This window comes from Burkholderia sp. EMB26 (genome assembly GCF_024730645.1).
In the GTDB taxonomy this organism is placed as follows: domain Bacteria; phylum Pseudomonadota; class Gammaproteobacteria; order Burkholderiales; family Burkholderiaceae; genus Burkholderia; species Burkholderia cenocepacia.
Map to the genome: position 1 here is coordinate 2,495,627 of NZ_CP078070.1, position 114,637 is coordinate 2,610,263.

The window sequence follows — 114,637 nt, forward strand, 5'->3', positions numbered from 1 at the left end:
TATACGGTTTGCCTCCATCCTTCGACGGTCTCGCGCTTTCCATCGCGCGATCGAGATCCTCCGCAGGCATCTCGAGCTCGGCCCGGGCACGCAGGATATCGAAGTACGCCCTCAACGTCTCCTTGCGCGCCACATAGGTCTCGCGCCCCACGTGCCCGTTCTTGTCGCGCACCCCGCGCTGGGCCCATGAGTCGGTCATGTTGGCCTCGACGAGACTGTACGGAGGATTGGCGAGCACATAAGTGTCGGCGACGCAGCGCCCTTTCTTGCCCCACTGATCCGTCACCTCGGGCAACCGGTCGCCGAGGAATGCGGCGGCAAGGCCGATCATGTTTCCCTGGCTGTGGCACACGATCGTGATCGGCGCGTCGGCCTGTCGTTTACGGATCGACTCGACCAGGCGTGCCAGCCGCAGCGCGCCAAGCACGCCGTAAGTGCGCGGCGGCGTGGAGTAGATTTTTCGATTGCCGATGCTGTTCATGTGCTGAACGGTCAGCCACAGAAAGAGCCGATCGTTCAATCCGTCGTTCCACAGATCCGGCAGGCTCGAACACCCGCCCGCGAACGGACCACCGCCCCAGTAATTCTTCTCGTTGAGCATGATCTTGTCGCCATACTCCTTCAGCTCCTGCGCATTCGCGGCATAGCCCCACCGAAAGTGGATGACGGGCGAAAAGGACGGATCGGGCTTGATGTACGTCTTCGACGACATTTCCGGATTCAGGAAGCCGTCCGGCGTCAGGCTTTCGATATAGCTGACCGGCGTCATCTGCCCGGCCACCGGCCCCCAATGGAACAGCTGATCGTCATAACGCCCCATGCGCCGGTTCAACCCGGCACACAGCCCCTTCTCGGCCTCCTGGAACCATTCCCCTTCCGAATTCACCCCGTGCACGAAAATGACGACGCCCGGCAGCGGCATCTGCATCACGCACTCGAGGTCGTTGCGGTTGAACAGCGTCGTCCCCAGTCCACCACCCACCGGAGTCTGCGACGGGTCGTCCGTCGACGGTTGCCCGCCCGGGTTCTGCGCAAAGTTGTAGTTGAACATGTTGTTTTTCTTGAAGACTCGGCTCAGGTTCTCGACTTGAAGAAGCGAACCGCCAATTGTTCGAACTGGTCGCTGCTGACCGGCGCCAGCTTGCCTTGCGCGTCGGTCTTCCCCTTGATCAATTCGCCCGACGCCTTTCGCACCTCGGCTTCCATGCCCTCGACCGGCTGTCCGTCGGTGGCCCGGACCAGCTTCGGCACCCGCCCCAGCGAGCCCTGGTCGAACTTCGGAAAGTCGGCGCTCATGCTCGCCGGCCCGGCCCACGTATGCGACGCCGACTTGACGGTGAAACTCCCCGGACACCCGAGCTCGATATCGCCGCCCTGCAGCTTCAGGTACGCGCCGCCCGACGTCACGAACACGACCTGCTCGCTGGCCATACCCGCGAGCTTGCCGCCGCCCGCCGTCATCTGGATGTTCTTCGCCGAATCGATCTGCGTGTCGTCGTTCTGGCTCTGCAGCGCCACTTTCCCCTGGTTGGCGATCGCCGACACGCCCTCGCTGTGCGCGAACATCGCCACGCCATGCCCGGCCTGCAGGTTGATCCGCTGCCCGCTCGTGTACTGCAGGTGGTTCTGCGCGACGACATCGACGTTACCGCCCGCATGGGTCGTCACGGTCTTCGGCGTCGCCATGCTGATGCCGGCCGGCGCGGTGATGCCGATCGCGGCCATCGACGCGCCTGACGACTCCCCGCCGTCGGACGCCTTGCCATTCGGCCAGCCTTTCACCGTGGTCATGAGCGCATCGTGCGGCTGCGTATCCGGCGCCACGCCCTGATGCTGGCCCGCATAGTCGCCGAGACTCTTGAACAGTTCGACGCATTCCTGCATCAGTTGCAGATACTCGTCGCGCGCGAGGTGGCCGTCGCTCGCGCGCAGCCGCTCCCAGGCCGAAATCAGCATCGCCTTGCCGCTGCGAATCGCCACATGCGCATCGCTGCGCAACTCCGCGCCTTCGCCGCGCGCCGTACCCTGCCCGTTGTCGCGCGGCTGCGTCAGATAGCCGAGGTTCAGCTGACTGTACGCATGCTCGCTCGCCAGCTGGCTGCTGATCTGCCCGGGCGTATCGTCGAAGCGGATCTGGTTGTAGCGCTGCCCCTTGATTTCCTTCGTCTTCGTGCCGGAAAGATAGCGGTTGCCCGGCAGTGCGCCGGTATGGCTGAAGGTCGCCGGCATGTTCGGCCCGTTGGCCAGCACGCCCATCACGACCAGCCGGTCCGGATCGCCGCCGATATGGCCGATCAGCACTTCCATGCCGACGCGCGGCAACGTATTCGCGCCGAAGCTCGGCCCGGCGAGCGCGCAGGCGACGCGCACCGGCGCGCTGTCGGACGGCGTGCCGCTCGTGCCGGCGCCCTGCGCGTGCGCATGATCGTCCGCGCTGAGCCCCTGGATTCGCACCCGGATGCGGCCCATTTCATCGCAGAACACCTCCTCGCCCTCCGGCCCGACGACGACCGCCGTCATCGGATGAACCGGCGGCAAGTCGACGTGGGGATCGTAGGCCGGCGTCAGCGGCACGCCGCGCCGCACGCACGAGAACGTATTCTCGTAGCGCCTGTCGCTTTCGTCGCCCGGCTTGCCGCTCAGGTCGGCCGGCACCGCGTTGAACAGCACGCGGCTTGCCGCGAACAGCGATTGCGCGCGCTCGTTCAGTTCCTTCGGCAGGTTATTGCGCACGCAATGATGAAGCGACGTGACGACGAACTGCCGCTGTTCGGCCGGCAACGTATCGAGTTGCGGATGCTCGGCGAGCGCAAACCAGTGACCGACGGCAAGATCACGCACATTGCTCACGCCGTCGACGGATTCGGCACGCAGTTCATGCGCCAGCATCCGGTCCTTGCCGATCCGGTCGAGATCGGACGACGAATCCCCGGCATGCGGGATATCGATGACGACGTCGGCCAGCAAATGCCCGAGGTCGTTGCCGCCGTCGCCCTGATCGACGATCGTCGCCTGCTCGGTTTGCGACATCCGGCCGCTCTTGTAGTCCCACGTCGGCCGGACGACCTTGCCCGGGATCAATCGGCGGCTCGTCGCCCACAGCGTGATCGAGTCGCGCGCCTCGGTGGCGGCGTCGCGATGGTATCGGATCGTGCCGGCGACCGTCTCCGGCAACTTCATCGAGTCATCGGCAAAGACGAGCGTATGCACCGGCGTGTCGTGCGCTTGGCCGCTCGCCCGCTCGCCTGCCTTGCCCGCCTTGACGAATACGGTCGCCCCGTCCCGTCGCAACAGCCGCCGGATGAAGTGCGCGTCCGACTCGTTGACCTGCCGCGTGAGTTCACGCGCGGGGTAACGCGCGGCTTGCAGACCGGACAGGTCGAACTCGAATGCGCCCGCGAGCGCCGAGCTGCGCTGGCGCCATTCCTGAAGCAGCACACCCAGGATGTCGGGCAGGCTCTTGGACCGAAACAACCGCGAATTGGTCCGCCGCTCCATCACGGACAGCACGTCGCGAATCGTCAGCTGGTAGCAGGTCAGCGAACCGTCCGACTGCCCGGTGCGGACGTCGGTGACGATGCCGTTGATGGGATGAAGACGCCCGCGATCGGTCGTCATCTCGACGGAAACCGGCAGTCCGATGAAGCTGCGGATCGGCAGATCGGCCCGTGCCGACACGCAGGTCAGATGCCCCTCGATACCCGTCATCAGCCCTTCCCGGATATCGGCATACTGGAGCGCAAGCACTTGCTCGAGCGTTTTCTGGGCAGGCCCCCAGTTCATGCGAACCGGTCGATTGTTCTGATCGACCACCCCCGACGCAAACGTGCGTAGTAATTCGGCTGTATTCACAGCGTGACTCTCAGGATTTTGTTTGACTTCGTTGTTCGGCGAGCAATCACGCCCGCTGGTCCGTCCTGGGAGTGCCGCCCGTCTGGTTTTCGGCGAGCATAGCAAATTTGTCAGGTTGGTGACGGCTTTTTGACAGGATTTAGAATCCTTTTTGCACGGCGCGCAACGGGCTCAACCGTTCACTTTCTTTCGAAGTCGGCCGATCCCGTCCCGCGCCCCTCGAGCGTCGTCGCGGTGTCGGTCCCGTCCGTGCCGCACTCCCGATACGGGCCGGACGAACTGCACCGCCAAGTCACGAATCGTGAATCCCATCGTCCGTCGATACCGGCGAACGTCGCGGCCGAAATGCAGATCCTCGGCCGACGTCATCTCGTCCGGATGGCACGAGGCTACGATGCTTCCCCGCTGCGCCACCGCGTCAATGCACGGCCTTGCGATACAGCGCAACGTACCCCGCGAGCATCAGCAGCAACGATCCGCTGACCCGGTTCAGCCACTTCTCCCCCGCGGCCTTCCATACGCGGACCGAATGCACGCCCAGCAGCGCGTAACCGGTCATCCCGATCACGTCGATCGCGACGATCGTCGCCGCGAGAATCGCGTACTGCGGCGCGATCGCATGCGACCGGTCGACGAACTGCGGCAGCAGCGCCGACATGAACAGGTAGTACTTCGGGTTGCTCATCGCGACGAAGAAGCTCTTCAGAAAGGCGCTCCGGCGATCGGGCGTCGCAGGCACGCAGGGCTGCGCAGCCGCCGCCCCGCCGCTCGACATCAGCATCCGGATGCCGACATACGCGAGCCACGCCGCACCGAGCAGCTTCAGCGTCACGAACGCCGTTTCCGACGCGTCGAGCAGCACGCCGAGGCCGAACCCGACCAGCGCGACTAGCACGACGTCGGCGGTGACGGCGCCGAGCATGCCGACCATCGCGTGACGCAATCCGTAGCGCGAACCGTTGCTCATCGCGAGCAACACCGTCGGGCCCGGCGTCGCGACACCGACGGACAGGATCAGCGCAAAGGCGAGCAAGGCGGAGAGCGACATGGCGTGGCGTTCCTTTTGAAGAGTGCGGTACGGACGGCATCGTCGTCGTGATCGGGCCACCAGGCCGCAACCGGTGCGCACGGTTTGTTACGACGAATGCGGTCTTCGCATGATCGCATGCTCGCCCCGACGCCCGCTCGGCGGTTGTGCACCGTCGCCGGTAAACCGCACCCAGTTATCTCAAATAGTGGACCGACCCCTCCGTAAACGACAATGATTCTCGTTTACGTTAGACTCCGCCGCTCGATAAAAATACGTCCGCGACAGCACGGACGCGTCACGCCGCCCGGATTCCGACTTGCCGCCCTGGGATGGATCACCGACCACACCCGATTTGCGTCCCATGTCGACACTTTCGTTACCCGTCCTGCGTCTCACGCCGATTGCCTTCGGCATTGCACTCGCCTGCACCTTCCCGGCCGCCGCCGGGGCCCAGCAGGCCACTTCCGCCGCCAACGCCGCGCCCGACGCCACCGTGCTGCCGTCGATCAACGTGACCGGCGCGGCCGAGCCGCTGCCCGGCGACCTCGCGCCGACCTACGCCGGCGGCCAGGTCGCGCGCGGCGCGGATTTCGGCGTGCTCGGCCGGCAAAAGGCGAGCGACGTGCCGTTCAGCATGACCACCTATACGTCGAAACTGATCGAGGACCAGCAGGCGCGCACGCTCGCCGACGTGCTCGACAACGATCCGGCCGTGCGCAGCGCATCGGGCTACGGCAACTTCTCGCAGGTGTTCGTCATCCGCGGTTTCGCGCTCGCCGGCGACGACGTGTCGCTGAACGGCCTGTACGGCGTCACGCCGCGGCAACTCGTCCAGACCGATGCGGTCGAGCGTGTCGACGTGTTCAAGGGCGCGAATGCATTCCTGAACGGTGCATCGCCGAACGGCTCGGCGGTCGGCGGCGGCGTGAACCTGCAACTGAAGCACGCGGACGACAAGCCGCTCACGCGCGTCACCGTCGACGGCGCGACATCCGGCTCGCTCGGCACGCATGTCGACCTCGGCCGCCGGTTCGGCAGCGAAGGCCAGTTCGGCGTGCGCGTGAACCAGTCGATCAGCGGCGGCGACACCGCCGTCGACGACGAGCGCCGCCGCAGCAACGTGACCGCCGTGTCGCTGGACTGGCGCGGCGACACATTGCGTCTGTCCGGCGACTTCCTGTATCAGCGGCAGCGGATCGACAACGGCCGCCCGATCGTGCTGGTCAGCGGCAGCCCGTTGCCCGCCGTGCCGTCCGCGACGCACAACTATGCGCAGCCGTGGAGCTTCAGCGAACTCGAGGACACGGTCGGCATCGTGCGCGCCGAGTACGACTTCCTGCCCGCGTGGACGGCCTACGTATCGGCCGGCGCACGCCATACGAACGAGCACGGCGACTACTACACGCCGACCTACTCGTCGTCCGGCACGACCGGCTCGCGCCTGAGCGTGCCGCACAAGGAAGATGCGCAGTCGGCCGAGGCCGGCGTGCGCGGCCGCTTCACGACCGGCCCCGTGTCGCACTTCGTGACCGCCGGCGCGTCGTTCATCCGCATCGACAGCCAGTCCGCTTACACGATGTCGAACGCGTTCCCGACGACGCTCTACGATCCGGCGCCGGTCGCGTCGCCGCCCACCGCCTACGCGGGCGGCGACATGAACGATCCGGGCACGGTCACGAAGACCTGGCTGCGCAGCCTCGCGGTGTCCGATACGCTCGGCTTCCTCGACGACCGCGTGCTGTTCACGCTCGGCGCGCGGCGCCAGTCGATCTCGGTCGACAACTTCGACTACACGGGCGCGGTCACCAGCACCTACAGCAACGCGATCACGACGCCGGTATTCGGTCTCGTCGTGAAGCCGTGGCGCAACGTGTCGATCTTCGCGAACCGCAGCGAAGCGCTCGCGCAGGGCGAGATCGCGCCCAACACCGCGCGCAACGCGGGCCAGGCGCTGTCACCGTACCGGTCGAAGCAATATGAAGCCGGCGTCCGCTACGACACCGACCAGTACGGCGCGTCGCTCGCGCTGTTCCAGATCGAGAAGCCGATGGCGTACACCGATCCGGCGACGAACCTGTTCGGCGCCGACGGCACGCAGCGGCACCGCGGCATCGAGACGGCCGTGTACGGCGAGCCGTGGAAAGGCGTGCGGCTGATCGCCGGCGCCACGTACCTCGACGCGACGCTGCAGAACACGGCCGGCGGCACGAACGACGGCCACCGGCCGATCGGCGTGCCGTCGTTCCTGCTCAACGCGGGCGCCGAATACGACGTGCCGATGCTGCGCGGGCTCACGCTGACCGCGCGCTGGATCCACACCGGGCCGCAGTACCTGGACGTCGCGAATACGATGTCGATCCAGGCGTGGGACCGCTTCGACCTCGGTGCGCGTTACGCGACGGACGTGTTCGGCAAGAAGACGACGTTCCGCGCGACCGTGCGCAACGTCGCGAACAAGTCGTACTGGTCGTCGACGATCGGCGGATACCTGACGCAGGGCGACCCGCGCTCGGTGTGGCTGTCGATGACGACGGATTTCTGACGGGCGCCGAAGGGAGTGGCGGGCTGCCGCCAGAGTTTGCTATACTCTCGGTCTTCCGGAGAGATGGATGAGTGGTTTAAGTCGCACGCCTGGAAAGCGTGTATAGGTTAATCGCCTATCGGGGGTTCGAATCCCCCTCTCTCCGCCAGAATTCAAATGCCCGCGCCCGCGGGCATTTTCGTTTCCGGACGCACGTCGATACGCGCTCCCCCCCGCCCCGCTGATCACGGGTGCCGAATGTAATCCACCAGCGCCCGCGTGTATTCATCCGGCCGCTTGTCGCACAGACTCACCGCGATCGCCACCGCAAACCCCGCCGGCACGCCAAACACGCCTGAGCTGATCGGCTCGATCCCGAACCACGGGCGCCCGGCGAACCCGGTCAGTTGCGTGAAGAACGGATAAGTCGACACGATGTAGTACACGCACACCGCCAACCCCGTCACCATCCCGGCAATCGCGCCGCGCGTCGTGGTGCGCTTCCAGAACACCCCCAGCACCAGCACCGGAAAGAAGCTCGACGCCGCCAGCGAAAACGCGGCGCCGACGAGAAACAGGATCTTCCCGGTATTGAGCGACGCGACATACGACGCGAACAGCGCCACCCCCAGCAGCAGCACCTTCGAAATCGTCACGCGCCGCTGGCTCGACGCATCGGGCGCGACCATGCAGTAATAGACGTCGTGCGACAGCGCGTTCGCGATCGTCAGCAGCAGCCCGTCCGCGGTCGACAGCGCCGCCGCCAGCGCACCGGCCGCGATCAGCCCCGACACCACGTACGGCAGCCCCGCGATCTCCGGCGCGGCCAGGACCACCATGTCCGGCTGCATCTGGATTTCCGACCAGTGCACGATGCCGTCCCGGATCACCTCGACGACACTGATCAGGTCGGGTTCGAAGTGATGCCACTGCGTAACCCACGCCGGCAATTCGGCGAACGGCCGCCCGACGAGATTCGCGAGGATCTCGTACTTGATCAGCACCGCGAGCACCGGCACGCTCAGGTAGAACAGCGCGATGAAGAACAGCGTCCAGCCGACCGAGCGCCGTGCCGACGCGACCGACGTGGTCGTGTTGTAGCGCGTCAGGATGTGCGGCAGGCTCGCGGTGCCGAGCGACAGGCACAGCAGCAGCGCGAGGAAGTTCCGCTCGCGCGGCTTGCGTTCATCCTCGCTCGCGGCCGGAAACGGCTCGTGCATCGGCACGGGCGGCTCGGCCCGCGCGAGCAGGTCGTCACGCACCTGCGTCCACGCCACGCGCGCCGCCGCGGGATCGCGCGGGAAATCGGCCAACTCGCGCTCGCGCAGGCTGATCTCGCGCAGCGGCCCGTTGTGGCGCCGCAGGTCCGCGAGCTGGTCGACGAGATGCCGGCGCGCATCCGCGTACGACGCCGGCAACCGGTCGAGCCGCGTCTGGATATCCGCGGCCTGCCGGCGGTATGCATCACGCACCTGCTGCTCGTCGCGCGCGTCGCGCACCTGCGCCTCGCGCGCCGCGACGCGCTCCATCAGCGTGCCGTAATTGAACTGCGGCACGGGGCCGAGCCCGTTCTTCATCGCGATCAGCGAGACCGGAATCAGGATCGCACTGATCAGGATGATGTACTGCGCGACCTGGGTCCACGTGACCGCGCGCATTCCGCCGAGAAACGAGCACACGAGAATGCCCGCGAGCCCGCAGAAGATCCCGATCGCGAAATCGACGCCGATGAAACGCGTCGCGATCAGGCCGATCCCCTGGATCTGCGCGACGAGGTACACGAACGAACACAGGATCGCCGCGCCGGCCGCGAGCGCGCGCACGGCCGTGCTCGAAAAACGCGTGCCGAGAAAATCCGGAATCGTGTAGCGCGCGAGCTTGCGCACATACGGCGCGAGCAGGAACGCGACGAGGCAGAATCCGCCCGTCCAGCCCATCACGTACGCGAGCGCGTCGTAACCGGTGGCGTAGAGCGAGCCGGCCAGGCCGATGAAGGACGCGGCCGACAGCCAGTCGGCCGCCGTCGCCATCCCGTTGAACGCGGACGGCACGCGCCGCCCGGCCACGTAATACTCGACGAGATCGGACGTGCGCGACAACAACCCGATCACCGCGTACACGGCGATCGGCACGAACAGGAACACGTAGCCGATCCAGACGCCCGAGCCGGTCGCGCGCTCGATCCGCCACATCAGCAGCACGAAGCCGAGAAACCCGAGCGTATAAAGCGCGTATGCGCGTATCAGTCGACGCGTCAACATGAATCAGCGCCCGCCGTTCGGATGGCTGGCGCGTGCCGCATGCTCGTCGTATGCGCGGCGCAGCGTGCGGTCCGCGCGCTGCATCAGCCCGATGTAGACGACGATCAGCACGAGGTAGACGAGAATCGCGCCCTGCGCGCCGACATAGAACGGCAGGCTGAAGCCGGCGAAGCGAATCCCGGCGAGCGCGGGTCCGAAGAACGGCACGATGAACGACACCGCGAAGCCGATCACCATCAGCACCGCGATCAGCGCGACGTTGAAGCGCCAGTAGCGCGCATGCGCACGCGCGAGCGGCTCGGGAACGGGAGGTGGCGCGGCGGGCGCCGAACGGGTCGGAACGGTCATGCCGTTATGTAGCAAAAAGCCCCTGCGCGGGCAATCGGGATTGCCGCGCAGGGGCTCGCGCGTGACGCGCGACCGGCAGGTGCTCAGCGCACTTCGGTGAGCTGCTCGAGGATGGCCGGGTTCTCGAGCGTGGACGTGTCCTGCGTGATCGCCTCGCCCTTCGCGAGCGAGCGCAGCAGGCGCCGCATGATCTTGCCCGAGCGCGTTTTCGGCAGGTTGTCGCCGAAACGGATGTCCTTCGGCTTCGCGATCGGTCCGATCTGCTTGCCGACCCAGTCGCGCAGCGTCTTCGCGAGCGCCGCCGCTTCGTCGCCTTCCGGGCGCGAACGCTTCAGCACCACGAACGCCACGACTGCTTCACCGGTCGTGTCGTCCGGACGGCCGACCACCGCCGCCTCGGCCACGAGTTCATGCGACACCAGCGCCGACTCGATCTCCATCGTGCCGAGCCGGTGGCCCGACACGTTCAGCACGTCGTCGATCCGGCCCATGATCGTGAAGTAGCCGGTCTCCTTGTCGCGCACGGTGCCGTCGCCGGCCAGATAGAGCGTGCCGCCGAGCTCTTCCGGGTAGTAACTCTTCTTGAAACGCTCCGGGTCGCCCCAGATCGTGCGGATCATCGCGGGCCACGGGCGCTTGACGACCAGAATGCCGCCTTGCCCGTTCGGCACGTCCTGCCCCGTCTCGTCGACCACCGCGGCCGTGATGCCCGGCAGCGGCAGCGTGCACGAACCCGGCACGGTCGGCGTGGCGCCCGGCAGCGGCGTGATCATGTGGCCGCCGGTCTCGGTCTGCCACCACGTATCGACGATCGGGCAGCGCTCGTGGCCGACGTGCTTGTGGTACCACATCCACGCTTCCGGATTGATCGGCTCGCCGACCGTGCCGATGATGCGCAGGCTCGACAGGTCATGGCTCTTCGGATGCACCTTGTCGTCGGCTTCGGCCGCCTTGATCAGCGAACGGATCGCGGTCGGCGCGGTGTAGAACACGGTGACCTTGTGATCGCCGATCATCTTCCAGAAGCGGCCGGCGTCCGGATACGTCGGCACGCCTTCGAACACGACCTGCGTGCCGCCGCATGCGAGCGGGCCGTAGGTGATGTACGTGTGGCCCGTGACCCAGCCGATGTCGGCCGTGCACCAGAACACGTCGTCGGGTTTCCAGTCGAACGTCCACTTCATCGTCTGCGCGGCCCACAGCAGGTAGCCGCCCGTGCTGTGCTGCACGCCCTTCGGCTTGCCGGTCGAGCCCGACGTATACAGGATGAACAGCGGATGCTCGGCGCCGACCCAGGTCGGCTCGCAGCGGTCGGATTCGCCGTCCACCAACTCGTGCATCCACAGGTCGCGGTCTGCATGCCAGTCGATCTTGCCGCCGGTGCGGCGATAGACGATCACGCTCTTGACCGCTTCGCAGCCGCCCAGCGCGATCGCCTCGTCGGCGATGCTCTTGAGCGGCAGCGTCTTGCCGCCGCGCGCCTGCTCGTCGGCGGTGATCAGCGCGACCGCGCCGACGTCGACGAGCCGCTCGTTCAGCGATTTCGCGGAGAAGCCGCCGAACACGACCGAGTGGGTCGCGCCGATGCGCGCGCAGGCCTGCATCGCGACGATGCCTTCGATCGACATCGGAATGTAGATGACGACGCGATCGCCCTTGCCGATCCCGCGTTTCTTCAGCGCATTGGCGAAGCGCGATACGCGCGCGAGGAGATCGGCATAGGTGACGCGGGTGACGGTGCCGTCGTCGGCCTCGAAGATCACCGCGACGCGCTCGCCGTGGCCGGCTTCGACGTGACGATCGAGACAGTTGTACGACGCGTTCAGCTCGCCATCGTCGAACCAAGTGTAGAACGGCGCGTTGCGCTCGTCGAGCACCTTCGTGAACGGCTTGTGCCACGTGAGGCCTTCGCGCGCGAGACGCGCCCAGAAGCCTTCGTAATCCTGCTCGGCCTCGGCGACGAGCGCGCGGTAGGCCGGCATGCCGGAAATGGTCGCCGTCTTCTCGAGCGCCGCGGGCGGCGCGAACTGACGGGTTTCGTGAAGAACCGATTCAATCGCAGACATCGACTACCCCTTGGTGAACATGAATCCTCTGCATGGCGGCGCGATCGTGCGCGCCGCGCGTCGTCTTGGCCGGCGCCTGCGCGCCGCTGTCTCCCACCACCCGCACGCGACCGCGAAGGCCTGCGCACGATGCTGCACCGCACCACATCACGCGAACGTGACCCGCGGCCCGGCGGTTTCCACGATAAGCGCTCCAACTTACCCGTCACTTACGCGGCATGGCCGTTTCGTGCACCGGGCGGCGCGCATCGAGGTCAGCTTTACGCTGTTACAACCGCGACCCTACAATCCTAACTGAACTCGCCTTCCGGATTCCAGCTTGAATCGCTACGCCCTCTTCCTCATCCTGTCGATGCTGTTCGTCGGCAGCAACGTCGGTATCGGTAAATCCATCGTTGCATTCGTTCCCGTCGCCATCCTCGCCACGCTGCGCTTCGTGATCGCGATCGCCGTGCTGTGGCCGCTGTTCAGCCCCGTGAAGATGCGTGCGGTCAAGCGCGGCGAATGGCTGAACCTGTTCCTGCAGGCCTTCTTCGGCACCTTCATGTTCACGCTGCTGATGCTCAACGGCGTGCAGCGCACGAGCGCGGTGGCCGCGGGCGTCATCACGAGCACGATCCCGGCGATCGTCGCGCTGTTCGCATGGCTGATCCTGCGTGAAAAACCGAACGGCCGTGCGCTCGTGTCGATCGCGCTCGCGATCGTCGGCGTCGTGACGATCAATCTCGCCAACGGCAGCGCATCCGGTCACGGCACGCCAGGCGACGCGTCCGGCTCGCTCACCGGCAACCTGCTGATCCTCGGCGCGGTGTGCTGCGAATCGATCTACGTGATCCTGTCGCGCCGGCTCACGCAGACGCTCGCACCGATCGACATCTGCGCGTACACGCACCTGTTCGGCCTGTTCCTGATGCTGCCGCTCGGCGCGACCGCGCTGTGGCACTTCGATTACGCGAGCGTGCCGGCCGGCACCTGGGCGCTCGTCGTCTGGTACGGACTATCGGCCAGCATCTTCTCGTTCTGGCTGTGGATGAAGGGCATCCGGCACGTGCCGGGCAGCCTCGCCGGCGTGTTCAGCGCGGTGCTGCCGATCGCCGCGGCCGCGTACGGCATCGCGTTCCTCGGGGAGCGCCCGACGCTCGCGCACGGCGTCGCGCTCGCGTGCGTCGTCGCCGGCATCGTGCTCGCGAGCCTGCGCGTGAAACGCGTGCCGGCCGCGGCCTCCTGATCCGTCCCCGGGCGTGCCGGCGCGTCGCTGCAGTCGCGCCGGCCGACGCGTTACAATAGCGCGCCTTTTCAAGATTACCCCCGATACCTGCGCACCGCGCCCGTACCCCGACATGTCCGCCCCGCACTCGCCCGGCCATCCCGGCCGTCGCCCGCTTCGCCCCCTCCCCGCGCTGATTTTCATGAGCCGCTGGCTCCAGGTTCCGCTCTATCTGGGCCTGATCGTCGCGCAGGCCGTCTACGTGTTCCTGTTCCTGAAAGAAGTGTGGCACCTGCTGTCGCATGCGACGGGCCTCGACGAAATCAGCGTGATGCTCGCCGTGCTCGGCCTGATCGACGTGGTGATGATCTCGAACCTGCTGATCATGGTGATCGTCGGCGGGTATGAAACGTTCGTGTCGCGGCTCGGCATCGAGGGCCATCCCGACGAGCCCGAATGGCTCGACCACGTGAACGCGGGCGTGCTGAAGGTCAAGCTGTCGATGGCGCTGATCAGCATTTCGTCGATCCATCTGCTGAAGACCTTCATCAACCCCGACCAGCACACGACGCACGCGATCATGTGGCAGGTGATCATCCACGTGTCGTTCCTCGTGTCGGCGCTCGTGATGGCGTGGGTCGATCGCCTGACGACGCACACGCACCCGGCCCATTTCCACGAGGCGCACGCACCCGCGGCGTCCCGACCGGCGGCCTGAACCGTCGGCAACATATTCCCCACTGTCCCCACAGAGTCTCAGCCATGACCGTCATCAAACAGGAAGACCTGATCCAGAGCATCGCGGATTCGCTGCAGTACATCAGCTACTACCACCCGCTCGACTACATCCAGGCCCTCGGCCGCGCGTACGAGCTGGAAGAGAGTCCGGCGGCGAAGGACGCGATCGCGCAGATCCTCACGAACAGCCGCATGTGCGCGGAAGGCCGCCGCCCGATCTGCCAGGACACCGGCATCGTCACGATCTTCGTGAAGGTCGGCATGGACGTGCGCTGGGACGGCGCGACGATGGGCCTCACCGACATGATCAACGAAGGTGTGCGCCGCGGCTACACGCACCCGGACAACGTGCTGCGCGCGTCGATCGTCAATCCGCCGGAAGGCGCCCGCAAGAACACCAAGGACAACACGCCGGCCGTGATCCACTACGAGATCGTGCCGGGCGACAAGGTCGACGTGCAGGTCGCCGCGAAGGGCGGCGGCTCGGAGAACAAGTCGAAGTTCGTGATGCTGAACCCGTCCGATTCGATCGTCGACTGGGTGCTGAAGACGGTCCCGACGATGGGCGCCGGCTGGTGCCCGCCGGGCATGCTCGGGATCGGCATCGGCGGCACCGCCGAGAAGGCGATGCTGATGGCGAAGGAATCGCTGATGGAGCCGATCGACATCCAGGAAATCATCGCGCGCGGCCCGAAGGACTGGATCGAGGAACTGCGTGTCGAACTGCACGAGAAGGTCAACGCGCTCGGCATCGGCGCGCAGGGCCTCGGCGGCCTCGCGACCGTGCTCGACGTGAAGATCATGGCGGCGCCGACGCACGCGGCCTCGAAGCCGGTCGCACTGATCCCGAATTGCGCGGCCACGCGCCACGCGCACTTCGTGCTCGACGGCTCGGGCCCGGCCAAGCTGGAAGCGCCGTCGCTCGACGCCTGGCCGAAGGTGCAGTGGGAACCGAACACGGAAACCAGCAAGCGCGTCGACCTGAACACGCTGACGCCGGAAGAAGTCGCGAGCTGGACGCCGGGCCAGACGCTGCTGCTGTCGGGCAAGATGCTCACCGGCCGCGACGCCGCGCACAAGCGCATCGCCGACATGCTCGCGAAGGGCGAGAAGCTGCCGGTCGACTTCACGAACCGCGTGATCTACTACGTCGGCCCGGTCGATCCGGTGCGTGACGAAGTGGTCGGCCCGGCCGGCCCGACGACGGCCACGCGCATGGACAAGTTCACCGAGACGATGCTCGCTCAGACGGGTCTGATCTCGATGGTCGGCAAGGCCGAACGCGGCCCGGTCGCGATCGACGCGATCAAGAAGCACAAGGCGGCCTACCTGATGGCGGTCGGCGGCGCGGCCTACCTCGTGTCGAAGGCGATCCGCGGCGCGAAGGTGCTCGCGTTCGAAGACCTCGGCATGGAAGCGATCTACGAGTTCGACGTGCAGGACATGCCGGTGACGGTCGCCGTCGATTCGTCGGGCACGTCGGTGCACCAGACGGGTCCGAAGGAATGGCAGGCGAAGATCGGCAAGATCCCGGTCGCCACCGCTTAAGCGCGATCGAACGAAAGGCCGGACGGGAGTCCGGCCTTTTTACTTCTCATTCTCATTATTGTGTTCGGCCGGTTATTCGAGGCTGATTCTCATTACACGCAAAAGGCAGGCCCGACAAGGCTTCGAGGCTTGGCTTTTCTCGTTCGAGCGATTATCGTTCGGTTTCTGAAGCCCCACTGAACAAGGAAACAGCCATGCAAGGCGACAAGAAAGTCATCGAATATCTGAACGCCCAACTGAAGAATGAACTCACGGCGATCAACCAGTACTTCCTGCATGCGCGCATGTACAAGCACTGGGGCCTCGACAAGCTCGGCAAGCACGAATACGACGAGTCGATCGGCGAAATGAAGCACGCCGACTGGCTGATCGAGCGCGTGTTCATGCTCGACGGCCTGCCGAACCTGCAGGACCTGCACAAGCTGCTCGTCGGCGAGGAAACCGAAGAGATCCTGAAGTGCGACCTGAAGCTCGAGCAGATCTCGCAGTCCACCTGCAAGGAAGCGATCGCCTACTGCGAATCGGTGCGCGACTACGTGTCGCGCGAGATCTTCGAAAAGATCCTCGACGACACCGAAGAGCACATCGACTGGCTCGAAACGCAGATCGACCTGATCGGCAAGGTCGGCCTGCAGAACTATCAGCAAACGATGATGGGTTCGCCCGAGTAATCGCGCCGCCTGCCAGCCTGCCGCCCGCCTGACGATGACGAACCCGTCCGACGCTACCGCGCTGCGCGCCGCCGCCCCTGTCGGCATCTTCGACTCGGGGCTCGGCGGCCTGTCGGTGCTGCGCGCCGCGCGCGCGCACCTGCCCGACGAATCGTTCGTCTACGTCGCCGACTCGCACCACGCGCCGTACGGCCCGCGCGACGAAGCCTTCATTACGGAACGCACGCTGGCCATCGGCGAGTGGCTCGCCCGCGAAGGCGCGAAAGCGCTCGTCATCGCATGCAACACGGCAACGGCCCGGGCGATCGCGGCCATCCGCGAACGCCTGTCGATCCCGCTCGTCGGTGTCGAGCCGGGCATCAAGCCGGCCGCCGCGCTGTCCGCGACCGGCGTCGCGGGCGTCCTCGCCACGCAATCGACGTTGAACAGCCCGCGCTTCCAGGCGCTGCTCGACCGCTACGGCGCCGGCCGCCGCTTCATCTGCCAACCCGGCCACGGGCTCGTCGAAGCGATCGAACGCGGCGACACGAACTCGCCCGCGTTGCGCGCGCTGCTCGAGCGTTACATCCAGCCGATGCTCGACGACGGCGCCGATACGCTGGTACTCGGCTGCACGCACTACCCGTTCTTCACAGAAACGATTCGTGACCTTGTTGGCGAGCGCCTGACGATCGTCGACACGAGCGACGCCATCGCCCGCCAGCTTGCGCGGGTCCTCGACGAACGCGGGCTGCGCGCCCCGGCCGGCACGCACGCCGCGCCGCCGCGTTTCTGCTCGACCAGCGACGGTCTGCAGCTACGCGCGCTCGCCTCGACGCTGCTCGGCCTCGACGCGCCGGTCGAATCCGTCACCATTTCCTCGCCGAACGCGCGCGCCTGCGCGACCGCCTGACACGGGGGCCGGCACGCCGGACGCTCTCGGCGGCCTGACCGCCCCGCCGTTTCAAGGGTCCGATGACCTTAAAAAAAGCCCGACCCAGGCTTGTCAACACCCGCAAAATTAATGATAATAATTCGCATTAACGTTAGCTATCGCAACTCATCATGATCGTCTGCGTGTGCAAGTCTGTTTCCGATCGCAAGATTCGCGCGTCCCTCGCCGAGGGCGTGAACTCTTTCGATGAACTCCAGTTCGAGCTCGGCGTGGCCACGTGCTGCGGCAAGTGCGAGGAGTCCGTACGCGACCTCATGGCCGAGCAAGGCGTCTGCGCGAGCCGGTGCGGCGTCGAGCATCATGCGCATCCGATCCCGGTCACGTTCTACGACCGCAAGGCGGCCTGAGCGGCGCCGAGCGTGCGCATGCGGCCCAGGCCGCATTTTTTGTTTTGACCGTCAGCAAGCCACCGTCCGCGCGAGCCAACGGCTTACCTGTCAAGGAGCCTGTGATGGAATTGCTGATCGGATTCGTAACCACCGTTTGCATCTCGCTGCTGATTTTCCGCAAGTGATGCCGATTCACCCGCCGCGCCCCGGGTGCGACGTCGTTCTTTCAAGCTAACATGCAGGCTTCGCATCTCGCTCCTGCCGGCGCCATGCCGGCTGCACCACGTATGAATCCCCGAGTGATCGTCGTCGCGGTCGGTGTGCTTGCCGCACACGCGATCATGCTGACGGCCGCGTGGCTCCATCGCAACGCGCCGCCGCCGAAATCGGTCGAGGTCCAGACGATCACCGCGCAGCTCATCACGCCCGCGCCGATCGCGCAGCAGGTCGCGGCCGAGTCGATCCCGCAGCCCGCGCCGCCGAAGCCGGTGCCGCGCGTGAAGCCGAAGGTCGAACCGAAGCCGGTGCAGAAGGCGGCGAAGCCGACCCCGCAGCCGGTTGCGCCCTCGCCCGCCCCGTCGCCTACACCCGCTCCCGCCGCCGATCCGACACCGGCGCCCGCCGCGCCCGCTCCCGCCGCACCGGCCGCCACGCCGGGCCCGGCGCGCGAAACGATGCAGGTCAGCGCGCCGAAGAACGTGCCGACGCTCCAATGCAACTTCGTGAAGCCCGACTATCCGTCGATGTCGCGCCGCCGCGGCGAATCGGGCACCGCCTATGTTCACTTCGTCGTCGGCGTGACCGGCAAGATCGAAAGCATCGATCTGCAGAAGAGCAGCGGCTATCCGCGCCTCGACGATGCCGCACTCGACGCGATGCGCTCGACCACCTGCCGTCCGTACATCGAGAACGGCCAGGCGATCCGCGCCGCCCGCACACAGCCCTACAGCTTCGGGCTCACCGACTAACCTGCCTCATCCGGAAGATTCAAAGGAAACAAAAAATGCAAAGCTACGGTATCGCGCACGTCTGGGCGCAAGGTGATTTCGTCACGCGCGCCATTGCGATCACGCTGCTCGTGATGTCGGTCCTGTCGTGGATCGTGATCGTCATCAAGGGCTGGAACGTGATCCGCCTGAACCGCCTCACGAAGAACGCCGAACAGGCTTTCTGGCATTCCGACAATTTCGACGACGGCATCAAGAAGCTCGGCCTCGCCGCATCGACGCCGAACGACAACCCGTTCCTCGCGCTCGCGCTGTCGGGCAAGGAAGCCGCCGACCATCACCACCAGACGCAACCGCACCTGCACGATCGCATGGACGTGTCGGACTGGGTCACGCGCTGCCTGAAGGACACGATGGACGAAGGCATCTCGCGCATGCAGAGCGGCCTCGCGATCCTCGCATCGGTCGGCAGCACCGCGCCGTTCGTCGGCCTGTTCGGCACGGTGTGGGGCATCTATCACGCGCTGCTCGCGATCGGCGCCACCGGCCAGACGTCGATCGACCAGGTCGCGGGCCCGGTCGGCGAATCGCTGATCATGACGGCCTTCGGCCTGTTCGTCGCGATTCCGGCGGTGCTCGGCTACAACGCGCTGACCCGTGCGAACAAGGGTGTCGTCAGCAAGCTGCGCCGCTTCGCGCACGGTCTGCACGCGTACTTCGTGACGGGCGCGAGCCTCGCGTCGTCGTCGACGCGCGACGGCCTGCGTCTCGCCTCGCGCGCCGCCAGCTGAGACGAGGTGAACCATGGCCATGAACACCGGTTTCAGCGACGATGACGACGATGCCGTGATGAGCGAGATCAACATGACGCCGCTCGTCGACGTCATGCTCGTACTCCTGATCATTTTCCTCGTGACGATCCCGGCGATGCAGCATGCGGTGAAGATCGACCTGCCGCACGCCAGCAGCCAGCCCGTCGACGAAAAGCCGCAGACCGTCGACGTCGCGATCCAGGGCGACGGCACGATCCTGTGGGATGACCACACGGTCACGCGCGAACAACTGCAGGCACGGATCGCGGAAGCCGCGAAACGCACGCCGCAGCCCGAGTTGCACCTGCGCGCCGACCGCAAGGTCGCGTACGAGCACGTCGCGGAAGTGATGTCGGATGCGCAGGCAGGCGGCTTGACGAAGCTCGGCTTCGTGACGGAGCCGGGCGCAAAAGCGAAGTAACGCGCGCACGCCCCGCAGTTGCCGGCAGCAACGGCGCACTTGGCCGGCCGCACCTAGCCGGCCGCACCTAACCGGCCGTACACAAAGTAAAAGGCCTTCATCGCCAGATGAAGGCCTTTTTTCATGCGCACGCGGGCGCCTTCGGGCGGCGGGCTCTTTGGCGGTATCGGTTGCGCCTCGAGCAACGCAAATGCGACTCTGCCGTGGTCTGCACGGACTGCGCGTTCTGCCCTATCTGGCTCGCAATATATGCGGCCACCTGATTTCGCTCAGAACTTCCTTCACGAAATGGGATTTCAATATAGGCCCGCCCGCGCACGCATTCAAGGTTCCGGCGATTGAAACTTGCGATTGCAGGCGACGCTTCAATGACAAAACAAATTTGCGTCGTCGTACACGCCGTGTTCAGGTCGCCGAAACATCGACCGCCGCTTCCTTCTTTGCGCGCTCAGGGCAGCCGGGCTCCTTGTACGCGCCGTGGTCGAGCTTCTCGACCAGGTAATCGACGAACGCACGTACTGCGGGCGGCATCCCTTGGCGCGACACGAACACCGCATACAACTGCGGCACCGGCAGCGTCCAGCCCGGCATCACGGGCGACAGTTGCCCCGCGCGCAGCGCGTTGCCGTACATCATCTCCGGCAGCGCGGCGATGCCGAGGCCGTCGAGCACGGCCTCGCGGATCGTCATCAGGTCGGCCGTCACGAGCCGCGGATCATGCTCGTGCACGTGGCGCGTCCCGTCCGGCGCGATCAGGTTGAATACGTGCCGGCCGTCGACGCTCGGCGTATCGAGCGTCTCGAAGCCGGTCAGGTCGTCCGGCGCCAGCGGCGGCGCATTCTGGCTCAGCAGGCTCGGCGCACCGACCAGCATCTGCTCGGTGCGCCACAGCGGCCGCACGACGATGTTGGCGTTCTGCGGCGGCTCCGAGCGCACGCGCAACGCGACGTCGATCGAATCCTCAAACAGGTCGATCACGCGATTCGTCACGCGGACATGCACCTTGACCTCGGGATAGCGGCGCAGGAATTCGGGCAGGATGCGCGACAGCATCGTCTGCGACAGCGTCACCGGCACGCTGACGCGCACCGAGCCGCGCGGCGACGCGCGCAGCTGCTGCACCGCGTTCATCGCGGCCTGCGCTTCGGCGAGCATCGCCTGGCAGTGCTGGTAGAACAGCTCCCCCGCCTCGGTCAGCGCGAGCTTGCGCGTCGAACGCTGCAGCAGGCGCACGCCGAGCGCGGCCTCCAGCTCGGTCAGGCGCCGCGACAGACGCGATTTCGAGATGCCCAGCACGCGCTCGGCGGCCGAGAAGCCGCCATGTTCGACGACCTGCGAGAAGTACATCAGGTCGTTCAGGTTATGTGCATCGATATTCATCTCATCGTTCCAATTTCAGAACAATCCATTGCGAACGGCCGCAAATCGGACGGTAAAACGCCCAATATAATAGCGCTATGTTTCAAAAATAACGCTATTCCGATGATTTCGAGGGCTTCCCATGACCACCGCTCGCTCGCTTGATCGTACCTACCCCGCGCTTCGCACCACCGAAGGCGGCGGTTTCGTGGTTCACCGTCCGTTCCCGACACGGCTGCTGATGGACTTCGATCCGTTCCTGCTGCTCGATGAAATGGGCCCGGTCGACTACGCGCCCGGCGAAGCCGTGGGCGCGCCCGACCATCCGCATCGCGGCTTCGAGACCGTGACCTACGCGCTGGACGGACGCTTCCGCCATCGCGACTCGTCCGGCCATGCCGGCACGCTCGGCCCCGGCGACGTGCAATGGATGACGGCCGGCGCCGGCGTCGTGCACAGCGAGATGCCGGACCCGGCGTTCGCGCAGGCAGGCGGACGTTCCCACGGCTTCCAGCTGTGGGTCAACCTGCCGCGGCGCGACAAGATGATCGCACCGCGCTACCAGGAGATCCCGGCCGCCCGCATTCCGACCGCGACGTCGCCGGACGGGCGCGCACGCGTGCGCGTCATCGCCGGCGAAGCATTCGGCGTCCAGGCCGCGATCGAGACGCGCACACCGATCCTCTACCAGCATTTCACACTGGAGCCCGGCGCAACGGTCACGCAGCCCGTGCCGGCCGGTTATCGCGTGTTCGCCTATCCGATCGACGGAACGGGCCGCTACGGGCCCGACAGGCAGGCTGTGGACGCACGGCACATGGTCGTCTACGGCGACGACGGCGACACCGTCACGTTCGCTGCCGGCGACACGTCGCTCGACCTGTTGCTGATCGGCGGCGTGCCGCTCAACGAACCGATCGTCCGTTACGGCCCGTTCGTGATGAATACCGAGGAGGAGATCCGGCAGGCCGTCGTCGACTACCAGACCGGTCGCATGGGTCGCATCGAAGCGTGAACCGGATCGGGGTCGCAGGTGCCGCGAAGCCGGTGGTTTTGCGTCACAATAAGTTCTTGAACCATGTGGCCACCCGCCACCAGAAGGAACCCGTCCCCTTGAACTTCGAACATCTGATCCAGATCAACTCCGACGATCCGGGCGTGCCGACCCTCACCCGCGACCAGCTCTGGGAAGGCCTCGTGCTGCGTGCGGAGCAGCCGCAACTGTTCGTGATCGGCCTCGACAGCTGCGTCATTCACGAACGCACCGACACGACGCTCGAACGCGAACTGCATTACGGCCACGCGACCGTGCGCGACCACGTGACGTTCACGCCGAATCAGCAGGTCCGCTACGACATCCGCGCGGCCGACGGCGAGATCGGCGGCTCGCTGACGATGACGATCGAAGAGCGCGACGACCGCGAACTGTTCCTGCGTTTCGAGTACCGCACGACGCTGACGGTCACGGACGACAGCGAAGAAGCGCGGCAGACGCACGGGATCGTCAAGGAGGCATACCGCACGTCGGACATCGACACCGTTCGCCTGATCCGCGAATACGCGCAGGGGCGCAAGGACCCTGATCCGCTGCACTGAACCCGGCGGCGGCCTGCGGGCCGCCGCTTTTGATTCAAGCTATCAGTCTCGGCATTTCGATCGATAAAGAGTTTTTGTAAATGGGAATAGTTATCATTTAGAATTCATTCCATCGTATCGACAGTCACCGATCAAACCGAATGACCGACACCATGCGCCCGCCCACGCTGACCCTGCGCCGCACGACCGGCACCGCAGCCAGCAGCCGTCAGAAGACGGCAGCGGTCACCACGCCGGCGAAACCCGCCGGCAACCGCGATGCAGGCACGCGGGTCGTCAACAGCGATACGCTGCTGCAAGGCCAGAGCCACATCAGCATCGCGCATAACGGAGAGACTTATCAGTTGCGCGCCACGCGGCTCGGCAAACTGATCCTGACGAAGTAACGACCGAGTATTGTGGGGACCACCTCCCTGAGAGGTGTTGGGCAGTAGCCAGCGTAACGGCTTGCACGCGAGATCTAGACCCCTTCGTGCAAACACACTCAAGCAGCCGTTGCAGCAAGCCAAGCCACTTTTTTTGGTTCTCGCACAAGGAAGAAAAAAGCGACACGTCCAACGACGTGTCGCTTTTTTGTTCGAGCCGCGAATGGGCCAGGCATGCGGCCCGCGTGTATGTGGCCGCACAACGCACGACGGCCGAAGAAAGCGGCATGCAAGCCGCTTCAGAATCCCCAGAACATCAACCACCATGCGCTGTCGACGACGGCCAGCCCGACGGCGAACCACGCGAATGCCGCGAGCCGGCGCGGCCATGCCGCATAGCGCCCCGTCACCTTCCACGCGAGCCACGCGCTCCACACGTTGGCACCGACCAGAATCGCGATGCGCACATCGGTTGCCCAGCCGAGCGGCACATGCTCGGCGCGCAGCAACGACAGCGTCGTGGCCGACAGTCCGAGGAACACGCCCGCACCCGCGATCGGGATCAGCGCCTGGGCGAGGTGATGCAAACGCACGCGATCGAAGCGGCCGAGCATCAGCGTCGCGCCGGCCAGCAGCACCAGCAACGCCGTGCCGTACACGAGCCCGGTACCGACGATATAGCTGACGACCAGCCCGCCATCGAGCCAGGAGAAGACGTCGTTGCGATCCGGGTAGTGCGTGAGCAGGAACCACGGCGCATTGGTCTCGAGCGGCCACGTGATGTCGTGGTCGATCAGCCAGCCCGCGAGCCATTGCTTGATCTGCACGAACCACGGGCTGACGGTCCAGTGGAACGCGCCGATCGCCACGCCGAGCAGGCCGTAGAGAATCAGTGCGGTGTCCCACGGGTTGGCCTGCTCCGCACCGAGGTTCACGACCTCGTCGGACGGCGAGCGCAGCGACAGCGAAATCGCGTCGCGATGCCCGCTGCAACGACCGCACATATGGCAGGCCGCCGCACCCTTCATGTTGCGCAACGGCACGAGCGGTGCGCAGTTGATCGGAATCACGCGATGACCGTGCTCGCCGTTCTTGTACGAACGGCGCCACGCATCCTCGTCGACCTTGTAGCGCATCGGCGCGAGCCGCGCGAGCAGCCCGAACACGCCGTTGACCGGGCACAGGTACTTGCACCACACGCGTTTTTCGCGACCGTACAGCACGCCGATCACGATCGCGCCGACGGTCGAGCCGCCGAGCACGAACAGCACCGCGAGCGGGTACTGGTACACGCTCACCATCTGTCCGTAGATCGTCGTGATGCCGAACGCGACGAACGGCCAGCCGCCCCACCGGATCCAGCGCGGAATCGGGCCGCCGCGGCCGAACTTGCTCGCGTATTCGGTGAGCGCGCCCTCCGGACACAGCACGCCGCACCAGACGCGTCCGAGCATCACCATCGACAGCAGCACGAACGGCCACCAGATGCCCCAGAACGCGAATTGCGCGATGAGCGTGAGGTTGTTCCACAGATGCGCGGAATCGTCCGGCAGCGGCAACACGGCCGGCACGATGATCAGGAACGCGTAGACGGCGACGACGATCCACTGGATACCGCGGATCAGCGCACCGTGGCGCTGCATCCACTGGCCGGCCTGCGCGAGCCAGCCCGGCTTGACGGCGGCGACAACGCTCATGCCGCGCGACCCGCAGCAACGGCCGGACGGCGGCTCGCGCGCTTCATCAGCAGCCAGACGACCGCCCAGTAGACCGCATAGGCCACCAGGTTGGTCAGCGCCGGGTGTGCGCGATAGCCGGTCAGCGTCGCGACGAGCGAGCCGAACGTGCCCGAATCATCGAGGATCGCGGACGTATCCCACACCTGCGAAATGCCGAGCGGCAGGATTTCCTTGTCGATCAGCTTGTCGACGCCGGTCTGGAACAGGCCCGCACCGAGGAACAGCAGCATCACTTCGGTGACGCGGAAGAAATGCCGCCACGAGAAGTACTTGCCGCCGAGCTGCAGCAGATAGAACGTGAGGAACGCGAGACCGAGACCGATCACGACCGCGAGCATCTGGCTGCCGTCGACGTGGCCCGACTGGCCGAAACCGAGGCCGTACAGGAAGATCACCGTCTCGCTGCCTTCGCGCGCGATCGCGAGCGCGACCAGCACGGCGACGCCCCACCAGTTCGAATCGCGCGTGCTTTGCTGCAGCGATTGCTCCATGTCGCGCTTCAGCGTGCGCCCGTGCCGGCGCATCCACAGCACCATCTGCACGATCAGCACGCACGCGATCAGCACCATCGCCGTCTGGAAATAGTCCTGCGCGTCGCCGGACAACACTTCGGTGAACCCGACCAGCGCGGCGCCGAGGCCGACGGCCATCAGCAGGCCGACAGCGACGCCGGCCCAGAGGAAAGGCAGGCCGCGGCGCGCGTCGTCGTCGCCGTTTTTCAGCCATGCATAGAGAATGCCGACGACGAGCAGCGCTTCGACGCTCTCCCGCCAGACGATGAACAAGATCTGACCCATCGATACCTCCTGACGCGCGGGGCAAGGGACTGGCGCGCCCGCGCGCAGATAAAACGCGTTACTTCGCGACGATCACGCCCTGAGCCTGCTGGTGGAAATCGTCGAAAAACTTGTATTCGCCCGGCGACAGCGGGGCGACGACCACGAATGAATCGGCGCCCGGCGCGAGCACCTTCTCCTTGCGCAACTGCACGCTCTCGAATTCGGCGGCGCCCTTGCCGGTGTTCCTGATCTCGATCTTGAAACGCTGGCCGGCCGGCACTTCGATGCGGGCGGGCGTCAGCTTGCCATCCGTCATCTCGAGCTTGAACGTCGGCAGATCGGCCGCATGCGCCGCGCCGGCAAGCCACAGCGCAGCGGCTGCGGTAACGATTTTCTGGGGAATTTTCATTCTGGGTTCTCTACGCCGACGGCGCGCCGAAGCGCGCCGTTCGTGATGCCACCGATCAGTAACCGCCCTTCTTGCCGATACCGGCGAACGGGAAGTCGTACTCGAGCGTGATGGGCTTGAACCACGGGCCCACGCCCGTTTCCTTGTCGACGTGGCGACCGAACGCCATGTGGCCCGACTGCATCGGCGGCTTGACGACCATCGTCAGGTGATACTTGCCGGGGCCGGCGAGCTTCACGTTGTCGCCGTAGTGCGGGCCGTCGCTCGCGACCATGCCCATCAGGTCGCCTTCGGCCTTCCACTTCGTGTCGCCCTGCTTCGTCAGCTTGTACGTGACCTGCAGGTACGGCATCCAGTCGCCTTCCGCGAAACCGGTCGGGTTGTTCTTGACCGCATGGATGTCGGCCTCGAGGTGAATGTCGGAATCCGACGCCTTGCGCATCATGCCTTCCGGGTCCATCGTGATCGGCTGCAGGTACACCGCGCCGATTTCCATGCCGCCCTGGATCTGCTGCTTGCCGATCGGATACTCGGCCGCCGAGGCCGACATCGCGGCAAGCGCCGCCGCTACCGCAACCGTCGTGCGGATGAACGAAGAACCCAACATGGACACTCCTTGTTATTTGTCTGACTATCTTGACGACATGCGAGCGACCCGCCGGGGCCACCCGCTGGAAACACTAACGCGACGAAGAACGTTAATGCGAACTATTCTCAATACATGCGGAGTTTAGCACCGAACCCGTTTCGGAACAAACGGAGAGCGCCGTAAACCCCTGATCCGACAAGGCTTACAGGCGCTTTACCAAAAGGATTCAGTGACGCTTGGAAAGATTTACCGACCGCCGCTGATGTGGTCGCCGACGTTCGCGCCGAACACGCGTTCGCGCAGCACGGCAAGCTGGTCGCGGGTGGCGGCGGCTTTCTCGAATTCGAGGTTCTTCGCGTAGTCGGCCATCTGCTTCTCGAGACGCTTGATTTCCTTCGCGAGTTGCTTTTCCGACATGTCCTCGAATTTCGCGCGCTGCTGTGCTTCCTTCAACTCCGCACGCGCGTCGTCGGCGTTGTAGACGCCGTCGATGATGTCCTTGATGCGCTTCACGACGCCGCGCGGCGTGATGCCCATCTTTTCGTTGTAGGCGATCTGCTTCGCGCGGCGCCGCTCGGTTTCGCCGATCGCGCGCTTCATCGACTCGGTCATGTTGTCCGCGTAGAGGATCGCCTTGCCGTTCACGTTCCGCGCGGCGCGGCCGATCGTCTGGATCAGCGAGCGCTCGGCGCGCAGGAAGCCTTCCTTGTCCGCGTCGAGGATCGCGACGAGCGACACTTCGGGAATGTCCAGACCCTCGCGCAGCAGGTTGATCCCGACCAGCACGTCGAACGTGCCGAGCCGCAGGTCGCGGATGATCTCGACGCGCTCGACCGTGTCGATGTCGCTGTGCAGGTAACGCACCTTGACGCCATGGTCGGCCAGGAACTCGGTCAATTGTTCGGCCATGCGCTTCGTCAGCACGGTGATCAGCACGCGCTCGCCGGCCTTCACGCGGGCGTTGATCTCGGTCAGCACGTCGTCGACCTGCGAGCTCGCCGGGCGCACTTCGATTTCCGGATCGACGAGGCCCGTGGGTCGCACGACCTGCTCGGCGATCTGCCCCGTCACGCGCTTCTCGTAATCGGCCGGCGTGGCCGACACGAACACGACCTGGCGCATCTTGCGTTCGAACTCGTGGAACTTCAGCGGCCGGTTGTCGAGCGCCGACGGCAGGCGGAAGCCGTAATTGACGAGGTTTTCCTTGCGCGCGCGGTCGCCGTTGTACATCCCGTTGAGCTGGCCGATCAGCACGTGCGATTCGTCGAGCAGCATCAGCGCATCGGGCGGCAGGTAGTCGACGAGCGTCGGCGGCGGATCGCCGGGCGCCGCGCCCGAGAAATGCCGCGAATAGTTCTCGATGCCCTTGCAGAAGCCGAGCTCCTGCAGCATCTCGAGATCGAAGCGCGTGCGCTGCTCGAGGCGCTGCGCCTCGACGAGCTTGCCCTCGCGATGGAAGAACTCGAGCCGTTCGCGCAGTTCGTCCTTGATCGTCTCGACCGCGCGCATCACGGTGTCGCGCGGCGTCACGTAGTGCGACGACGGATACACGGTGAAGCGCGGAATCTTCTGCCGCACGCGCCCGGTCAGCGGATCGAACAGCTGCAGCGTCTCGACTTCGTCGTCGAACAGTTCGACGCGCACGGCCATTTCCGCATGTTCGGCCGGGAAGATGTCGATCGTGTCGCCGCGCACGCGGAACGTGCCGCGCTGGAAATCCTGCTCGTTGCGCGTGTATTGCATCGCGATCAGCCGCGCGATCACGTCGCGCTGGCCGAGCTTGTCGCCCGTGCGCAGCGTCAGGATCATCTGGTGGTATTCGGACGGGTTGCCGATACCGTAGATCGCCGACACGGTCGCAACGATCACCACGTCGCGACGCTCCATCAGGCTCTTCGTCGCCGACAGCCGCATCTGTTCGATGTGCTCGTTGATCGACGAATCCTTCTCGATGAACAGGTCGCGCTGCGGCACGTAGGCCTCAGGCTGGTAGTAGTCGTAGTACGACACGAAGTACTCGACCGCGTTGCGCGGGAAGAACTCGCGGAACTCCGCGTAAAGCTGGGCCGCGAGCGTCTTGTTCGGCGCGAACACGATCGCCGGGCGGCCGAGCCGCGCGATCGTGTTGGCCATCGTGAAGGTCTTGCCCGAACCGGTCACGCCGAGCAGCGTCTGGAAGGCAAGGCCATCGCCGACGCCTTCGACGAGCGTGTCGATCGCGGTCGGCTGGTCGCCCGCGGGCGGATACGGCTGGTAAAGCTGGAACGGCGACCCTTCGAAAGTGACGAATTTGGATTCGTCGAGCGCGTCGCCGACTTCGGCATGATGTTCGGACATGGAATGCGGCCGGAGCAAGGGCAAAAAAAGCATTCTAGCGCTTCGCGGCCGCGCGAACTGCTGTCGGCTCCTGACGCGCGACGGCCGCCCGAAATCGCGATTCGCCGCCGAAACGCGACGGAATCACCGCCCCCGCCAGCGCGAATTCGCTACAATATCAGGCTGCTGCGCTTTCCGGCGTCGCGCCGTGGGCGCGGTCCGCTGCGCCCGTCCCGCCGGCTGAAAGCCTGACCCTCTTTTCACTACTGCCGAATCATCATGTCGCTCTTCTCCGCTGTCCAGCTTGCTCCCCGCGACCCGATCCTGGGCCTGAACGAAGCCTTCAACGCCGATGCGCGTCCGACCAAGGTCAACCTCGGCGTTGGCGTGTACACGAACGAAGACGGCAAGATTCCGCTGCTGCGCGCGGTGCGCGAAGCGGAGAAGGCACGTGTCGAGGCCGGCCTGCCGCGCGGCTACCTGCCGATCGACGGGATCGCCGCCTACGATGCGGCCGTGCAGAAGCTGCTGCTCGGCAACGATTCGCCGCTGATCGCGGCGGGCCGCGTGGTCACGGCCCAGGCACTGGGCGGCACGGGCGCGCTGAAGATCGGCGCCGATTTCCTGCGCACCGTGAATCCGAACGTGAAGGTCGCGATCAGCGATCCGAGCTGGGAAAACCACCGTGCGCTGTTCGAAGCGGCCGGCTTCGAAGTCGTCGCCTACCCGTATTACGACGCGGCCACCAACGGCGTGAACTTCGAAGGCATGCTGTCGGCGCTGAACGGCTACGCGGCAGGCACGGTCGTCGTGCTGCACGCGTGCTGCCACAACCCGACCGGCGTGGACCTGACCGAAGCGCAATGGCAACAGATCGTCGACGTCGTGAAGGCACGCAACCTCGTGCCGTTCCTCGACATGGCCTACCAGGGCTTCGGCGAGAACATCGACGCCGATGCCGCTGCCGTGCGCCTGTTTGCCGCGGCCGACCTGAACGCATTCGTGTCGTCGTCGTTCTCGAAGTCGTTCTCGCTGTACGGCGAGCGCGTCGGCGCGCTGTCGATCATCACGTCGAGCAAGGAAGAAGCCACGCGCGTGCTGTCGCAACTGAAGCGCGTGATCCGCACGAACTACTCGAACCCGCCGACCCACGGCGGCGCGGTGGTCGCAGCGGTGCTCGCGTCGCCGGAACTGCACGCTTCGTGGGTGCAGGAACTCGGCGAAATGCGCGATCGCATCCGCGCGATGCGCAATGGTCTCGTCGAGCGCCTGAAGGCAAGCGGCGTCGATCGCGATTTCAGCTTCATCAACGCACAGCGCGGGATGTTCTCGTATTCGGGCCTGACCTCGGCGCAAGTCGATCGCCTGCGCGACGAGTTCGGCATCTATGCGGTCGGCACGGGCCGGATTTGCGTCGCCGCGCTGAACACGCGCAACCTCGACGCGGTCGCCAATGCGGTCGCAGCAGTCCTGAAGTAAAGCCGCGTCGGGCGGCAACCGTCACCAGGCCCGCCCTGCCGACATGAAAAACGCGCTCCACGGAGCGCGTTTTTTTGTACCGTTCGGCGCGGTGGGCGGCTATGCCGCCTGCCTGCGTTACTGCATGAACCAGCCGTGGCTGACGACCACCGACTGGCCCGTGAGCGCGGCGCTCGGAAACGCCGACAGGAACAGCACCGTCTGCGCGACGTCCTGCACCGTCGTGAACACGCCGTCGACCGTGTTGCCGAGCATCACCTTCTTGATCACTTCCTCTTCGCTGATGCCGAGCTCCTTCGCCTGCTCCGGAATCTGCTTGTCGACCAGCGGCGTGCGCACGAAGCCCGGACACACGACGTGCGAGCGCACGTTGTGCTTCGCGCCTTCCTTTGCCAGCACGCGCGCCAGGCCGAGCAGACCGTGCTTGGCCGTCACGTACGCCGACTTCAGCGGCGACGCTTCGTGCGAGTGCACCGAACCCATGTAGATCACGACGCCGCCGCGATCGTCCTTGTACATGTGCTTGAGCGCGGCCTTCGTCGTCAGGAACGCGCCGTCCACGTGGATCGCCTGCATCTTCTTCCAGTCGGCGAACGAGTAGTTCTCGATCGGGTTGACGATCTGGATGCCCGCGTTCGACACGAGGATGTCGACCGAGCCGAACGCTTCGGCCACCTTGTCGATGCCGGTGTTTACGGCTTCCTCGTTGGTCACGTCCATCGCGACGCCGATCGCCTTGCCGCCTGCCTTGTTGATCTCGTCGGCGACCGCGTTCGCGCCGTCCTGGTTCAGGTCGGCGATCGCGACGGCCGCGCCTGCCTTGGCGAGCTCCAGTGCGATTTCCTTGCCGATGCCGCTCGCGGCGCCCGTGACGACTGCGGTCTTGCCGCTCAGATCTGCTGCCATATCCGTCTCCTCCCGTTATCGGATCGAATAAAACACGCGCCCGCCCGCATCCGCGCTCATCGCGAAATCGTGGCGGCGTGCCAGGCGTCATTGTGCACGATCGGCCCCGCCGTTCGCGTGCAAAACGTCTAAGCTTAAGGTCGGTTCCGTTCAGCAGGAGATTCTCATGCACTATCGACGGCTAGGCCGCTCCGGCCTGCAAATCAGCGAGCTTTCCCTCGGGTCGTGGGTGACATACGGCAACCAGGTCGATCAGCGGGTCGCGCGCGAATGCCTCGCCGCGGCACGCGATGCGGGCGTCAATTTCTTCGATAACGCCGAGGTCTACGCCGGTGGCAAATCCGAGGAAATCATGGGCCACGCGCTCAAGTCGCTCGACTGGCCGCGCGTCAGCTATATCGTGTCCACGAAGTTCTTCTGGGGGCTCGCGGAAGCCCCGAACCAGTATCACACGCTGAACCGAAAATACCTGCTGAATGCGATCGACGGCTCGCTGCGCCGGCTGCAGCTCGACTATGTGGACCTCGTCTATTGCCATCGTCCCGATCCCCATACGCCGATCGAGGAAACCGTCTGGGCGATGAGCGACATGATCGTGCGCGGCAAGGCGCTGTACTGGGGCACGTCGGAATGGAGCGCCGACGAGATCCGCGCGGCATGCGAGATCGCCGAGCGGCATCATCTGCACAAGCCGGTCGTCGAACAGCCGCAGTACAACCTGTTCCACCGCACCCGGGTCGAGCAGGAATATGCGCGGCTCTACGACGATTACGGCCTCGGCCTCACGACCTGGAGCCCGCTGGCGTCGGGGCTGCTCACCGGCAAGTACCGCAACGGCGTGCCGGCCGGCAGCCGCGCGCAGTTGCAGGGCTACGACTGGATGCGCGAACGGCTGACCGATCGGGCCGCCAACGACATCGTCGAGCGGCTCGGCGAGATCGCCGCCGAACTCGGCTGCAGCACCGGCCAGCTGGCGATCGCGTGGGTACTGTCGAATCCGCGCGTGAGTTCGGTCATCACGGGTGCATCGCGGATCGACCAGATCGGCGACAACATGCGCGCGCTCGAGGTTGCCGCGAAGCTGACGCCGGATGTGAAGCAACGCATCGAGGCGGTGGTCGGCGACGCATACGAGTGAGGCGACTCGCGTACAATACGCGGCCGCATCGGCGCGCGGCCTCACGGCCGCGCACGATCGCCCGCTTTCATCGATTCACCCTTCGTTTCAGGCAGCCAGCCATGCTCAGTTATCGTCACGGTTTTCACGCAGGCAACCACGCGGACGTGCTCAAGCACGCCGTCGTCGTCCAACTGCTGCGCTACCTGAACAAGAAAGACAAATCGTACTGGTACATCGATACGCACGCGGGCGCCGGCGTGTACTCGCTGCGCGACGGTTATGCAGCGAAGACGTCGGAATTCGATACCGGCATCGGCCAACTGTGGAACGAAAAGAACCTGCCGGAGGCGCTCGGCGACTATGTGGATGAAGTCCGCGCGCTGAACGACGACGGCGAACTGCACTTCTACCCGGGTTCACCGTACATCGCATGGCGATCGATGCGCGAGCAGGATCGTATGCGCCTGTTCGAAATGCACACGACGGAAATCGATGTGCTGCGCCACAATTTCCGCGATGCGGGGCGACGCGCGATGATCTTCGCCGGTGACGGCTTCGAAGGTATCAAGGCGCTGCTGCCGCCGCCGCCGCGACGTGCACTCGTGCTGATCGATCCGTCCTACGAGGACAAGAAGGACTACGCGCGCACGGTGAGCTGCGTGACGGAATGCCTGAAGCGTTTCGCGACCGGCTGCTATGCCATCTGGTATCCGCAGGTCACGCGGACGGAATCGCAGCGCTTTCCCGAGCAGTTGAAGCGCCTGCAGCCGAACAACTGGCTGCACCTGACGCTGACGGTGTCGAATCCGCCGACCGACGGGCTGGGCCTCTACGGCAGCGGGATGTTCATCCTCAATCCGCCGTATACGCTCGCCCAGAGCATGAACGAGGTTCTGCCCTACCTGGTCGAGATGCTGGGACAGGATAGCGGCGCTCGCTGCCAGATCGAGCACCGCGGCAACTGATCCGGCGACCGGCCGTTACGGCTGCGGTCGCGGCGCGAGCCTCGGCTGATAGGCGGGTTGCCCGTCCCACGCGGGAACATTGATATACGGGGCGACGAACAATGGAACCGACGTGTTCGGCGCCTGCCCGGCCGGAGCGCGCATGCCTGCCGGCTCGACGATCGGCTGCGACGACAGCGGTGCCGTCTGCAGCACCCATCCGCCCTTGCCGTCCTGGATACCGCGCTGCGTATCGAGCACCAGCGGTTTGGACGATGTCGCGGCACCAGCCGCGAGGCCATGGACGAGCACAGCCGCGCCCAAAACGAGACGCGCGCGGGCACTGCGACGCACATCGACACCCAAACGCATGATCGTGTCCTTCAGGATGAAAAGCAGGTCCATACCATAGCGCTGCACCGACGATTTCGCCAGATCCGACGCACAAAAAAACAAAGCCCCGTCAATACGGGGCTTGCTTATCGTTCGGCGCCGCTCGGCACCTGACGGGGACTGCGATTACAGCGAGTAGCCGTTGGTTTCGAGCGAGCGGATGCGGCTCTCGAGCTGGACGATGTCCGACGACGTGGCGAGGTAAGCCTCACGGCGCTCACGTTCTGCGGATTCGAACCAGTTGCTCAGCTTTTCGACGATGTAGGCGATCATGACGTTCTCCAAGGAAGAGGGACCCCTGGTGAATCGAGATTCAGGGATTTCCCGTATAGGGTTATCCCGAATTATAGCGACGCCGCACCAAGATGCTAGTGAAATACTTGCATGGCAACCATTCCCATTTGGAATGGACTGAGGCGAACATCACATAACCCGTTGATTTTAATGGATATTGCTCCAGGGCTTGTTTTTAGGCTCGAGAACACGCACTAATTTGGTTCATCGGCCGGGTCGGCGAGGCGCGCCAAAATCGGGCATTCAGGTCGTCCGTCACCATGGCAGTGCGCGGCGAGGTCGGCCAGTGTGTCGCGCATGTCGCTTAGCTCTGCGATGCGTTTGTCGAGTTCGGCCACATGCTCAAGAGCGATCGATTTCACTTCGGCGCTTGCGCGTGAGCGATCCTGCCAGAGCATCAGCAGCTTGCGAATGTCCTCGACGAGAAAGCCGAGCCGTCGCGCCTGACGGATGAACCGCAGGGTATGGACTTCGTCCGCGCCGTAGATCCGGTAGCCGGCATCGGTGCGCTTGCTCGGCGCAAGAAGGCCGACTTGTTCGTAGTACCGGATCATTTTTGCGCTGACCCCGGATTCGCGCGACGCGTCGCCGATATTCATTCCTCGCCCTCTGCCCTCAAAACCTGGTTTCGAACACGAACGTCGGCGGATGCCATTGTCGACGACAGTTCGATCGTATCAAATCGCGGGACTTTGTTCGGGGGACGGCTTGGTGGCGGGAGCCGGAGGATCTGATCTGGCGCGCATACCGTTTCGCGCTTCGCCGCACGCTTTTCTGGCACGCCAATGCAAAAACCCCCGCCTTTCGGGCGGGGGTTTCTGGCTTAGGGAGCCTGACGATTACCTACTTTCACACGGGAATCCGCACTATCATCGGCGTAGAGTCGTTTCACGGTCCTGTTCGGGATGGGAAGGGGTGGGACCGACTCGCTATGGTCATCAGGCAAAGGGGGTTGTTCTGCTGGCGTGGCCAACAGAACCAATCTGGGAAGAAGCAGTAATTTAGGTTGTGTGTATCACACACGAGAATCCAACTTGTCGCTCTGGATCGCGGCCAGTGCTTGCGCACGGCGCCGATCTACAAGGCAGACTTGTTATAGGATCAAGCCTTACGGGCAATTAGTATCAGTTAGCTGAACGCATTACTGCGCTTACACACCTGACCTATCAACGTCCTGGTCTCGAACGACCCTTCAAGGGGATCTAGTCCCCAGGGATATCTCATCTTAAGGCGAGTTTCCCGCTTAGATGCTTTCAGCGGTTATCTCTTCCGAACATAGCTACCCGGCGATGCCACTGGCGTGACAACCGGTACACCAGAGGTTCGTCCACTCCGGTCCTCTCGTACTAGGAGCAGCCCCCTTCAAATATCCAACGCCCACGGCAGATAGGGACCAAACTGTCTCACGACGTTTTAAACCCAGCTCACGTACCTCTTTAAATGGCGAACAGCCATACCCTTGGGACCGGCTACAGCCCCAGGATGAGATGAGCCGACATCGAGGTGCCAAACACCGCCGTCGATATGAACTCTTGGGCGGTATCAGCCTGTTATCCCCAGAGTACCTTTTATCCGTTGAGCGATGGCCCTTCCATACAGAACCACCGGATCACTATGACCTGCTTTCGCACCTGCTCGACTTGTCGGTCTCGCAGTTAAGCACGCTTATGCCATTGCACTATCAGCACGATTTCCGACCGTACCTAGCGTACCTTCGTACTCCTCCGTTACGCTTTGGGAGGAGACCGCCCCAGTCAAACTGCCTACCATGCACTGTCCCCGACCCGGATCACGGGCCAAGGTTAGAACCTCAAACAAACCAGGGTGGTATTTCAAGGACGGCTCCACCGAAACTAGCGTTCCGGTTTCATAGCCTCCCACCTATCCTACACAGATCGGTTCAAAGTCCAATGCAAAGCTACAGTAAAGGTTCATGGGGTCTTTCCGTCTAGCCGCGGGTAGATTGCATCATCACAAACACTTCAACTTCGCTGAGTCTCGGGAGGAGACAGTGTGGCCATCGTTACGCCATTCGTGCAGGTCGGAACTTACCCGACAAGGAATTTCGCTACCTTAGGACCGTTATAGTTACGGCCGCCGTTTACCGGGACTTCAATCAAGAGCTTGCACCCCATCATTTAATCTTCCGGCACCGGGCAGGCGTCACACCCTATACGTCCACTTTCGTGTTTGCAGAGTGCTGTGTTTTTATTAAACAGTCGCAGCCACCAGTTTATTGCAACCCCTTCACCCTCCTGGCGCAGGCCAGTCAAGCTACAAGGGCGTACCTTATCCCGAAGTTACGGTACCAATTTGCCGAGTTCCTTCTCCCGAGTTCTCTCAAGCGCCTTAGAATACTCATCTCGCCCACCTGTGTCGGTTTGCGGTACGGTCATCGTTAGACTGAAGCTTAGAGGCTTTTCTTGGAACCACTTCCAATTGCTTCGCTCCCTAAGGAGCTCGCGCCACACCCTTGAATCCTGCGCCCGGATTTGCCTAAGCGCCTTCTCCAATGCAGCGACCGGGACTTCCAACACCCGGACAACCTTCCGCGATCCGTCCCCCCATCGCATCTAACAATGGTGCAGGAATATTGACCTGCTTCCCATCAGCTACGCATTTCTGCCTCGCCTTAGGGGCCGACTCACCCTACGCCGATGAACGTTGCGTAGGAAACCTTGGGCTTACGGCGAGGGGGCCTTTCACCCCCTTTATCGCTACTCATGTCAGCATTCGCACTTCCGATACCTCCAGCACCCTTTACAAGGCACCTTCGCAGGCTTACGGAACGCTCTCCTACCATGCGTGCTAAGCACGCATCCGCAGCTTCGGTATATAGCTTAGCCCCGTTACATCTTCCGCGCAGGACGACTCGATCAGTGAGCTATTACGCTTTCTTTAAAGGGTGGCTGCTTCTAAGCCAACCTCCTGACTGTTTTAGCCTTCCCACTTCGTTTCCCACTTAGCTATATTTGGGGACCTTAGCTGGCGGTCTGGGTTGTTTCCCTCTTGACACCGGACGTTAGCACCCGATGTCTGTCTCCCGTGATTGCACTCTTCGGTATTCGGAGTTTGCTATGGCGGGGTAATCTGCAATAGACCCCCCAACCATGACAGTGCTCTACCCCCGAAGGTGAGACACGAGGCACTACCTAAATAGTTTTCGGAGAGAACCAGCTATTTCCAGGTTTGTTTAGCCTTTCACCCCTATCCACAGCTCATCCCCTAACTTTTCAACGTTAGTGGGTTCGGACCTCCAGTACGTGTTACCGCACCTTCATCCTGGCCATGGATAGATCACCTGGTTTCGGGTCTACGCCCAGCAACTGAACGCCCTATTCGGACTCGCTTTCGCTACGCCTGCCCTATACGGTTAAGCTTGCTACTGAACGTAAGTCGCTGACCCATTATACAAAAGGTACGCCGTCACCCCTTGCGAGGCTCCGACTGTTTGTATGCATGCGGTTTCAGGATCTATTTCACTCCCCTCCCGGGGTTCTTTTCGCCTTTCCCTCACGGTACTGGTTCACTATCGGTCGATCACGAGTATTTAGCCTTGGAGGATGGTCCCCCCATCTTCAGACAGGATTTCACGTGTCCCGCCCTACTTGTCGCACACCTAGTTCTTTCATACTGTTTTCGCCTACAGGGCTATCACCTGCTATGGCCGCACTTTCCAGAGCGTTCGGCTAACAATACAAATAAAGAGTGCAAGGCTCATCCCATTTCGCTCGCCACTACTTTGGGAATCTCGGTTGATTTCTTTTCCTGCGGTTACTTAGATGTTTCAGTTCACCGCGTTCGCTTCACATGGCCTATGTATTCAGCCATGGATACTCCAAAAGGAGTGGGTTTCCCCATTCGGACATCTACGGATCAAAGCTCGTTTGCCAGCTCCCCGTAGCTTTTCGCAGGCTACCGCGTCCTTCATCGCCTGTGATCGCCAAGGCATCCACCACATGCACTTGTTCGCTTGACCCTATAACGAGTCTGTCTCATCGACAGTCGCTACAGGTTGAGTTCTCGCGTTGTGCCGTATTCCAATTGAGTCAAACTTAGAGTTCGAATCATCTTGAGATACATCGATACAATCACAACCCGGATAGTTTTCACGTCCATCTCAAAGACGCTTCCGCTATCCAAATTACTTACTTCTTCCAGATTGTTAAAGAACGACAGCCGATATCTGTTGATATCCTCTGACTGGCTCAATCGCCAATGCAAAATTCTCGGTTCAGTGTCTGAACCAAGCCCTTAGCGTTGGTGATTGGTGGAGGCAGACGGGATCGAACCGACGACCCCCTGCTTGCAAAGCAGGTGCTCTCCCAGCTGAGCTATGCCCCCATGTACAGATTTGCCTCAGGTGTACCTACCGCCAGACAATGGTGGGTCTGGTTGGATTCGAACCAACGACCCCCGCCTTATCAAGACGGTGCTCTAACCGACTGAGCTACAGACCCCTGAGTCTGTCTTTAATTTACAGCCGATAAGCGTGAGCGCTCAACTTCGCGAGATAGCTCTGGAAAGGAGGTGATCCAGCCGCACCTTCCGATACGGCTACCTTGTTACGACTTCACCCCAGTCATGAATCCTACCGTGGTGACCGTCCTCCTTGCGGTTAGACTAGCCACTTCTGGTAAAACCCACTCCCATGGTGTGACGGGCGGTGTGTACAAGACCCGGGAACGTATTCACCGCGGCATGCTGATCCGCGATTACTAGCGATTCCAGCTTCATGCACTCGAGTTGCAGAGTGCAATCCGGACTACGATCGGTTTTCTGGGATTAGCTCCCCCTCGCGGGTTGGCAACCCTCTGTTCCGACCATTGTATGACGTGTGAAGCCCTACCCATAAGGGCCATGAGGACTTGACGTCATCCCCACCTTCCTCCGGTTTGTCACCGGCAGTCTCCTTAGAGTGCTCTTGCGTAGCAACTAAGGACAAGGGTTGCGCTCGTTGCGGGACTTAACCCAACATCTCACGACACGAGCTGACGACAGCCATGCAGCACCTGTGCGCCGGTTCTCTTTCGAGCACTCCCGCCTCTCGGCAGGATTCCGACCATGTCAAGGGTAGGTAAGGTTTTTCGCGTTGCATCGAATTAATCCACATCATCCACCGCTTGTGCGGGTCCCCGTCAATTCCTTTGAGTTTTAATCTTGCGACCGTACTCCCCAGGCGGTCAACTTCACGCGTTAGCTACGTTACTAAGGAAATGAATCCCCAACAACTAGTTGACATCGTTTAGGGCGTGGACTACCAGGGTATCTAATCCTGTTTGCTCCCCACGCTTTCGTGCATGAGCGTCAGTATTGGCCCAGGGGGCTGCCTTCGCCATCGGTATTCCTCCACATCTCTACGCATTTCACTGCTACACGTGGAATTCTACCCCCCTCTGCCATACTCTAGCCTGCCAGTCACCAATGCAGTTCCCAGGTTGAGCCCGGGGATTTCACATCGGTCTTAGCAAACCGCCTGCGCACGCTTTACGCCCAGTAATTCCGATTAACGCTTGCACCCTACGTATTACCGCGGCTGCTGGCACGTAGTTAGCCGGTGCTTATTCTTCCGGTACCGTCATCCCCCGACTGTATTAGAGCCAAGGATTTCTTTCCGGACAAAAGTGCTTTACAACCCGAAGGCCTTCTTCACACACGCGGCATTGCTGGATCAGGCTTTCGCCCATTGTCCAAAATTCCCCACTGCTGCCTCCCGTAGGAGTCTGGGCCGTGTCTCAGTCCCAGTGTGGCTGGTCGTCCTCTCAGACCAGCTACTGATCGTCGCCTTGGTAGGCCTTTACCCCACCAACTAGCTAATCAGCCATCGGCCAACCCTATAGCGCGAGGCCCGAAGGTCCCCCGCTTTCATCCGTGGATCGTATGCGGTATTAATCCGGCTTTCGCCGGGCTATCCCCCACTACAGGACATGTTCCGATGTATTACTCACCCGTTCGCCACTCGCCACCAGGTGCAAGCACCCGTGCTGCCGTTCGACTTGCATGTGTAAGGCATGCCGCCAGCGTTCAATCTGAGCCAGGATCAAACTCTTCAGTTCAAACCTGTTACTGTTTTCGGTTCAGTTAAGAACCGGTCGCTCACTCAAAGCTGACAGGAATATGAATCACTTCATAAACCTGACTTACTTTAGTGTGAGACTCTTGATACTTTTGCCATCTGATCCGAGGATCAGCTCGCTGCCATCAAGCGCCCACACTTATCGGCTGTTAATTTTTAAAGAGCATGTCTGCGAGGGATCTGAACCCCTCAGCAGCGCTGCGTTTTCAGCAGCAGAGAAGCGAGATTATGAACCGTGTTTCGCAGCTCGTCAACAACTTTCTGAACGACTTCGTTGCGACTGCGGGGCTCAACTTCCGTACCGCCGAGGCTCGCTACTTCCGAACTCCAACAGCACTGCTTCCCTTCCTTCCGCGCCGCGTTTCCGTTAGCGCGAAAGAGGCGTGATTCTATGCAGCTCACGGCGATCGCGCAAGGGGCTTGAAGCAACTTTTTTACGAGCGCCGCAATTCGGCCGTCCGGCCATGCCTGGGCACGAGGCCGCTTATGGTGCAAAGAACGGACTAGAATGTGAGGTTCTTCGCCTCTTTCTATATACGTCTTTAATATGCGCCAGCGAATCGCCAAACGCCTCCCCCCCGATGCCGACAAACTGGTCGGTCTGTCGCTTGCGCTCTTCGCGTCGGGCAGCCGCATCGAGGATCGCTTCTGGGAAGCGAAGCTCGACGCGCTGCTCGCCAAGATCGTCCGCAACGGCAATCAGACCACGCTCGACGCCGCGCTCGACCATCTTCAGCAGAATCATCCCGACGCCTACGGCGCGCTCGCCGACATGGCCGAGACACACAGCGAGTCGATGGTGATCGACCACGACGGCCAACCGTACGATGCGCTGCTGGTCGCCGTCCCGGTGCTCGCCTGGACGCGCTATATGATTCCGTCGGGCCCACTGAAGGGCGACGTTACCGACGCGCTGCGCACGCACCTGCAGGCGCACGTGCTCGCAAACGGCACCCTCGTCGGGCTTGCTCCCTTCCTCTACAGCATCGACCAACTGCCGCGGCACCACGTGGAAACCTACCGGCTGGCCCAGCAGCTCGCGCATGCGGCGATCGGTCAGCACACCCCGAAGCTGAGCTTCGGCGACCTGCCGGAAACCTCGCCGATCCTGGCCGATCCGCGCTTCCTGCTGGCGGTCGTCGCCGCGCCGACCGGCGCGGCGCTGTTCCGTTGGCAGGAAGAAGAAAACGGCAGCCGTATCGAGCGCGGCCAGTGCCTCGAACAGTGGACGGCACAGGGCGGCCCGAACCTGTCGATCGCGCTGCCCGGCTGCGAGTTCGAATGCCTGCTTCCGGACGCGTACTACTCGGCCTGTCGCGATGCGGACGAACGCGTGCGTCCACACACCGTCCGAACGGCCATTCGTTATCTATTCGACACACTTGGTGCAGCGCCGCAGGAGTTGCGCGCGGTGGTCGCCGGCTTCGGCGAACGCCGTATCGACGAGTATCGGGTCGGCTTCACGCGGCGTGCCAGCAACGATGTGATCTACGGCGTCGTGTGGCCGCTCTACGGCCGTGAAAACGGCGACGTTTCGATCGACAGCGCGACGCTCGAAGGCGAAGCGCCGATCGAAGGGCCGCTCGAGGAAATCGTAAGCCTGCTGAAGGAATGCGGCGTAACCGACGTCCGCCGGCACGCGGGCCGCTTCGAACCCGAATACTGCGACGACTGCGGTGTGCCGCTGTACGCCGATCCGCTCGGCGAAATCGTCCATGCGGAAATGCCGGAAGACGCGTCGCCCGCGCAGCCGCATTTCCACTGACTCGCCCCCGCAGGCCCTGCAGCCTGCCCCGCCAAAAGCCGCTTCCGGTGCCTGCCGAAGCGGCTTTTTTTCTTGTCCGATGTTCTGTCGCCCAAAATTTCGAACTTTTCCTAAGCCTTTCAGCCAAGCAGACATCGTGTAAGGTCTTTGTCATTATCGGGGCCAGCTTATATCCCCCCCGACAGCAGTCAATGACTCACCTTATGGAGATTGAATATGCGATTCTTGGTGCTTAACTCAGACGCCGAACGGCGTGACGGACTGAAGGCCCTGTTGCGGCAGATCGACCGGCACGCCAGCATCAACGATGCGCCTGACGGTTTCCAGGCGCGCCGGCTGCTGCGCACCCAGCGTTTCGACCTCCTCGCGATCGACTGGCTCGACGTGGGCCGGCTCAGCGAGCTTCAGGCGCTCGGCAACGCGTGCTCGCCGACACCGGTCGCCGTCCTGGTCGACGAGATCTCGCCCGAAGCCATCCAGCGTTTCTTCAACTACGGCGTCGCGGGCGTGATCCCGCATTCCACGCGGCCGCACCTCATCGTGCGCGCGCTGGAGATCGTCCTGCTGGGCGGGCACTACATTCCGCCGATCGCCCTCAGCCTGCTACCGTCCACGGCGACGGCGCGCCACGATGCCCATTTCCAGACGCTCGCCGGCTCGCTGCCCCGCCGCCCGCCGAGCGGCCTCCTGTCGCCGCGACAAGCGCAGATCATGCGGTTCGTCCACATGGGCAGCACGAACAAGATGATCGCGCGTACGCTCGGCATCAGCGAAGGCACCGTGAAGATCCACCTCGCGAGCATCTTCCAGCAGCTTGGCGCCGCAAACCGCGCCGCCGCGGTCGCGATCTACAACGGCTGGCTGTCGCCCCATCTCGAGGTGCTGCTGGCGAACCGCAACCGCGCCCGCAAGCCGGCCATCGGCGAACACGGCCCGGTTCCGCTGCGGACACAACGGCATGACCGTCCGTACCCGTTGCCTACCGCGAATGCCGGCACGCACGATCTGCCGCTCGCCGCCGAGCCACCGGCACGGTTCCGGCGCGGACGCTAGGCAAACAGTCTCGATATTGCGACGGTCGCGCATGCGCCGGTTCCCACCTTTGATGCTCAACGAGTAATATGGACGCATGGGTTTTCTTTTCACACCGCTTCCGCTCTGGGTTGGCATCGGTGGCTGGATCGCCGCCGTGGCCCTGCTCGCGCTCGCGATCTGGAATCGCCCGTTCGTACGCCTGCAAGACGCCACGCTTCAGCACGTGTGGCTCGCACTCGTCACTGCGATCACGGTCCTGTGGGCTTCGAACGCATGGCTCGAAGACGGCATCGTCATGCATCTGCTTGGCGCAACGCTGCTCGTCACGCTGTTCGACTGGACGCTCGCCCTGGTTGCGATGGGCGCCGTCACGGCGATTGCCGCGGTCATCTTCGACGCGCCGTGGCAAGGCATCGGCCTGACCTATCTGATCTACGGTGCGCTGCCTGTCGCCGTGTCGGCGTTGCTGCAACGCGCCGCGCTCGCGTGGCTGCCGCACAACCTCGCATCGTTCATCACGGGGCAGGGCTTCCTGTCGCCGGCCATCGCGATCGTCGCGGTCGCCGCTGCGGCGGCCGGTGTCCAGCTCGCGCTTGCCGACGGCGTGCCCGTCGTGATTCCGGCCGGCTATCTGCTGAACACCGCGCTGCTCGCGCTCGGCGAAGCGTGGTTCACCGGCATGGCGACGGCACTCATCGCCGTCTATCGCCCCGCGTGGGTCACGACCTTCGACGTCCGGCGCTACCGCCTCGGCGGCCCGCGCGCCTGACTTTCCCCTCCGGACCAGCTCGGCGCACACATGTGCCGGCGGCACCGTCCACGACGCGCGCCGAATACGCCACCTACTGCCGCACAACTTTTTTACGCTAAGATTGAACTCCTGTTCTTCATCGGGCATCTATACGTGCCCGATGTCTCCTTCGCTCCTCACCAATAACCAGATGGACAGCTCACCTGCCTCGCTCCGGATTTTCCGGGCGCTCGGCAAGCTGGCAGCCTGTATCGCGGGCCTGTCGCTTGCGCTTCCCGCTCCGGTATTCGCCGACCTGCTCGACCAGCGCTCCGAACTGATCAACAAATTCGTCAACGAGATGCATGCCGATCCGCTCGCCGCCGATTGTGCGGCGCACGGCAGCTTCATCGCCAGTACGTCGACCGCGTTCGACCGCGTCGAGTTCGCGCCGAACGCATTCGACAGCGGCAATGCGACCATCACGCCGTGGAACGACTCGTTCGACCAGGGCAAGCAGCGCGTGAAGGTCGACAACATCGTCACCGTCGACGGGCTCGGCATCCACAGCAACGGCAGCGATCCGACGCCGCTGAAATTCCGTTGCGGCTATGTCGGCCAGCAAATGCTCGCGTTCAGCTGGAACGACCCGGTCCCGCCGCTGAAGCCGCGCGTCGAACGCTCGTCGTCTTCGACGAAGAAGTTCAAGGGCAAGTCGCACCGCGGCAAAGCCAAGGCGAAGGCATCGAGCCGCACCGGCAGCAAGAAGGCCGTCGCGACGAAGAAATCCAGCGGCCAGAAGAAGGCCGTGAAGAAAAAAACCGCGAAGAAGTCCTGATACGACGGAGCGGCAACGACAGCGGCAAAAAAGCCGGCGCATCACGAGATGCGCCGGCTTTTTTCATGCGACGACGAACGGCTGCGCTTACGCGAACGTGTCGACGTGCACCAGGATCGCAGCCAGCATCGCCGCGCCGAGCGCCGCGCTGCGCTCGCCGTTCCAGCCGACGCGCTCGTCGGGCAGGTTCGCGTTGTCCTTGAACGGCATTTCGAGCGTCAACGACAGGCAGCCGAACTGATGGCCGATGTACTTCGACGCGAGCTTCAGCGCATCTTCCTTGTACTTGCTCGCCGCGTAGCCATGCTCGGTCTGGAAGTCGGGGCTGGCGACCTTGAACGCGTCGATGAACGCGGCCTGCTCCTTGCCCTGCTGCTCGGTAAAGCTCGGCAGCATCTCCGAGCCGGCGACGAACACGTACGGCAGATCCTCGTCGCCGTGAATGTCGAAGAACATGTCGCAGCCGATCGCGTGGATCGCATCGCGCACGGCCAGCACTTCGGGGCTGCGCTCGGCATCGGGCGCCATCCACTCGCGGTTCAGGTTCGCGCCGGCCGCATTGGTGCGCAGGTTGCCGTGCACGCTGCCGTCCGGATTCATGTTCGGGACGATGTAGAACGTCACGCGATCGTAGAGCTTGCGCGCCACCGGATCGCCGGCCCAGTCGCCCCATCCCGCCAGCCGCTTGACCAGGCCTTCGACGAACCACTCGGCCATCGACTCGCCCGGATGCTGGCGCGCGATGATCCATACCTTCTTCTTCGGCGCATCGTCGGTTTCCGGCGTGCCGAGCGTCAGCAGCGACATCGGACGGCCTTCGACCGTGCGGCCGAGCTCGACGATGCTCGCCTGCGGCAACTGCTGGACCGCGCCGAGAAACGCCGCGTGACGCTCTTCCGAGTACGGTTCGAAATACGCGTAGTAGATGCTGTCGAACTCGGGTGTATGGTCGATGGTCATCGTCTTGCCGTCGAACGTCGTCGGCACGCGGAACCAGTCGACCCGGTCGTAGCTCGCCACCGCGTGATAGTTGCGCCAGCCCGACGGGTATGCGCATTCGGCTGCGTTCTCGAACGTCATCACGCACCGCTCGCCACGCGCGCCCGTCAAGCGGTAGTAAAACCATTGCGCGAACTCCGACCGATTGTCGCCGCGCACGCGCAGCCGGATCGCGTCGGGGCGCTCGCACGACACGACGTCGATGGCGCCTGCGTCGAAATTACTGGTGATCGAAAGGGTCATCTGTCTCTCTCCGTTATCGACCGGCGTTAGCGCTTTAGCGCTTACGCCGGCCCCATGCAAAGCGGTTGACCGAAGCACGCGGCGTACCGCCTGTCCGGCCTCATGCAGGCGCCGGCCGTCTCGTGAACGGCCGGCAGGGTCACTCGCCGATGCGCCGGCGATATACGTAAGTCGAATCGTTCGACGCCGCCGCATCGAACGCATAGCCTTCGGTCGCGAATGCCTTCAGCGCCTTCGGGTCGGTGATACGGTTCTCGACGACAAAACGCGCCATCAGGCCGCGCGCGCGTTTCGCATGAAAGCTGATGATCTTGTAGCGGCCGCCCTTCCAGTCCTCGAATACCGGCGTGATGACCGGTGCGGCCAGCAGCTTCGGCTTGACCGACTTGAAGTATTCGGTCGACGCGCAGTTGACCAGCACGCGTGCGGCGCCGCTGCGCGTCTCCAGCTGCTCGTTCAGCGCCCGCGTGATGCGGTCGCCCCAGAACGCATACAGATCCTTGCCGCGTGCGTTCGCGAACCGCGTACCCATCTCGAGCCGGTACGGCTGCAGCAGGTCGAGCGGACGCAGCAGCCCGTACAGGCCCGACAGCACGCGCACGTGCTGCTGCGCATAGTCGAGATCGGTGGACGACAGCGATTTTGCGTCGAAACCCTCGTAGACGTCACCGTTGAACGCCAGCACGGCCTGCTTCGCGTTGGCCGGCGTGAAGGTCGGCGACCAGTCGGCGTAGCGCTGGAAATTCAGGCGCGCGAGCGGATCGGAGATATCCATCAGCGTCGCGATGTCCTGCGGCGACAGCTTGCGCAGGCCGCGGATCAGTTCCGACGCGTCGTCGACGAATGCAGGCAACGTGTAAGACGGGACGTGCGCGGGCGTATCGTAGTCGAGGGATTTGGCGGGAGAGAGAACGATTATCATAGAGGCTCGCTGGCACGCCGTGCCTTGCGGTCAGACGAAAACCACCGATTGTAACGAATGAGCCGCTCTCTCGCCCCGCATGCCGCGCACCGCGTCGTGCTCGACTCGAACGTCTGGATCGACATCCTCGTATTCGACGACCCCGCTACGCGCCCGATCCGCGCCGCGCTGGAATGCGGCACGCTGGCCGCCGTGATCGACGGCCGCTGCCTGACCGAGCTCGAATACGTGCTCGACTATCCGCAGTTCCAGTCGCGCGCGATCGACAAGGCGGCCGCGCTCGCGACCGTCGCCCGTCTCGCGAACCTCGTTGAACCGCCGCCCGTCGACGCCGGCGCGCCGCCGCTGCCGAAGTGCAAGGACCGCGACGACCAGAAATTTCTCGAGCTTGCCCGCGCCGCGCAGGCCGACTGGCTCGTGTCGAAGGACCGCGCGCTGCTGAAGCTCGCGAAACGCACCGCACGCGACTTCGGTTTCCGGATCGCGCAGCCCGCTCCCTTTACCGAGGCCTGCGCGCTCGACGCGACGCCGGCCGCCCCGACCACGCCAGCCTGACGCACACGGCCCCACCCGATTTCGACCGTATCGATGAACGCTCCTTCAGATATGCCAACGACGCCCGTTTTCCCCTCGCGCCTGCCGAACGTCGGCACGACGATCTTCACGGTCATGAGCGCGCTTGCCGCCGAAAAAGGGGCGGTGAACCTCGGCCAGGGTTTCCCGGATTTCGATTGCGATCCGCGCATCGTCGATGCGGTCTCGGCCGCGATGCGCAACGGGCACAACCAGTATCCGCCGATGGCCGGCGTCGCGCCGCTGCGCGACGCGATCGCCGACAAGATCGCGCAGGTGTACGGCCGGCGCTACGATCCGGCCAGCGAAATCACCGTGACGGCCGGCGCGACGCAGGCGCTGCTGACGGCGATCCTGTGCGCGGTGCATCCGGGCGACGAAGTGATCGTCGTCGAGCCGACCTACGACAGCTACCTGCCGTCGATCGAGCTCGCGGGCGGCAAGCCGGTGTTCGTCACGCTGGAGGCGCCCGACTATGCGATCCCGTTCGACCGCCTCGCGGCCGCGATCACGCCGAAAACGCGGATGATACTGATCAACACGCCGCACAACCCGACGGGCACCGTGTGGCGCGAGGCCGACATGCGCAAGCTCGAGGACATCGTGCGCGGCACCAACGTGCTGATCCTGTCCGACGAGGTGTACGAGCACATGGTCTACGACGGCGCGCGCCACGAGAGCGTCGCGCGCTACCCGGAACTCGCCGCGCGCAGCTTCATCGTGTCGAGCTTCGGCAAGACCTATCACGTGACGGGCTGGAAGGTCGGTTACGTCGCGGCGCCTGCCGCGCTGACCGCGGAATTCCGCAAGGTCCACCAGTTCAACGTGTTCACGGTAAACACGCCGATGCAGATCGGGCTCGCCGACTACCTGCGCGACCCGGCGCCGTACCTGTCGCTCGCGGGCTTCTATCAGCACAAGCGCGATTTCTTCCGGGCCGGCCTCGAACGCACGCGCTTCAAGCTGCTGCCGTGCACGGGCACGTACTTTCAGTGCGTCGACTACTCGGCGATCAGCGACCTGCCCGAAGCGGAATTTTCGAAGTGGCTCACGTCGGAGATCGGCGTGGCCGCCATTCCGGTGTCGGCGTTCTATCACGAGCCGCACGAATCGGGCGTCGTCCGCTTCTGCTTCGCGAAGCAGGAAAGCACGCTCGCCTCCGCGCTCGAACGGCTCGCCCGCCTGTAAGACCGCCACGGGCGGCCGCACGCCGCCCGTCAGAAACGCTTACGAACGCACGACGTTCGCCGCTTCGATATACGCCTTGCGCTCGGCTGCCACGCGTTGCGCGGCCGGGCGCTCACCCACCGTCTTCGCGTGCGCCTTCCAGTCGATGCCTGCATCGAGCAGGAAGTCGCGGCCGAATATGGCCTTCGTCGCCATGCCGATGACCGGCAGATGGACCCACGCCACCATGTCCGCGAGGCCGAACGATTCGCCGAGCACATACGGCGAAAACCGCGTCATCTGCTTGAAGGCATCGATCGCGCGCGGCAGACGCTTCTCGACGTGCGCCTTCATCCCGTCGCTGACCTTGCCGCCGAAAAACGCTTCCGTATAGACCTCGCGCGCCATCCATTCGAGATACAGCTCGAGCGTCTCGACCAGTTCGCGCACCTTCGCGGCCGCGAACGGGCTTGTGGGCAAAATACCTTTTTCGGGATAGCGCGCCGCCAGGTATTCGACGATCACCTGCGACTCGAACAGCGCGCCCTCTTCGGTCTTCAGGAACGGAATCTTGCCGAGCGGCGAATCGGCAAGCTGCGCCGGATCGCTGATCGGCAAACCGCACACCGACTCCTCGAACGGAATGTCGTGCTCGAGCAGGACGAACTTCACCTTGTTGTAGTAGTTGGACAACGGGATACCGCACAGCTGTAGCATCGGAGTCTCCTTCCTGGCTGAAGCGCGGCCGCCTCGACGCCGGCCGCATCGGGATTCATCGCGCTGAAAAGCACGTTCGTGCTAGTCTAAAGCAAGTTTTGCGTTCGTCATGACAACATTACCGCCGCTGTGGCGACGGCGCCGCCTGTCCACGCGACACACGCGGCGTCACAGCCGCGCCATCCGATGGAGACACGCTCCCATGAGTGCTGAACTGCTGGCCTCGCGTCCGCCCGAGAGCGAATCGACGCTCGTCCTCACACTGTCCAATCCCGGCGCGCGCAACGCGCTGCATCCCGACATGTACGCGGCCGGCATCGAAGCGCTCGCCACCGCCGAGCGCGATCCGGCGATTCGCGCCGTCGTGCTGACAGGTGCCGACCGCTTCTTCTGCGCAGGCGGCAACCTGAACCGGCTGCTCGAGAATCGCTCGAAGGAGCCGTCCTTTCAGGCCGACAGCATCGATCAGCTCGCGGCATGGGTAACGGCGATCCGCGCAGCCACGAAGCCGGTGATCGCAGCCGTCGAAGGCGCCGCGGCCGGCGCGGGCTTCTCGCTCGCGCTCGCGTGCGACCTGATCGTCGCCGCACATGATGCGAAATTCGTGATGTCGTATGCGCGCGTCGGCCTGACGCCCGACGGCGGCGGCTCGTGGTTTCTCGCCCGTGCGTTGCCGCGCGCGATCGCGGCCGAGATCCTGTTCGAAGGCAAGCCGGTTGCCGCCGAACGCCTGCATGCGCTCGGCGTCGTCAACCGGCTCGCCACGCCCGGCACGGCACTGAGTGACGCACTGGCATGGGCCGACACGCTCGCCGGCATCTCGCCGAATGCGCTCACGCGCATCAAGTCGTTGCTCGACGACGCGACCGCGCAACCGCTGGACGCGCACCTCGGCACCGAGCGCGATCATTTCGTCGCGTCGCTGCATCATGCGGACGGGCTCGAAGGCATCACCGCCTTTCTCGAGAAGCGCCCGCCGCGCTACAAGCGCTGATCCGCCGCGTCGGCCTTCGAACCGACGCCACGCCGCCGCGTCCCTCCGATGCGCATGTCGCCGTCGCACGCAATGCCGACGGCGATCTCCCGCCCGGCCTTGCCTGCCCGTCGGCACACGCGTTTGCGTCGCCAGCAGCCCGTGTCGATCCATGCTCTAATGACCGCCTGTCGCGGCGCCGCCGGCGCCGTTTTCGCGCAAGCCTCACAGGAGTTGACGATGATCGACGTCTATAGCTGGGCGACCCCGAATGGCCACAAGGTGCACATCATGCTCGAGGAAACGGGCCTCGCATATCGTGCCCATCCGATCGATATCGGCGCGGGCGACCAGTTCGAGCCCGCGTTCCTGAAGATCAGCCCGAACAACAAGATCCCCGCGATCGTCGATCCGGACGGCCCCGGCGGCCAACCGATCTCGCTGTTCGAATCGGGCGCGATCCTGATCTACCTCGCGGAGAAGACCGGCAAGTTCCTGCCGACCGATCCGGCCGCACGCTATGCGACGCTCGAGTGGCTGATGTTCCAGATGGGCGGTGTCGGCCCGATGCTCGGGCAGGCGCACCACTTCCGCCTGTATGCGCCGGAGAAGATCGAGTATGCGGTCAACCGCTACACGAACGAAGCGAAACGCCTGTACAACGTGATGGAAAAGCGCCTCGGCGAATCCGAGTATCTCGCGGGCGACACGTACACGATCGCGGACATTGCGACGTTCCCGTGGACACGTTCGTGGCAGAACCAGGGCATCGTGCTCGACGCCTTGCCGAACGTGAAGCGCTGGCACGAGGCGATCGCCGCGCGACCGGCCGTGCAGCGCGGCGTCGAGGTGCTCGCGTCGATGCGCAAGCCGCTGCAGGACGACAAGGCGCGCGAGGTGCTGTTCGGCGCGACGCAATACGCGAAGCACTGACCCGCACGCGGCGGGCGGAGCGGCATCCGTGCATGCCGCTCCGTGCCTCAGAAGTAATGCAGCGTGATGAACTCCGCCGCGCACACCGGCAGCGGCGCGTCGGGGCGCTCGACCTGCACCGATACGGACCACGTCACCTGAATGCCGCCACGCGCAGCGTCGGCGGTTTCCTTCACCGCGAACAGCGCACGCACGCGCGCACCGACCGGCACCGGCTTCAAAAACCGCACGCGGTTCAGCCCGTAGTTCACGCCCATCTTCTGCTCGAAGCGCATCGCGTCGGTCATCAACGCGGGAATCAGCGACAGCGTCAGGAACCCGTGCGCGATCGGTCCGCCGAACGGCGACTCGCGCCGCGCGCGCTCGGGGTCGACGTGAATCCATTGATGGTCGCCGGTCGCGTCGGCGAACCCGTCGACGCGCGGCTGGTCGATCTCGATCCAGCCGCTCGCGAGCGGCTCCGCGCCGACCCGCGCCTGCAGCGCCTGCGCCGATGCGATCAGCGGCAAGGTCACGTCGGTCATATCTTCGCGCCTCCCGGATGGCGCAGCCCGAAAATCACCTTGGTGTGCACGGTGATCACCGTCTCGCCGGCTTCGTTCACGCCGACCCATTCCGTCGATACGATGCCGCGATCGGGCTTGCTCTCCGACACGCGCTTGTCGTGCACCTTCTGGTACATCGTGATCGTGTCGCCGGCGCGCACCGGCTTCAGCCAGCGAATCGAATCGATGCCGGGCGAGCCCATGCTGGTCGAATCCGGTCCGAGCTTCTGGATCAGCAGGCTCATGAACACCGAGCACGTATGCCAACCGCTCGCGACGAGGCCGCCGAAATGCGACGCCTTCCCCGCTTCCTCGTCGAGATGGAACGGCTGCGGATCGTAGCGCTTCGCGAACGCCTTGATGTCGTCAGGCTCGAACGTATAGCGACCCACTTCGGTGGTACTGCCGACCACCAGATCTTCGTAACTGATGCCCACTGATAAGTCTCCTTGTCTCGCGCGCTCGCGCGTCGCCATCATGCTACGTCGGTCTGCGCGAAATCGGGCAGCGCCGCGATGCGGGCGAGGTGATGATCGGTATCGCCGAGTGTCGTCTCGATGATCGACAGCCGTTTGAACAGGTGCGCGGCGGCCACCTCGTTGGTCACGCCCATGCCGCCGTGCAGCTGGACCGCCTGCTGGCCGACGAAGCGTGCGGCCGACCCGACCCGCGCCTTCGCGGCCGACACGGCCTTGCGCCGCGCATCGGCGTCGCCGTTCGCGTAGCGCACCGCCGCGAGATAGGTCAGCGAACGCGCCTGCTCGGCATGGATCAGCATGTCGACCATTCGGTGCTGCAGCGCCTGAAAACGCGCGATCGGCACGCCGAACTGCTCGCGCGTCTTCGTGTATTCGACCGTCGCGCGATTGAGTTCGTCGAGCGCGCCGACCGCTTCCGCGCACAGCAGGAAAGTCGCGTAATCGGCAATCTGCTCGAGTGCCGCCGCGTCGCGCGCGCCACCCGTCAGCAATCGGGCCGGCGTGTCGTCGAAGGAGATCGTCGCGGCACGCTGGCCATCGATGGTCCGGTAGTCGACCACCTTCGTGTTCGCTGCATCGTGTTCGACGACAAAGAGGCCGATGCCGCCGCCGTCGACCCGCGCAGGCACGATCCACGCATGCGCCTGGGCGCCGTGCTGAACCACCGACTTCGCGCCGGTCAGCCGGTACGTGCCGCCCTGCTCGCGCGCATGCGTGTCGAGTGCGTACAGGTCGTAGCGCGCTCGCGGTTCGTGGAACGCGACCGCCACGCGCTTGTGCCCCTGCGCGACCGCCTCCAGCAACGCGGCATCTTCGCCTGCGCCGGAGCCGGCGATCCGCAACGCCTCGACGCCGACTGCCGTGGCCCAGTACGGCTCGATCACGAGTGCGCGGCCGAGCTCCTGCATCACGACCAGCATGTCGACCGGGCCGCCGCCGAAGCCGCCCTGCGCGTCCGGCACGGGCAACGCGGTCAACCCGAGTTCGGTGAATGCGCTCCATTGCGCGTCCGATACGCCGGCATCGCTGCGCACGATCGCCTGGCGCGCTTCGAAACCGTATTGCTCGCCGAGATACCGGCGCAGCGCGTCGGCGAACTGCTGCTGCTCATCGGTAAAGCTGAAATCCATGGTTGTCTCCGTTCCCTGATCACAGCCCCAGAATCATCTGCGCGATGATGTTCTTCTGGATCTCGTTCGAACCGCCGTAGATCGACGTCTTCCGGTAATTGAAGTAGTACGCGGCGAGCGGCGCCGCATCGTCGTCGCCCGCGATGCTGTGCTCGCGCTCGCCGTCGAGGAACGGCACGTCGAACGGTGCGGCCAGCGGACCGATCGCCTCGACCATCAGCTCGGTGAGCGCCTGCTGCACCTCGGTGCCCTTGATCTTCAGCATCGATGCTTCGGGGCCGGGCCCCTTGCCGCTCGTCTCGCGGCTGACGACGCGCAGCACCGTCACCTCGAGCGCCATCAGCTCGACTTCGAGCGCCGCGACCTTCGCGGCGAACACGGGATCGGCGAGCAGCGGCTTGCCGTTCTTGCGCTGGTTCGATGCGACACGCTTCAGGAACGCGAGCTCCCGCTTCGACGCACCGACGCGCGCGATGCCGGTGCGCTCGTGGCCCAGCAGGTATTTCGCGTAGGTCCAGCCGCGGTTCTCGTCGCCGACGAGGTTCTCGACCGGCACCTTCACGTCCTCGAAGAACACCTCGTTGACCTCGTGGTCTTCGTCGAGCATCACGATCGGACGCACCGTGATGCCGGGCGTCTTCATGTCGATCAGCAGGAACGAGATACCCTCCTGCTTCTTCGCGGCCGGATCGGTGCGCACGAGGCAGAACATCATGTCGGCGTACTGGCCGAGCGTGGTCCAGGTCTTCTGGCCGTTGACGACGTAGTGATCGCCGTGGCGCTCGGCGCGCGTGCGCAGCGACGCGAGGTCGGATCCGGAACCCGGCTCCGAGTAACCCTGACACCACCAGTCCGAGCCGTCGAGAATACGCGGCAGATAGTGGCGCTTCTGCGCTTCGCTGCCGTATTTCATCAAAACCGGCGCGACCATCGACACCCCGAACGGCAGCACGGTCGGCGCACCGATCCGCGCGCATTCCTCGTCCCAGATGTGTCGCTGCGTCGCGTTCCAGCCCGGGCCGCCATATTCGACCGGCCATGCGGGTGCGGACCAGCCTCGCTGGCCGAGAATCCGGTGCCAGCTCGCGAAATCCTCGCGGTCGAGTCGTTTGTGATCGAGTACCTTGGCGCGCAGAGCATGAGGCAGGTGGGCCTCGAGCCAGGCGCGGACGTCAACGCGGAACGCGTCGTCGGCAGGGGAATAGTCCAGATCCATGCGCAGTGTCTCCTGACCGCGGCCGTCCGGCCCGGCCAGGACTCACTGCATACGTCATTGCAGCGGTTCTTTCAGCGCGGCAGGAATCGGCAGCGGCATCACGTCGATGCCTTCTTCGACCAAGGATTGCGCGTCTTCCGGCGTCGTGACGCCACGAATGCTGCGTGCGGGCGCCTCGTTGTAATGGATGCGCCGCGCTTCCTCGGCGAAGCGCTCGCCCACGTTCTCGGTCTTCTCCAGCACCTCGCGCAGCGCGCGCATCACCTGCGCCTGCAGCGCACGCGGATCGGCCGGCCGGGCCTGCGTCGCCCCCGACAGATTCAGGCGCGGCGCCGACGGCAGACGGTTGACCTCGGTCGTCCCGCACACCGGACATTCGACCAGCTTGCGGGACAACTGCGCTTCGAATTCATCGGCGGAAGCGAACCAGCCTTCGAACCGATGACCGTGCGGACACTGTAAATCGAGGACCTTCATGCTGAATCAGGGCGTGTGACGAGTGTAGCGCAAAAAACGATTTTGTGAACGATCGTGCTAAATCCCGATCGCGCGGCACGGGTGCGCCGCGTCACCAGATTGTAACGCGGTGCCCCGCTCGCCGCTGACGCTGCACTCAGGGCGTGACGACCGGGCCGAGCGGCCACGTGCCGGACAGCACCTTGTCGAGCCACATCGTGCCGATGATCGTCTTCACGTCGGAGATCTGGCCCGTGCGCACCCATTCCTGCAGGTCGGCCAGCGTCGCGGTGAAGGTTTCGAGGAATTCGCCTTCGTCGAGCTTGCGCTCGCCGGCCGTCAGCCCGCGCGCGAGGTACAGGTCGATGAATTCGGTCGAATAGGAAATGATCGGGTGAATGCGGGCGAGGAACACGTATTCGCGTGCCGTGTAGCCGGTTTCCTCGCGCAGTTCGCGCACCGCGCACGCGAGCGCGCCTTCGTTCGGGTCGAGCTTGCCGGCCGGGAATTCGGCCATCACCTTGCCGATCGGATAGCGATACTGGCTTTCCATCAATACGCGGCCGTCGTCGAACAGCGGGATCACCATCACCGCGCCCGGGTGCTGCACGTACTCGCGCGTGGCCTTCTTGCCGTCCGGCAGACGGACGGTATCGCGCTTGAGCTTGAGGAACGCGCCGTCGAAGATTGCCTCGCTCTCGAGGCAGGTTTCGGTCAGTGCGGCGTCGTGATTGGGTAGTTCGGCCATCGGCGGCTCCTGGATGAGCACGACGGACGGCCGAAGCCGTCAGCGTCGTTTGACGAGATACTGGAACGTGAAGCCGGGAAACGCGAACACGACGAACAGACTGAACGTGATCGCGTAAAACTGCCAGCCCTGTTCGAAGCGGTTGCCGGCGCGCGACTCGAGCCAGAAGCCGAGCGCGCCGACGATGAAGTACAGCACGATCAGCTCGCCGATCCGCACCCACGCGTTCTTCTTCGTCGCGCCGAACGGCACGACGGCGAAGAGGCGTTGGTTCAGGAACGGCAGGTTGGCGCAGACGAGCGCCAACAGCACGATGAACCAGCCGGCTGCCGACATTACAGCGGCAGCGTGTGACGGATTGCCTGCAGGCAGGCGGTCAGCAGCGGGCTCGGGATCAGGCCGAGCACGACGACCGCCAGGCCGTTCAGCACGAGGATCGTGCGCTTGCAGAAGTCGCCCGAGATCGGCGTCGAATCCTGCGGCGCATCGAAGTACATCAGCTTCACGATGCGCAGGTAGTAGAACGCGCCGAACAACGACGTGATCACGGCCAGCACGGCCAGCCACGTGAGGCCCGCGTTGACGGTCGCCTCGAGCACGGCCAGCTTCGCGTAGAAGCCGACGGTCGGCGGGATGCCGGCCAGCGAGAACATCATGACCATCATCACGAACGCGAACACCGGGCTGCGCTTGTTGAGGCCCTTGAAGTCGTCGATCGTTTCCGCTTCGAAATCGCGGCGCGCGAGCAGCATCACCACGCCGAACGAGCCGAGCGTCGTGATCAGGTAGACGATCGCGTAGAACATCGCCGAGCTGTAGGCGTTCGCCGGTGCCGCCGCGTCGCCCTTCACGATGCCCGCGAGCAGGCCGAGCAGCACGAAGCCCATGTTCGAGATCGCCGAGTACGCGAGCATCCGCTTGATGTTGCGCTGGACGATACCGGTGATGTTACCGACGATCAGCGACAGCGCGGCCAGGATCACGAGCGCGGTCTGCCAGTTCTGCGCGAGCGGCAGCAGGCCCATCACCAGGAAGCGCAGGCCCCACGCGAACGCGGCAACCTTCGGGCCGCCGCCGACGAACAGCGTCATCGCGGTCGGTGCGCCCTGGTAGACGTCCGGCACCCACATGTGGAACGGTACGGCGCCGAGCTTGAACGCGATACCGGCGACGATGAAGATCACGCCGAACATCAGCACGGCCGCGTCGGTGTTGCCGCCGACCGCCTTGTACACTTCGCCGAGCTCGAGCGAGCCGGTCGCGCCGTAGAGCATCGAGATGCCGTACAGCACGAAGCCCGACGCGAGCGCGCCCAGCACGTAGTACTTCATCGCGGCTTCGCTCGACTGCGCGGCATCGCGACGCAGCGCGATGACCGCATACAGCGACAGCGACATCAGTTCGAGACCGAGGTACAGCGTCAGGAAGTTGTTGCCCGACACCATGACCAGCTGACCGAGCAGCGAGAACATGCCGAGCAGGAACACGTCGCCGCGGAACATGTCGCGGTCTTCGAGGTACTTGCGCGAATAGACGAGCGAGACCGCGAAACCGAACGACACGACCGCCTTCATCATGCTCGCGAACGAGTCGACGACGACCATCTTCGAGAAGAAGTAGTACTGGTGCGGGTCGAGCGCCTGGACCGCGAACCACACGCCGGCGACGACCGACGAGACGACCGCGATCAGATAGGTCAGGCGGCGGCCGGAAGCACCGGTAAAGGTGTCGTTCAGCCATGCGACGACGATGGCGGCCATCACCAGCGCGTCAGGCAACAGGACATTCATAGGAGCGTTCATGATCTTGATTTCCTCCGCTCGCGATTACTGGGCCAGCGGCAGCTTCGACTGCGCGACGTGGGAGAGGAGGTTTTCGACGGAAACGTGCATCACGTCGGTGAAAGGCTTCGGATACAAGCCCATCAGCAGCGTGAACGCGGCGAGCACGGCCAGCATCAGGAATTCGCGACGGCCGATGTCCTTCAGCTTGGCAACGTGATCGTTCGCGACCGCGCCGAAATACACGCGCTTGTACATCCACAGCGTGTAGGCCGCGCCGAGGATCAGCGTGAATGCCGCGCCGAATGCGATCCAGAAGTTGTACTGGACGGCCGCGAGAATCACCATGAACTCGCCGACGAAACCCGACGTACCCGGCAGGCCGCAGTTGGCCATCGAGAACAGCATCGCGAATGCCGCGAACTTCGGCATCACGTTGACGACGCCACCGTAATCGGCGATCTGGCGCGAGTGCACGCGGTCGTACAGCACGCCGATGCAGAGGAACATCGCGCCCGACACGAAGCCGTGCGAGATCATCTGGATGATCGCGCCTTCGACGCCGAGCTGGTTGAAGATGAAGAAGCCGAGCGTGACGAAGCCCATGTGCGCGATCGACGAATACGCGACCAGCTTCTTCATGTCGGCCTGCACCATCGCGACGAGGCCGATGTAGATCACCGCGATCAGCGACAGCGTGATCACGACGGGTGCCAGGAAGTGGCTCGCGTCAGGCGTGATCGGCAGCGAGAAGCGCAGGAAACCGTACGCGCCGAGCTTCAGCATGATCGCGGCCAGCACGACCGAGCCGCCCGTCGGCGCTTCCACGTGCGCGTCCGGCAGCCACGTGTGCACCGGCCACATCGGCACCTTCACCGCGAACGCGAGGAAGAACGCAATGAACAGCAGGATCTGTGGCGTCATCGCGATCTTCGCGTTCTGCCACGTCGCGAGGTCGAACGAGTGCGTTTCCGTGTACAGGTAGATCAGCGCGACCAGCATCAGCAGCGAGCCGGCCAGCGTGTACAGGAAGAACTTGAACGCCGCATACACGCGGTTCGGGCCGCCCCACACGCCGATGATGATGTACATCGGGATCAGGGTCGCCTCGAAGAACACGTAGAACAGCAGGCCGTCGGCCGCCGAGAACACGCCGATCATGATCCCGGACAGGATCAGGAACGCCGCGAGGTACTGTGCGACGTTCTCGGTGATCACTTCCCACGCGGCGATCACGACGATCACGGTGATCAGCGCGGTCAGCACGACGAACCACATCGAGATGCCGTCGACGCCGAGGTGATACGCAATGTCGAAGCGTTCGATCCAGGTCGACTTCTCGACGAACTGCAGCGCAGCCGTGCTCGAGTCGAAGCCCGTGATCAGCGGGATCGTGACCGCGAGGCCGAGCAGCGCACCGATCAGCGCAACCCAGCGGGCCGTCCCCGGATTTTTGTCGTTACCTACCGCAAGCACGAGGAGGCCGAAAACGATCGGCAGCCAGATCGCGGTACTGAGAATCGGAAAAGCGTGCATTAGTTGTCCCCCCGCCTTATTTGCCGCCGAGCGTTACAAACAGGGTCAGGAGCCCCAGCATGCCGATGATCATGGCGAACGCGTAGTGATAGATGTAACCGGATTGGAGGAAGCGGATCACGCCGGCGAACCAGCCGATGAACCGGGCGCTGCCGTTGACGAGGCCGTCGATCACGACGACGTCGCCCTCCTTCCACAGGCCGCGGCCGATCGCCACCGAACCGCGGGCGAACACCACTTCGTTGATCTTGTCCATGTAGTACTTGTTGTCCAGCAGCGTGTAGATCGGGCCGAACGCGCGGCGGATCGACGCCGGCAGCTCCGGACGCTTCAAGTACAGGAACCACGCGACGACGACACCGGCGAGCGCCAGCCACACCGGCAGGCCCGACACCGAGTGCAGGCCCATGCCGACCCAGCCGTGGAACTCTTCGGCCATCTCGGCCAGCGCCGGATGGTTTTCGCCGATGAAGATCACCTTGTCGAATGCGACGCCGTGCTGGAAGAAATCGCCGAACAGCATCGGGCTGATCGCGATCGCGCCGATGATCACCGACGGGATCGCCAGCAGGACCAGCGGCACCCACACGACCCACGGGGTCTCGTGCGGCTCGTGCGCGTGGTCGTCATGACCGTGGCCATGGCCGTGGTCGTCGTGGCCGTGCGCGGCCGCCATGCCCATCGGCGATTCCGGATGCTTCGGCTTGCGGAAGCGCTCTTCGCCGTGGAACACCAGGAAGTACATGCGGAACGAGTACAGCGCCGTGACGAACACGCTCGCGACGACCGCGAAGTACGCGAAGCCCGAACCCGGCAGGTGCGACAGCTTCACCGCGTCGATGATCGAGTCCTTCGAGTAGAAGCCCGAGAAGAACGGCGTACCGATCAGCGCGAGCGAGCCGACGAGCGACGTGATCCACGTGATCGGCATGTACTTGCGCAGGCCGCCCATGTTGCGCATGTCCTGGTCGTGGTGCATGCCCATGATCACCGAGCCGGCGCCGAGGAACAGCAGCGCCTTGAAGAACGCGTGCGTCATCAGGTGGAACACGGCGACCGGGTAAGCGGACACGCCGAGCGCGACGGTCATGTAGCCGAGCTGCGACAGCGTCGAGTACGCCACCACGCGCTTGATGTCGTTCTGGACGATGCCGAGGAAGCCCATGAAGAGCGCCGTGATCGCGCCGATCACCGTGATGAAGGACAGCGCGGTATCCGACAGCTCGAACAGCGGCGACATGCGCGAGACCATGAAGATGCCGGCCGTGACCATCGTCGCCGCGTGAATCAGCGCCGAGATCGGGGTCGGGCCTTCCATCGAGTCCGGCAGCCACACGTGCAGCGGGAACTGCGCCGACTTACCCATCGCGCCGATGAACAGGCAGATACAGGCAACGGTCAGCAGGCCCCAGTCGGTGCCCGGGAAGTGCAGGCTCGCGAGTTCCGCGCGCTTCGCGAACACTTCGCCGTAGTTCATCGAGCCGGCGAACGCGAGCAGCAGGCCGATGCCGAGCAGGAAGCCGAAGTCGCCCACGCGGTTCACGAGGAACGCCTTCATGTTCGCGTAGATCGCGCTCTCACGCGTGAAGTAGAAACCGATCAGCAGGTACGACACCAGACCCACCGCTTCCCAGCCGAAGAACAGCTGCAGGAAGTTGTTGCTCATCACGAGCATCAGCATCGAGAACGTGAACAGCGAGATGTACGAGAAGAAGCGCTGGTAGCCGTCCTCTTCCGCCATGTAGCCGATCGTGTACACGTGCACCATCAGCGAGACGAAGGTCACGACGACCATCATCATCGCGGTCAGCGAATCGACGAGGAAGCCGACTTCGAGCTTCAGCGAGCCGACGTTCATCCATTCGTAGACGGTCGCGTTGAAGCTCGCACCGCCCATCACGTCGAAGAAGACTTTCGCCGACAGGAGGAACGCGATCAATACGCCGAGGATCGTGATCCGGTGTGCGCCCTTGCGCCCGACTGCGTTCCCGAACAGCCCCGCAATCAGCGAGCCGGCCAGCGGAGCGAGCGGAATCGCCAGCAGCAGGTTTTCATTGAGTGTCGTTGACATAACAGCGTTGCCTGAAATTAACCTTTGAGCTGATCGAGATCCTCGACATTGATCGTGTCGAGCTTACGGAACAGGGTCACCAGAATCGCGAGACCGATCGCGGCTTCCGCTGCGGCGACGGTCAGCACGAAGAACACGAAGATCTGGCCGTGCACGTCACCCAGATAGTGCGAGAACGCGACGAAGTTGGTGTTCACCGCCAGCAGCATCAGTTCGATCGACATCAGGATGATGATGACGTTGCGGCGGTTCAGGAAAATCCCGACGATCGCGATCGCGAACAGGATCGCGCCGAGCACAAGGTAGTGAGCAAGAGTCAGCATGGTTTTCTTTTCCTCCGCTTAGCCGTTGGTGCCCGAACCGGCTTCGCTTTGCGCCGCTTCCGGCTGCGGCTTGTCCGCTTCCATCTTCACGAGGCGCACGCGGTCGTTGCGGCGCACCTTGACCTGATCCGACACACGCTGGCGCTTGCTGTCCTTGCCCTTGCGCTCGGTCAGCCCGATCGCGGCGATGATCGCGACCAGCAGCACGAGGCCGGCGATTTCGAACGCGAAGATGTAGTCGGTGTAGATCACCTTGCCGATCAGGCGCGTGTTCGACCAGTTGGCCATCTCGCCCGTCGCCATCGCATGCACGGTGTGCGTGTCGCCGTAACCGCGCCACAGGATCAGCGCGGTTTCGATCACGATGATCGCGCCGACCACGGTGGCCATCGGTACGAAGCGCTTGAAATCGCGGCGCAGGTAGTCGATGTTGATGTCCAGCATCATCACGACGAACAGGAACAGCACCATCACCGCGCCCACGTAGACCAGCACCAGCAGGATCGCGAGGAACTCCGCCTCCAGCAGCATCCAGATCGCGGCGGCGTTGAAGAACGCCAGCACAAGGAAAAGCGCAGACGCCACCGGGTTGCGCGAAGTGATCACCTTCAGCCCTGATACCACCAGGAGCAGCGCGAAGATGTAGAACAGTACGGTCGTGAATTCCATGATTACCGGTTCATCGTTAGGCCATAGTCAGGCGCGGCTTGCGGGACGCCCGCACCCGTCGCGGCGGCTCGGCCCGTTCATGCCGGGCCGGCACTGCAAACACAATCAACGATACGGCGCGTCGGCAGCCTTCGCCGCGGCGATGTCCTTCTCGTAGCGGTCGCCCACCGCGAGCAGCATATCCTTCGTGAAATACAGGTCGCCGCGCTTTTCGCCGTGGTACTCGAGAATCTGCGTCTCGACGATCGAATCGACCGGGCAGCTCTCTTCGCAGAAACCGCAGAAGATGCACTTCGTCAGGTCGATGTCGTAGCGCGTCGTGCGGCGCGTGTTGTCCGCGCGCGTTTCCGATTCGATCGTGATCGCCAGCGCGGGGCACACGGCCTCGCACAGCTTGCACGCGATGCAGCGCTCTTCGCCGTTCTCATAGCGGCGCAGCGCGTGCAGCCCGCGGAAACGCGGCGAAATCGGGGTCTTCTCTTCCGGGAACTGCACGGTGAACTTGCGCTTGAACGTGTAACGACCGGTCAGCGCGAGCCCCTTCAGCAGCTCGGTCAGGAAGAAAGTCTTAAAGAAGTGTTGGATAGCCGTCATGATTTCGTCCTTACTTCACCCAGATGTTCAGCGGCGACATCATCCAGCAGCCGACCACGACCACCCAGATCACCGTGACCGGCAGGAACACCTTCCAGCCCAGACGCATGATCTGGTCGTAACGGAAGCGCGGGAACGTCGCGCGCACCCAGATGAACACCGACAGCAGTGCGAAGACCTTCAGCACCAGCCAGAAGATGCCCGGGATGAACGACAGGAATTCGAACGGGGCGTCCCAGCCGCCGAGGAACAGCGTCGCAGCCAGCGCCGAGATCACGATCATGTTGATGTACTCGGCGAGGAAGAACAGCGCGAACGCCATCCCCGAGTAATCGATCATGTGACCCGCGACGATCTCCGACTCCCCTTCCACCACGTCGAACGGGTGACGGTTCGTTTCGGCGATGCCCGAGATGAAGTAGACGACGAACGCCGGCAGCAGCGGCAGCCAGTTCCACGACAGGAAGTTCACGCCGTGGCCGGCGAAGAAGCCGTGCTGTTGCGAGCCGACGATTTCCGACAGGTTCAGGCTGCCGGCCGTCATCAGCACCAGCACCAGTGCGAAGCCCATCGAGATTTCGTACGACACCATCTGTGCCGCGGCGCGCATCGCACCGAGGAACGCGTACTTCGAGTTCGACGCCCAGCCGGCGAGAATCACCGCGTACACGCCGATCGACGAGATCGCCATCGCGTACAGCAGGCCCGCGTTCACGTTCGCGAGCACGGCTTCGGCCTGGAACGGGATCACCGCCCACACGGCGAACGCCGGCACGACGGTCATGATCGGCGCGATCAGGTACAGCCAGCGGCTGGCGGCGGTCGGCTGGATGACTTCCTTCAGCAGCAGCTTCAGCACGTCGGCGATCGGCTGCAGCAGGCCGCCGGGGCCGACGCGGTTCGGGCCGAGACGTACGTGCATCCAGCCGATCAGCTTGCGTTCCCACAGAATCAGGTACGCGACGCACAGCAGGATGACGACGGAGACGACGAGGATGCGCACGGCTGCCCACACCGTCGGCCACGCGAAGCCGAGAAGCTGGGCCCCGCCCGCGTTGATCGTATCGAACAAGCTCATTTACGCCTTCTCCACCACCAGTTCACCGGACAGGCTGCCGAGCGCTGCGCCGGCAGGCGTCGCCGCCGACACGCGAACGACCGTCTCCGCAAGATTCGCGTCGCGCACGGCCGGCAACTGCACCGCACGCTCGCCCTGGCGCACGCGCACCGCGTCGCCCTCCTTCAAGCCCAGCTTGTCGAACAGCGCGGCCGGCAGGGCTGCGACGTTCGCCGCCTTCGCGGCGGCCGTCAGGTGCAGCGCACCTGCTCGGCGCACGAGTGCGTCGGCGTGATAGATCGGCACATCGGCCAGGCGCTCGAAACCGCCGTTCGCGGCGTTCGCCGCGGCACGGGCCGGCGCGACCGACGTCTGGTTCGACAGGCGACCCGCGACGCCGGCGTCGCCGAGCGCGGCGACACGCACTTCTTCCGCGGTCTCGTATTCGAAGTTCGGCAGGCCGAGCAGGCTGCCGAGCACGCGCAGCACCTTCCACGCCGGACGCGTGTCGCCGAGCGGGCGCACGACGCCGTTGAAGCTCTGCACGGTGCCTTCCGCGTTGACGAACGTACCGGCCGTTTCGGTGAACGGCGCAACCGGCAGCAGCACGTCGGCGTAGTCGAGGCCGTGCTTGAACGGCGACATCACGACGACCATCTCCGCCTGGTTCAGCGCGGCCAGTGCCTGCGCCGGGTCGGCCGTATCGAATTCCGGTTCGACGTTCAGCAGCACGTAGCCCTTGCGCGGCTGCGCGAACGCTTCGCGTGCGTTCAGGCCACCTTCGCCCGGCAGTGCGCCGACCACGTGCGCGCCGACCGTGTTCGCCGCTTCCGTCAGGAAGCCGAACGTGGCGCCGGTGTTGTCAGCGATCCACTGGGCGACGGCGTGCAGCTTCGCGAATTGCGGATGACGGACCGCGACGTTGCCGAGCAGCACCGCGCGGCGTTCGCCGTTCGCGAGCGACTGCGCGACAGCCTGGGCGGCCGGCGATGCCGTGACGCCCGCGAGCGCGTCGGGCAGCGCGACGCCGCGCAGTTGCGCGACGGCCGCGGCGATGCCGGCCAGCTCGTCGAGCCATGCGGACGGCGCGGCGACGATGCGTTGCGCGGTCGGGATCAGCGAATCGTCGCCGGTCGCGTGCAGGAAGTGCAGCTTCGCACCGTTCTTCGCAGCCTGACGCAGGCGCGATGCGAACAGCGGGTGGTCGCGGCGCAGGAACGACCCGACGACGAACGCGGCGTCCACGTTCGACAGATCGGCGATCGGCATGCCGAGCCACGGCGCGCCCTGGACCGGTGCCGAGAAATCCTGCTGACGCAGACGGAAGTCGACGTTCGGCGTTTTCAGTTCGTTGGCGAGCTGCTTCACGAGGAACAGCTCTTCGGCCGTGCTGTGCGCGCTCGCGAGCATCGCCAGCGCGTTCGCGCCGTGATCCGCGGCGATGCCCTTCAGGCCCTTCGCGACGTATTCGAGCGCGGTCTGCCAGTCGGTCTCGATCCACTGGCCGCCCTGCTTCAGCATCGGCTTCGTCAGGCGCTCTTCACTGTTGAGGCCTTCATACGAGAAGCGGTCCTTGTCCGAGATCCAGCATTCGTTGATCGCTTCGTTCTCGAACGGCAGCACGCGCATCACGCGGTTGTTCTTCACCTGCACGACGAGGTTCGCGCCGACGGAATCGTGCGGGCTCACCGACTTGCGACGCGACAGTTCCCAGGTACGGGCGCTGTAGCGGAACGGCTTGCTGGTCAGCGCGCCGACCGGGCACAGGTCGATCATGTTGCCCGACATTTCGGAGTCGACCGTCTTGCCGACGAACGTCGTGATTTCCGAATGCTCGCCGCGGCCCAGCATGCCGAACTCCATCACGCCGGCGATTTCCTGGCCGAAGCGGACGCAGCGCGTGCAGTGGATGCAGCGCGACATTTCTTCCATCGAGATCAGCGGGCCCACGTTCTTGTGGAACACCACGCGCTTTTCTTCCGAGTAGCGCGACGACGACTTGCCGTAGCCGACCGCCAGATCCTGCAGCTGGCATTCGCCGCCCTGATCGCAGATCGGGCAATCGAGCGGGTGATTGATGAGGAGGAATTCCATCACCGACTGCTGCGCCTTCACAGCCTTGTCGGACTGCGTGCGGACGATCATGCCGGCCGACACGGGGGTCGCGCAGGCAGGCACGGCCTTCGGCATCTTCTCGACTTCGACGAGACACATCCGGCAGTTGGCCGCAACCGACAGTTTCTTGTGATAGCAGAAGTGAGGAATGTACGTATCCGCCTTGTGCGCAGCCTGGATCACCATGCTGCCTTCGGGCACCTCGACCTTCTTGCCGTCTATTTCAAGTTCAACCATGATGGTGAATGGTCCTTAACCTATTTCCGCCCGTTCGCGCCTTCGCCCGACCGTGCGCTCAAATTCCGCAACCGGGTGCGCTTCAGGCTGCCGCCGCGTGCGCGTGGCCGCCGACCATGCAGTGCTTGTGCTCGACGTGGTACGCGAATTCGTCCCAGTAGTGCTTCAGCATCCCGCGTACCGGCATCGCCGCCGCATCGCCGAGCGCACAGATCGTGCGGCCCATGATGTTCTCGGCCACCGAGTTCAGCAGGTCCAGATCTTCCTGGCGGCCTTCGCCGTGCTCGATACGGTTCACGACGCGATACAGCCAGCCGGTGCCTTCACGGCACGGCGTGCACTGACCGCACGATTCCTCGTAGTAGAAGTACGACAGGCGCAGCAGCGAGCGCACCATGCAGCGCGTCTCGTCCATCACGATCACCGCGCCGGAACCGAGCATCGAGCCCGCCTTCGCGATCGAGTCGTAGTCGAGATCGGTCTGCATCATGATGTCGCCCGGGATCACCGGCGCCGACGAACCGCCCGGAATCACGGCCTTGATCTTCTTGCCGCCGCGCATCCCGCCGGCGAGCTCCATCAGCGTCGCGAACGGCGTGCCGAGCGGCACCTCGTAGTTGCCCGGGCGCTCGACGTCGCCCGACACCGAGAAAATCTTCGTGCCGCCGTTGTTCGGCTTGCCGATCTCGAGGTAATTCTGCGGCCCGATGGACAGCAGGAACGGCACCGCGGCGAACGTCTCGGTGTTGTTGATCGTGGTCGGCTTGCCGTACACGCCGAAGCTCGCCGGGAACGGCGGCTTGAAGCGCGGCTGGCCCTTCTTGCCTTCGAGCGACTCGAGCAGCGCCGTTTCCTCGCCGCAGATGTACGCACCGTAACCGTGGTGCGCGTGCAGCTGGAACGAGAATTCCGAGCCCATGATGTTGTCGCCGAGGAACCCGGCGGCGCGTGCCTCATCGAGCGCGGCTTCGAAGCGTCGATACACTTCGAAGATTTCGCCGTGGATGTAGTTGTAGCCGACGGTGATGCCCATCGCGTACGCGCCGATGGCCATGCCTTCGATCAGCGCATGCGGGTTCCAGCGCAGGATGTCGCGATCCTTGAACGTGCCCGGCTCGCCTTCGTCCGAGTTGCAGACGAGGTACTTCTGCCCCGGGAACTGGCGCGGCATGAAGCTCCACTTCAGGCCGGTCGGGAAGCCCGCACCGCCGCGACCGCGCAGGCCCGACGCCTTCACGTCGGCGATCACCTGCTCGGGCGGAATCTTTTCTTCGAGAATGCGGCGCAGCTGCTTGTAGCCGCCGCGCGCAACGTAGTCTTCGAGGTGCCAGTTCTCGCCGTTCAGACCAGCGAGGATCAGCGGTTTGATGTGACGGTCGTGGAGGGACGTCATTTCGAGAGCTCCTCAAGCAGCTGGTCGATCTTCTCGCGGCTCATGAAGCTGCACATTCTGTGATTGTTCACCAGCAGCACCGGCGCATCGCCGCACGAGCCCATGCATTCGCCTTCCTTCAGCGTGAACTTGCCGTCGGGCGTGGTCTCGCCGAAGCCGATGCCCAGCTTCTGTTTCAGGTAGTCGGCAGTCGCTTCCGCGCCGCCGTGCGGGCCGAGCTGGCACGGCAGGTTCGTGCAGAGCGTGATCTTGTGCTTGCCGACCGGTTTGAGCTCGTACATCGTGTAGAACGTCGCGACTTCCTGCACGGCAACGGCCGGCATGCCGAGATAGTCCGCAACGAACTGCATCAGTTCGGGCGACAGCCAGCCGTGCTCTTCTTGAGCCACGGCCAACGCCGACATCACGGCGGACTGTTTCTGATCGGCGGGATACTTCGTCAACGCTCGATCGATTTCCTTCAGGCCTTCAGCTGAGATCATTTTCAGACACGACTCTTTCAATTCCTACCGAACGAACAACCTGCCGCACACTGGGGTGCATGGACGGCAGACCTGGCGCTCACTCTGTTGACAGCTTGCGAAGCCGCGCCGGTTCAGCGCGCATCGCGTGTGACTTACTGCTCGCCGCCCGCGCTCGCGGGCGGCGCAACCATTAGCGATCGATTTCGCCGAACACGATGTCCTGCGTACCGATGATCGTGACGGCGTCGGCGATCATGTGACCGCGCGCCATTTCGTCGAGCGACGCCAGGTGCGCGAAACCCGGTGCGCGAATCTTGAGGCGATACGGCTTGTTGGCGCCGTCCGACACGAGGTAGATGCCGAATTCACCCTTCGGATGCTCGACCGCCGCGTACGCTTCGCCTTCCGGCACATGGAAACCTTCGGTGAAGAGCTTGAAGTGGTGAATCAAGTCTTCCATGTTGGTCTTCATGCCGACGCGCGACGGCGGGGCAACCTTGTGATTGTCCGTCATCACCGGGCCCGGATTCTTGCGGAGCCACTCAATACACTGTTTCGCGATGCGGATCGACTGGCGCATTTCTTCGACGCGCACCAGATAGCGGTCGTAGCAATCGCCGTTCACGCCGACCGGCACGTCGAAATCCATCCGATCGTACACTTCGTAGGGCTGCTTCTTGCGCAGGTCCCACGCGATGCCCGAGCCGCGCAGCATCGGGCCCGTCAGGCCCATCTGCAGCGCACGTTCCGGGCTCACCACGCCGATCCCGACCAGACGCTGTTTCCAGATCCGGTTGTCGGTCAGCAGCGTTTCGTATTCGTCGACGCACTTCGGGAAGCGCGTGAAGAAATCGTCGATGAAGTCGAGCACCGAACCACTGCGCGCTTCGTTCATCTTCGCGAGCGCCTTCTCGTTGCGAATCTTCGACGCCTTGTATTGCGGCATTGCGTCAGGCAGATCGCGATAGACGCCGCCCGGACGATAGTAGGCCGCGTGCATCCGGGCGCCGGACACCGCTTCGTACACGTCCATCAGGTCTTCGCGCTCGCGGAACGCGTACAGGAACACGGCCATCGCGCCGACGTCGAGTGCGTGCGCGCCGATCCACATCAGGTGGTTCAGCACGCGCGTGATTTCGTCGAACAGCACGCGGATGTACTGCGCGCGCTCCGGCACTTCGATGCCGAGCAGCTTTTCGATCGCGAGCACGTAGCCGTGCTCGTTGACCATCATCGACACGTAGTCGAGACGGTCCATGTACGGCACGGACTGGATGAAGGTCTTGGATTCCGCGAGCTTTTCCGTCGCGCGGTGCAGCAGGCCGATGTGCGGATCGGCACGCTGGATGACTTCGCCGTCGAGCTCGAGCACGAGGCGCAGCACGCCGTGCGCTGCCGGGTGCTGCGGGCCGAAGTTGAGCGTGTAGTTCTTGATTTCTGCCATGACGCCCCCTTAATGTTTCAGACCGCCATAGCGATCCTCGCGGATCACGCGCGGCGTGATTTCGCGCGGCTCGATCGTCACCGGCTGGTACACGACCCGCTTCTCTTCCGGGTCGTAACGCATTTCGACGTAGCCCGACACCGGGAAGTCCTTGCGGAACGGGTGACCGATGAAGCCGTAGTCGGTGAGGATGCGGCGCAGGTCGGGGTGGCCTTCGAACACGATGCCGTACAGGTCGAACGCTTCGCGCTCGTACCAGTTCGCCGAGGTCCAGATGTCGACCAGCGACGCCACGATCGGCAGATCGTCGTCCGGCGCGAATGCGCGCAGGCGCAGGCGCCAGTTGTTCGTGACCGACAGCAGGTGCGACACGGCCGCGAAGCGCGGGCCGTCGTAGGCGCCGTCGCCGAAGGTCTGGTAGTCGACGCCGCAGAGGTCGATCAGTTGCTCGAAACGGAGCTTCGGATCGTCGCGCAGCGTCTTTGCGACTTCGAGGTAATCGCTCGCCTTCACGACGAGCGTCAGTTCACCGATCGCTTCGGTGAGGCTCACCACGCGCGCGCCGAGCGCGGCTTCGAGGTTTGCCTTGAGGGTCTCGATTTTGCTTGCCATATTGAGGGGACGCTCGGGGCTTTATTGACGGGCGATGGTATTGGTGCGGCGGATCTTCGCCTGAAGCTGGATCACGCCGTAGACCAGCGCCTCGGCCGTGGGCGGACAGCCCGGCACGTAGACGTCGACCGGCACGATCCGGTCGCAGCCGCGGACCACCGAGTACGAGTAGTGGTAGTAACCACCCCCGTTTGCGCACGACCCCATCGAGATCACCCAGCGCGGCTCGGCCATCTGGTCGTACACGCGGCGCAGCGCGGGCGCCATCTTGTTGCACAGCGTGCCGGCCACGATCATCACGTCCGACTGACGCGGGCTCGGACGGAACACGACGCCGAACCGGTCCAGATCGTAACGGGCCGCGCCCGCATGCATCATCTCGACGGCGCAACACGCGAGCCCGAACGTCATCGGCCACAGCGAGCCGGTACGCGTCCAGTTGATCAGCTTGTCAGCCGTCGTGGTGACAAACCCTTCCTTCAAGACCCCTTCGATACTCATTTGCTTTCCACTCCAGACGAGCGACCGAGCGTGGCCGCCCATGCAAACCGGCGATTAACCCATCACTCCCAGTCGAGGCCGCCTTTCTTCCAGATATAGGCAAAGCCCAGCAGGAATTCGAGCAGAAAAATCATCATTGCGATGAAACCCGGCCAGCCGATGTCCCGGAGCGCGACGCCCCACGGAAACAGGAATGCGGTTTCGAGATCGAAGATGATGAACAGGATGGCGACGAGGTAATACCGAACGTCGAATTTCATCCGGGCGTCTTCAAAGGCTTCGAAGCCGCACTCGTACGGTGCGTTCTTCTCGACGTCCGGCTTGTTGGGACCAAGGAGCTTGCCGATGCTGACCAGCGCTATACCTAAACCAGTGCCCACGAGGAGGAACAACAAGACGGGGTAATAGGCTGCGAGGTTCAAGGCAATCCTCTATCGGTTGGTTCTGAGCGTCCGGAGAATACCACTTCCGGCGGAAGGAATCATTTCGGAGTACAGGCGATCGCAAGACAACCGCAAGCACACCCCAGAAATGAAAAATGCCAGCCACTAGAAGCGGCTGGCATTGAGTAACTTTGGTGCCGACGGCGAGACTCGAACTCGCACAGCTTTCGCCACTACCCCCTCAAGATAGCGTGTCTACCAATTTCACCACGTCGGCACTGCATGCAACTCGGGTTGTGCTGCTCGTTTCCCGCGAATCGCTTCAAGAATTAAATTCTAACCCGAGTTCCAGATTTGTTCAACGCACAAACGCAAAAAATTTAACTTTTTATTTCGGGACATCCTGGCCCGGCGCGCTTGCGGCGGAACCGGCGGCAGCGGACGCCGCGACGGCCGGTGCCGACGCTGCAGGCGCCGATGCCGGCGCGGTCACGGCCGTGCCGAGCACGCCCGCCGACGGCGTCGACTTGTACGAACCGAGGTACGTCAGTGCGAGCGTCGCGACGAAGAAGATCGTCGCGAGAATGCCCGTCGTACGCGACAGGAAGTTCGCCGAGCCCGTCGCACCGAACAGGCTGCCCGACGCGCCGCTGCCGAACGCGGCGCCCATGTCGGCCCCCTTGCCGTGCTGCAGCAGCACGAGCCCAATCACACCGAGTGCAGACAGCACCTGCACCACAATAATCAGCGTCTTGAATAACAGCATCACACCCACCCGATTGGATCGGGCGACCGGACCGACCGGCCGCCGTCATGGTTCAATTCGATCTCGGACCGCTCAACGCGCGGCCCGGCAGATCGCCAGGAAATCTTCCGCCTTCAGCGACGCGCCGCCGATCAGGCCGCCGTCGATGTCCGGCTGCGCGAACAGCTCTTCCGCGTTGTCCGGCTTCACGCTGCCGCCGTACAGCACGGACACGTCCGCCGCACCCTTTGCCGCAAGACGCGTACGCAGGAACGCGTGCACGTCCTGCGCCTGCGCCGACGTCGCGCTCTTGCCCGTGCCGATCGCCCAGACCGGCTCGTACGCGACGACGATGCGCGCGGCCTCGTCAGCCGTCAGCACGGCCAGCACCGCGTCGAGCTGCGCACCGACGACCTGCTCGGTCGCACCCGACTCGCGCTCGTCGAGCGTCTCGCCGACGCACACGACCGGCGTGAGGCCCGCCGCGAGCGCGCGCTGCGTCTTCGCCGCGACCGTCTCGCTGCTTTCGCCGTGATACGCGCGACGCTCCGAATGGCCGACGATCGCGTACCGCGCGCCGAACTCCGCCACCATCGCGGCCGCCACTTCGCCGGTGAACGCGCCTTGCTCGTGCGCGGACACGTCCTGCGCACCGAACGCGACACGGCCACCGCCGAGTTGCGCCTGAACCTGCGCGAGATACGGGAACGGCACGCACACGCCAATCGACGTTTCAGCCGCCACCGCGCCCGCACCCTGCACCACTTCGTTCAGCAGCGCCTGGTTGCCGGCCAGCCGGCCGTGCATCTTCCAGTTGCCGATCACTCGCTTTGTTCGTTGTTTCGACATCGTGTCCGTCTCGTCACTATCTTGTCATTAACGTGCCGGAACCCGGCCGTCAGGTTGGATCTGGCGAAGCAAACCCGCGATTTTACTGCGCGGGGCTTGAACCGGTCAAACCGCGCATGTCAAGCCCGCCGCACGGGGCGTCAGGCGTTCGACCCCCAATCGAGCACGATCTTGCCGGTATGCTCGCTGCTTTCCATCAGCGCATGCGCCTGCGCGGCGTCCGCGGCGGGCAACACGCGATAGATCACCGGCTTGATGCGGCCGTCGGCGAGCAGCGGCCATACGCGCGCCTTCAGCTGCGCGGCGATACGGGCCTTGAATTCGACCGGGCGCGGGCGCAGCGTCGAACCGGTGATCGTCAGCCGGCGGCGCAGGATCTCGCCGAGGTTGACGTCGGCCTTCGCGCCGCCGAGCAGCGCGATCAGCACGAGACGGCCGCCGTCCGCGAGCGCGGACAGCTCGCGCGGCACGTACGAGCCCGCCACCATGTCGAGGATCACGTCGACGCCGCGATCGTGCGTCAGCGACTTCACGACTTCGACGAAGTCTTCGGTCTTGTAGTTGATCGCGCGCTCGGCGCCGAGCGCCTCGCACGCACGGCACTTGTCGGCGGTGCCGGCCGTCGCGAACACGCGAAAACCGAGCGCATGCGCGATCTGGATCGCCGTCACGCCGATGCCGCTGGAGCCGCCCTGCACGAGCAGCGTCTCGTGCTCGCCGCCCTCGCCCGCGCCGAGCTGCGCACGGTCGAACACGTTGCTCCACACGGTGAAAAACGTTTCGGGCAGCGACGCGGCCTCGATATCGGTGAGGCCGCCCGGCACCGGCAGGCACTGCGGCAGCGGCGCGACCGCATATTCGGCATAGCCGCCGCCCGCGAGCAACGCGCACACGCGGTCGCCGAGCTTCAGGCCGAACGGGTTCAGCGCCGCATCGGACAGATCGCCGCCGACGATCTCGCCCGCGACCTCGAGGCCCGGCAGATCCGACGCACCCGGCGGCGGCGCATAGGCGCCCTTGCGCTGGAACACGTCGGGCCGGTTCACGCCGGAAGCCGCCACCTTGATCAGCACCTCGCCGCGCTTCGGTTCGGGGCGCGGACGCTCCGCGAGCTTCAGCACGTCGGGGGCGCCGAATTCGGTGATTTCGATGGCTTTCATGGTGAAAATCGCTCCAGGATCGGAATCGGATGGCACGGCCGCGCGCACGGCGTGGACGCCTCGCCGGCGCTGCTGCGCCGCACAACGATGCTACAGAAAAAACGGCCGGCACGCTTTCGCACTGCCGGCCGTTGATCCGCCTGTCCGCTTACTGCTGCGGCGGCGTATCCGACTGCGCTGCAGCCGCTGCTTCATTCAGCAGCGCCTTGGCCGACAGACGCACGCGACCCTTCTCGTCCGTCTGGATCACCTTGACCTTCACCTGCTGACCTTCCTTCAGGTAGTCGTTGATGTCCTTCACGCGCTCGTTGACGATTTCCGAGATGTGCAGCAGGCCGTCCTTGCCCGGCAGCAGGTTCACGATCGCGCCGAAATCGAGCAGCTTGAGCACCGTGCCTTCGTACACCTGGCCGACTTCGATCTCGGCCGTGATCTGCTCGATGCGCTTCTTCGCTTCGGCCATGCCGTCGCTGCTCGTGCTCGCGATCGTCACGACGCCGTCATCCGAGATGTCGATGGTCGTGCCCGTTTCTTCCGTCAGCGCGCGGATCACCGAACCGCCCTTGCCGATCACGTCGCGGATCTTTTCCGGATTGATCTTGATGGTGATCATGCGCGGCGCGAATTCCGACAGTTGCGTGTTCGCACCCGACACCGCCGAGGTCATCTTGCCGAGGATGTGCATGCGGCCTTCCTTCGCCTGCGCGAGCGCGACCTGCATGATTTCCTTCGTGATGCCCTGGATCTTGATGTCCATCTGCAGCGCCGTCACGCCTTGCTCGGTGCCGGCCACCTTGAAGTCCATGTCGCCGAGGTGGTCTTCGTCGCCGAGGATGTCGGTCAGCACCGCGAACTTGTTGCCTTCGAGGATCAGGCCCATCGCGATACCCGCGACGTGCGCCTTCATCGGCACGCCGGCGTCCATCAGCGCGAGGCAGCCGCCGCACACCGATGCCATCGACGACGAACCGTTCGATTCGGTGATTTCCGACACGACGCGGATCGAGTAGCCGAATTCGTCGGCGCTCGGCAGGCACTTGACCAGCGCGCGCTTGGCCAGCCGGCCGTGGCCGATTTCGCGGCGCTTCGGCGAACCGACGCGGCCCGTTTCGCCGGTCGCGAACGGGGGCATGTTGTAGTGAAGCATGAAGCGCTCGCGGTATTCGCCTTCGAGCGCGTCGATGATCTGCTCGTCACCCTTCGTGCCGAGCGTCGCGACGACCAGCGCCTGCGTCTCGCCGCGCGTGAACAGCGCCGAGCCGTGGGTACGCGGCAGCACGCCGGTGCGGATTTCGATCGGGCGCACGGTGCGCGTGTCGCGGCCGTCGATGCGCGGCTCGCCGTTCAGGATCTGCGAGCGGACGATCTTCGCTTCGATGTCGAACAGGATATTGCCGACGGTGGCCTTGTCGGCCGCGACCGTGCCGGCCGCCAGCGCGTCTTCCTCGAGCTTCGCCGAGGTCGCCGCGTAGACTTCCTTCAGCTTCGCCGAACGTGCCTGCTTGTCGCGCAGCTGGTAAGCGGCGAGCAGATCGTTCTGCGCCAGCTCGGTCACGCGTGCGATCAGCGCCTCGTTCTTCGGCGCCGGCTGCCAGTCCCACTCGGGCTTGCCGCCGTCGCGCACCAGTTCGTGGATCGCGTCGATCGCGATCTGCATCTGCTCGTGGCCGAACACCACCGCGCCCAGCATCACGTCTTCCGACAGTTGATCGGCTTCCGATTCGACCATCAGCACGGCGCGCTCGGTACCCGCGACGACGAGGTCGAGGCTCGATGCCTTGATCTGGTCACGCGTCGGGTTCAGCACGTACGCGTTGTCGATGTACGCGACGCGTGCGGCGCCGACCGGGCCGTTGAACGGCAGGCCCGACACGGCGAGCGCAGCCGATGCGCCGATCAGCGCGGGGATGTCCGCCGGGATTTCCGGGTTCACGGACAGCACGTGGATCACGACCTGGACTTCGTTGTAGAAGCCTTCCGGGAACAGCGGGCGCAGCGGACGGTCGATCAGGCGCGACGTCAGCGTCTCGTGCTCCGACGGACGGCCTTCGCGGCGGAAGAAGCCGCCCGGGATCTTGCCGGCCGAATAGGTCTTCTCGAGGTAGTCGACGGTCAGCGGGAAGAAGTCCTGACCCGGCTTCGCCGACTTCGCGCCGACGACGGTCGCGAGCACGACGGTGTCTTCGACGTCGACGATCACGGCGCCGCTCGCCTGGCGAGCGACTTCACCGGTTTCGAGGCGCACCTTGTGCTGGCCCCACTGGAATTCCTTCACGACCTTGTTGAACATGGACATGGTTGCTCCTTTGTATTCATGCATTTCATTCGCCGCGCCGGCGATCCCGCGCGGCGGCGTCCCGACCGAATCACCCGGAGCAAGGTGTGTTTTTTATGCCATTCCAGCGCGGCGCTCAGGCAGCGACGCGCTGGAATGACACAAATCCCGCCCCGGTATCGATCGTTGCGGCAGGCCGGCACGAACGTGCCGGACAGCCTGCGATGCGTGTGACGCTACGCACCGCGCAAAAACAAAATGCCTGTATCAGCGGACTGACACAGGCATCTTGCTGGCGGCAATCGCCTCGATTACTTACGCAGACCCAGCTTCTCGATCAGTGCGCGGTAACGGTCGGCATCCTTGCCCTTGAGGTAGTCGAGCAGCTTGCGGCGGCGGCTCACCATGCGCAGCAGGCCGCGGCGGCTGTGGTGATCCTTCGCGTGGGTCTTGAAGTGACCCGTCAGTTCGACGATACGTGCGGTCAGCAGTGCGACCTGGACTTCGGGCGACCCCGTGTCGTTGGTACCGCGGGCGAACTGAGCAACGACTTCCGACTTCTTGATATCTGCAACAGACATGTGATTTCCTTTCTAACTGAACAGGCGGACACGGAAGAATGGCCGTGCCGTGACTTACAACCGGCGCGCATTGTAGCACAACTCGATGCCGTTCTTACCGCCTCCCGTCACGGACGCGTCATCGAACACGTCGACGGCATCTCCGTGCGCTGCGCCGGCACCGCGAGCACCGTCCGGAAGCCGTAGCCCGACCCTTCGTTGTCGAAGCGCACGCCCGGCGCGCCGACCTTGTCCATGTCCATCACGTAAAGGGGCTGGATCAGCTGGTGATCCTGCGCGCGCATCCGCGACGCGTGGAAGCCGTCGTCGAACGACAGGCCTTCGAGCGCACGCGCGACCGCGACCGGGTCGGCCGACCCCGCGCGGGTCATCGCGGCGGCCAGCATCTCGATCATCTGGCTCATCCGCCGCACCGGATAGTCGTCCTGCGCGGCCGGAAAACGGGTCCGGAACGCGCGGTAGAACGCGTCGGATTTGGCCCCGCCCGCGTTCGGATGCCAGTCGGCCACGGCCACCACGCGGCCGACGCCCGCGTCGCCCAGGGCCGCCGGCGCGCCGAGGCTGTTGCCATAGAACGTATAGAACTTCGCGTCGAGCCCCTGTTCGCGCGCCGCCTTCACGAGCAGCGTGAGGTCGTTGCCCCAGTTGCCGGTCACGACGGCGTCCGCGCCGCCGGCGCGGATCTTCGCGATATACGGCGAGAAATCCTTGATCCGGCCGATCGGGTGGAATTCGTCGCCCGCGATCGTCACGTCCGGGCGCCGCGCGGCCAGCGCCTGCCGTGCGAGGGTGCTGACGTCGTGGCCGAAGCTGTAGTCCTGGTTCAGCAGATAGACCTTGCGCAGCGCGCGATCGCGCGCCATCACGTCCGCGAGCGCGGCCATCCGCATGCCGGCATGCGCATCGAAGCGGAAATGCCAGAAACTGCAGCGCGCGCCGGTCAGCGCCGGATCGTCGGCCGAATAGTTCAGGAACAGCATCCGGCTGTCCGGATTGCGCGCGTTCAGCTTGTCGAGCGCCGCGACGAGCGCGGCCGCGACGGCCGAGCTGTTGCCCTGCGCGACGAAGCCGATATGGCGGTCGGCCGCCGCGCGCAACTGCACGAGCGCCTCCTCCGGGCTGCCCTTGCTGTCGAGCACGACGAGTTCGAGCGGATGCGCGCCATCGCGCAGCTTCACGCCGCCCGCCGCGTTGACCTGCTCGACGCCGAAGCGCAGGTTGCGCTCGACCGCCGCCCCCGCGTTCGCGAACGGGCCCGACATCCCTTCGATCAGCGCGATCCGCACCGGCTCGCCACCGGCAAACGCGGACGACGCCAGCATCCACCCCGCGCTCCACGCGAGCGCGCACCGCTTCCAACCCTGCATCGGCCACCTGCCCTTCAATCTGTCCGAGAAGCGCGGATCATAGGCCGCCGCGACCGCCGCCCGCAAGCGCGACAGCTGCGATCCGCACCGATTTTTCGCATGCGATGCGCCGTCGCGCGCCGTCCGTGATAAAACGGGACTTGTTTCCGTGTTCTGGAGAATCCGATGCGCATTCGCATTCCCGCGCGCCTGCCGGTGCTGGCCGTCTGCGCTACCGCGCTGCTGGCCGGTTGCGCGCAACCGTGGCAGCAATACCAGGCCGGCCAGGACGAGTCGGCGATCGTCGCACGCATGGGCCCGCCGCGCGAGATCTACGACCTGCCCGGTGGCGGCAAGCGCCTGATGTGGCCGACCCAGCCAATGGGCGAGATCACGGTCGCGGCCGACGTCGATGCGGCCCACCGGATCGTCAACGTGCGTCAGGTGCTGCAGCCGAGCGAGTTCTATCGCGCGGAGATCGGCAAGTGGACGAAGACCGACGTCCTCGTCAATTTCGGACGCCCGGTCGAGACGTCCTACTTCCCGCTGATGAAACGCGAGGTGTGGACGTACCGGTATCTCGAGGACAACGTCTGGTACATGATGTACAGCTTCTACTTCGATCCGCAGGGCATCCTGCGCACCACGCAGAAAACGCCGGACCCGCTGCACGATCCCGATCGCCGCACCCTGTTCTGACCGATTGCACATTCAAGCGCAATTGTCGCAATGGCCATTTACGAATTATTGCGTGAATGGCCATTTCATTTTTTCCGTCGTCTTATTTAATTCGAAGAACAAGACGGAAATCTTTTCCGATTCCTGACATTCCGATGGCAAGCCGCTGAACGCCCCGTCATGCGGGCCCCTGCGCGCATACAGGCATGGGCCGTGCATGTCATGCGTCGCGCTGGTGCATGCAATGCACTATGCCCAATCAATTTGAAACAATTTGTTTCAGTTCACCCGGAGTGCTAGGGCATACCCCTAATATCAGTCGAAATTCAACCTTTCAATTTAGAAAGAATGCGCTTGCGCCATTTCGGCCGATATTTATTTGCCTTTATCACAAAGGAGTCCTCATGAATCGCCCCAAGAGCATGCTGGTTGCCAACATTGCCTGGGCCCGCGAGACGCGCGAACACACGCCCGGCTTCTTCGACGCACTCGCGCGCGGCCAGAACCCGCGCGTCCTGTGGATCGGCTGCGCCGACAGCCGCGTGCCGGCGGAAACCATCACGCACTGCGCGCCCGGCGAGCTGTTCGTCCATCGCAACATCGCGAACCTGTTCCATCCCGACGACGACAATTCCGCCAGCGTGCTCGAGTACGCGGTGCGGGTGCTGAAGGTCGATCACGTGATCGTGTGCGGCCACTACGGATGCGGCGGCGTGCGCGCATCGCTGCTGCCGCCGCCCGCCGACCTGCCGCACGTCGCGCGCCGCATCGCACCGCTCTGCGCGCTCGCGCGGCGCCATCGCGACACGCTCGACGGGCTCGACGACATGGCCGCCGCCGACCGCCTCGCCGAGCTGAACGTGCTCGAACAGGTGCGGCTGCTGCGCGCGTCGCCGATCGTGCGCGGTCGCGAACGGCCGCCGCTCGTGCACGGCTGGATCTTTTCGCTCGCCGACGGCCGCCTGAAGGAGCTCGATTCCGGCTATGCGGCATTGCCGACCGAAGCCGAGCCCGAACCTGTCGCGGCCGCCGCCGCGCTCGGTTGACCCGCGCCCTGCCCTCCCTGCCAACGAAACCACCCCAACCATGAAACTGAACGAGCGCCTGTCCACCCTGCCGCGCGACATCGTCGCCGGCATCGTCGTTTTCCTCGTTGCGCTACCGCTCTGTCTCGGTATCGCCAACGCCTCCGGCGTCGAGCCGTTCGCCGGGCTCGTGTCGGGCATCGTCGGCGGCATCGTCGTCGCGCTGCTGAGCGGCTCGTCGCTGTCCGTCAGCGGACCGGCCGCCGGCCTCGTCGTGATCGTCGTCGAAGGGATCGCGCAACTCGGCAGCTTCTCCGCGTTCCTGCTCGCGGTGCTGCTGTCCGGCGTGCTGCAGTTCGGCTTCGGCATGCTGCGCGCCGGCCGCTTCGCCGCGTACGTGCCGTCGCCCGTCATCAAGGGCATGCTCGCCGCGATCGGCCTGCTACTGATCGTGAAGCAGATTCCGTTCGCCTTCGGCATTGGCGGCTCGGCCGCGCAATCGTTTGCGAACTGGCCGGGGCTGCCGGTCGCATGGGCCGCCACGGCCATCGCGCTCACGTCGCTCGCGCTGCTGGTGGCATGGGACACCCCCGCGCTGCGCCGCTTCGCGCTGGTGCGCTCGGTGCCCGCGCCGCTCGCGGTGGTCGTGCTCGGCATCGGCGCGACGCTGGTGCTGGGTGTCGTCGCGCCCGCGGTCGCGCCGGGCGCCGCCCACCGCGTCACCTTGCCCGAACTCGGATCGTTCACCGCCTTCGCGGCATCGCTCAAGCACGCGGAGCTCGGCCCCAACTTCGCGCAGCTCGTCAATCCGGACGTGTGGCGCGTCGCGATCACGCTCGCGGTCGTCGCCAGTCTCGAAACCCTGCTGAGCCTCGAAGCGGTCGAACAGATCGACCCGAAGCGCCGGCCGGTGCAACCCGACCGCGAACTGAAGGCCCAGGGCGTCGGCAATCTCGTCGCGGGCGCGGTCGGCGGCCTGCCGATCACGTCGGTGATCGTGCGCAGCTCGGTGAACGTCAACGCGGGCGCGCAAAGCCGGATGTCGGCGATCGTCCACGGGGTGCTGCTGCTCGCCAGCGTGTTCGCGCTCACCGGGCTGATCAACCTGATCCCGCTCGCGAGCCTCGCCGCGATCCTGATCCACACGGGCTTCAAGCTGGCGAAGCCGGCGCTGTTCCGCTCGGTGATGAAACAGGGGCCGGCCGCGTTCGTGCCGTTCGCCGCGACGATCGTCGGCGTGCTGGCGGTCGACCTGCTGTTCGGCATCGCGCTCGGCCTCGCGTGCAGCGTGCTCGCCGTCGCCGTCGCGAACCTGAAGAGCCCCGTCACGCTCGCGCAGCATGACGACCACTTCCTGCTGTCGTTCCGCAAGGACGTGTCGTTTCTGGGCAAGGTACAGGTCAAGCACCATCTGCGGCACATTCCGGACCGCGCGGCGGTGATCATCGACGCGACGCGCGCCGACTACATCGATCACGACGTGCTCGAACTGCTCGATGCGTTCGTCGCCGATGCGCCGCGGCGCGGGATCGCGGTCGAGTTCCGCCGGCGCCAGCCGGCGCCACGCGCGGCGGCGCGCCGCTGGCTGTTCCGCGCGCCGGCCGCCGAATGAGCGGCCGATGAAAAAACACCCCGGCGGCGCAGGGCCGCACGGGGCGTTTCGGACAACGTGACGCGCGGCGCTTACGAGCGCTGCGGGTTGACCTTGTCGTCCTTCGAGTGCAGCTTGTTCAGCGCGGAAATGTACGCCTTCGCGGACGCGGCGACGATATCCGGATCGGTGCCGACGCCGTTGACGATCCGCCCGCTCTTCGACAGCCGGACGGTCACTTCGCCCTGCGCCTGCGTGCCGGTCGTGATCGCGTTCACCGAGTACAGCAGCAGCTCGGACCCGCTGCCGACCTCACCCTCGATCGCATTGAACGTCGCATCGACCGGGCCGTTGCCGCGCGCCTCGCCGGTCACTTCCTTGCCTTCGACCGCGAACACGACCTTCGCCTGCGGCTGCTCGCCCGTTTCCGAACGCTGCGACAGCGACACGAACTTGAAGTGCTCCTGCTCCTGCGCGAGCGCCGACTCCTCGGACACGATCGCGATGATGTCCTCGTCGAAGATCTCCGCCTTGCGGTCGGCCAGATCCTTGAAGCGCATGAACGCGGCATTCAATTCCGCTTCGCTGTCGAGCGACACGCCGAGCTCCTGCAGGCGCTGCTTGAACGCGTTGCGGCCCGACAACTTGCCGAGCACGATCTTGTTCGCGGTCCAGCCCACGTCTTCCGCGCGCATGATCTCGTAGGTGTCGCGCGCCTTCAGCACGCCGTCCTGGTGAATGCCCGACGCGTGCGCGAATGCGTTCGCGCCGACCACCGCCTTGTTCGGCTGCACGACGAAGCCGGTGATCTGCGACACGAGCTTCGACGTCGGCACGATCTGCGACGTGTCGATGCCGACGTCGAGGCCGAAATAGTCCTTGCGGGTCTTCACGGCCATCACGATTTCCTCGAGCGACGTATTGCCCGCGCGCTCGCCGAGACCGTTGATCGTGCACTCGACCTGACGCGCGCCGCCGATCTTCACGCCGGCGAGCGAGTTCGCGACCGCCATCCCGAGGTCGTTGTGGCAGTGCACCGAAAAGATCGCCTTGTCCGAGTTCGGAATGCGCTCGCGCAGCGTCTTCACGAGGTTGCCGTAGAGTTCCGGCACGCCGTAGCCGACCGTATCGGCGATGTTGATCGTCGTCGCGCCTTCCGCGATCACGGCTTCCAGCACGCGGCACAGGAAATCCATGTCCGAGCGGCTGCCGTCTTCCGGCGAGAACTCGACGTTGTCGGTGAACTTGCGTGCGAAACGCACCGCGAGGCGCGCCTGCTCGAACACCTGGTCGGGCGTCATCCGCAGCTTCTTCTCCATGTGCAGCGGCGACGTCGCGATGAACGTGTGGATCCGGAAGCTGTTGGCCGGCTTCAGCGCGTCGGCCGCGCGCTGGATGTCCTTGTCGTTAGCCCGCGCCAGCGAGCAGATCGTGCTGTCCTTCACGAGACCGGCGATCGTGTGGATCGCGTCGAAATCGCCGTTCGAGCTGGCGGCGAAGCCGGCCTCGATCACGTCGACCTTCATCCGCTCGAGATTCTTCGCGATACGGATTTTCTCTTCCTTCGTCATCGATGCACCGGGCGATTGCTCGCCGTCACGCAACGTCGTATCGAAAATGATCAGCTTGTCTGTCATGGGGGGCTCCAGGGCTCTTTTATACGGAAGTCAAACGTAACGAGATCGCGCCACCGCTGGCGACGCTCAACAACAGACGAGGCTTGAGACGGAGGGCGAGAACGGTCAGCGCGGCAGGCGCGCCAAAGCTGGCGCGCGTAGCGGCGCACCGGCTAGAAGGAGGGAGAGGCGGGGAAATGCAGTCATGTCAAAGACTATAGCGACATTCGGTTGGCCGCGCAATCGGACGGCACCCGGGGATCGACGCGCCCCCGGCTCGAAAAAGGGGCACATGAAAACGGCGGCCCCGAGGCCGCCGTTTTCGGGCAAATCGCGCGCCGGAGTCAGTGATCGCGCTGCGACGAGCGCGCCGGATTGGCGCGCCCGCGGATGGCCTGGTAGGCCCAGAACACGTAGCCGGACAGCCCGTACAACACGAACAGGCAGAACAGCATCAGCGGCGGATCGGACGACACGAGCACGAACGCGACCACGACGAGCAGGATGGCCGCGAACGGCACACGGTGCCGCACGTCGAGCGCCTTGCCGCTGTAGAACGGCGCGTTCGACACCATCGTCACGCCCGCGTAGATCGTCAGCGCGAACGCGACCCACGGCAGCCAGCCGAGCTTCATCGGCACGCGGTTGTCGGTCGCGAGCCACACGAAGCCCGCGATCAGCGCGGCGGCGGCCGGGCTCGGCAGCCCCTGGAAGAAGCGCTTGTCGACCACGCCGATGTTCGTGTTGAAGCGCGCGAGGCGCAGCGCGGCGCCCGAGCAATAGACGAACGCGGCGAGCCAGCCCCAGCGGCCCAGATCCTTCAGTACCCACTCGTACATCACGAGCGCGGGCGCGACGCCGAACGACACCATGTCCGACAGGCTGTCGAACTGCTCGCCGAACGCGCTCTGCGTATGGGTCATGCGCGCGACGCGCCCGTCCATCCCGTCGAGCACCATCGCGACGAAAATCGCGATCGCGGCGATCTCGAAGCGCACGTTCATCGCCTGCACGACCGCGAAGAAGCCGCAGAACAGCGCGGCGGTCGTGAATGCGTTCGGCAGCAGATAGATGCCGCGCGTCTTCAGGAACCGCTGGCGCGCGGCGCGGCGGCTTTCGAGCGGCGCCGGATCGGGCGCCATCACCTTGTTGCGGCGGAACGGGCGTGGCGTCTGGCCGGAGCCGTTGCGCGGCCGACGCGGTTTGAATGCGGCCATCGTGCGCCCCGCCGCTTACTGCTCGAGCTCGGCGAGGATCGTCGACGACGCGTAGACCTTCTCGCCGATCGACACCTTCGCGCGGCTGCCGAGCGGCAGGTACACGTCGACGCGCGAACCGAAGCGGATGAAACCGTAGCGCTGGCCGCGCGACAGCGGCTCGCCGGCGCGCACGTAGCAGAGGATCCGGCGCGCGATCAGGCCGGCGATCTGCACCGAGGTGACGGTCTTGCCGCTCGCCGTCTGGATCACGACCGCATTGCGCTCGTTCTCGGTCGACGCCTTGTCGATCGCCGCATTCAGGAACGCGCCCGGGAAGTACTCGACCTTGCTGATCGCGCCATCGACCGGCGAGCGCTGCGAATGGACATTGAAGACATTCATGAACACGCTGATCTTCAGCGCTTCGCGGTTCGCGTACGGATCCTGCGCGGTCTCGACCGCGACGATGCGGCCGTCCGCCGGGCACAGCACCGCGTTCGGCTGCGCCGGGATCGGGCGCTGCGGGTCACGGAAGAACTGGACGACGAAGACGAGCAGCAGCCAGAACGGCCACGCGAAGCCGAAGCCCCCGACGGCATGGATCAACAGCGCGATGACGGCTGCAATCGCGATGAACGGCCAGCCTTCGCGCGCGATGATCGGATGAGGATAGTTCATGGATTCGTTCTGTGTTCGGTGAATTGCAAAGCCCGTAGCATAACAAAAGCCGCCCGGGGCACTGCTGCCTTCGGACGGCTTTTTGATGCCGGCCCTTCGCTCGAAGGGCCGGAACAGCACGGGATGCTCAGTTCTTCGTCTGGTCGACGAGCTTGTTCTTCGCGATCCACGGCATCATCGCACGCAGCTTCGCACCGACCTGCTCGATCTGGTGCTCGGCCGTCAGGCGGCGGCGCGACTGCAGCGTCGGGGCGCCTGCCTTGTTCTCGAGAATGAAGCTCTTCGCGTACTCGCCCGTCTGGATGTCGGTCAGGCACTGCTTCATCGCCTTCTTCGTCTCTTCCGTGACGATGCGCGGGCCCGTCACGTACTCGCCGTACTCGGCGTTGTTCGAGATCGAGTAGTTCATGTTCGCGATGCCGCCTTCGTAGATCAGGTCGACGATCAGCTTCAGTTCGTGCAGGCACTCGAAGTACGCCATTTCCGGCGCGTAGCCGGCTTCGACCAGCGTCTCGAAACCTGCCTTGATCAGCTCGACCGTGCCGCCGCACAGCACGGCCTGCTCGCCGAACAGGTCGGTTTCGGTTTCTTCACGGAAGTTCGTCTCGATGATGCCGGCACGGCCGCCGCCGTTCGCTGCCGCGTACGACAGCGCGATGTCGCGCGCCGCGCCCGACTTGTTCTGCGCAACCGCGATCAGGTGCGGCACGCCGCCACCTTGCGAGTACGTGCCGCGCACGGTGTGGCCCGGTGCCTTCGGCGCGATCATGATCACGTCGAGGTCGGCGCGCGGGATCACCGCGCCGTAGTGGACGTTGAAGCCGTGCGCGAACGCGAGCGCCGCGCCCTGCTTGATGTTCGCGTGGACTTCCTTCGCGTACACGTCGGCGATCTGCTCGTCCGGCAGCAGCATCATGACGACGTCCGCGCCCTTCACCGCTTCCGCGACTTCCTTGACCGACAGGCCGGCGTTCTCGGCCTTGCTCCACGACGCGCCGCCCTTGCGCAGGCCGACCGTCACGTTCACGCCGCTGTCCTTCAGGTTCAGCGCGTGTGCATGGCCTTGCGAGCCGTAGCCGATGATCGTGACTTGCTTGCCCTTGATGAGGGAGAGGTCAGCGTCTTTGTCGTAGAAAACGTTCATGATGGTTCCTTCGCTAATTCAAAAAATTCAATAATTCGTTCGGATGGAGTACTGCGGGCCGGGACATGACGGCGCACCCGGCGTGCCTCTTTGGCTATGTCGGCATCACACCTTCAGGATGCGCTCGCCGCGTCCGATGCCGGAGCTGCCGGTGCGCACGGTCTCGAGGATCGCGCCCGCGTCCAGCCCCTGGATGAATGCGTCGAGCTTGTCGCTCGCGCCCGTCAATTCGATCGTGTAGGTCTTCTCGGTCACGTCGATGATGCGGCCGCGGAAAATGTCCGACATCCGCTTCATTTCTTCGCGCTCCTTGCCCACTGCACGTACCTTGATCAGCATCAGCTCGCGTTCGATGTGTGCACCGTCGGTCAGGTCCACCACTTTCACCACCTCGATAAGGCGGTTCAGATGCTTCGTGATCTGTTCGATCACGTCGTCGGAGCCAATGGAAACGATGGTGAGCCGCGACAGCGATTGATCTTCGGTCGGCGCCACCGTCAAGGTTTCGATGTTGTAGCCGCGTGCGGAAAACAGGCCGACCACGCGCGACAGCGCGCCCGGTTCGTTCTCCAGCAGGACGGAAATGATGTGTCTCATGTTCGCTTCTTCCAGAATGTGTCCGTGTCGATTCACTCGCGCCGCGCGCCGCCGCGTGCCGCACCGCCCTTCGTGAAGGCGGCCGCATCGGGCCGGGCGCGCGTCGCGCCGTTACAGATCTTCCGATCCGAGCAGCATCTCGGTGATGCCCTTGCCGGCCTGTACCATCGGCCAGACGTTTTCGGTCGGATCGGTCTGGAAGTCGAGAAACACGGTGCGGTCCTTCAGGCGCAGCGCTTCCTTCAGCGCCGGCTCCACATCCGAAGTCTTTTCGATCCGCATGCCGACATGGCCGTACGCTTCGGCAAGCTTCACGAAATCCGGCAGCGCATCCATGTACGAATGCGAATAGCGCTTGCTGTATTCGATCTGCTGCCACTGGCGGACCATGCCGAGGTAGCGGTTGTTCAGCGAAATGATCTTCACGGGCGTGTCGTACTGCAGGCAGGTCGACAGTTCCTGGATGCACATCTGGATCGAGCCTTCGCCCGTGATGCACAGCACGTCGTCGTCCGGATGGGCCATCTTGACGCCCATCGCCGCCGGCAGGCCGAAGCCCATCGTGCCGAGGCCGCCGGAGTTGATCCAGCGACGCGGCTTGTTGAAACGGTAGAACTGCGCGGCCCACATCTGGTGCTGGCCGACGTCCGAGCACACGAACGCATTGCCGTCCGTCAGCTCCCACGCCTTCTCGACCACGTACTGCGGCTTGATGATCTCGCTTTCGCGGTCGTACTTCAGGCAGTCCTTCGCGCGCCAGCCTTCGATGTCCTTCCACCATTGCGCGAGCGCTTCGGTGTCGGGGCCATGCTCGGCCGTCTGCAACTGCTCGATCAGCTCCTTCAGCACTTCCTTGACGTCGCCGACGATCGGGATGTCGACCTTCACGCGCTTCGAGATCGACGACGGGTCGATGTCGATGTGAATGATCTTGCGCGGGCGCGACGCGAAGTGCGCCGGGTCGCCGATCACGCGGTCGTCGAAGCGGGCGCCGATCGCGATCAGCACGTCGCAGTGCTGCATCGCCATGTTCGCTTCGTAGGTGCCGTGCATGCCGAGCATGCCGAGGAATTTCTTGTCCGACGCGCGATAGCCGCCGAGGCCCATCAGCGTGTTCGTGACCGGGTAGCCGAGCAGGTCCGCGAACTGGTTCAGTTCACGCGACGCGTCGGCGAGGATGATGCCGCCCCCCGTGTAGATGTACGGACGCTTCGCCGTCAGCAGCAGCGACACGGCCTTGCGGATCTGACCCGAATGGCCCTTCGTGACGGGGTTGTACGAACGCAGCGACACGCTCTTGATCGGCTCGTACTGGCACGGCGTCTTCGAGATGTCCTTCGGGATGTCGATCAGCACCGGACCCGGACGACCGGTGCGGGCGATATAGAACGCCTTCTTGACGGTTTCCGCGAGGTCGCGCACGTCCTTCACGAGGAAGTTGTGCTTCACGCACGGACGCGTGATGCCGACGGTGTCGCATTCCTGGAACGCATCCTGACCGATCGCGGCCGTCGGCACCTGGCCGCTAATCACGACCATCGGGATCGAATCCATGTAGGCCGTTGCGATGCCGGTCACCGCGTTGGTGACACCGGGGCCCGACGTCACGAGGCAGACGCCGACGTTGCCGGTGGAGCGCGCATACGCATCGGCTGCGTGCACGGCCGCCTGTTCATGGCGCACCAGCACGTGCTGAATCTTGTCCTGCTTGTACAGCTCGTCGTAGATGTAGAGAACCGAGCCGCCGGGGTAGCCCCAGATGAATTCGACGTTTTCGTCGGCCAGTGCCTTCATGAGCACGGTGCCGCCGATGGAGTCGCTATCGGGAGGGGAAAGGGGTTCCGACGTGGAGAATTCCGCGCTGGGCATGTTCATTTTGACCTTTCGAATTTTCGGCAAAAAATTGATCGGGTGCTCTCTGCCGGGCTTGTGGCTCGGGTTCAAGCGGCGCGTCCAGTTTGAAGGGCGGGCTTCTTGGGCCAGCCTCAAATGAGACCATCACTTCATGTTGCGAATCGCTGACGATAGCGGGTCGTGATGGGGCCGTCAAGCAAAATATCCCGCAGCGCATCATGCGCGCCGCCCGGCGCCCCGCCGGCGCGGCTCGCGCGCAACTGCGGCGCCCGACCCGGTGCCAAGCCGCGCGAAAATTTGATAGCATCCGCGGGTTTTACGAAATTTTTCGACCTTTTACACCACGCAGCGGGCCGCAGCGCATACCTTCACGGAATGGCATCAGACAAGGAACTCGCCGACTTTCTGGCGGGCGTCGAAAGGCGCGCGTTCAAGCAGGCTGCGTACGCCGTGCGTGACGACGATGCATCGCTCGACATCGTGCAGGACGCGATGATCAAGCTCGCGGAGAAGTACGGCGACCGGCCGTCGGCCGAGCTGCCGCTGCTGTTTCAGCGGATCCTGCAGAACGCGATCCACGACTGGTTCCGCCGGCAGAAGGTCCGCAATACGTGGGTGACGCTCTTCTCGTCGCTGAACAACACCGACGACGACGACTTCGACCCGCTCGAAACGCTCGAATCCGCGGATGACAACGCGGGCGTCGAAAGCAGCGAACACCGCCTCGAAAGAGAGCAGGTTCTGGCCCTGATCGACGAAGAAATCCAGAAGCTTCCGACGCGTCAACGGGAAGCGTTCCTGATGCGTTATTGGGAAGATATGGATGTCGCCGAGACTGCCGCCGCAATGGGGTGCTCCGAGGGCAGCGTGAAGACGCACTGCTCGCGAGCCACTCACACCCTGGCGCAAGCGCTCAAGGCCAAAGGAATCACGCTATGAGCTCCGCAAACCGAGAACACGAATTCGCGCTGAAGGTGCGCCGCGCGCTGGACGAGCGCGCGGCCGCCCTGCCTGCCGCGACCACCGATCGGCTGGCCGTCGCCCGCCGGGCCGCGCTCGCGCGCAAGAAGCCCGAAGCCGCGACCGCGCCGGTGTTCGTGCCGGCCTTCGCCGGCGCGGCCGGTGCCTACGGCCCGACGCCCGCGAATCGCCGGCCGACGTCGTTCGCGCGCCGCCTGCTGCGCGCGTGGCCGCTCGCATTGCTGCTCGCGGGGCTCGTCGGCATCGCGTACTGGGAAGACATGCAGCGCACCGCCGAACTCGCCGACATCGACGCGGCGATGCTCAGCGACGACCTGCCGCTCAACGCGTATCTCGACCACGGGTTCAACGCGTATCTTTCACGCGCTCACTAACAGACAATAACGAGGGGATCGTACGGGTGAGTCAGAAGCGCGGCCTGGCCGTATTTTTCGGATGCGTGATCGCGATCGCCGTTTCCTACGTCGCCACGTATCCCCGATTCCACCCGGCCCCCGCGACGACGCCCGTCGCGACCGCCAACCCTGCCGCGCCGGCATCGGCCGCGGCCGGACTCACCACCGAACTGCCCCCGCTGCCCCTGCCCTTGCCGCTGCCGGCCGCCGCCGGCCCGCTGGCGTGGGCGCGCCTCACGCCGGCGCAGCACGCGGCCCTCGCGCCGTTCGCCGACCAGTGGGACGGCTTCAGCGATGCTCGCAAGCGAAAATGGCTGAAGATCGCATCGCGTTTCGCGAAGTTGTCGCCGGATGACCAGAAGCGCCTGCAGGAGCGCATGGCCGAGTGGGCGAAGATGACGCCCGAGCAGCGCCGCGTCGCGCGCGAGAACTACCAGAGCGCGAAGGAGCTGTCCGCGCAGGCGCGCGAGCGCGCATGGAAGGCCTACCAGCAACTCCCCGAGGAGCAGAAGGAACGGCTTGCCGCCGCCGAGCGCCGCCGCAAGCCGAGCGTCGTCAGCGCGCCGCCGACCGTCGCGGACCGCGACGTCCGCCGCCTCGTCAACTCGCACGAACACCCGGCGAGCGGCGCGGCCGCCGCTCCGGCGCCCGCGTCGACCGGCGCCGCCGCGCAGCCGGTGCCCGCGTCGTCGACGTCCGGCACCGCATCGGCCCCGGCCGCCGTGGCGCCGGTGTCGCCCGCCGACGCGCCTTCGCTGTTCAAGGGCTCCTGAGCGGCCGTGGCGAACGCCCGCGCTTCCGAGACCCCGGCCGCCGCGCCGTCCGTGCGGCGGCGCCTCGCCGCACTGCTCTACGAAGGCGTGCTGCTGTTCGGCGTCGTGTTCTTCGCGGGGCTCGCGTTCAGCCTCGCGACGCAGCAACGCAACGGCCTCGTTCATCACAACCTGCTTGCCGCGTGGATCGCGCTCGTCGTCGGCGCGTATTTCGTCTGGTTCTGGACACACGGCGGCCAGACGCTGCCGATGAAAACCTGGCGGCTGCGGCTCGAATCGGCGAACGGCCGGCCGTTGAGCGCCGGCCACGCGCTCGTCCGCTACGTGCTCGGCTGGCTGTGGTTCCTGCCGCCGCTCGCGCTGCATCCGCTCCTGGGCCTGTCGGTACCCGTCACGCTTGCGCTCGCCGCCGCATGGGTCGTCGCGTGGGCCGGCGCCGCCCGGTTGCACGCCGGACGCCAGTTCCCGCACGACCGGATCGCCCGCACGCGCGTCGTCGCGATACCACGCTGACGCGTCGCCGCATTCACCAGACGAAAGCCCCTCGCCCGGCGCCCTCATCGAGCCGCGGAGCCTGGCCTGACACGCCCCGAGCGTTCAGTGCGACAGGTTACGCAACGCCCGTTCATTCACTGCTAAACACCCTTCGACGGTCGTAATAAGAACGTCTCGTGACTGTCACGGCACAGTCACGCCCGCATGGCGGAATGCCGGTAATGTCAACCGGCGCGAGTCATGCATGGGCCAGAAAACGTCCGCGACCTCACTGTTTCGCCACCCCATCGGCGCCCGCGCCGCCACTGCGTTCCTGTCCGGCTCGGGGGCAACCGACGGCGTGGTGTCGCACAAGCCGCCCGTTGCGCACACCACCCAGCACGAGGACCCGGAGCCGTCCGCCCACCGCTACCGCACCATCTGGCTGTCCGACATCCACCTCGGCTCGAGCGGCTGTCAGGCGCCCTACCTGCTGGATTTCCTGCGTCACAACGATTCGGAATACCTGTACCTCGTCGGCGACATCATCGACGGCTGGCAGCTGAAGAAAGGCTGGTACTGGCCGCAGGCGCACAACGACGTCGTGCAGAAGATCCTGCGCAAGGCGCGCAAGGGCACGCAGGTCGTCTACATCCCCGGCAACCACGACGAAGGCGCGCGGCAGTTCTGCGATCTCGCGTTCGGCGACATCCAGGTGCGCGGCGAGGCATTTCACACGACGCTCGCAGGCAAACGTTTGTGGATCGTGCACGGCGACCTGTTCGACGGCGTGATCCAGCACGCGAAATGGCTCGCGTACCTCGGTGACACGCTCTACACGCTGATCCTCGTGCTGAACCGCTGGTTCAACCGGATCCGCAGCCGGCTCGGCTTCCAGTACTGGTCGCTGTCGCAGTACCTGAAGCACCAGGTCAAGAACGCGGTCAACTTCATCTCGCAGTTCGAGACCGTGATGACCGACGAGGCACGCCGCCGCGGCTGCGACGGCGTCGTGTGCGGCCACATCCACAAGGCCGAGATCCGCGACATCGACGGCGTGCTGTACTGCAACGACGGCGACTGGGTCGAAAGCCTGTCCGCGCTCGTCGAAACGATGGAAGGCGAACTGAAGATCGTCTACTGGACGGTGATGCGCACCGCACCGTCGGAGACCACGTCGCGCAAGGCCAAGGCCGCTGCCTGACACAACCCTACTTACAGGACATGCCGCGATGAAGATCATGATCGTCACCGACGCGTGGGAACCGCAGGTCAACGGCGTCGTGCGCACGCTGAAGAGCACGGCGCGCGAACTCACGGCGCTCGGCCACCGCGTCGAGCTGCTGACGCCGCTGGAATTCCGCACGGTGCCCTGCCCGACCTACCCCGAGATCCGCCTGTCGATCCTGCCGTACCGCAAGCTGCGCGCACGGATCGATGCGTTCGCACCCGACGCGCTGCACATCGCGACCGAAGGCCCGCTCGGCCTCGCCGCACGGCGCTATGCGCGCGCCCGCAAGCTGCCGTACACGACCGCGTATCACACGCGCTTTCCGGAATACGTGCAGGCGCGCTTCGGCATCCCGCTCGCGGCGACCTACCGCTTCCTGCACTGGTTCCACGGCCCGTCGCTCGCGGTGATGGCGCCGACCCCGGTCGTCAAGCAGGACCTCGAGAAATTCGGCTTCACGAACGTCGTGCTGTGGACCCGCGGCGTCGACCTCGACATCTTCCGGCCGATGGAGTCGAAGGTGCTCAACACCGCGCGGCCGATCTTCCTGTACGTGGGCCGCGTCGCGATCGAGAAGAACGTCGAGGCGTTCCTGCGCCTCGACCTGCCCGGCTCGAAGTGGGTCGCGGGCGAAGGCCCCGCGCTCGCGGAACTGAAGTCGCGCTACCCGGAGGCGAACTATCTCGGCGTGCTGTCACAGGCGGAGCTCGCGAAGGTGTATGCTGCGGCCGACGTGTTCGTATTCCCGAGTCGCACCGACACGTTCGGCCTCGTGCTGCTCGAAGCCCTCGCCTGCGGCACGCCGGTGGCCGCATATCCCGTCACGGGTCCGATCGACGTGCTCGGCGAAGGCAATGCCGGCGCGATGCACGAGGATCTGCAGGAAGCCTGCCTCGAGGCGCTGAAGATCGAACGCACGACTGCGCGCGCGTGGGCCGAACGCTTCTCGTGGCGCGCGGCATCCGAGCAGTTCGCGTCGCATCTGAAGCCGCTGCCGAAGACCGCGTACTCGCCAGCCGAAGGTGCCGCCGTTTGAAACGAGACCTGAACGACAAGATCCCGCCCCCCGCCGCGACGCCGCGGCACCGCCCGTTCGACGAGGAAGAGCCGCACGCCGACGCGGACGTGCACGCGCACGAACCGCTCGGCCCCGACGACCGGCTCGCGCCGCTGCCGCCGAACCCGTACAAGCGCCACCGCGGCATCACGCGCGCGTGGTTCGCCCTCAAGCATTCGCTGAACGGGTTTCGCGTCGCGATCCGCGAGGAAAGCGCGTTTCGCCAGGAGCTCACGCTCGCCGCGCTGATGCTGCCGATCGGCGCATTCGCGCCGGTGCCGGCCGCGTCGCACGCGCTGCTGATCGGCTCGGTGCTGCTGGTGCTGATCGTCGAGCTGCTGAACTCGAGCGTCGAAGCCGCGATCGACCGCATCTCGCTCGAACGTCACGAACTGTCGAAACGCGCGAAGGACCTCGGCAGCGCGGCCGTGACGGTCGCGCTGTTCGCGTGCGTGACGACCTGGGGCTTCGTGCTCGGGCCGGTCGTCGCACGCTGGCTCGGCTTCTAGGCAACCGCCCGGCGCCATTCCCGCTGCCCGCGTGCGGCGCTGCACCATGCGCCGCGCGGGGCCGCGATCACGAAATGCCCCGATGTGGCGAAACCCCGGTTTATAATCGTCCGCTAGACATAGAACAGCAACCCGCGCCGGACGAATCACGCAGCATCGATTGCAGCGCCCGCCAGTCCGGCACACACAGGGCCGGACGACATGGAAGCGAAACCTCCCCGCCGCACCCGCGAACGGATTCTCGAGTTGTCGTTGAAACTCTTCAACGAGATCGGCGAGCCGAACGTCACCACCACGACGATCGCCGAGGAAATGGAAATCAGTCCAGGCAACCTGTACTACCATTTCCGCAACAAGGACGACATCATCAACAGCATCTTCGCGCAGTTCGAGCAGCAGATCGAACGGCGGCTGCGCTTCCCCGAAGATCACCGTCCGACGATCGACGAAACCTGGTCGTACCTGCAGTACATGGCCGATTTCATGTGGACCTACCGGTTCCTGTATCGCGACCTCAACGACCTGCTCGCACGCAACCGCACGCTCGAGACACACTTCAAGCAGATCATCAGCCACAAGGTGCGCTTCGCACACGACATGTGCGAGCTGCTCGTCTCCGATGCCGAAATGGTCGCGACGCCCGCCGAGATCGAAGTCATCGCCACCAACATGGCCGTGATCTCGACGTACTGGCTGTCGTATCAGTACGTGATGCATCCGCGCAAATACAACGACCAGGACGCGATCCGCGAAGAGCTGCACCAGGTGAGCATGCACGTGATCTCGATCATGGCCCCGTACCTGCGCGGCCGTTCGCGCCAGCTGTTCGACGACCTCGTCTCCGGCAAGCTGCCCAAGCGCCAGTTCACCGACTACCTGCCGCCGCGCGACGGTTCGCCGCGCCCGGCCGGCAGCCCCGTCTCCGGTGGGCAGGCCCCCGCCAAGGACGCGAAGCAATGAAGGCAGTCTGCGTTTACTGCGGTTCGTCGTCCGGCGTGCGGCCGGTCTATGCCGATGCCGCGCGCGCGTTCGGCCGCGCGCTCGTCGACGCGGGCCTCACGCTCGTGTACGGCGGCGGCCGCGTCGGCCTGATGGGCGTGATCGCCGACGAAGTGATGGCGGCCGGCGGCCGTGCGGTCGGCGTGATCCCCGAGCTGCTCGTCGACAAGGAAGTCGGCCATACGGGGCTGTCGGAACTGCACGTCGTGCCCGACATGCACCATCGCAAGAAAATGATGGCCGACCTCTCCGACGCGTTCGTCGCGATGCCCGGCGGCGCCGGCACGCTCGAGGAGCTCTTCGAGGTCTACACGTGGGCGCAGCTCGGCTATCACCGCAAGCCCGTCGCGCTCTACAACATCGATTCGTTCTACGATCCGCTGATCGCGCTGCTGCGCCATACGGTCGACGAAGGCTTCATGCGGCCGGCCTATTTCGACGCGCTGTGCGTCGAATCCGAACCCGTCGCGCTGATCGAGCGGCTGCGCCGCTACCAGCCGCCCGCGCGCGACAAGTGGGCGCCCGACGCAGCGAAGTGACCCTCACCGGAACCCGCACGCGATGACCGCATCGTCCGACCGCAAGGCCGTCCTCATCACCGGCGCGAGCCGCGGCATCGGCCGCGCGACCGCCGTGCTCGCGGCCGAACGCGGCTGGGACGTCGGCATCAACTACGCGCGCGACGCGGCGGCGGCCGAACTGACCGCGCAGGCCGTGCGCGACGCGGGCGGCCGCGCGTGCATCGTCGCGGGCGATGTCGCGAACGAGGCGGACGTCGTCGCGATGTTCGATACCGTTGCGGCCGCGTTCGGACGCCTCGACGCACTCGTCAACAACGCAGGCATCGTCGCGCCGTCGATGCCGCTCGCCGACATGCCGGTCGACCGGTTGCGGCGGATGTTCGATACCAACGTGCTCGGCGCCTACCTGTGCGCGCGCGAAGCCGCGCGCCGGCTGTCGACCGACCGCGGCGGCCGCGGCGGCGCGATCGTCAACGTGTCGTCGATCGCATCGCGGCTCGGCTCGCCGAACGAGTACGTCGACTACGCGGGCTCGAAAGGCGCGGTCGATTCGCTGACGATCGGCCTCGCCAAGGAACTCGGCCCGCACGGCGTGCGCGTCAACGCGGTACGCCCCGGCCTGATCGAGACCGACATTCATGCAAGCGGCGGCCAGCCGGGCCGTGCGGCCCGCCTCGGCGCACAAACGCCGCTCGGCCGCGCGGGCGAAGCGCAGGAAGTCGCCGAGGCGATCGTCTGGCTGCTCGGCGATACGGCCTCCTACACGACGGGCGCCCTGCTCGACGTCGGCGGCGGCCGCTGAGCTGACGCGCCGCGCAACAATACGGCGGTCGACAACGCCGCGTGGTCACGCCGCCACAAATCTCCACAATTCCGTGACAGTTTCAGTAAACATCCGTAACAATTCCGTGCTCTACTAGCGGTCATTCAGACAGGTGTCTTAAACATCCTGTCCGTTAGCCGGATGTAATCCCCTTATCGGTCCAGCCCATGTCGCCGGACCGGCTCGACTCGACCCGAGATCTTTTCCATGCCTGGAACCGCAGCGCCCAGCCGGCGACGCACGTCCGTGCCCGCCTCGGCCGCGCACACCCGCTCGACCGCCGATACCGACGTCATCGCGACGCTCGACGTTGCCGGCACGCCCGTTGCCGCATCGACCGCGGCCGCCAGCCCCGCGCGCGACCGCGCGCTGCTGCTCGGCTGGCGCGCCTGGTTGTTCGTTGCCGCCCTGGTGTGCGCGTACACGCTGCCCGGCGTGCTCGGCCACGATCCGTGGAAACAGGACGAAACCTACACGTTCGGCATCATCCAGCACATGCTCGAGACCGGCGACTTCGTCGTGCCGACCAATGCCGGCCTACCCTTCATGGAAAAGCCGCCGCTTTACGCGTGGGTCGCGACCAGCCTCGCGTGGCTGCTGCAGCGCGTGATGCCGCTGCACGACGCGGCGCGCCTGGCGAGCGCCCTGTTCGCCGCGCTCGCATTCGGCTTCATCGCACGTGCGGCCCGCGTGGCCAGCCGGACGGAGAACTGGTTCGACCTGGGCGTGCTCGGCCCGGTCGTGCTGAGCGCGGGCACGCTCGTCGTCATCAAGCACGTGCACGACATGATGACGGACGTCGCATTGTTTGCCGGTACGGCAATGGGGTTCTGCGGACTGCTCGAACTCGTGATGCAGCACGTCGCGCGCGCGCAGCAGATGCGGCACGGGCTGCCGGTGCACCCGGCGAGCCGCTGGGCCGCGCCGCTCTTCGGCGCGGGCGTCGGCATCGCGCTGATGGCGAAGGGGCTGTTCGTGCCGCTCGTGTTCGCGGCCACGCTCGTCTGCACACTGGTGCTCTACCCGGCCTGCCGCACCCGCTCGTTCGCACGCGCGCTCGGCATTGCCGCGCTCGTGTTCGCGCCGTTCGCGCTGATCTGGCCGACCGCGCTGTTCCTGCGCTCGGAGACGCTGTTCATGAAGTGGTTCTGGGACAACAACGTCGGCCGCTTCTTCGGTTTCTCCGTCCCCGAGCTCGGGGCAGAAAACGACAAGCCGCTCTTCATTCTCCGCGCGTTCCTGACCGTCGGTTTCCCGATTGCACCGCTCGCGATCGTCGCGCTCGCACGCGGCGCATGGCGTGACTGGCGCGTGCCGTCTGTCGCGCTGCCCGTGCTGTTCGCCGGTATCGGGCTCGTGGTGCTGCAAATATCCGCGACGTCGCGCCAGCTCTACATCCTGCCGTTCTTCGCACCGCTCGCACTGGTCGCCGCGCAGGCGATCGAGCGCCTGCCGCGCCGGCTGCATCTCGCGTGGGATTACCTGAGCCGCCTCCTGTTCGGCACGGTCGTCGTGCTCGCGTGGGCGATCTGGGCGGTGATGGCCGATCCGGCCGCGTCGCGCGCCGATCTCGCGCTGCTCGGCCGCTGGCTGCCGCTCGACTGGACGATGCCGATCCAGCCCGCGCTCGTGACCGGCGCGCTCGCACTGACGGTCGGCTGGCTGACGCTGCTGCCGAAGTTGCGCACGACGGGCCGGTGGCGCGGCGCGCTGTCGTGGGGCGTCGGCGCGCTCGTCGCGTGGGGGCTCGTCTACACGCTGCTGCTGCCGTGGCTCGATGCCGCGAAGAGCTACCGCTCGGTGTTCGACGACCTGAACGCGCATCTGGCGCTCGAATGGAACGACGGCGACTGCATGGCGAGCCTGCCCGGCTTCGGCGAATCGGAGGCGCCGATGATGTACTACTTCTCCGGCATCCAGCACACGCCGATCGACGACGCGAAGACGACGCGCTGCACGTGGATGATCGTGCAGGGCGTGCGGGCCGTCGAGCCGGCGCCCGGCAGCGAGTGGAAGCTGTTCTGGACGGGCGCCCGCCCGGGCGACAACGACGAGTTGCTGCGCGTTTACGTGCGCACGCCCGAACAGCACCTGCAGTGACACCGGGCGGCGCGATGCGCCGTCCTGCCCGCCTTCGATTTCTTCTTCGGCAATGGCCGCGCTCATCCGCCCGGCCGGTGCGCAGCCCTTGCGCGATACCGGCGCCGGTCCGAGCCCGCCAGCGCCCCAACGGTCGCCGCCCCTTCCGTCATCACGTCGACATCCGGATCGTCAGAACGACGAGCCGGGCTCTCGCAAAAACGCCGTTTCCTCGTCGGTCGACGCGCGGCCGAGAATCGCGTTCCGGTGCGGAAAGCGCCCGAAGCGCTCGACGACCGCCGCATGCAGCAATGCGAAGCGGTGATAGCTCTCGCACCCGGCCTCGTCGCGGATGCCCGCGCACAGACGCACGGCCTCGCGCTGGCTCTCGACCGACTCGTCGTGCTCGAACGGCAGATACGCGAACGCACGGTGATGGCCGCTCGGCAACCGCGCGTCCCAGCCGGCCGCGACGACGCGGCGCGCGAGCGCGAGCGCCTTCGAATCGGCGGCAAACGCTCGCGGCGTGCCGCGATGGATGTTGCGCGAGAACTGGTCGAGCACGACGATCAACGCGAGCGCGCCCGACGGCGAATCGGCCCAGTGATCGCAAGCGCCGTCGCATGCAGCGTCGAGCAGCGCGCCATAGCGCGTACGCAGCACGTCGTCGAATGCCGCGCCGCCATTGAACCAGACCGTGCGGTTCTGCCCGAATTCGGCCGAGCCCGGCGCGCCGAACCAGAAATCGAGAATCTCCCGTGCCTGCGGATCGAGCGCCGCCGCGCCTGCTTTCCCGGTATCGATCGTCATGCAAACTCCAGTACGAGGCGCCGTGTACGCGCACTCTTCTTTTCCAGTTTCGCGACCCGCAACCCACCGATTTCGGACGTGTTGCGCACATGCGTGCCGCCGCACGGCTGCAGGTCGACGTTTTCGATGCGCAGCAGCCGCACGCGGCCGAGGCCCATCGGCGGCTTCACGCTCATCGTGCGCACGAGTTCGGGCCGCTCGGCCATCTCGTCGTCGGTAATCCATTCGGTCGTGACCGGATGCGCGCCGACGACGAAGCCCGCGAGGCGCCGCTCGACGTCGTCGCGGTCGATCGCGTCGGACGTCGCGAAATCGAGCCGCACGTAGTCGGCCGTCACGCTGCAGCCGTCGACCGCATACGGCAGCACCGCGCACATCAGGTGCGCGGCCGTATGCAGGCGCATGTGCCGGTAGCGGCGCAGCCAGTCGATCGCCGCGACCACGCGCGTGCCGGGGGCGAGCGTCGCGACGCTCGCCTCCTGGTCCGGCGCGGGCACGTGCACGGCGTCGTCGGGCGTCGCACCGTCGAACTTCGCCTTGCGCGTGTCGGCGATCGCGATCGTGCTGCCGTCGGGCAGCGTCAGCGTGCCGGTGTCGCCGGCCTGGCCGCCGCCGAGCGGATAGAACACCGTGCGGTCGAGCCGGATGCCGTCGTCGCCGACGGCCTGGACGATCGCCTCGCATTGCGTGAGGTACGCGTCTTCGCGAAACAGCGCTTGTGTCGTCATCGGGCGAGCCTCGTATCGATGGGGGAATGGAAACGGCCAGTGTCGCGCCGGGCGGCACGGGCGCCCAGACGCAGATCGTCCCGCGCGCGGGCAGCGGCGTACCGGTCGATCAACCGGGCCGGTTGCGCATCCAGTCGGCCGTGTCGTAGAACGAATGCATGAGCCGCTCGCGCAGCGGCTCCGGCAACCCGACATCCTCCATCGCCCACGCCATGCAGCGCAGCCACTGGTCGCGCTCGACCGACGCGATCGGGAACGGCAGGTGCCGCGCGCGCAGCCGCGGATGGCCGAACCGGCTGATGTAGTGGTCGGGGCCGCCGAGCCAGCCGCACAGGAACCAGAACAGCTTGTCGCGCGAACCGTCGAGCGACGGCGGATGCAGCGCGCGAATCTGCGCGAACTCCGGCTCGAGGTCCATCAGGTCGTAGAAGCGGTCCACCATTTCGCGCACGCGGGCTTCGCCGCCCACGAGCTCGAACGCCGTCGGCTGCGACGGCGCATCGTCATTCACATCGGTCATACGGATAGTCGGGAAACGGGATCTTCGGGGCCGCGGGCGACGCTCAGGCGTCGCGCAGCGACTGCAGCGCGGGGCGCCGCAACACATTATGCAGGCTCAGCCAGCCGGCCGCACCGGCGCAGACGACACCGGCCGCGATGCCGGCCGGCACGAGCCACGGATCGACGGCGAGCTGGAAGTCGAACACGCGCGCGGCGAGCACCCAGCCGACCGCGATCGCGCCCGCCGATGCCAGCACGCCGGCCAGCGCGCCGACCACGACGAATTCCGCGCGCTGCACCGCGTTCACCTGCGCGCGCGACGCGCCGAGCGCGCGCAGCAGCGCGGCCTCGCGCACGCGCTCGTCGCGCGAGCCGGCGAGCGCCGTGTACAGCACGAGCACCCCGGCCGCGAGCGTGAACGCGAACAGGAACTGCACCGCCCCGACCACCTGCAGCATCATCCGCTGCAATTGCGCGAGGATTGGCGCGACATCGATCGCGGTCAGGTTCGGGTAGCGCGCGATCAGCGGATCGAGCAGCTCGGCGTCCGAGGCCGGCAGATGGAAGCTGGTCAGGTAGACGGCCGGGAAATCCTTCAGCACGGGCGGCGGCATCAGCACGAAGAAGTTGACGCGGAACGAGCCCCAGTCGAGCTTGCGCACGCTGGTGACGGGCGCGTCGACCGTCAGTCCCGTCACGTCGAAGCGCAGCGTGTCGCCCGGTTTCACGTTCAGCGTCTTCGCGAGGCCGGCTTCGATCGAGATCTGCGGCGTGGCCGCGGTGCCGAACCAGTCGCCTTCGACGATCCGGTTGTCGGACGGCAGCTCGGTCGTATACGACAGGTTGAACTCGCGATCGACGAGCCGGCGCGCCTCTTCGGACGGGTACGCGTCCGGATTCACCGGCTTGCCGTTGATCGCGACGAGGCGGCCGCGCACCATCGGCGCGGGCTCGGCGTCGCGCACGCCGTGCGCGGCCAGATAGGCCGCGACATCGGCGCGCTGGTCGGGCTGGATGTCGATCAGGAACTGGTTCGGCGCATCGGGCGGTGTCGACTGCCGCCAGCCCGCCACGAGGTCGTTGCGCGTGATCGCGATCAGCAGCAGGCACATCAGGCCGAGCGCGAGCGCGGTGATCTGCAGCGCGCTGGCCGTGCCGCGTCGGTGCAGCGACGCCAGCGCGTAACGCCAGCCGACGCCCGCGGCCACGCGCGCATTGCGCACCGCGCGCGCGGCGGCAAACAGCACGAGCCGGGCGATCAGCGCGAACCCGACCAGCGCACCGGCAAAGCCGCCCGCGACGATCAGGCCGAGCTTCAGGTTGCCGGCGGCCACGATCAGCAGCCCCGCGAACAGCACGACGCCGATCGCGTACGCGGCCCACGCGGTGCGCGACGCGTCGCCCCACTCGCGCCGCAGCACGCGCACCGGCGGCACGCGCGTGAGCGGCACGAGCGGCGGCAGCGCGAAACCGAGCAGCAGCACGAGCGCGGCGCCCATGCCGATCAGCGCCGGCCACAACGTCGGCGGCGGCAGCACGACGTCGATCAGGCTGCCGAGCGCGGCCAGCAACGCCCAGTGGCCGGCATAGCCGAGCACCGCGCCCGCGGCGCCCGACACGATGCCGACGCCGGCGAATTCCAGCGCGAACAGCGCGCCGAGCGTGCGGCGGCTCACGCCAAGACAGCGCATCGTCGCGCAGCCGTCGAGATGACGCCGCATGTAGCGCTGCGCGGCCATCGCGATCGCGACCGCCGCGAGCAGCGCGGTCAGCAGCGCGAGGAGCGTCAGGAAATGGCGCGCGCGATCCAGCGTCTGCCGCACCTGCGGCTGCCCTTCCTGCAACGACTCGAGCCCGACGCCGCGCAGCTTCCCGCCGTCGACGCGCGTGTGCGCATACGTTTCGAAGCGCGCGATGGCCGGGGCATCGCCGGCGACCAGCAGCCGGTACGTGACGCGGCTGCCGTATCCGGTGAGCCCCGTCGCGGCGAGCTCGTCCGCGCGCATCATCAGCCGTGGCGAAAAATTGACGAACGAAAAGCCGCGATCGAGTTCGCGGGTGATCGCGGCGGCGACCGTAAATGTACGCAGCCCGACCCGCACCGTATCGCCGGCCTTCAGGTGCAGCGCGTCGAGCAGCACCGGGTCGGCCCATACGGTGCCGGGCGCGGGAATCGCGGCCGCCTTCTGCGCAGTGGCGGCACCGGCCGGCAGAATCTCGACCGCGCCGCGCAGCGGATACCCGGGCGACACGGCCTTCACGGCCGCGAGGCGCGACGGCGCCGCGTCGGCCGCCTGCCCGCCCGCGGCGGCCGCGATCATGCTCGGAAAAATGGCGGTCGTCGCGGTACGCAGGCCGAGCGCGCGGGCCTGCCGGTCGAACGACGGATCGACCGGATGATCGGCGCGCACGACGAAATCGGCGCCGAGCATCTGGCGCGCGTCGCGCTCGAGCCCCTGGCGCAGGCGATCGGCGAGAAAGCCGACGCTCGTCAGCGCCGCGACCGCGAGCACCAGCGCGAAGACGAGCAGCGTCAGTTCGCCCGCGCGCCAGTCGCGCGCGGTCATCCGGGCAGCCTGGTGGATCAGGTCGCGCAGACCGAAGCGGCCCGCATGCGCGCGCCCGTCATGGCCGGATGGCCCGGCCGGCGGCTGCGCCGCGTGTTGCGGCCCCTTCAATCGCGTTTCCCTCCGATCGAGTTGAGCCGCGACACCATGTGGTTCGCCATCCCGCGAAAACCGCCCGACACGCCGCGCCACAGACGCGGCAGCGCCCACGCCGACGCCGCGATGAACGCGGCGAGCAGCACGAGGAACGCGAGCGGAACGAAGAACGCGAGGACGAGCCCGCCGACCACGAGACCGTCCTCGGTCGACGAAGCGACCCAGTTCGAAATCGGTTCGGGAGACAGGTTGATCAGCGCGCGCGTGCCGGCCTTCGCCACGTGCGCGGCGCCGGCGAGCGAGCCGCCGGCGAGACCCGCGACCGCCAGCATGGTCGGGTCGGCATGGCCGAGCGCGCCGGCCGCGAGCACGGCCCCGGCCGGGATGCGGATGAAGGTATGCACGGCATCCCACAGCGAGTCGAACGCGGGGATCTTGTCGGCAAGGAACTCGGTCACGGTGAGCACGGCCGCGGCGCCGATCACCCACGGCGACATCAGCACGGCCAGCGTGTCGGGTAGATGGAGCCAGCCGAACCGCGCCAGCACGCCGGCGATCAGGACCGTCAGGTACAGGCGCAGGCCGCTCGCCCACGCGAGCCCCGCGCCGAGCGAAATGGCTTCGATCATGGCCCTCTCCTTGCACTTTCCGTGCGTTTTGCCGATTGATCGGATCGGGTCGGACAGATTGGCCGCGCGGCGCGTGGCGACCGGCACCGCGTGCCGCGAGAAGCACGACGGGATTCAGGCCCGAATGCGTTCCATTATAGACAGGCTGGGCGGGCGACCGGCGCAATTCCGCGGAGCAAGGCGGCGCCCGGGCGCCTGCGCACCCGGGATACCGTCGTCAGGCGGCCGATGACAGCTTCAGGCCGACCAGCCCCGCGACGATCAGCGCCGCGCTCGCGACGCGCGCGACGGTCAGCGCCTCGCCCATCATCACGATGCCGAACACGAACGCGCCGACCGCGCCGATGCCCGTCCACACCGCGTACGCGGTACCGAGCGGCAGCTGGCGCATCGCGACCGCGAGCAGCCCGAAGCTGGCCAGCGCCGTCACGATCGTAAACACCGACGGACCGAGCTTCGTGAAGCCGTCCGACGATTTCAAGCCGGCCGCCCAGGCCACTTCCAGCAAACCGGCGATCAACAACCATACCCACGCCATCTCGACGTACTCCGTATCGGATGGGGCCGTCCCCGTTGAAGCGAATGACCCGGGGTCGTCCCCGGGCGGCGCCGAGTATAACAAGAGGCTTACGGACCTGCCGGCTGCCGGGCTCGCCGGCGGCCGATCCGGGGCCGGATCGACCGGGCGCGGTCAGTTCGCCACGCGCTTCGGCGCGACGCCGCCGACGCAGCGGTCGTCGCGGTACAGCGCCCACTCCTCGCACACGCGGCCATCCTTGAACATGCACATGCCGACCTGCCCGCGCGGCAGGCTGCGGACCACGTGGCGACCGCCGAGCTTCTCGCAGTTGACCGACGCGGGATTGGCCAGCGCCGCCTGCGCGGACGGCTGCTGCCCGGGCGGCAGCGGCTGGGCGAACGCGCCGGGCGCAGCCAGCGCGAGCGCACAGAGGACGACCAGACGGACGGACATTGCACGCTCCTCGTTTTCGTTCGCGGAACGGTCAGGATAGCGGGGATCGCGCAGCCGGTGTGCAAGGCCGGCGGCAGTCGCGAGACTGTCGCGCCGGCGCAACCGTGCCGGCGCGCGGGGTCATGGCCGCGTGCGCCGCCGCGCCCGTCGTCACACGGCGCCGACGAGCCGGTAGCCGACGCCCGTCTCGGTGACGATGTGCTCGGGCTGCGCGGGATCGGCCTCGAGCTTCTGGCGCAGGTGCGCCATGTAGATGCGCAGGTAGTGATGGCTCTCGACGTGCGACGGCCCCCACACGTCGCGCAGCAGCTGGCGGTGCGTGAGCACGCGCCCCGCGTGACGCACGAGCGTCGCGAGCAGCCGGTATTCGAGCGGCGTCAGGTGCACGATCGCATCGTCGCGCCATACCTGGCGCAGCGCGAGATCGACGGTCACGCTGCCGAAGGTCACCTTCGGCGACTCGTTCGCGCCGCCCTGGTTGCGCCGGCGCAGTTGCGCGCGCATCCGCGCACGCAGTTCGGACACGCCGAACGGCTTGGTCAGGTAGTCGTCGGCGCCCGCGTCGAGCGCCGCGACCTTCTCCTCTTCCTGCGTGCGGGCGGACAGCACGATCACCGGCACCTCGGACCAGCCGCGCAGTTCGCGGATCACGTCGAGGCCGTCGGTATCGGGCAGCCCGAGGTCGACGATCACGAGGTCGGGCTTGCGCGTCGCCGCGTCGATCAGCCCCTGCTTGCCCGTCTCGGCCTCGAACACCGCGATGTCCTCCTCTTCGAGCGCGGCGCGCACGAAGCGGCGGATCTGCTTTTCGTCCTCGATCAGGACGACGGTCAGGCTGGGTTCACTCATGGTCTGGCAATGACTCGGATGGGGGCGATGCGCCCGGCAGGTCGGGTTCGTCGTCGGACACGGCCGGCGCGGCCGGCGGCGTGTCGACCGGCAGCGTGAACCAGAAGCGCGCGCCCGTCACGTGGCCGTCGGGCGCGGTGCGGTTCAGCGCGCCGATTTTACCGCCGTGCGCCTCGACGATCGCGCGGCAGATCGCGAGGCCGAGCCCGATGCCCGGCGTCGCCGATTCCTTCTCGCCGCGCGTGAACTTGTCGAAGATCCGCGTTTCCATGCCGGCCGGCAGGCCCGGGCCGTGATCGTCGACGTGCACGCGCACGAATGGCTGCCCGTCGTCGGTCACGCGCTCGGCGCCGATGTCGAGCGACGTATCGGGCGGCGTGTACTTCGCCGCGTTCTCGAACAGGTTGGTGAACAGCCGCTCCATCAGCACCGCGTCCATCTGCAGCAGCGGCAGGTCGGCCGGCAGCGCGACGCGCGCCGGATGGCGGGCGAGCACCCGCCGGCAGGCGGCGAGCGCGGCGCCGACGGTTTCCTCGAGCAGCGACCACTGGCGCTTGAGCTGCAGGCTGCCGGCCTGCAGCCGCGCCATGTCGAGCAGGTTCGTGACGATGCCCGTCATGCGCAGCGCCTCGTCGTGGATCGCGTCGACGAGTTCGCCCTCGCGCTGCGCGAGCCGCGCGGCCGCCGCGGCGTCGCCCGCCTGTGCGGCCGCGCGCCCGTTCGCGAGCATCGACGAGAAGCCGACGATCGTCGTGAGCGGCGTGCGCAGGTCGTGCGAGATCGCCGACAGCAGCGAGTTGCGCAGCCGTTCGGATTCCATGTTGACGAGCGCGTCGCGCGCGATCTCGACGTAGTGCACGCGCTCCAGCGCGAGCGCGATCTGCGCGGCGAATGCGTCGAGCATCCGCTGCTGCTCGGGCACCTCGAGTTCGCGCGGCTCGCGCGACGCGACCGCGAGCACGCCGCGCGTGCGCATCGGCGCCTTCAGCGGCAGGTACAGCGCGGCCGTCGCCGGCAGCGTGTCGGTGCCGCGGCCGGCCGGCTTCTGCTGGTCGTACACCCACTGGCCGACGTCGCTGTCGAGCTCCGCGCCCGTCAGCGTGACGGCCGCGTCGGGCTCCTCGATCTTCTGCCGCACCTGGTCCGCGCTGTCGGGCAGCAGGAACGCGACACGCGCGCGGAACACCTCGCCGACGTGGCGGCTGCCGATCTCGACGATCTGCTCGGTCGTCAGCGCCGCGCCGAGTTCGCGCGCCATCGCGTAGATCGCGCCGGTGCGGCGCTCGCGGCGCTGCGCGACGCTCGCCTGGCGCGTCAGCGTCGATGTCAGATGGCTGATCACGAGCGACGTCAGCAGCATCCCGAAGAAGGTCAGCAGGTATTGCGTGTCGCTGACCGAGAACGACATGCGCGGCGGCACGAAGAAGAAATCGAACGCGGCCACCGACAGGAACGACTGCAGCACGCCCGGGCCGCGCCCGAGCCGCACGGCCGAGAACACCACGCCGAGCAGGTACAGCATCACGAGATTCGTGAGGTCGAGCCGCCCGGACACGACGCTCGCGACGACGGTGATCGCCGCGCAGATCGCGGCCGCATACGCGTAATGGCGCGGCGGCGAGCGGTGCGTGCCGAACTGCGCGAACGCATCGCGCCAGTCGCGCGCCCGCGCGTCGAGCGGCGCGGCGCGCGCCTCGTCGCTCGCGGATGCGCGAATCAGCATCAGGTCGACGTCGCCCGCGCGTTCCGCCAGCTGCTCGCCGAACGGCCGCGCGAAGCGGCGCGCGAGCCCCACCTTCGGCGAGCCGCCCGCGACCAGCTTCGACACGTTGCGCACCTTCGCATAGCCGATCAGCGCGGCGACCGCGTCGGCGCCGGCGAGCGTGGCCGTCTCCGCGCCGAGCTCGGCCGCGAGCTTCAGCGCGTCGAGGGTGCGCTGCCGCCGCGCGTCGGGCAGCCGCTGCAGGCGCGGCGTCTCGACGTACACGGCGATCCAGTCGGCCTTCAGGCTCGCCGCGAGCCGCGCGGCCGCGCGCACGAGCGTCGGCGCTTCGGGGCCGGGCCCGACGCACACCAGCAACCGCTCGCGCGCCTGCCAGATGCGCTGGATCGAACGGTCGGCGCGGTACTCGCGCATCTGCGCGTCGACGCGATCGGCCGTGCGCCGCAGCGCGAGTTCGCGCAGCGCGATCAGGTTGCCCTTGCGGAAGAAGTTGCGCACCGCGCGCTCGGCCTGCTGCGCGAGATAGACCTTGCCGTCGCGCATCCGCTCGAGCAGTTCCTCGGCCGGCAGGTCGACGAGCGTGACTTCGTCGGCCGCGTCGAACACGCGATCGGGCACGGTCTCCCACACGCGGATGCCGGTGATCGCGCCGACCACGTCGTTCAGGCTTTCGAGGTGCTGGACGTTGACGGTCGTATAGACGTCGATGCCCGCGTCGAGCAGCTCGTAGACGTCCTGCCAGCGCTTCAGGTGGCGTGCGCCCTGCACGTTCGAATGCGCGAGCTCGTCGACGAGGATCAGTTGCGGCGCCCGCGCGAGCGCGCCGTCCAGATCGAATTCGGCGAGCGTGCGGCCGCGATAGTCGATGCGGGCGGGCGGCAGCACGTCGAGGCCGTCGAGCAGCGCGGCGGTCTCGCTGCGGCCGTGGGTCTCGACGATGCCGACGACGACGTCGACGCCATCCTGCCGGCGCTGGCGCGCGGCCTGCAGCATCGCGTAGGTCTTGCCGACGCCGGCGGACGCGCCGAAGAAGATCTTGAGCTGGCCGCGCCGCTGCTTTTCTTCGTCTCGCTGCAGCTTGTCGAGAAGTTGGTCTGGATCGGGACGGTTCATGCGTGAGGAAAGCGGAGCGCCCGGATGCGCGCGAGTACGAGCATTGTGGTTCCAAATCGCCGCAAAAGGCAAAGACGGCGCAAGCGCCGTCGGGAAAAGTGCGTCCGGCGCGGCTCAGGCCGCGCCGGACGCCGGTCGGCACGCGCGATCGGTCAGTGCGCGGCCTGCGCCGCGTCGAGCGCGAGATTCAGCTTCAGCACGTTCACGCGCGGCTCGCCGAGCACGCCGAACTGGCGGCCCGTCGTGTTCGCGGCGACGAGTTGCGCGACCGCGTCCGGCGCCAGATGGCGCGCCTTCGCGACGCGCTCGACCTGGTACGCGGCCGCCGCCGGCGTGATCTCCGGATCGAGGCCGCTCGCCGACGCGGTCACGAGGTCGACCGGCACCGGTTTCGACAGGTCGGTCCCGGCGTCGCGCAACGCGGCGATGCGCGCCTTCACCTGGTCGGGAAGCGACGGGTTCAGCGGGCCGAAGTTCGAGCCGCCCGAGCCGGCCGCGTTGTACGGCATCGGCGCGGTGGCCGACAGCCGGCCCCAGAAATACTTCGGCGCATCGAACGGCTGGCCGATCAACGCGGAGCCGACGACCTTGCCGTCCTGCTCGATCAGGCTGCCGTTGGCCTGCGACGGAAACACGGCCTGACCGAACACGGTCATCACGGCCGGGTAAGCGAGCCCCGTCACGGCGGTCAGGATCACGAACAGCACGACGAGCGGGCGAATCAACGATTTCATGATGGTTCCTTCCAGTGCGGCCGGCTCAGGCCCAGCCGAGCGCGGCGAGCGTCATGTCGATCAGCTTGATGAACGGGAACGGCAGCAGCACGCCGCCGAGGCCGTAGACCAGCAGGTTGCGGCGCAGCAGCGACGCGGCGCCGAGCGGCCGATAGGTCACGCCCTTCAGCGCGAGCGGAATCAGCGCGACGATGATCAGCGCATTGAAGATCACGGCAGACAGGATCGCGGACGCCGGCGACGTCAGGTGCATGATGTCGAGCACGCGCAGTTGCGGGTAGGTCGTCACGAACGCGGCCGGGATGATCGCGAAATATTTCGCGATGTCGTTCGCGATCGAGAACGTCGTCAGCGACCCGCGCGTCATCAACATCTGCTTGCCGATCTCGACGATCTCGATCAGCTTGGTCGGGTTCGAATCGAGGTCGACCATGTTGCCGGCTTCCTTCGCCGCCTGCGTGCCGGTGTTCATCGCCACCGCGACGTCGGCCTGCGCGAGCGCCGGCGCGTCGTTGGTGCCGTCGCCCGTCATCGCGACGAGGCGCCCGGCCGCCTGATGCTCGCGAATCGTCGCGAGCTTGGTTTCCGGCGTCGCTTCCGCGAGGAAATCGTCGACGCCCGCTTCCGCCGCGATCGCCGCGGCCGTCAGCCGGTTGTCGCCCGTCACCATCACGGTCTTGATGCCCATCTTGCGCAGTTCCGCGAAGCGCTCCTTGATGCCGCCCTTCACGATGTCCTTCAGCTCGATCACGCCGAGCACGCGCGCCGCCCCGTCCTGCAGGTCGGCGACGACGAGCGGCGTGCTGCCGCGGCGCGCGACGTCGTCCACCGCGCGGCGCACTTCCTCGGGGAAGCGGCTGCCGTGGGTTTCGACGTAGCGGCGGATCGCGTCGGCCGCGCCCTTGCGGATCTCGCGACCGGGCAGGTCGACGCCGCTCATCCGCGTCTGCGCGGAAAAGCCGAGGAACGTCGCGTGCAGTTGCGCCATGTCGCGCTGGCGGATGTTGAAGCGCTCCTTCGCGAGCACGACGATGCTGCGCCCTTCCGGCGTTTCGTCGGCGAGCGACGACAGTTGCGCGGCATCGGCCAGCGCTTCCTCGGTCACGCCCGGCGCCGGCACGAACGTCGACGCCTGACGGTTGCCGAGCGTGATCGTGCCGGTCTTGTCGAGCAGCAGCACGTCGACGTCGCCGGCCGCTTCCACCGCGCGGCCCGACGTCGCGATCACGTTCGCCTGCATCATCCGGCTCATCCCGGCCACGCCGATCGCGGACAGCAGCCCGCCGATCGTCGTCGGGATCAGGCACACGAGCAGCGCGACCAGCGCGGTGATCGTCACCACGTGGCCGGCCTTCATCGCGTCGACCGAGAACATCGAGAACGGCAGCAGCGTCGCGGTCGCGAGCAGCATCACGATCGTCAGCGCGACGAGCAGGATCGTCAGCGCGATCTCGTTCGGCGTTTTCTTGCGCTTCGCGCCTTCGACCATCGCGATCATCCGGTCGAGGAACGCCTCGCCGGGGTTCGCGGTGACCTTGACGACGATCCAGTCGGACAGCACGCGCGTGCCGCCCGTCACCGACGAGAAGTCGCCGCCCGATTCGCGGATCACCGGTGCGGATTCGCCGGTGATCGCCGATTCGTCGACCGACGCGACGCCGTCGACGACCTCGCCGTCGGCCGGGATCACGTCGCCGGTCTCGACGAGCACGACGTCGCCTTTGCGCAGGTCGGACGCGGTCGTGATGCGGATCGGCGACTTCGGATGCGGCTCGTTGAGCTTCTTCGCCATCACGTCCTTCTTCGCGCTGCGCAGCGATGCGGCCTGCGCCTTCGAACGTCCTTCGGCGAGCGCTTCGGCGAAGTTCGCGAACAGCACCGTGAACCACAGCCACAGCGTGACCGCGAGGATGAAGCCCGCGGGCGCCTCGGCCTGGCCGGCGAGCGCCGCGATCCACAGGATCGTGGTCAGGATGCTGCCGACGTACACGCAGAACATCACCGGGTTGCGGAACTGCGTGCGCGGCGTGAGTTTCTTGAACGAGTCCACGATCGCCGGGCGCAGCAGCGCCGGGTCGAACATGGACCGTGTTGCGGAATGTTGAGTCATTGCGATCTCTTCAAGCTCTTCAGTCTTTTCAACGTGTCGCCATGCGGGCGCGCATCACGCGCCCAGCCACATCATCAGGTGCTCGACGCCCGGGCCGAGCGCGAGCGCCGGCACGTAGGTCAGCGCGCCCACCAGCAGCACGGTGCCGAGCAGCAGCACGACGAACAGCGGCCCGTGGGTCGGCAGCGTGCCGCTCGTCACCGCGATGCGCTTCTTCGCGGCGAGGGAACCGGCGATCGCCAGCACCGGCACGATCGTGCCGAAGCGGCCGAACCACATCGCGATCGCGGTCATCCAGTTGTAGAACGGCGTGCTGACCGTCAGGCCCGCGAACGCGCTGCCGTTGTTGTTCGCGGCCGAGCTGAACGCATAGAGGATTTCCGAGAAGCCGTGCGGGCCGGGGTTCGCGATGCCGGCCTTGCCCGCATCGGCGAGCACGGCGATCGACGTGCCGACCAGCACGAGCAGCGGCGTGAGCAGCACGACGATCGACACCATCTTCATCTCGTACGACTCGATCTTCTTGCCGACGTATTCCGGCGTGCGGCCGATCATCAGGCCGGCGACGAACACCGCGAGCAGCGCGAACACGAGCATCCCGTAGAGACCCGAGCCAACGCCGCCGTAGACCACTTCGCCGAGCTGCATCAGCAGCATCGGCACGAGGCCGCCGATCGGCGTCAGCGAATCGTGCATCGCGTCGACCGCGCCGCACGACGCGGCCGTGGTCGCGACCGTGAAGATGCCGGTCTGCGCGATCCCGAAGCGCGTTTCCTTGCCTTCCATGTTGCCGCCCGACTGCAGCGCGCCCGCCGACTGGTCGACGTGCAGCGCGGCGAGCGTCGGGTTGCCGGCCTGCTCGGCACTCACCTCGACGCCGATCGCGATCGTGAACGCGACCGTCATCGCCGCGAGCACCGCGACGCCCTGCCGGCGGTCGCCGATCATGCGGCCGAACACCAGGCACAGCGCGGCCGGGATGATCAGGATCGCGAAGATCTCGATGAAGTTCGCGAACGGCGTCGGGTTCTCGTACGGGTGCGCGGAGTTCGCATTGAAGAAACCGCCGCCGTTGGTGCCGAGCATCTTGATCGCTTCCTGCGACGCAACCGGGCCCATCGCGAGCGTCTGCTTCGTGAGCGGGGTCGGCACCGTGACCGCGTTGCCCTTGTCGTCCTTCACCGGGTTGCCCTGCGCATCGAGCTTCGGCGCCGCGTAGGTGCTCGCCTGCAACACCGGCACGTCCTGGTACGCCTTCATGTTCTGCAGCACGCCCTGGCTCATCAGCAGCGCGGCGACGAGCGCCGCCATCGGCACGAGCACGTACAGCGTCACGCGCGTGAGGTCGACCCAGAAGTTGCCGATCGTCTGCGCGGTGTGGCGCGCGAAGCCGCGGATCAGCGCGATCACGACGACGATGCCGGTCGCTGCCGACAGGAAGTTCTGCACCGTCAGGCCGAGCATCTGCGACAGATAGCTGACGGTCTGCTCGGGCGCGTAGTCCTGCCAGTTCGTGTTGGCGACGAAGCTGACGGCCGTGTTGAACGCGCCGTCGGGCGTCATCGCGCCGAACTGCTGCGGGTTGCCGGGCAGGAAGCCCTGCAGGCGCAGCAGCCCGTAAAGGAACAGCACGCCGAGCGCGTTGAACGCGATCGTCGCGACCGCATACTGCTTCCAGTTCATCTCGGTGCCGGCGTCGACGCCGGCCACGCGGTACAGCGCGCGTTCGAGCGGCCCGAACACGCGCACGACGCGCGAACTGCCGTCCATCACCGCGCTCAGGTAGCGCGCGACCGGCACGGCCGCCGCCAGCAGCACGACGATGAACAGCAGCGTCTGCAACAGGTTGTTCGCGTTCATTCGATGTCCTCCGCGCGCAGCAGCGCAAAGACGAGATACGCGAACAGCAGCGCGGTCGACGCACCAGCCAGCCAAAGCATCCAGGTCATGCCCGCCCCCCGCGACCGTATTGCGCGAGCGTGTCGCAACCGGCAAGCAAACCGAGGGTCAGCGCGGTGAAGAGCACCAGTGCGCCGATGAAAACCCCATCCATTTTTATGTTCTCCGTCGTCGAAATCGGACGACTAGAACCTTATGGGAACGCGCGTAAAGGGCGGGTCAAAGGTATCGGGGCGGGTGTAAAAAACGCGTAAACGCGCGGGGCGGGACGGATGCGAATCGAGGCGGGACGGACGGCGCCGGGGCGCCGCCCGCAACAGGCGCATGCCGGCGTCGCGCCGGCATGCGGGGACGGGTCAGGGAACGAGGATCGTCGAGCCGGTGGTCTTGCGTGCTTCCAGATCGGCATGCGCGCGGCCGACTTCGGCGAGCGGGTAGCGCTGGTTGATGCTGGTCTTCACCTTCCCCGACAGGATCACGTCGAACAGCTCGGCGGCCGCGGCCTCGAGATCGGCGCGCTTCGCGATGTACGAGAACAGCGTCGGCCGCGTGAAGAACAGCGAGCCGCGCGACGAGAATTCCTTCGAGTCGATCGGCGGCAGCGGGCCCGACGCATTGCCGAAGCTGACGAAGTAGCCGAGCGGCGCAAGGCAGTCGAGCGAGCCGATGTAGGTGTCCTTGCCGATCGAATCGTAGACGACCGGCACGCCCGCGCCGTTCGTGATTGCCTTCACGCGCTGCGTGAAATTCTCGCGCGTGTAGACGATCGGGTGGTCGCAGCCGTGCGCCTTCGCGAGTTCGGCCTTCTCGTCGGAGCCGACCGTGCCGATCACGGTCGCGCCGAGCGCCTTCGCCCACTGGCATACGAGCAAGCCGACGCCGCCGGCCGCCGCATGGATCAGGATCGTGTCGCCGGCCTTCACCGGGTACGTGCGGCGCAGCAGGTAATGCGCGGTCAGGCCCTGCAGCATCACCGACGCCGCGTCGTCGTAGCCGATGCCGTCCGGCAGCTTCACGATGCGCTCGGCCGGCATCACGCGCTCTTGCGCATACGCGCCGGGCGGCTGGCCGACATAGGCGACACGGTCGCCGGCCTTGAACGCGGTCACGCCGTCGCCGACGGCCGTCACCTCGCCCGCCGCCTCCATCCCGAGGCCGCCGGGCAGCGGCTGCGGATACAGGCCCGTGCGGAAATACACGTCGATGTAGTTGAGCCCAACGGCGTGTTGCCGGATGCGGACTTCGCCCGCCTTCGGCGCGCCGACCTCGACATCGACCCACTTCATCACGTCCGGGCCGCCCGGCTGGTCGTATCGGATTGCTTTCGGCATCGTTTTGCTCCTCGGTTGGAAGTTCAGGGAGAGTCGGCCGTCTGACGACGGAGCATATGATTGTCGCGCGTTGGCAAATTCCCTGCTCGCAACGGGGAAACATCAGGCGGCTCGATTCGATCCATCACACCGGCCTACCTAACGGGTCTGCCCAGCGAACGCAGATAAAAGCCTAAAGACAGGTTTCAGCATGCCGTTAAGCAAGAGATCGGCCAGGCCGTGCCGATATGCAGACGCGCCCTCAAACCTCTAATCAAACCAAGGATTCCAGTCATGCGCATTCCCGTCGTCGCATCCATTTTGCTTGCCCTCGTCTCCCACACCGCGCAAGCCGCTACCTCGATCACGATCGATGCGAAGCAAAACTGCATTCAAAATGCGGTCACGCCTGGCCCGTCGTACGGAAATTCCGTCGCGTTCCAACTCGCCCCCGGTCGATACGTCATGTCGCTTTCAACGAACACCATGAGCTGCACGGGCGGAAGCGGTTGCGTGATCGATGCCGTGCATGTGGTGGGCGGCATGGGCAGTGCGCGATGGGGTACGACGGTGACGAAGCAACCGACCGTCGTCGACGTGGGCAGCAGCGCGCCGGCCCTCACGCTCTGGAGCTTCATCACCGACGACGTCTGCGCCGACAATAGCGGGCAAGCCACCCTGCTGATTCAGACGGTCAACTGATCCGCCAGCGGCGGA

105 protein-coding genes, 4 tRNA genes and 3 rRNA genes (1 of these 112 only partly in view) are annotated in these 114,637 nt (G+C 65.5%); 40 read left to right on the forward strand and 72 right to left on the reverse strand.

The features are described 5' to 3' along the window. The 3 genes from KU887_RS11745 to KU887_RS11755 form a co-directional block, all read right to left on the reverse strand. On the reverse strand, window positions 1-1,051 hold the start of the coding sequence (locus KU887_RS11745; protein ID WP_034201524.1) for a membrane protein. The gene continues 1,211 nt to the left of window position 1, outside the view; 1,051 of the gene's 2,262 nt are visible here — the first part of the coding sequence; it begins with the start codon at window positions 1,049-1,051; its stop codon lies beyond the left edge, outside the window. A gap of 23 nt (window positions 1,052-1,074) precedes the next feature. Then, the gene (locus KU887_RS11750; RefSeq protein WP_060264706.1) at window positions 1,075-3,852 is read right to left on the reverse strand and encodes a type VI secretion system Vgr family protein; all 2,778 of its coding nucleotides are present in this window, start codon (window positions 3,850-3,852) and stop codon (window positions 1,075-1,077) included. 418 nt (window positions 3,853-4,270) lie between these two features. Further along, window positions 4,271-4,900 carry a LysE family translocator gene (locus KU887_RS11755; protein WP_006482752.1) on the reverse strand — a complete coding sequence of 210 codons (630 nt, stop codon included), beginning with the start codon at window positions 4,898-4,900 and terminating at the stop codon, window positions 4,271-4,273. A gap of 343 nt (window positions 4,901-5,243) precedes the next feature. On the opposite strand from KU887_RS11755, the gene KU887_RS11760 reads away from it, so the two are divergent. Both KU887_RS11760 and KU887_RS11765 read left to right on the forward strand, forming a co-directional pair. Next, window positions 5,244-7,424: a TonB-dependent siderophore receptor gene (locus KU887_RS11760; RefSeq protein ID WP_258250072.1), complete on the forward strand. Its 2,181-nt coding sequence runs from the start codon at window positions 5,244-5,246 to the stop codon at window positions 7,422-7,424. 57 nt (window positions 7,425-7,481) lie between these two features. Further along, window positions 7,482-7,572 (forward strand) — tRNA-Ser (locus KU887_RS11765). A gap of 76 nt (window positions 7,573-7,648) precedes the next feature. Here the strand turns inward: KU887_RS11765 and KU887_RS11770 are convergent. The 3 genes from KU887_RS11770 to acs all read right to left on the reverse strand — a co-directional run bounded on the left by KU887_RS11770 (window position 7,649) and on the right by acs (window position 12,078). After that, a complete protein-coding gene (locus tag KU887_RS11770; RefSeq protein ID WP_006482756.1) occupies window positions 7,649-9,664 on the reverse strand; it encodes a sodium:solute symporter family protein in 2,016 nt (671 codons plus the stop codon). Window positions 9,665-9,667: 3 nt separating this feature from the next. Continuing rightward, entirely contained in the window at window positions 9,668-10,012 is a 345-nt protein-coding gene (locus KU887_RS11775) for a DUF4212 domain-containing protein (RefSeq protein ID WP_060211706.1), read from the reverse strand. A gap of 83 nt (window positions 10,013-10,095) precedes the next feature. Beyond that, window positions 10,096-12,078 (reverse strand): acetate--CoA ligase, encoded by a 1,983-nt coding sequence (gene acs / locus KU887_RS11780; RefSeq protein ID WP_258250073.1) that lies wholly within the window; start codon window positions 12,076-12,078, stop codon window positions 10,096-10,098. Between the two features lie 319 nt (window positions 12,079-12,397). Here acs and KU887_RS11785 point away from each other — a divergent pair, with 319 nt between their 5' ends. The 9 genes from KU887_RS11785 (at window position 12,398) to KU887_RS11825 (ending at window position 19,685) form a co-directional block, all read left to right on the forward strand. Further along, the gene (locus KU887_RS11785; RefSeq protein ID WP_006482741.1) at window positions 12,398-13,306 is read left to right on the forward strand and encodes a DMT family transporter; all 909 of its coding nucleotides are present in this window, start codon (window positions 12,398-12,400) and stop codon (window positions 13,304-13,306) included. Between the two features lie 112 nt (window positions 13,307-13,418). Then, a complete protein-coding gene (locus tag KU887_RS11790) occupies window positions 13,419-14,003 on the forward strand; it encodes a TIGR00645 family protein (protein ID WP_012492727.1) in 585 nt (194 codons plus the stop codon). 44 nt (window positions 14,004-14,047) lie between these two features. After that, window positions 14,048-15,571 carry a fumarate hydratase gene (locus KU887_RS11795; RefSeq protein WP_006482750.1) on the forward strand — a complete coding sequence of 508 codons (1,524 nt, stop codon included), beginning with the start codon at window positions 14,048-14,050 and terminating at the stop codon, window positions 15,569-15,571. Window positions 15,572-15,765: 194 nt separating this feature from the next. Next, window positions 15,766-16,242 carry a bacterioferritin gene (bfr, locus tag KU887_RS11800; RefSeq protein ID WP_006482753.1) on the forward strand — a complete coding sequence of 159 codons (477 nt, stop codon included), beginning with the start codon at window positions 15,766-15,768 and terminating at the stop codon, window positions 16,240-16,242. A gap of 34 nt (window positions 16,243-16,276) precedes the next feature. Beyond that, on the forward strand, window positions 16,277-17,134 hold the full coding sequence (gene murI, locus KU887_RS11805; RefSeq protein ID WP_006482751.1) for a glutamate racemase: 858 nt from the start codon (window positions 16,277-16,279) through the stop codon (window positions 17,132-17,134). Window positions 17,135-17,286: 152 nt separating this feature from the next. Beyond that, the gene (locus KU887_RS11810; protein WP_006482749.1) at window positions 17,287-17,523 is read left to right on the forward strand and encodes a bacterioferritin-associated ferredoxin; all 237 of its coding nucleotides are present in this window, start codon (window positions 17,287-17,289) and stop codon (window positions 17,521-17,523) included. Between the two features lie 218 nt (window positions 17,524-17,741). Then, window positions 17,742-18,473, forward strand: coding sequence for an energy transducer TonB (locus tag KU887_RS11815; RefSeq protein WP_012492728.1), 732 nt, complete (start codon window positions 17,742-17,744; stop codon window positions 18,471-18,473). A gap of 35 nt (window positions 18,474-18,508) precedes the next feature. Then, window positions 18,509-19,243 (forward strand): MotA/TolQ/ExbB proton channel family protein, encoded by a 735-nt coding sequence (locus tag KU887_RS11820; RefSeq protein WP_006483875.1) that lies wholly within the window; start codon window positions 18,509-18,511, stop codon window positions 19,241-19,243. 13 nt (window positions 19,244-19,256) lie between these two features. After that, entirely contained in the window at window positions 19,257-19,685 is a 429-nt protein-coding gene (locus tag KU887_RS11825; RefSeq protein WP_006478310.1) for a biopolymer transporter ExbD, read from the forward strand. Between the two features lie 405 nt (window positions 19,686-20,090). On the opposite strand, the gene KU887_RS11830 is transcribed toward KU887_RS11825, so the two are convergent. Further along, window positions 20,091-21,065: a LysR family transcriptional regulator gene (locus tag KU887_RS11830; RefSeq protein ID WP_006483884.1), complete on the reverse strand. Its 975-nt coding sequence runs from the start codon at window positions 21,063-21,065 to the stop codon at window positions 20,091-20,093. A 121-nt stretch (window positions 21,066-21,186) separates the two neighbouring features. Between KU887_RS11830 and KU887_RS11835 the strand changes: the two genes are divergently transcribed. From KU887_RS11835 to hemP, 3 genes are all read left to right on the forward strand, one after another. After that, on the forward strand, window positions 21,187-22,059 hold the full coding sequence (locus KU887_RS11835; protein WP_034201518.1) for a pirin family protein: 873 nt from the start codon (window positions 21,187-21,189) through the stop codon (window positions 22,057-22,059). 98 nt (window positions 22,060-22,157) lie between these two features. Next, a complete protein-coding gene (locus KU887_RS11840; RefSeq protein WP_006483882.1) occupies window positions 22,158-22,640 on the forward strand; it encodes an SRPBCC family protein in 483 nt (160 codons plus the stop codon). A gap of 140 nt (window positions 22,641-22,780) precedes the next feature. Further along, entirely contained in the window at window positions 22,781-23,026 is a 246-nt protein-coding gene (gene hemP / locus KU887_RS11845; RefSeq protein ID WP_258250074.1) for a hemin uptake protein HemP, read from the forward strand. A gap of 278 nt (window positions 23,027-23,304) precedes the next feature. Here hemP and KU887_RS11850 read toward each other — a convergent pair whose 3' ends face one another. From KU887_RS11850 to uvrB, 5 genes are all read right to left on the reverse strand, one after another. Then, complete coding sequence (locus tag KU887_RS11850; RefSeq protein ID WP_006483874.1) at window positions 23,305-24,702, reverse strand: 4Fe-4S binding protein; 1,398 nt, start codon at window positions 24,700-24,702, stop codon at window positions 23,305-23,307. After that, window positions 24,699-25,541, reverse strand: a complete 843-nt coding sequence (locus tag KU887_RS11855; protein ID WP_006483868.1) for an FTR1 family protein — start codon at window positions 25,539-25,541, stop codon at window positions 24,699-24,701. Before KU887_RS11855 ends, KU887_RS11850 begins: the two co-directional genes overlap by 4 nt. A 58-nt stretch (window positions 25,542-25,599) precedes the next feature. Next, window positions 25,600-25,932, reverse strand: a complete 333-nt coding sequence (locus KU887_RS11860) for a cupredoxin domain-containing protein (RefSeq protein ID WP_006483872.1) — start codon at window positions 25,930-25,932, stop codon at window positions 25,600-25,602. A gap of 55 nt (window positions 25,933-25,987) precedes the next feature. Beyond that, on the reverse strand, window positions 25,988-26,539 hold the full coding sequence (locus KU887_RS11865; RefSeq protein ID WP_006483880.1) for an iron transporter: 552 nt from the start codon (window positions 26,537-26,539) through the stop codon (window positions 25,988-25,990). A 228-nt stretch (window positions 26,540-26,767) separates the two neighbouring features. Next, on the reverse strand, window positions 26,768-28,858 hold the full coding sequence (uvrB, locus tag KU887_RS11870) for an excinuclease ABC subunit UvrB (protein ID WP_006483873.1): 2,091 nt from the start codon (window positions 28,856-28,858) through the stop codon (window positions 26,768-26,770). Window positions 28,859-29,116: 258 nt separating this feature from the next. Between uvrB and KU887_RS11875 the strand changes: the two genes are divergently transcribed. Then, window positions 29,117-30,316 carry an amino acid aminotransferase gene (locus KU887_RS11875; protein ID WP_006483879.1) on the forward strand — a complete coding sequence of 400 codons (1,200 nt, stop codon included), beginning with the start codon at window positions 29,117-29,119 and terminating at the stop codon, window positions 30,314-30,316. A 117-nt stretch (window positions 30,317-30,433) separates the two neighbouring features. Here KU887_RS11875 and KU887_RS11880 read toward each other — a convergent pair whose 3' ends face one another. Then, complete coding sequence (locus KU887_RS11880) at window positions 30,434-31,222, reverse strand: 3-hydroxybutyrate dehydrogenase (RefSeq protein ID WP_006483876.1); 789 nt, start codon at window positions 31,220-31,222, stop codon at window positions 30,434-30,436. 166 nt (window positions 31,223-31,388) lie between these two features. Between KU887_RS11880 and KU887_RS11885 the strand changes: the two genes are divergently transcribed. Further along, window positions 31,389-32,360, forward strand: coding sequence for an aldo/keto reductase (locus KU887_RS11885; protein WP_006483886.1), 972 nt, complete (start codon window positions 31,389-31,391; stop codon window positions 32,358-32,360). A 101-nt stretch (window positions 32,361-32,461) separates the two neighbouring features. After that, window positions 32,462-33,307, forward strand: coding sequence for a 23S rRNA (adenine(2030)-N(6))-methyltransferase RlmJ (locus KU887_RS11890; RefSeq protein ID WP_006483870.1), 846 nt, complete (start codon window positions 32,462-32,464; stop codon window positions 33,305-33,307). A gap of 15 nt (window positions 33,308-33,322) precedes the next feature. Here KU887_RS11890 and KU887_RS11895 read toward each other — a convergent pair whose 3' ends face one another. The 8 genes from KU887_RS11895 to KU887_RS11930 all read right to left on the reverse strand — a co-directional run bounded on the left by KU887_RS11895 (window position 33,323) and on the right by KU887_RS11930 (window position 40,029). Next, window positions 33,323-33,691, reverse strand: coding sequence for a hypothetical protein (locus tag KU887_RS11895; protein ID WP_062884759.1), 369 nt, complete (start codon window positions 33,689-33,691; stop codon window positions 33,323-33,325). Window positions 33,692-33,805: 114 nt separating this feature from the next. After that, window positions 33,806-33,952 carry a DUF3563 family protein gene (locus KU887_RS11900; protein ID WP_006478295.1) on the reverse strand — a complete coding sequence of 49 codons (147 nt, stop codon included), beginning with the start codon at window positions 33,950-33,952 and terminating at the stop codon, window positions 33,806-33,808. Between the two features lie 215 nt (window positions 33,953-34,167). Next, entirely contained in the window at window positions 34,168-34,572 is a 405-nt protein-coding gene (cueR, locus tag KU887_RS11905; protein ID WP_034201516.1) for a Cu(I)-responsive transcriptional regulator, read from the reverse strand. Window positions 34,573-34,803: 231 nt separating this feature from the next. Continuing rightward, window positions 34,804-34,916, reverse strand: a 5S ribosomal RNA gene (gene rrf / locus KU887_RS11910). A gap of 154 nt (window positions 34,917-35,070) precedes the next feature. Then, a 23S ribosomal RNA gene (locus tag KU887_RS11915) occupies window positions 35,071-37,952 on the reverse strand. Between the two features lie 289 nt (window positions 37,953-38,241). Continuing rightward, window positions 38,242-38,317: transfer RNA gene (locus tag KU887_RS11920), tRNA-Ala, on the reverse strand. A 39-nt stretch (window positions 38,318-38,356) separates the two neighbouring features. Beyond that, a tRNA-Ile gene (locus KU887_RS11925) sits at window positions 38,357-38,433 on the reverse strand. 63 nt (window positions 38,434-38,496) lie between these two features. Beyond that, window positions 38,497-40,029 (reverse strand): 16S ribosomal RNA (locus tag KU887_RS11930). The 16S, 23S and 5S rRNA genes sit together here with 2 tRNA genes alongside, the layout of an rRNA operon. Before the next feature lie 567 nt (window positions 40,030-40,596). Here KU887_RS11930 and KU887_RS11935 point away from each other — a divergent pair. From KU887_RS11935 to KU887_RS11950, 4 genes are all read left to right on the forward strand, one after another. Further along, complete coding sequence (locus KU887_RS11935) at window positions 40,597-41,814, forward strand: DUF2863 family protein (RefSeq protein ID WP_006484868.1); 1,218 nt, start codon at window positions 40,597-40,599, stop codon at window positions 41,812-41,814. A gap of 216 nt (window positions 41,815-42,030) precedes the next feature. Beyond that, a complete protein-coding gene (locus tag KU887_RS11940) occupies window positions 42,031-42,867 on the forward strand; it encodes a response regulator transcription factor (protein ID WP_006496994.1) in 837 nt (278 codons plus the stop codon). A 76-nt stretch (window positions 42,868-42,943) separates the two neighbouring features. Next, window positions 42,944-43,618: an energy-coupling factor ABC transporter permease gene (locus KU887_RS11945; RefSeq protein WP_006484865.1), complete on the forward strand. Its 675-nt coding sequence runs from the start codon at window positions 42,944-42,946 to the stop codon at window positions 43,616-43,618. Between the two features lie 142 nt (window positions 43,619-43,760). Beyond that, window positions 43,761-44,417 carry a BspC domain-containing protein gene (locus tag KU887_RS11950; protein ID WP_034201515.1) on the forward strand — a complete coding sequence of 219 codons (657 nt, stop codon included), beginning with the start codon at window positions 43,761-43,763 and terminating at the stop codon, window positions 44,415-44,417. A gap of 87 nt (window positions 44,418-44,504) precedes the next feature. On the opposite strand, the gene KU887_RS11955 is transcribed toward KU887_RS11950, so the two are convergent. Continuing rightward, window positions 44,505-45,659, reverse strand: coding sequence for a M14-type cytosolic carboxypeptidase (locus KU887_RS11955; RefSeq protein WP_034201514.1), 1,155 nt, complete (start codon window positions 45,657-45,659; stop codon window positions 44,505-44,507). A gap of 139 nt (window positions 45,660-45,798) precedes the next feature. Continuing rightward, window positions 45,799-46,581, reverse strand: a complete 783-nt coding sequence (gene yaaA / locus KU887_RS11960; protein ID WP_062884413.1) for a peroxide stress protein YaaA — start codon at window positions 46,579-46,581, stop codon at window positions 45,799-45,801. A gap of 57 nt (window positions 46,582-46,638) precedes the next feature. Between yaaA and KU887_RS11965 the strand changes: the two genes are divergently transcribed. Together KU887_RS11965 and KU887_RS11970 are read left to right on the forward strand one after the other, a co-directional pair. Then, the gene (locus KU887_RS11965) at window positions 46,639-47,136 is read left to right on the forward strand and encodes a putative toxin-antitoxin system toxin component, PIN family (RefSeq protein WP_006484880.1); all 498 of its coding nucleotides are present in this window, start codon (window positions 46,639-46,641) and stop codon (window positions 47,134-47,136) included. Between the two features lie 33 nt (window positions 47,137-47,169). Continuing rightward, a complete protein-coding gene (locus KU887_RS11970) occupies window positions 47,170-48,342 on the forward strand; it encodes a pyridoxal phosphate-dependent aminotransferase (protein WP_020979891.1) in 1,173 nt (390 codons plus the stop codon). A gap of 39 nt (window positions 48,343-48,381) precedes the next feature. On the opposite strand, the gene KU887_RS11975 is transcribed toward KU887_RS11970, so the two are convergent. Further along, entirely contained in the window at window positions 48,382-49,038 is a 657-nt protein-coding gene (locus tag KU887_RS11975; RefSeq protein ID WP_124632948.1) for a glutathione S-transferase, read from the reverse strand. A 202-nt stretch (window positions 49,039-49,240) separates the two neighbouring features. On the opposite strand from KU887_RS11975, the gene KU887_RS11980 reads away from it, so the two are divergent. Further along, entirely contained in the window at window positions 49,241-50,032 is a 792-nt protein-coding gene (locus tag KU887_RS11980; protein WP_006484890.1) for an oxepin-CoA hydrolase, alternative type, read from the forward strand. Between the two features lie 219 nt (window positions 50,033-50,251). Beyond that, the gene (locus tag KU887_RS11985) at window positions 50,252-50,944 is read left to right on the forward strand and encodes a glutathione binding-like protein (RefSeq protein WP_006484871.1); all 693 of its coding nucleotides are present in this window, start codon (window positions 50,252-50,254) and stop codon (window positions 50,942-50,944) included. A gap of 47 nt (window positions 50,945-50,991) precedes the next feature. Here KU887_RS11985 and KU887_RS11990 read toward each other — a convergent pair whose 3' ends face one another. The 28 genes from KU887_RS11990 to KU887_RS12125 all read right to left on the reverse strand — a co-directional run bounded on the left by KU887_RS11990 (window position 50,992) and on the right by KU887_RS12125 (window position 77,675). Beyond that, the gene (locus tag KU887_RS11990; protein WP_006496999.1) at window positions 50,992-51,468 is read right to left on the reverse strand and encodes a MaoC family dehydratase; all 477 of its coding nucleotides are present in this window, start codon (window positions 51,466-51,468) and stop codon (window positions 50,992-50,994) included. Then, window positions 51,465-51,926 (reverse strand): MaoC family dehydratase, encoded by a 462-nt coding sequence (locus KU887_RS11995; RefSeq protein WP_006484884.1) that lies wholly within the window; start codon window positions 51,924-51,926, stop codon window positions 51,465-51,467. The genes KU887_RS11990 and KU887_RS11995 overlap by 4 nt, the downstream gene beginning before the upstream one ends. Before the next feature lie 38 nt (window positions 51,927-51,964). After that, the gene (locus tag KU887_RS12000; protein ID WP_006497000.1) at window positions 51,965-53,098 is read right to left on the reverse strand and encodes an acyl-CoA dehydrogenase family protein; all 1,134 of its coding nucleotides are present in this window, start codon (window positions 53,096-53,098) and stop codon (window positions 51,965-51,967) included. A 19-nt stretch (window positions 53,099-53,117) separates the two neighbouring features. Beyond that, complete coding sequence (locus tag KU887_RS12005; RefSeq protein WP_006484866.1) at window positions 53,118-54,314, reverse strand: acyl-CoA dehydrogenase family protein; 1,197 nt, start codon at window positions 54,312-54,314, stop codon at window positions 53,118-53,120. Between the two features lie 54 nt (window positions 54,315-54,368). Then, a complete protein-coding gene (locus KU887_RS12010) occupies window positions 54,369-54,791 on the reverse strand; it encodes a DUF1178 family protein (RefSeq protein ID WP_006484892.1) in 423 nt (140 codons plus the stop codon). Between the two features lie 136 nt (window positions 54,792-54,927). After that, a complete protein-coding gene (locus tag KU887_RS12015) occupies window positions 54,928-55,518 on the reverse strand; it encodes an NUDIX domain-containing protein (RefSeq protein WP_006484889.1) in 591 nt (196 codons plus the stop codon). Window positions 55,519-55,557: 39 nt separating this feature from the next. Further along, on the reverse strand, window positions 55,558-55,854 hold the full coding sequence (locus KU887_RS12020) for a DUF2818 family protein (RefSeq protein WP_006484867.1): 297 nt from the start codon (window positions 55,852-55,854) through the stop codon (window positions 55,558-55,560). After that, window positions 55,854-57,308 carry an NADH-quinone oxidoreductase subunit NuoN gene (gene nuoN, locus KU887_RS12025; RefSeq protein ID WP_171983970.1) on the reverse strand — a complete coding sequence of 485 codons (1,455 nt, stop codon included), beginning with the start codon at window positions 57,306-57,308 and terminating at the stop codon, window positions 55,854-55,856. The genes KU887_RS12020 and nuoN overlap by 1 nt, the downstream gene beginning before the upstream one ends. A gap of 36 nt (window positions 57,309-57,344) precedes the next feature. After that, window positions 57,345-58,835 carry an NADH-quinone oxidoreductase subunit M gene (locus KU887_RS12030; RefSeq protein ID WP_006484881.1) on the reverse strand — a complete coding sequence of 497 codons (1,491 nt, stop codon included), beginning with the start codon at window positions 58,833-58,835 and terminating at the stop codon, window positions 57,345-57,347. Window positions 58,836-58,851: 16 nt separating this feature from the next. Continuing rightward, window positions 58,852-60,906, reverse strand: coding sequence for an NADH-quinone oxidoreductase subunit L (gene nuoL, locus KU887_RS12035; protein ID WP_006478273.1), 2,055 nt, complete (start codon window positions 60,904-60,906; stop codon window positions 58,852-58,854). 17 nt (window positions 60,907-60,923) lie between these two features. Next, window positions 60,924-61,229, reverse strand: coding sequence for an NADH-quinone oxidoreductase subunit NuoK (nuoK, locus tag KU887_RS12040; protein WP_006478272.1), 306 nt, complete (start codon window positions 61,227-61,229; stop codon window positions 60,924-60,926). A gap of 18 nt (window positions 61,230-61,247) precedes the next feature. Then, window positions 61,248-61,898, reverse strand: a complete 651-nt coding sequence (locus KU887_RS12045; RefSeq protein ID WP_006484877.1) for an NADH-quinone oxidoreductase subunit J — start codon at window positions 61,896-61,898, stop codon at window positions 61,248-61,250. A gap of 105 nt (window positions 61,899-62,003) precedes the next feature. Then, complete coding sequence (gene nuoI, locus KU887_RS12050) at window positions 62,004-62,492, reverse strand: NADH-quinone oxidoreductase subunit NuoI (protein ID WP_006484869.1); 489 nt, start codon at window positions 62,490-62,492, stop codon at window positions 62,004-62,006. 10 nt (window positions 62,493-62,502) lie between these two features. Beyond that, a complete protein-coding gene (nuoH, locus tag KU887_RS12055; RefSeq protein ID WP_258250075.1) occupies window positions 62,503-63,570 on the reverse strand; it encodes an NADH-quinone oxidoreductase subunit NuoH in 1,068 nt (355 codons plus the stop codon). Further along, window positions 63,571-65,901: an NADH-quinone oxidoreductase subunit NuoG gene (gene nuoG, locus KU887_RS12060; RefSeq protein WP_006497003.1), complete on the reverse strand. Its 2,331-nt coding sequence runs from the start codon at window positions 65,899-65,901 to the stop codon at window positions 63,571-63,573. It lies immediately after the preceding gene. 82 nt (window positions 65,902-65,983) lie between these two features. Then, entirely contained in the window at window positions 65,984-67,294 is a 1,311-nt protein-coding gene (gene nuoF / locus KU887_RS12065; protein ID WP_006478267.1) for an NADH-quinone oxidoreductase subunit NuoF, read from the reverse strand. Next, window positions 67,291-67,776 carry an NADH-quinone oxidoreductase subunit NuoE gene (gene nuoE, locus KU887_RS12070; protein ID WP_006478266.1) on the reverse strand — a complete coding sequence of 162 codons (486 nt, stop codon included), beginning with the start codon at window positions 67,774-67,776 and terminating at the stop codon, window positions 67,291-67,293. Before nuoE ends, nuoF begins: the two co-directional genes overlap by 4 nt. A gap of 172 nt (window positions 67,777-67,948) precedes the next feature. Next, a complete protein-coding gene (locus tag KU887_RS12075) occupies window positions 67,949-69,202 on the reverse strand; it encodes an NADH-quinone oxidoreductase subunit D (RefSeq protein WP_006478265.1) in 1,254 nt (417 codons plus the stop codon). Window positions 69,203-69,211: 9 nt separating this feature from the next. Beyond that, window positions 69,212-69,814, reverse strand: a complete 603-nt coding sequence (locus tag KU887_RS12080) for an NADH-quinone oxidoreductase subunit C (RefSeq protein WP_006478264.1) — start codon at window positions 69,812-69,814, stop codon at window positions 69,212-69,214. A 21-nt stretch (window positions 69,815-69,835) separates the two neighbouring features. After that, window positions 69,836-70,315 (reverse strand): NADH-quinone oxidoreductase subunit B family protein, encoded by a 480-nt coding sequence (locus KU887_RS12085; protein ID WP_006398799.1) that lies wholly within the window; start codon window positions 70,313-70,315, stop codon window positions 69,836-69,838. Window positions 70,316-70,377: 62 nt separating this feature from the next. After that, window positions 70,378-70,737: an NADH-quinone oxidoreductase subunit A gene (locus KU887_RS12090; protein ID WP_006398798.1), complete on the reverse strand. Its 360-nt coding sequence runs from the start codon at window positions 70,735-70,737 to the stop codon at window positions 70,378-70,380. A gap of 153 nt (window positions 70,738-70,890) precedes the next feature. After that, window positions 70,891-70,975, reverse strand: a tRNA-Leu gene (locus KU887_RS12095). Between the two features lie 111 nt (window positions 70,976-71,086). After that, the gene (secG, locus tag KU887_RS12100; protein WP_034201508.1) at window positions 71,087-71,464 is read right to left on the reverse strand and encodes a preprotein translocase subunit SecG; all 378 of its coding nucleotides are present in this window, start codon (window positions 71,462-71,464) and stop codon (window positions 71,087-71,089) included. 72 nt (window positions 71,465-71,536) lie between these two features. Beyond that, window positions 71,537-72,292 carry a triose-phosphate isomerase gene (gene tpiA / locus KU887_RS12105; RefSeq protein ID WP_006484882.1) on the reverse strand — a complete coding sequence of 252 codons (756 nt, stop codon included), beginning with the start codon at window positions 72,290-72,292 and terminating at the stop codon, window positions 71,537-71,539. Between the two features lie 140 nt (window positions 72,293-72,432). After that, window positions 72,433-73,452 (reverse strand): NAD(P)H-quinone oxidoreductase, encoded by a 1,020-nt coding sequence (locus tag KU887_RS12110; RefSeq protein WP_012492734.1) that lies wholly within the window; start codon window positions 73,450-73,452, stop codon window positions 72,433-72,435. A gap of 148 nt (window positions 73,453-73,600) precedes the next feature. Further along, window positions 73,601-75,748, reverse strand: a complete 2,148-nt coding sequence (gene pnp, locus KU887_RS12115; protein ID WP_034178497.1) for a polyribonucleotide nucleotidyltransferase — start codon at window positions 75,746-75,748, stop codon at window positions 73,601-73,603. A 290-nt stretch (window positions 75,749-76,038) separates the two neighbouring features. After that, window positions 76,039-76,308, reverse strand: a complete 270-nt coding sequence (gene rpsO, locus KU887_RS12120; protein ID WP_006398792.1) for a 30S ribosomal protein S15 — start codon at window positions 76,306-76,308, stop codon at window positions 76,039-76,041. A gap of 107 nt (window positions 76,309-76,415) precedes the next feature. Continuing rightward, window positions 76,416-77,675 (reverse strand): branched-chain amino acid ABC transporter substrate-binding protein, encoded by a 1,260-nt coding sequence (locus KU887_RS12125; protein WP_258250076.1) that lies wholly within the window; start codon window positions 77,673-77,675, stop codon window positions 76,416-76,418. A gap of 165 nt (window positions 77,676-77,840) precedes the next feature. Here KU887_RS12125 and KU887_RS12130 point away from each other — a divergent pair, with 165 nt between their 5' ends. The 3 genes from KU887_RS12130 (at window position 77,841) to KU887_RS12140 (ending at window position 80,969) form a co-directional block, all read left to right on the forward strand. After that, on the forward strand, window positions 77,841-78,353 hold the full coding sequence (locus KU887_RS12130; protein ID WP_006484895.1) for a hypothetical protein: 513 nt from the start codon (window positions 77,841-77,843) through the stop codon (window positions 78,351-78,353). Window positions 78,354-78,736: 383 nt separating this feature from the next. Beyond that, the gene (locus KU887_RS12135) at window positions 78,737-79,378 is read left to right on the forward strand and encodes a carbonic anhydrase (protein WP_034201505.1); all 642 of its coding nucleotides are present in this window, start codon (window positions 78,737-78,739) and stop codon (window positions 79,376-79,378) included. 40 nt (window positions 79,379-79,418) lie between these two features. Then, window positions 79,419-80,969, forward strand: coding sequence for a SulP family inorganic anion transporter (locus KU887_RS12140; RefSeq protein ID WP_258250077.1), 1,551 nt, complete (start codon window positions 79,419-79,421; stop codon window positions 80,967-80,969). A gap of 71 nt (window positions 80,970-81,040) precedes the next feature. Here the strand turns inward: KU887_RS12140 and KU887_RS12145 are convergent, their stop codons facing one another. The 6 genes from KU887_RS12145 to KU887_RS12170 form a co-directional block, all read right to left on the reverse strand. Next, a complete protein-coding gene (locus tag KU887_RS12145) occupies window positions 81,041-82,585 on the reverse strand; it encodes a 2-isopropylmalate synthase (RefSeq protein WP_006491031.1) in 1,545 nt (514 codons plus the stop codon). Window positions 82,586-82,908: 323 nt separating this feature from the next. Further along, the gene (gene pssA / locus KU887_RS12150) at window positions 82,909-83,781 is read right to left on the reverse strand and encodes a CDP-diacylglycerol--serine O-phosphatidyltransferase (protein WP_006491034.1); all 873 of its coding nucleotides are present in this window, start codon (window positions 83,779-83,781) and stop codon (window positions 82,909-82,911) included. A gap of 15 nt (window positions 83,782-83,796) precedes the next feature. Then, window positions 83,797-84,441 carry a phosphatidylserine decarboxylase gene (locus KU887_RS12155; RefSeq protein WP_006491035.1) on the reverse strand — a complete coding sequence of 215 codons (645 nt, stop codon included), beginning with the start codon at window positions 84,439-84,441 and terminating at the stop codon, window positions 83,797-83,799. Between the two features lie 127 nt (window positions 84,442-84,568). After that, window positions 84,569-85,585 carry a ketol-acid reductoisomerase gene (gene ilvC, locus KU887_RS12160; RefSeq protein ID WP_006491032.1) on the reverse strand — a complete coding sequence of 339 codons (1,017 nt, stop codon included), beginning with the start codon at window positions 85,583-85,585 and terminating at the stop codon, window positions 84,569-84,571. Between the two features lie 105 nt (window positions 85,586-85,690). Beyond that, entirely contained in the window at window positions 85,691-86,182 is a 492-nt protein-coding gene (gene ilvN, locus KU887_RS12165) for an acetolactate synthase small subunit (protein ID WP_006398781.1), read from the reverse strand. A 111-nt stretch (window positions 86,183-86,293) separates the two neighbouring features. Beyond that, window positions 86,294-88,057 (reverse strand): acetolactate synthase 3 catalytic subunit, encoded by a 1,764-nt coding sequence (locus KU887_RS12170; RefSeq protein ID WP_012492736.1) that lies wholly within the window; start codon window positions 88,055-88,057, stop codon window positions 86,294-86,296. A gap of 354 nt (window positions 88,058-88,411) precedes the next feature. Between KU887_RS12170 and KU887_RS12175 the strand changes: the two genes are divergently transcribed. The 11 genes from KU887_RS12175 to KU887_RS12225 all read left to right on the forward strand — a co-directional run bounded on the left by KU887_RS12175 (window position 88,412) and on the right by KU887_RS12225 (window position 97,899). Continuing rightward, window positions 88,412-88,975, forward strand: a complete 564-nt coding sequence (locus KU887_RS12175; protein WP_006491033.1) for an RNA polymerase sigma factor — start codon at window positions 88,412-88,414, stop codon at window positions 88,973-88,975. Beyond that, window positions 88,972-89,391: a DUF3619 family protein gene (locus tag KU887_RS12180; protein ID WP_006497015.1), complete on the forward strand. Its 420-nt coding sequence runs from the start codon at window positions 88,972-88,974 to the stop codon at window positions 89,389-89,391. The genes KU887_RS12175 and KU887_RS12180 overlap by 4 nt, the downstream gene beginning before the upstream one ends. Window positions 89,392-89,417: 26 nt before the next feature. Then, window positions 89,418-90,185, forward strand: a complete 768-nt coding sequence (locus tag KU887_RS12185; protein WP_020979871.1) for a DUF3106 domain-containing protein — start codon at window positions 89,418-89,420, stop codon at window positions 90,183-90,185. A 6-nt stretch (window positions 90,186-90,191) separates the two neighbouring features. Continuing rightward, the gene (locus KU887_RS12190; RefSeq protein ID WP_006488204.1) at window positions 90,192-90,698 is read left to right on the forward strand and encodes an RDD family protein; all 507 of its coding nucleotides are present in this window, start codon (window positions 90,192-90,194) and stop codon (window positions 90,696-90,698) included. A 226-nt stretch (window positions 90,699-90,924) separates the two neighbouring features. Continuing rightward, window positions 90,925-91,863, forward strand: coding sequence for a UDP-2,3-diacylglucosamine diphosphatase (locus tag KU887_RS12195; protein ID WP_006478246.1), 939 nt, complete (start codon window positions 90,925-90,927; stop codon window positions 91,861-91,863). A 28-nt stretch (window positions 91,864-91,891) separates the two neighbouring features. Further along, window positions 91,892-92,926, forward strand: coding sequence for a glycosyltransferase family 1 protein (locus KU887_RS12200; protein ID WP_006497019.1), 1,035 nt, complete (start codon window positions 91,892-91,894; stop codon window positions 92,924-92,926). Further along, window positions 92,923-93,456, forward strand: a complete 534-nt coding sequence (locus KU887_RS12205) for a diacylglycerol kinase (protein ID WP_112750504.1) — start codon at window positions 92,923-92,925, stop codon at window positions 93,454-93,456. The genes KU887_RS12200 and KU887_RS12205 overlap by 4 nt, the downstream gene beginning before the upstream one ends. 201 nt (window positions 93,457-93,657) lie before the next feature. Then, on the forward strand, window positions 93,658-94,416 hold the full coding sequence (locus tag KU887_RS12210; protein ID WP_006488215.1) for a TetR/AcrR family transcriptional regulator: 759 nt from the start codon (window positions 93,658-93,660) through the stop codon (window positions 94,414-94,416). After that, the gene (locus KU887_RS12215) at window positions 94,413-94,994 is read left to right on the forward strand and encodes a TIGR00730 family Rossman fold protein (RefSeq protein WP_006497020.1); all 582 of its coding nucleotides are present in this window, start codon (window positions 94,413-94,415) and stop codon (window positions 94,992-94,994) included. The genes KU887_RS12210 and KU887_RS12215 overlap by 4 nt, the downstream gene beginning before the upstream one ends. Before the next feature lie 22 nt (window positions 94,995-95,016). After that, the gene (locus KU887_RS12220) at window positions 95,017-95,778 is read left to right on the forward strand and encodes an SDR family oxidoreductase (protein WP_006488202.1); all 762 of its coding nucleotides are present in this window, start codon (window positions 95,017-95,019) and stop codon (window positions 95,776-95,778) included. A 228-nt stretch (window positions 95,779-96,006) separates the two neighbouring features. Beyond that, the gene (locus KU887_RS12225; RefSeq protein WP_058901660.1) at window positions 96,007-97,899 is read left to right on the forward strand and encodes a glycosyltransferase family 39 protein; all 1,893 of its coding nucleotides are present in this window, start codon (window positions 96,007-96,009) and stop codon (window positions 97,897-97,899) included. Between the two features lie 171 nt (window positions 97,900-98,070). Here KU887_RS12225 and KU887_RS12230 read toward each other — a convergent pair whose 3' ends face one another. From KU887_RS12230 to KU887_RS12295, 14 genes are all read right to left on the reverse strand, one after another. After that, window positions 98,071-98,688, reverse strand: coding sequence for a DUF924 family protein (locus KU887_RS12230; protein WP_006488213.1), 618 nt, complete (start codon window positions 98,686-98,688; stop codon window positions 98,071-98,073). After that, window positions 98,685-99,416 (reverse strand): alanyl-tRNA editing protein, encoded by a 732-nt coding sequence (locus KU887_RS12235; protein ID WP_006488196.1) that lies wholly within the window; start codon window positions 99,414-99,416, stop codon window positions 98,685-98,687. Before KU887_RS12235 ends, KU887_RS12230 begins: the two co-directional genes overlap by 4 nt. Window positions 99,417-99,525: 109 nt before the next feature. Beyond that, a complete protein-coding gene (locus KU887_RS12240) occupies window positions 99,526-99,936 on the reverse strand; it encodes a group II truncated hemoglobin (RefSeq protein ID WP_006488211.1) in 411 nt (136 codons plus the stop codon). A gap of 43 nt (window positions 99,937-99,979) precedes the next feature. Then, the gene (locus tag KU887_RS12245) at window positions 99,980-102,595 is read right to left on the reverse strand and encodes an ABC transporter permease (protein WP_258250078.1); all 2,616 of its coding nucleotides are present in this window, start codon (window positions 102,593-102,595) and stop codon (window positions 99,980-99,982) included. Next, a complete protein-coding gene (locus KU887_RS12250) occupies window positions 102,592-103,209 on the reverse strand; it encodes a DUF4126 domain-containing protein (RefSeq protein WP_006483514.1) in 618 nt (205 codons plus the stop codon). Before KU887_RS12250 ends, KU887_RS12245 begins: the two co-directional genes overlap by 4 nt. A gap of 217 nt (window positions 103,210-103,426) precedes the next feature. Beyond that, window positions 103,427-103,747 carry a quaternary ammonium compound efflux SMR transporter SugE gene (gene sugE / locus KU887_RS12255; RefSeq protein WP_006497024.1) on the reverse strand — a complete coding sequence of 107 codons (321 nt, stop codon included), beginning with the start codon at window positions 103,745-103,747 and terminating at the stop codon, window positions 103,427-103,429. A gap of 153 nt (window positions 103,748-103,900) precedes the next feature. Then, on the reverse strand, window positions 103,901-104,182 hold the full coding sequence (locus KU887_RS12260; protein WP_077188902.1) for a DUF333 domain-containing protein: 282 nt from the start codon (window positions 104,180-104,182) through the stop codon (window positions 103,901-103,903). A gap of 150 nt (window positions 104,183-104,332) precedes the next feature. Continuing rightward, complete coding sequence (kdpE, locus tag KU887_RS12265) at window positions 104,333-105,031, reverse strand: two-component system response regulator KdpE (protein WP_006483513.1); 699 nt, start codon at window positions 105,029-105,031, stop codon at window positions 104,333-104,335. Beyond that, a complete protein-coding gene (locus KU887_RS12270; RefSeq protein ID WP_012492741.1) occupies window positions 105,024-107,867 on the reverse strand; it encodes a DUF4118 domain-containing protein in 2,844 nt (947 codons plus the stop codon). Before KU887_RS12270 ends, kdpE begins: the two co-directional genes overlap by 8 nt. Window positions 107,868-108,019: 152 nt before the next feature. After that, the gene (kdpC, locus tag KU887_RS12275; protein ID WP_006481872.1) at window positions 108,020-108,601 is read right to left on the reverse strand and encodes a potassium-transporting ATPase subunit KdpC; all 582 of its coding nucleotides are present in this window, start codon (window positions 108,599-108,601) and stop codon (window positions 108,020-108,022) included. 25 nt (window positions 108,602-108,626) lie between these two features. Continuing rightward, on the reverse strand, window positions 108,627-110,711 hold the full coding sequence (gene kdpB / locus KU887_RS12280) for a potassium-transporting ATPase subunit KdpB (protein ID WP_043205568.1): 2,085 nt from the start codon (window positions 110,709-110,711) through the stop codon (window positions 108,627-108,629). 54 nt (window positions 110,712-110,765) lie between these two features. After that, window positions 110,766-112,571, reverse strand: coding sequence for a potassium-transporting ATPase subunit KdpA (gene kdpA / locus KU887_RS12285; RefSeq protein WP_006497030.1), 1,806 nt, complete (start codon window positions 112,569-112,571; stop codon window positions 110,766-110,768). After that, window positions 112,568-112,660 (reverse strand): K(+)-transporting ATPase subunit F, encoded by a 93-nt coding sequence (kdpF, locus tag KU887_RS12290; protein ID WP_006752209.1) that lies wholly within the window; start codon window positions 112,658-112,660, stop codon window positions 112,568-112,570. Before kdpF ends, kdpA begins: the two co-directional genes overlap by 4 nt. 306 nt (window positions 112,661-112,966) lie before the next feature. Then, window positions 112,967-113,941, reverse strand: a complete 975-nt coding sequence (locus KU887_RS12295; protein WP_006481869.1) for a quinone oxidoreductase — start codon at window positions 113,939-113,941, stop codon at window positions 112,967-112,969. 273 nt (window positions 113,942-114,214) lie between these two features. On the opposite strand from KU887_RS12295, the gene KU887_RS12300 reads away from it, so the two are divergent. Then, window positions 114,215-114,622: a hypothetical protein gene (locus tag KU887_RS12300; RefSeq protein ID WP_258250080.1), complete on the forward strand. Its 408-nt coding sequence runs from the start codon at window positions 114,215-114,217 to the stop codon at window positions 114,620-114,622. Window positions 114,623-114,637 lie beyond the last annotated feature (15 nt).

Bases quoted from the DNA above. Each gene is read 5' to 3' on its own strand.
- KU887_RS11755 (WP_006482752.1), bottom strand. From the start codon at position 4,900: ATGTCGCTCTCCGCCTTGCTCGCCTTTGCGCTGATCCTGTCCGTCGGT.
- KU887_RS11760 (WP_258250072.1), top strand. From the start codon at position 5,244: ATGTCGACACTTTCGTTACCCGTCCTGCGTCTCACGCCGATTGCCTTC.
- KU887_RS11770 (WP_006482756.1), bottom strand. From the start codon at position 9,664: ATGTTGACGCGTCGACTGATACGCGCATACGCGCTTTATACGCTCGGG.
- KU887_RS11775 (WP_060211706.1), bottom strand. From the start codon at position 10,012: ATGACCGTTCCGACCCGTTCGGCGCCCGCCGCGCCACCTCCCGTTCCC.
- acs (WP_258250073.1), bottom strand. From the start codon at position 12,078: ATGTCTGCGATTGAATCGGTTCTTCACGAAACCCGTCAGTTCGCGCCG.
- KU887_RS11790 (WP_012492727.1), top strand. From the start codon at position 13,419: ATGTCCGCCCCGCACTCGCCCGGCCATCCCGGCCGTCGCCCGCTTCGC.
- KU887_RS11795 (WP_006482750.1), top strand. From the start codon at position 14,048: ATGACCGTCATCAAACAGGAAGACCTGATCCAGAGCATCGCGGATTCG.
- bfr (WP_006482753.1), top strand. From the start codon at position 15,766: ATGCAAGGCGACAAGAAAGTCATCGAATATCTGAACGCCCAACTGAAG.
- murI (WP_006482751.1), top strand. From the start codon at position 16,277: ATGACGAACCCGTCCGACGCTACCGCGCTGCGCGCCGCCGCCCCTGTC.
- KU887_RS11810 (WP_006482749.1), top strand. From the start codon at position 17,287: ATGATCGTCTGCGTGTGCAAGTCTGTTTCCGATCGCAAGATTCGCGCG.
- KU887_RS11815 (WP_012492728.1), top strand. From the start codon at position 17,742: ATGCAGGCTTCGCATCTCGCTCCTGCCGGCGCCATGCCGGCTGCACCA.
- KU887_RS11820 (WP_006483875.1), top strand. From the start codon at position 18,509: ATGCAAAGCTACGGTATCGCGCACGTCTGGGCGCAAGGTGATTTCGTC.
- KU887_RS11825 (WP_006478310.1), top strand. From the start codon at position 19,257: ATGGCCATGAACACCGGTTTCAGCGACGATGACGACGATGCCGTGATG.
- KU887_RS11830 (WP_006483884.1), bottom strand. From the start codon at position 21,065: ATGAATATCGATGCACATAACCTGAACGACCTGATGTACTTCTCGCAG.
- KU887_RS11835 (WP_034201518.1), top strand. From the start codon at position 21,187: ATGACCACCGCTCGCTCGCTTGATCGTACCTACCCCGCGCTTCGCACC.
- hemP (WP_258250074.1), top strand. From the start codon at position 22,781: ATGACCGACACCATGCGCCCGCCCACGCTGACCCTGCGCCGCACGACC.
- KU887_RS11850 (WP_006483874.1), bottom strand. From the start codon at position 24,702: ATGAGCGTTGTCGCCGCCGTCAAGCCGGGCTGGCTCGCGCAGGCCGGC.
- KU887_RS11855 (WP_006483868.1), bottom strand. From the start codon at position 25,541: ATGGGTCAGATCTTGTTCATCGTCTGGCGGGAGAGCGTCGAAGCGCTG.
- KU887_RS11860 (WP_006483872.1), bottom strand. From the start codon at position 25,932: ATGAAAATTCCCCAGAAAATCGTTACCGCAGCCGCTGCGCTGTGGCTT.
- KU887_RS11865 (WP_006483880.1), bottom strand. From the start codon at position 26,539: ATGTTGGGTTCTTCGTTCATCCGCACGACGGTTGCGGTAGCGGCGGCG.
- uvrB (WP_006483873.1), bottom strand. From the start codon at position 28,858: ATGTCCGAACATCATGCCGAAGTCGGCGACGCGCTCGACGAATCCAAA.
- KU887_RS11875 (WP_006483879.1), top strand. From the start codon at position 29,117: ATGTCGCTCTTCTCCGCTGTCCAGCTTGCTCCCCGCGACCCGATCCTG.
- KU887_RS11880 (WP_006483876.1), bottom strand. From the start codon at position 31,222: ATGGCAGCAGATCTGAGCGGCAAGACCGCAGTCGTCACGGGCGCCGCG.
- KU887_RS11885 (WP_006483886.1), top strand. From the start codon at position 31,389: ATGCACTATCGACGGCTAGGCCGCTCCGGCCTGCAAATCAGCGAGCTT.
- KU887_RS11890 (WP_006483870.1), top strand. From the start codon at position 32,462: ATGCTCAGTTATCGTCACGGTTTTCACGCAGGCAACCACGCGGACGTG.
- KU887_RS11895 (WP_062884759.1), bottom strand. From the start codon at position 33,691: ATGGACCTGCTTTTCATCCTGAAGGACACGATCATGCGTTTGGGTGTC.
- KU887_RS11900 (WP_006478295.1), bottom strand. From the start codon at position 33,952: ATGATCGCCTACATCGTCGAAAAGCTGAGCAACTGGTTCGAATCCGCA.
- cueR (WP_034201516.1), bottom strand. From the start codon at position 34,572: ATGAATATCGGCGACGCGTCGCGCGAATCCGGGGTCAGCGCAAAAATG.
- KU887_RS11935 (WP_006484868.1), top strand. From the start codon at position 40,597: ATGCGCCAGCGAATCGCCAAACGCCTCCCCCCCGATGCCGACAAACTG.
- KU887_RS11940 (WP_006496994.1), top strand. From the start codon at position 42,031: ATGCGATTCTTGGTGCTTAACTCAGACGCCGAACGGCGTGACGGACTG.
- KU887_RS11945 (WP_006484865.1), top strand. From the start codon at position 42,944: ATGGGTTTTCTTTTCACACCGCTTCCGCTCTGGGTTGGCATCGGTGGC.
- KU887_RS11950 (WP_034201515.1), top strand. From the start codon at position 43,761: ATGTCTCCTTCGCTCCTCACCAATAACCAGATGGACAGCTCACCTGCC.
- KU887_RS11955 (WP_034201514.1), bottom strand. From the start codon at position 45,659: ATGACCCTTTCGATCACCAGTAATTTCGACGCAGGCGCCATCGACGTC.
- yaaA (WP_062884413.1), bottom strand. From the start codon at position 46,581: ATGATAATCGTTCTCTCTCCCGCCAAATCCCTCGACTACGATACGCCC.
- KU887_RS11965 (WP_006484880.1), top strand. From the start codon at position 46,639: ATGAGCCGCTCTCTCGCCCCGCATGCCGCGCACCGCGTCGTGCTCGAC.
- KU887_RS11970 (WP_020979891.1), top strand. From the start codon at position 47,170: ATGAACGCTCCTTCAGATATGCCAACGACGCCCGTTTTCCCCTCGCGC.
- KU887_RS11975 (WP_124632948.1), bottom strand. From the start codon at position 49,038: ATGCTACAGCTGTGCGGTATCCCGTTGTCCAACTACTACAACAAGGTG.
- KU887_RS11980 (WP_006484890.1), top strand. From the start codon at position 49,241: ATGAGTGCTGAACTGCTGGCCTCGCGTCCGCCCGAGAGCGAATCGACG.
- KU887_RS11985 (WP_006484871.1), top strand. From the start codon at position 50,252: ATGATCGACGTCTATAGCTGGGCGACCCCGAATGGCCACAAGGTGCAC.
- KU887_RS11990 (WP_006496999.1), bottom strand. From the start codon at position 51,468: ATGACCGACGTGACCTTGCCGCTGATCGCATCGGCGCAGGCGCTGCAG.
- KU887_RS12000 (WP_006497000.1), bottom strand. From the start codon at position 53,098: ATGGATTTCAGCTTTACCGATGAGCAGCAGCAGTTCGCCGACGCGCTG.
- KU887_RS12005 (WP_006484866.1), bottom strand. From the start codon at position 54,314: ATGGATCTGGACTATTCCCCTGCCGACGACGCGTTCCGCGTTGACGTC.
- KU887_RS12010 (WP_006484892.1), bottom strand. From the start codon at position 54,791: ATGAAGGTCCTCGATTTACAGTGTCCGCACGGTCATCGGTTCGAAGGC.
- KU887_RS12015 (WP_006484889.1), bottom strand. From the start codon at position 55,518: ATGGCCGAACTACCCAATCACGACGCCGCACTGACCGAAACCTGCCTC.
- KU887_RS12020 (WP_006484867.1), bottom strand. From the start codon at position 55,854: ATGTCGGCAGCCGGCTGGTTCATCGTGCTGTTGGCGCTCGTCTGCGCC.
- nuoN (WP_171983970.1), bottom strand. From the start codon at position 57,308: ATGAATGTCCTGTTGCCTGACGCGCTGGTGATGGCCGCCATCGTCGTC.
- KU887_RS12030 (WP_006484881.1), bottom strand. From the start codon at position 58,835: ATGCACGCTTTTCCGATTCTCAGTACCGCGATCTGGCTGCCGATCGTT.
- nuoL (WP_006478273.1), bottom strand. From the start codon at position 60,906: ATGTCAACGACACTCAATGAAAACCTGCTGCTGGCGATTCCGCTCGCT.
- nuoK (WP_006478272.1), bottom strand. From the start codon at position 61,229: ATGCTGACTCTTGCTCACTACCTTGTGCTCGGCGCGATCCTGTTCGCG.
- KU887_RS12045 (WP_006484877.1), bottom strand. From the start codon at position 61,898: ATGGAATTCACGACCGTACTGTTCTACATCTTCGCGCTGCTCCTGGTG.
- nuoI (WP_006484869.1), bottom strand. From the start codon at position 62,492: ATGACGGCTATCCAACACTTCTTTAAGACTTTCTTCCTGACCGAGCTG.
- nuoH (WP_258250075.1), bottom strand. From the start codon at position 63,570: ATGAGCTTGTTCGATACGATCAACGCGGGCGGGGCCCAGCTTCTCGGC.
- nuoG (WP_006497003.1), bottom strand. From the start codon at position 65,901: ATGGTTGAACTTGAAATAGACGGCAAGAAGGTCGAGGTGCCCGAAGGC.
- nuoF (WP_006478267.1), bottom strand. From the start codon at position 67,294: ATGACGTCCCTCCACGACCGTCACATCAAACCGCTGATCCTCGCTGGT.
- nuoE (WP_006478266.1), bottom strand. From the start codon at position 67,776: ATGATCTCAGCTGAAGGCCTGAAGGAAATCGATCGAGCGTTGACGAAG.
- KU887_RS12075 (WP_006478265.1), bottom strand. From the start codon at position 69,202: ATGGCAGAAATCAAGAACTACACGCTCAACTTCGGCCCGCAGCACCCG.
- KU887_RS12080 (WP_006478264.1), bottom strand. From the start codon at position 69,814: ATGGCAAGCAAAATCGAGACCCTCAAGGCAAACCTCGAAGCCGCGCTC.
- KU887_RS12085 (WP_006398799.1), bottom strand. From the start codon at position 70,315: ATGAGTATCGAAGGGGTCTTGAAGGAAGGGTTTGTCACCACGACGGCT.
- secG (WP_034201508.1), bottom strand. From the start codon at position 71,464: ATGCTGTTATTCAAGACGCTGATTATTGTGGTGCAGGTGCTGTCTGCA.
- tpiA (WP_006484882.1), bottom strand. From the start codon at position 72,292: ATGTCGAAACAACGAACAAAGCGAGTGATCGGCAACTGGAAGATGCAC.
- KU887_RS12110 (WP_012492734.1), bottom strand. From the start codon at position 73,452: ATGAAAGCCATCGAAATCACCGAATTCGGCGCCCCCGACGTGCTGAAG.
- pnp (WP_034178497.1), bottom strand. From the start codon at position 75,748: ATGTCCATGTTCAACAAGGTCGTGAAGGAATTCCAGTGGGGCCAGCAC.
- rpsO (WP_006398792.1), bottom strand. From the start codon at position 76,308: ATGTCTGTTGCAGATATCAAGAAGTCGGAAGTCGTTGCTCAGTTCGCC.
- KU887_RS12125 (WP_258250076.1), bottom strand. From the start codon at position 77,675: ATGCAGGGTTGGAAGCGGTGCGCGCTCGCGTGGAGCGCGGGGTGGATG.
- KU887_RS12130 (WP_006484895.1), top strand. From the start codon at position 77,841: ATGCGCATTCGCATTCCCGCGCGCCTGCCGGTGCTGGCCGTCTGCGCT.
- KU887_RS12135 (WP_034201505.1), top strand. From the start codon at position 78,737: ATGAATCGCCCCAAGAGCATGCTGGTTGCCAACATTGCCTGGGCCCGC.
- KU887_RS12140 (WP_258250077.1), top strand. From the start codon at position 79,419: ATGAAACTGAACGAGCGCCTGTCCACCCTGCCGCGCGACATCGTCGCC.
- KU887_RS12145 (WP_006491031.1), bottom strand. From the start codon at position 82,585: ATGACAGACAAGCTGATCATTTTCGATACGACGTTGCGTGACGGCGAG.
- pssA (WP_006491034.1), bottom strand. From the start codon at position 83,781: ATGGCCGCATTCAAACCGCGTCGGCCGCGCAACGGCTCCGGCCAGACG.
- KU887_RS12155 (WP_006491035.1), bottom strand. From the start codon at position 84,441: ATGAACTATCCTCATCCGATCATCGCGCGCGAAGGCTGGCCGTTCATC.
- ilvC (WP_006491032.1), bottom strand. From the start codon at position 85,585: ATGAACGTTTTCTACGACAAAGACGCTGACCTCTCCCTCATCAAGGGC.
- ilvN (WP_006398781.1), bottom strand. From the start codon at position 86,182: ATGAGACACATCATTTCCGTCCTGCTGGAGAACGAACCGGGCGCGCTG.
- KU887_RS12170 (WP_012492736.1), bottom strand. From the start codon at position 88,057: ATGAACATGCCCAGCGCGGAATTCTCCACGTCGGAACCCCTTTCCCCT.
- KU887_RS12175 (WP_006491033.1), top strand. From the start codon at position 88,412: ATGGCATCAGACAAGGAACTCGCCGACTTTCTGGCGGGCGTCGAAAGG.
- KU887_RS12180 (WP_006497015.1), top strand. From the start codon at position 88,972: ATGAGCTCCGCAAACCGAGAACACGAATTCGCGCTGAAGGTGCGCCGC.
- KU887_RS12195 (WP_006478246.1), top strand. From the start codon at position 90,925: ATGGGCCAGAAAACGTCCGCGACCTCACTGTTTCGCCACCCCATCGGC.
- KU887_RS12200 (WP_006497019.1), top strand. From the start codon at position 91,892: ATGAAGATCATGATCGTCACCGACGCGTGGGAACCGCAGGTCAACGGC.
- KU887_RS12210 (WP_006488215.1), top strand. From the start codon at position 93,658: ATGGAAGCGAAACCTCCCCGCCGCACCCGCGAACGGATTCTCGAGTTG.
- KU887_RS12215 (WP_006497020.1), top strand. From the start codon at position 94,413: ATGAAGGCAGTCTGCGTTTACTGCGGTTCGTCGTCCGGCGTGCGGCCG.
- KU887_RS12220 (WP_006488202.1), top strand. From the start codon at position 95,017: ATGACCGCATCGTCCGACCGCAAGGCCGTCCTCATCACCGGCGCGAGC.
- KU887_RS12225 (WP_058901660.1), top strand. From the start codon at position 96,007: ATGCCTGGAACCGCAGCGCCCAGCCGGCGACGCACGTCCGTGCCCGCC.
- KU887_RS12230 (WP_006488213.1), bottom strand. From the start codon at position 98,688: ATGACGATCGATACCGGGAAAGCAGGCGCGGCGGCGCTCGATCCGCAG.
- KU887_RS12235 (WP_006488196.1), bottom strand. From the start codon at position 99,416: ATGACGACACAAGCGCTGTTTCGCGAAGACGCGTACCTCACGCAATGC.
- KU887_RS12240 (WP_006488211.1), bottom strand. From the start codon at position 99,936: ATGACCGATGTGAATGACGATGCGCCGTCGCAGCCGACGGCGTTCGAG.
- KU887_RS12250 (WP_006483514.1), bottom strand. From the start codon at position 103,209: ATGATCGAAGCCATTTCGCTCGGCGCGGGGCTCGCGTGGGCGAGCGGC.
- sugE (WP_006497024.1), bottom strand. From the start codon at position 103,747: ATGGCGTGGGTATGGTTGTTGATCGCCGGTTTGCTGGAAGTGGCCTGG.
- KU887_RS12260 (WP_077188902.1), bottom strand. From the start codon at position 104,182: ATGTCCGTCCGTCTGGTCGTCCTCTGTGCGCTCGCGCTGGCTGCGCCC.
- kdpE (WP_006483513.1), bottom strand. From the start codon at position 105,031: ATGAGTGAACCCAGCCTGACCGTCGTCCTGATCGAGGACGAAAAGCAG.
- KU887_RS12270 (WP_012492741.1), bottom strand. From the start codon at position 107,867: ATGAACCGTCCCGATCCAGACCAACTTCTCGACAAGCTGCAGCGAGAC.
- kdpC (WP_006481872.1), bottom strand. From the start codon at position 108,601: ATGAAATCGTTGATTCGCCCGCTCGTCGTGCTGTTCGTGATCCTGACC.
- kdpB (WP_043205568.1), bottom strand. From the start codon at position 110,711: ATGACTCAACATTCCGCAACACGGTCCATGTTCGACCCGGCGCTGCTG.
- kdpA (WP_006497030.1), bottom strand. From the start codon at position 112,571: ATGAACGCGAACAACCTGTTGCAGACGCTGCTGTTCATCGTCGTGCTG.
- kdpF (WP_006752209.1), bottom strand. From the start codon at position 112,660: ATGACCTGGATGCTTTGGCTGGCTGGTGCGTCGACCGCGCTGCTGTTC.
- KU887_RS12295 (WP_006481869.1), bottom strand. From the start codon at position 113,941: ATGCCGAAAGCAATCCGATACGACCAGCCGGGCGGCCCGGACGTGATG.
- KU887_RS12300 (WP_258250080.1), top strand. From the start codon at position 114,215: ATGCGCATTCCCGTCGTCGCATCCATTTTGCTTGCCCTCGTCTCCCAC.